Origin of the sequence: Vibrio sp. MMG023 (assembly GCF_021654215.1) — a bacterium.
GTDB classification, from domain to species: Bacteria; Pseudomonadota; Gammaproteobacteria; order Enterobacterales; family Vibrionaceae; genus Vibrio; species Vibrio jasicida.
The window spans coordinates 1-115343 of sequence record NZ_JAKFZP010000006.1 but is presented as its reverse complement, the minus strand read 5'-3'; the positions used below and the strand labels follow the sequence as shown (position 1 = coordinate 115343).

The window sequence follows — 115343 nt, the reverse complement described above, 5'->3', positions numbered from 1 at the left end:
CGGAGACAACACATGTTTGAACCGATGATGGAAATGTCTGACGATGCAGTAATCAAGGTCGTTGGAGTTGGTGGCGGCGGTGGTAACGCTGTTGAACACATGGTGCGTGAATCCATCGAAGGTGTGGAATTCATCAGCGTCAACACTGATGCGCAAGCACTTCGTAAGACAAGCGTTGGCAATGTTATTCAGATCGGTGGTGATATCACTAAAGGTCTGGGGGCAGGTGCGAATCCACAGGTTGGCCGTGAGGCAGCTCTCGAAGACAGAGATAGACTTAAAGATTCCCTAACTGGTGCCGATATGGTGTTTATCGCAGCAGGTATGGGTGGTGGTACAGGTACTGGTGCAGCTCCTGTTATCGCAGAAGTCGCTAAAGAGCTTGGCATTCTGACTGTTGCGGTAGTAACAAAACCGTTCAGCTTTGAAGGCAAAAAGCGTTTGGCATTTGCAGAGCAAGGTATCGATGAGCTTTCTAAGCATGTTGATTCTTTGATTACGATTCCAAACGAAAAGCTACTTAAAGTACTTGGTCGTGGTGTTACGCTACTTGAAGCATTTGCGAGTGCGAACGACGTTCTTAAAAACGCTGTTCAAGGTATCGCAGAGCTAATCACTCGTCCTGGCATGATCAACGTCGACTTTGCAGACGTACGTACTGTGATGTCAGAAATGGGTCATGCAATGATGGGTAGCGGCATCGCGAAAGGCGAAGACCGTGCTGAAGAAGCGGCAGAGATGGCAATTTCTAGCCCACTTCTAGAAGATATCGATCTAGCGGGTGCTCGTGGTGTTCTTGTTAACATTACGGCTGGTCTGGACATGCGTCTTGATGAGTTTGAGACCGTAGGTAACACAGTGAAAGCATTTGCTTCTGACAATGCAACAGTGGTTATCGGTACATCTCTAGATCCTGATATGACGGATGAAATCCGCGTAACTGTTGTTGCAACAGGTATTGGTAATGAGAAGAAACCAGATATCACGCTAGTTGCGGGTGGCAAAGCGAAAGTGGCTCCGACTCAGGCAGCTCCTCAAGCTCAACCACAGCAGCAAACTGCGGCACCGCAAGCTGAAGAGAAACCGGCACAAACTTTGCAGACTTCACCAGTGCAAGAGAAGCCACAGGTAACTCCTCAGCCGACAAATACCGTTTCTTCTCCAGCTTCTTCTGCAAGCCAAAGTTCGGCGGCACCGAAGCAAGAGAAAGAAAGTGGTTACTTAGATATTCCGGCATTTTTGCGTCGTCAGGCTGATTAATCTTTAACCCGTAAATTTGACATAGCTCAAAATTATGGTAGCATTCACGGTCGACGTTACAGACGGCCGTGTTTTGTAGCATATTTTAGAGAGGCAAGCAGATGATCAGACAACGTACTCTGAAAGAAATAGTGAAAACAACTGGTGTGGGTCTCCACTCTGGTCGTAAAGTCACACTTACTCTGCGCCCAGCTGCTGCAAACACAGGTATCATTTACCGTCGTACCGATGTAAATCCACCTGTAGATTTTCCAGCTGATCCGGCATCTGTACGTGACACTATGCTTTGTACGGCATTAGTGAACGACGAAGGTATTCGTATTTCAACTGTTGAACACTTGAATGCGGCACTCGCTGGTATGGGTATTGACAACATCGTAGTTGAAGTTGACGCACCTGAAATCCCTATTATGGATGGCAGTGCAAGCCCATTCGTATACTTGCTACAACAAGCAGGTATCGAGATGCAAAATGTACCTAAGCGCTTTATTCGTATTAAAAAACCAGTTCGTTTTGAAGATGGCGATAAGTGGGCAGAATTTGTGCCATTTAACGGCTTCCGCATGGACTTCGAGATTGACTTCAACCACCCTGCGATTGAATCAGACGAGCAGCGCCTTATGTTTGATTTCTCTTCTCAAGGTTTCGTTCGCGAAATTTCTCGTGCACGTACGTTTGGTTTTATGCGTGACATCGAATACCTGCAATCTCAGAACCTTGTTCTAGGTGGTAGCTTTGATAATGCGATTGTTTTGGATGACTACCGTATTCTTAATGAAGAAGGTCTTCGTTTTGAAAACGAGTTTGTGACTCACAAAGTGTTGGATGCCATTGGTGACCTTTACATGTGTGGTCATGCAATTATTGGTGAATTCCGCGCTTATAAATCAGGTCACGGTCTGAATAACCAACTTCTGCGTGCTGTTCTTGCTGATCAAGAAGCATGGGAATGGACAACATTCGAAGAAGAAGTCGGTTCACCAGTTGCATTTGCAGAACCAAACATGGTGCTTGCGTAATCAACGCTGACGCAAAATAGATTAAAAAAACCAGGCCGCCGCCTGGTTTTTTACTATCTGAGCTTTGAACAGTGAGGTCACTGTTCTTTCTTCGCTCTACCTATCACTTGTCTTTCTTCTTTTCTGCCATTTCCACAAGACGTTTTAAACGCTCTTGAATCTTTGGTGGCGCCATATCTGCGATGATCATTAATGAATTTGCTGCAGCTTCAGTAAGAGGTGGACGCTTTGGTCTGTCATCGTGCTCGAAACGATTCCGGTATAGTGATGGGTTGATTCGAACTTCCACACTCATCAGCTTTGCATAGCCTTGAGTTCGAAGCTTATTTAGGATCATTAAACGATCGTAATCGATCTTCATCTTTAGTGAAGCGCTGGCCACATCAATGAGCAAATGACCGTTACGTACGTTAGCCACTCGGCAATGATCTGCCGTACCCTTAGGTAGGATCTCTTGCAGCGCCTGATTAAGTTGCAGGATGTCTCCCGCATGTTCTTGTATCTTTTTGAACTGGGATTCGGCAATAAGATCGTCTGTTGAGGTAGGGCGATGATCACGCATAGGTAAAATCTAATTTTGTTGAGATATGGGTATTCTAGAGCAGCTTTCTGCTTAGGTATAGTTTACATTATGGCCTTTATCTTCAGCTCGCCCATAAATTTTTGATATAGCATGGCGAGACGGATTGTTTTGATAATGCCGATTGAGCAGCGATATGTATGTGTAATACTGGCGAATCCGTCATCAGTTTGGTTAAAAACTTACGAGTGCTTCAAACAAATACGTCTATTTATGGTTGTATCGATGAAAAATCCTTACACTAAGCCACATTGATTCAAAATTAAGCCTTGAAATATGGACGTTTGAACTCAATATCTTTGATAAATGATTTATCTCAGTATTCTTAGTTCTAAACTGGCAGAGACTGAAGGCATTACGAGTAGATCGGGAACGGTCTGATAAAAGAGAGATTCACGAAAAATGATAGCTAAGCTACTGACAAAAGTTATTGGCAGTCGCAACGACCGAACACTGCGCCGCCTTAGAAAAATTGTAAAAGAGATCAATAACTACGAACCAACGTTCGAAGCACTGTCTGATGAAGAGCTAAAAGCAAAGACTGTTGAGTTCCGTGAGCGCCTAGAGCAAGGCGAAACTCTTGATAAGCTACTTCCAGAAGCATTTGCTACGGTTCGTGAAGCATCTAAGCGTGTTTACGGTATGCGCCACTTCGACGTGCAGCTTATTGGTGGTATGGTCCTTAACGGTGGCCAAATTGCTGAAATGCGTACTGGTGAAGGTAAAACTTTAACGGCGACTCTTCCTGCTTACCTAAACGCACTTCCTGGTAAAGGTGTCCATGTTGTAACGGTGAACGATTACCTAGCAACACGTGACGCGGAAACAAACCGTCCACTATTCGAGTTCCTTGGTATGACTGTTGGCATCAACGTGCCAAACATGCCTCCTCAAGCTAAGAAAGAAGCTTACGAAGCCGATATCCTTTACGGCACAAACAACGAGTTTGGGTTTGACTACCTTCGTGACAACATGGCTTTCCGCAATGAAGACCGTGTTCAACGTGAACGCTTCTTCGCTGTTGTCGATGAGGTGGATTCAATCCTAATCGATGAAGCTCGTACTCCTTTGATCATTTCTGGTCCAGCAGAAGACAGCTCGGATCTATACACTCGCATCAACTTGCTTATCCCACAGCTTCAGAAACAAGATAAAGAAGATTCTGAAGAGTACCGCGGTGACGGCCACTACACTGTGGATGAGAAGTCTAAACAAGTTCACTTAACCGAAACGGGCCAAGAGTTCGTTGAAGAGCTGATGGTTAAGAACGGTTTGATGGAAGAGGGTGACACGCTTTACTCTCCAACCAACATTAGTTTATTGCACCACGTAAATGCGGCACTTCGTGCGCACGTATTGTTTGAACTGAACGTAGACTACATTGTAAACGATGACGGTGAAGTGGTTATCGTTGATGAACACACTGGCCGTACAATGCCAGGTCGTCGTTGGTCTGAAGGTCTTCACCAAGCGGTTGAAGCGAAAGAAGGCGTTAAGATTCAAAACGAAAACCAAACGCTGGCTTCTATTACTTTCCAGAACTACTTCCGTCTATACGAAAAACTGTCGGGTATGACAGGTACAGCAGATACAGAAGCGTTCGAATTCCAATCGATTTACGGTCTTGAAACGGTGGTTATTCCAACCAACAAACCAATGATCCGTAATGATATGCCAGATGTGGTCTACCGTACTGAAGCAGAAAAATTTGCTGCAATCATCGAAGACATCAAAGAGCGTGTAGAAAAAGGTCAACCATCTCTAGTAGGTACGGTTTCTATCGAGAAATCAGAGCTTCTTTCTAATGCACTTAAGAAAGCGAAGATCAAACACAACGTATTGAACGCAAAATTCCACGAACGCGAAGCTGAGATTGTTGCGGAAGCTGGTACGCCAGGTGCGGTAACAATCGCAACCAACATGGCAGGTCGTGGTACCGATATCGTATTGGGTGGTAGCTGGCAGGCAAAAGTTGAAACGCTGCAAGATCCAACCAAAGAACAAATTGATGCGATTAAAGCTGAGTGGAAACAGGTTCACGATCAAGTACTAGATGCGGGTGGTCTGCACATCATTGGTACGGAACGTCACGAATCTCGTCGTATCGATAACCAGCTACGTGGTCGTTCTGGTCGTCAAGGTGATGCGGGTTCTTCTCGTTTCTACCTATCAATGGAAGACTCACTACTTCGTATCTTTACTTCAGACCGTATGGCGAGCCTTATCCAAAGTGGTATGGAAGAAGGCGAAGCGATCGAATCGAAGATGCTGTCTCGTTCAATCGAAAAAGCACAGCGTAAAGTAGAAGGTCGTAACTTCGATATCCGTAAACAGCTTCTTGAATACGATGACGTTGCGAACGATCAACGTAAAGTGGTTTACGAATTGCGTGACGAGCTAATGAGTGTTGACGACATTAGCGATATGATCGAACAAAACCGTGAAGACGTAATCACAGCGATCATCGACGAGTACATTCCGCCACAATCTCTAGAAGACATGTGGGATGTTGAAGGCCTGCAAGAGCGTTTGAAAGCGGACTTCGATCTAGATGCTCCTATCAAAGTGTGGCTTGAGCAAGATGACAAGCTTTACGAAGAAGCATTACGTGAGAAGATCGTTAACCTAGCAGTAGAAGTTTACAAGCAAAAAGAAGAAGTGGTTGGTGCACAAGTACTACGCAACTTCGAAAAGTCGGTCATGCTTCAAACGCTAGATACGCTATGGAAAGAACACCTAGCGGCGATGGATCACTTACGCCAAGGTATTCACCTTCGCGGTTACGCACAGAAGAACCCGAAACAAGAATACAAGCGTGAGTCGTTTGAATTGTTTGAAGGTCTACTAGAAGCGCTGAAAACAGACGTAATTACAGTATTGTCACGCGTGCGTGTTCAACAACAAGAAGAAGTAGAACGCATGGAAGAGCAACGTCGTGCTCAAGCTGAGGAAGCGGCTCGCCGTGCTCAAGCTCAACACGCGGCAGCTCAAAACCCACTGACAGAAGGTGAAGAAGCAGAGGAAGGCTCTAGCCAACCAATGGTTCGTGACGAACGTAAAGTGGGCCGTAATGAGCCTTGTCCATGTGGCAGCGGTAAAAAATACAAACAGTGCCACGGTAAAATTGACTAATACAGTCAGAAGATATTAAGAAAGAGTCGCTTAGGCGGCTCTTTTTGTATTGATATACCCAAGTAACCTCGAGATGCTTGGTTCAGCGAGAATGACTTGGTTTGAAGGCGAGGCAACAATTTGAAGATCTAGTGGTTCTAAATCGAAAATTGTTAACGAAGCATGCGAACCAAGGCAACTCGCCCTTCGGGAGCGTGTCACTGAAGCAACTTCATCGTCAAACAACTTGGAAATAGCGTGCTATTCCGCTTCGTTGTTTTCCTTGAACTTGAATCAGTGACGACGCTCTGAAACTAGCATCTTGAAGTCACTTGGGTATAGATCTAGGAATGAATCTAATGAAAAGAATTCACATTGTTGCGGCGATTATCTTCAATCAAGACAGGTCGCGAATCTTCATCACTAAACGTCCGGACGATAAACACAAAGGTGGATTTTGGGAGTTTCCTGGTGGCAAAGTTGAGCAAAATGAAACAGTCGAGCAAGCGATGATTCGTGAACTTGAAGAAGAGATTGGTATCACAGTCACAGAACAAGCCTTGTTTGAGCATTTGGAATACGACTACCCAGATAAATCTTTAAAGTTTGATTTCATGACCGTTTCTCAATTCAACAATCAGCCTTATGGACGTGAAGGGCAAGAAGGGCGTTGGGTCGATATTATTGCGTTACCTAACTACGCTTTCCCAGAAGCTAATGTGCCTATTCTAGAGCGTGTAGTGAAAGAGTTTTCCTAACCTGCATCTAACTGTCTTGTGGTTAACTCGGGATATTGTTAGTTTAAAAAGATACCGCGAAACGAAAGAGAACGAGTGCAAACCTCGTTATCCAGAGAAGGAGAGAAAGCGCAATGGTTCGTATTGCAATCGCAGGAGCGGCTGGCCGTATGGGTCGCAACTTAGTAAAAGCTTCACACTTCAACTCAGAAGCCGCTGTAACGGCTGGTTCAGAGCGTCCAGAGTCTTCACTTGTTGGCGTTGATGTGGGTGAACTGTGTGGTGAAGGTAAGTTTGATGTCTTTTTGACGGATGATTTAGCAAAAGAAGTCGACAACTTTGATGTTGTTATCGATTTTACTGCTCCAGTGAGCACGCTGGCGAATCTAGAGCTATGTAAGCAACATGGTAAGTGCATTGTTATTGGAACAACGGGCTTTAGCGAAGAAGAACGTGAACTGATTGACGAGGCAGCTAAGCAGGTGCCAGTTGTCATGGCTCCAAACTACTCTGTTGGCGTGAATCTTGTTTTCAAGCTTCTTGAGAAAGCAGCGAAAGTTATGGGTGACTACTGTGATGTTGAAATCGTAGAAGCGCATCACCGCCATAAAGTGGATGCGCCATCTGGCACCGCGATTGGCATGGGGGAAGCGATAGCTGGAGCGATGGGTAACAAACTGAGTGATGTTGCTGTGTACGCACGCGAAGGCATTACCGGTGAACGTACTAAAGATGAAATTGGCTTTGCCACTATCCGTGCCGGTGACATTGTCGGCGAGCATACTGCTATGTTTGCTGATATCGGCGAGCGTGTTGAGATTACTCATAAGGCAACAGATCGTATGACCTTTGCTAATGGCGCGGTAAAAGCCGCCGTTTGGCTGCATTCGAAGCCATCAGGCTTCTATACCATGACCGATGTGCTCGGCTTGAACGAGCTTTAAATACATAATTATTCGCCGGCGTAAGCCGGCTTTTTTGTATTTAGAGGAAAGTATGTAAATAAATTGAGTCGTATCATCTGCGATTTCATCTCGAGTTATGGTGCGTTTTTGGGTGTCTTGTTGTGAAAATCAATTGAATTGCTCAAAAGTATAGGTTGTTTTTGTGTGATGAACGTTTGCGCAAAAAACTCACAAAATTTTGTGATCTGCAATAAGTTCAAATTTGTAAAATTTACAAAAAAGGCCAACTGTCGGGAATGAATAACGATAAAACTTACAATTTTAGGGCTTTTTCTGTTTAAATGCCCTTACTCGCTAGAAAGTGATAATTTATTTTTCAATGTGTGTTGACAGTTTTGAAGTCCGTCATTAGAATACCGCCAATTTGTCAAAAATACCTGTTTATGTAAGTTTTCAAGGTAAAGGAAGGCAAATTTGCAGCTTAATTTATTTTTTATGCATTTTTATTCTGGAGGTTGTCTTGGGTAAATTAGCACTGTTAGTCCTAGAAGATGGGACAGTGTTCCGCGGTGTTTCCATTGGAGCAGATGGTATTTCCGTTGGTGAAGTTGTTTTTAATACCTCGATGACGGGGTACCAAGAAATTCTCACTGATCCTTCCTATTCTCAACAAATCGTTACTCTCACTTATCCTCACATTGGCAATACCGGAACCAATTCCGAAGACGAAGAATCTTCTTCAATCCACGCACAAGGCCTTGTGATTCGCGATCTTCCTCTTATCGCTTCTAACTTCCGTAATGAACAATCCCTTTCTGATTACCTCAAGTCGCAAAATATCGTCGGCATTGCGGACATCGATACTCGTAAGCTAACTCGTATCCTACGTGAGAAAGGTGCGCAAAACGGTTGTATCGTTGCAGGTAACAACCTAGATGAAGCTTTGGCATTAGCAAAAGCAAAAGAATTCCCTGGCTTGAAAGGTATGGATCTTGCGAAAGAGGTTACAACAAAAGAAGCGTATCAATGGAAACAAGGTTCGTGGACGCTTGAAGGTGGACTTCCTGAAGCGAAAGACGACAGCGAATTGCCATATCACGTTGTTGCCTACGACTTCGGCGCAAAACGCAACATCTTGCGCATGTTGGTTGACCGAGGCTGCCGCCTAACGGTTGTTCCTGCTGAAACGTCAGCAGAAGAAGTTCTGGCTCTAAACCCAGATGGTGTCTTCCTATCAAACGGCCCTGGTGACCCAGAACCATGTACTTACGCGATTGAAGCAACAAAAACTTTCCTAGAGAAAGGTCTGCCAATCTTTGGTATCTGTCTAGGCCACCAAATCCTTGCGTTAGCATCGGGTGCACAAACAGTGAAAATGAAGTTTGGTCACCACGGCGCAAACCACCCAGTAAAAGATTTGGAACGTAATGTTGTGATGATCACTTCTCAAAACCACGGTTTTGCAGCAGATGAAGCAACGTTGCCAGAAAATCTACGTGCTACTCACGTATCGCTATTTGATGGTTCTCTACAAGGTATTCACCGTACAGACAAGCCAGCATTTAGCTTCCAAGGTCACCCAGAAGCGAGCCCAGGTCCACACGACGCGGCACCGCTATTTGACCACTTTATCGAACTAATCAAAAAACACAGCGCTTAATTCGGAGTAGTAGATAATGCCAAAACGTACTGACATTCAAAGTATTCTTATTCTTGGTGCTGGTCCGATTGTTATCGGTCAGGCATGTGAGTTTGACTACTCTGGCGCACAAGCGTGTAAAGCACTGCGTGAAGAGGGTTACCGAGTTATCCTTGTGAACTCTAACCCTGCAACCATCATGACTGATCCAGACATGGCGGATGCAACTTATATCGAGCCAATCCAGTGGGAAGTGGTTCGCAACATCATCGCGAAAGAAAAGCCAGATGCAGTTCTACCTACAATGGGCGGTCAAACAGCATTGAACTGTGCTCTAGACCTAGAGAAGCATGGCGTTCTTGAAGAATTCGGCGTTGAGATGATTGGTGCAACGGCTGACGCTATTGATAAAGCAGAAGACCGTTCTCGTTTCGATAAAGCGATGAAGTCTATCGGCCTTGAGTGTCCACGTGCGGATACGGCTAAAACCATGGAAGAAGCTTACGGCGTTCTAGATATGGTTGGCTTCCCATGTATCATCCGTCCATCATTCACTATGGGTGGTACAGGCGGTGGTATCGCTTACAACAAAGAAGAATTTGAAGAAATCTGTCGTCGTGGTTTGGACCTTTCTCCAACCAACGAGCTTCTAATCGATGAATCTCTTATCGGTTGGAAAGAGTACGAGATGGAAGTGGTTCGTGACAAAGCGGACAACTGTATCATCGTATGTGCGATTGAAAACTTCGACCCAATGGGCATCCACACGGGTGACTCAATCACGGTTGCACCAGCGCAAACACTAACAGACAAAGAATACCAACTGATGCGTAACGCTTCTCTAGCAGTACTGCGTGAGATTGGTGTTGAAACTGGTGGTTCTAACGTACAGTTTGGTATCAACCCGAAAGATGGCCGTATGGTTATCATCGAGATGAACCCACGTGTATCTCGCTCTTCTGCTCTAGCTTCTAAAGCAACAGGTTTCCCAATCGCTAAGATTGCAGCGAAACTGGCAGTTGGCTTCACGCTAGACGAGCTAATGAATGACATAACTGGCGGCGCAACGCCAGCATCATTCGAACCAACAATCGACTACGTAGTAACTAAGATTCCTCGTTTTAACTTCGAGAAATTTGCAGGTGCTAACGACCGTCTAACGACGCAAATGAAGTCTGTTGGTGAAGTTATGGCTATCGGCCGTAACCAGCAAGAGTCTCTACAAAAAGCACTTCGCGGCCTAGAAGTTGGCGCGACAGGCTTTGACGAAATGGTTGACCTAGATGCGCCTGACGCACTAACAACAATCCGTCACGAACTAAAAGAAGCTGGCGCAGAGCGTATTTGGTACATCGCGGATGCATTCCGTGCGGGTATGTCTGTAGATGGCGTATTCAACCTAACGCAAATCGACCGTTGGTTCCTAGTTCAAATCGAAGATATCGTTAAGCTTGAGCAAGAGCTTAAAGCGAAAGGCTTTGCTGGTTTGAACAAAGACGAGCTTAACAAGCTGAAGCGTAAAGGTTTTGCGGATGCACGCCTATCTAAGATTCTAGGTGTAGCGGAAAGCGAAATTCGTCGTCTACGTGACCAATACGACATCCACCCAGTGTACAAGCGCGTTGATACGTGTGCAGCTGAGTTCTCTTCAGATACGGCTTACATGTACTCATCTTACGATGACGAGTGTGAGGCGAACCCAACAGACAAAGACAAGATCATGATTCTTGGTGGCGGTCCAAACCGTATCGGCCAAGGTATTGAATTTGACTACTGTTGTGTACACGCATCACTAGCTCTACGTGAAGATGGCTACGAAACTATCATGGTTAACTGTAACCCTGAGACTGTTTCAACGGATTACGACACTTCTGACCGTCTGTACTTCGAACCAGTAACTCTGGAAGATGTACTAGCAATCGCTCGTGTTGAGAAGCCAAAAGGCGTTATCGTTCAGTACGGTGGTCAAACGCCACTTAAACTGGCTCGCGCACTTGAAGCGGCTGGCGTGCCAATCATCGGTACTAGCCCTGACGCAATCGACCGTGCAGAAGACCGTGAGCGTTTCCAAGTTGCTGTTGACCGTCTAGGTCTTCTACAACCAGAGAACGCGACAGTAACGACGATGGAGCAAGCAGTAGAGAAATCTCGTGAAATCGGTTACCCACTGGTTGTACGTCCTTCTTACGTACTTGGTGGTCGTGCGATGGAAATCGTATACGACGAGCAAGATCTACGTCGCTACTTCAACGAAGCAGTAAGCGTATCAAACGAATCTCCAGTACTACTAGATAGCTTCCTAGACGACGCAGTTGAAGTCGATATCGATGCTATCTGTGACGGTGAGCGTGTGGTTATCGGCGGTATCATGGAGCACATCGAGCAAGCGGGTGTTCACTCAGGTGACTCAGCATGTTCTCTTCCTGCATACACGCTAAGCCAAGAAATCCAAGACGTAATGCGTGAGCAAGTTGAAAAGCTAGCGTTTGAATTGGGTGTTCGTGGTCTGATGAACACGCAGTTTGCTGTTAAGAACAACCAAGTGTACCTAATCGAGGTTAACCCTCGTGCAGCACGTACGGTACCGTTCGTATCGAAAGCGACTGGTGCGCCAATCGCTAAGATCGCAGCACGTGTAATGGCGGGTCAATCGCTAGAGTCTCAAGGCTTTACGAAAGAAATCATCCCACCTTACTACTCAGTGAAAGAAGTTGTACTTCCATTTAACAAGTTCCCAGGTGTTGACCCACTATTAGGCCCAGAAATGCGCTCTACTGGTGAAGTTATGGGTGTCGGTGCAACGTTTGCAGAAGCTTACTCTAAAGCTGAATTGGGTTGTGGCAACATCTACCCAGAAGGCGGTCGTGCACTTCTTTCTGTTCGCGAAGGCGACAAAGAGCGCGTTGTAGACCTAGCATCTAAGCTGTCTAAGCTTGGTTACCAGCTAGACGCAACACACGGTACAGCAGTTATCCTTGGTGAAGCGGGCATCAACCCTCGTCTAGTTAACAAGGTACACGAAGGTCGTCCTCACATTCTTGACCGTATTAAGAATAACGAGTACACCTACATCGTGAACACTGCAGCAGGCCGTCAAGCGATTGAAGACTCTAAAGTTCTTCGTCGCGGTGCACTGGCTGAGAAAGTGAACTACACGACTACGCTAAATGCGGCATTCGCAACTTGTATGGCACACACGGCAGATGCGAAGAGCACAGTAACTTCGGTTCAAGAGCTGCACGCAAAAGTGAAAGCTAGCCTAGAAGCGTAATAGATAAAAATCAGTAAGCCTGAAAAATAGGGCTTATATGACAACCTCATTGCCCGCTCATTTGAGCGGGCTTTTTTGTTTTTAAGGTTTCTTAAAATGGAGAGAGTTGAAGTGCGCTAAGAAAGCTTGGTAGAGCGGACTTTTATAAAGCATCAAACTAATAACTGAAAGTAACGTCCCTAAAGATGAAGAAACAGTACTGCCATTTGTAATGATAAAATTGACGCTACAAGTGAGAAGAATAAATGCAATAGTGACTAAGTTTACCTTTGCAGCAATACTCAGGCCTTTGCTGATTGTTAGGATGTTTGGTACGCATATTACTGTCGCAGTTATGGCGCCGAAGAGAGTGAAGTAAGTATCGAGATCAATTCGTTGAGAGAGAGAAAACCATTCATTCCAGATGCTTAGGCTTATTGCTAGACCAATGGTCAAGCATAAATATAAAGCTATAGGGAGAACTATTTTAGTCATGCGACCCTCTTTAATTTTTAAAATGAAATTTGGTATGTGTCCGACATTACGAAGTAATTCATAATTAGAACAGTGCTCCACATGCTGAGCTCTATAACTGTGGTAGTTATAAAATAAACTCTACTTATTTATTTTGTATACTCTCTTTTCCAGTAAAATATTGTAAGTCGACTCGTCTTTGCTAAATGTATAGTTATTAGACTTAGCAAATACATCAGCTAAGATAGTTGCAGGGTATAATGATAAAAAAGTAGTTATGGAGAGTGCTAAAAAAATCTTACTTGATTTTTTGAATTGGCTCTTAGTTACAAAGTTATTTGATATAATTGAGATGACAAGTATTCTTAAGCATTCAAAAAGAATGAAGCTCGCTCCAAGCATATATACATAGACTTGATCAAAAGTTGTTATTTCACTTTTAGTGGTTATATTGTCATAGAAGCCAGTTATGCCTTTTAGTGAGTATATAAATAGAGAGGTTGATGATATGATTAAGAATATCAAGTAGAATAATGCTTGTTTTCTATCGTAGTTACCATGCGTCATCACAGTAGTCCTTTGCTCATGTTCTGAGAAAATACCATTGAATGAGCTCTTCTGATAGTTTCGTTGTGTTCTTCTTCTATGTCGCTCTTTATGCTCTCTATATAGCTGTCAATAGAACGAATTAGCTTTTGAGTTAAGCCTTTATCCTGATCTTCCTTATTTAGATAAAGGCCAACAGCGCTACTTATTACAATGGCTGCAAGAATAGGTCCAGCACTTAAAGTCACAGTTACACCAGCAACAGAAGCTGCAAAATTAACAAATATGGCAGCAGCAGCTGATGAAAGTCCAACCTTAATAATATCGCTCGCTATAGTTCCTAATAGCTTAGAAAGGGTTTGCTTATCACCTAAGAAGTAATCAACAACTCTGTATGAGCTCAAAAGGATTATCGTGATAACACCACCGCTTTTTATCGATTTAAGAGCAGCTTCAGGCCCAACTGCAAATTTTGCAACTGTTGGTGTAGGTAATAATTTAGCAACTCCTTTTATCTTGACTTTGATAGCTGGCGAGCCTGTAACTATAATATGCGGTGCTCCAGAGTAGTTCTTGACAACTATCGTACTATTATTCCCGTACAAGTAATTTGCTAGGGTAGATATGAATACTAGGTCTTGTCCTGTAGCAAAATATCCAGCTGAGTTTTCAAACGTTGATTTAATGTTTTCCCAACGAGTTAGCCTTATTTTGTCTTTGATGTAATGTTTAACTATGACATCGAAACTATCTAAAGAAAAAATAACGACTTCTTTGTCACTTCTTTTTCTCTCACTTAGAGGATAAGCGCTACTGAATAAATCTGTACTTCGACTGTTACTGTGTTTTAGTGGGTAACTACTCATTAGTTGGTTTGCATCCTGCATTCGTTGTTTCTAAAGAATGATGATATAGAACAATGTTAAGCATCTAGTTTTATACCTTTGCTTCGGTTCGTCTTCTCAAGTTTGGGATTGTTTTTGCGACGGTACTCTAAACTTCATTTTTTCATTCGTGTTTTTGAGTTGCTTTTGCTAACTGTGCTCTTATTGATGAAAATCTGGAATAGGTTGGTGTCTTGAGTTTCCTTTTGTGCGTTTGTAAGGCAATGCTATCGTTGCCTCATCTGGTTACAAATATTTACAAGGACGCACGAGTGGAAATCACTTTCGAGATGTTAATTGCATTGTTTTTTGTCGCATCAGCAGCAGGATTTATTGATGCCATGGCTGGTGGTGGTGGTCTATTAACATTGCCAGCTCTACTAGCAGCGGGGCTTAGCCCAACTCAGGCATTGGCGACGAACAAACTCCAAAGCTCATTCGGAAGCTTCTCTGCTAGTTGGTACTTTGTGCGTAATGGTATTGTTAGCCTTAAAGAGATGCGCCTAGCGATTCTATGTACCTTTATTGGCTCTGCTATTGGGGCAGAGGCTGTGCAGTTTATCGATGCAGGTATACTCACTAGCCTTATCCCTGTATTGCTGATTGCGATTTCTCTCTACTTTTTGCTCTCCTCTACCTCTAAAATAGCGGAAGGGGAGCCGAAGCTTTCTGAAGCGATGTTCGCTTTGTGCGTTGGTGGCGGCGTGGGCTTTTACGATGGTTTTTTTGGTCCAGGTACTGGCTCTATCTTTGCGCTTTGCTTTGTCGCACTTGGTCACTTCTCTTTGGTTGATGCGACCGCTCGTACTAAGATTCTCAACTTCACCTCAAATATCGCGGCTCTGCTGTTCTTTATTCTTGCTGGTTTGCCTGTGTGGGAAATCGGTCTGACCATGGCGGTAGGTGGCTTTATTGGTGCTCAACTTGGTGCCAAAGTTGTCGTCACCAAAGGTCAAAAATGGATTCGACCTTTAGTCATTACCATGTCTATGTTGATGGCGACAAAACTTCTTTGGCAACAACATCACCAATGGTTCCTATCACTGTTTTAACTCTTGGTGACTGGTACACGTTTTGTCTAACGCAGATATGAATCGGTCGAATTAAAGATGTCAGTTGTTCGAACATAAAGCAGTTATGGTCAGGAATCTTTAACGCCCTAACGATCGATAACGGTATTAATGCTGGCGCTGCCCCTCCAAGTGCAAGTTGTGCAGCTGCAGTGTAGGCATCCATTTCCATCAATGGTTTGATACCGATTTTCTCTAATGCTGGCAGTTGGTAGCTATTGGACGGATTAGTTAAATCATTTGTGATGACTTTTTTCGGAAGTTCATTCAGTTGTTGATCACTAACGAGGAAAAAAGGTTCATCACATAAGTGGAAAGCCATCAAGCCGTGATGTGGTGGAAGCAAACCAGCGCAAAGTCCAATGGTTGCTTTACCGGATTGAACTCGCTCAACGATTCTAGGGCTGTGGTTGGTGGTTATGGTTAAGTACTGATCTTGCTTGAGGTAATCACCAATGGTTTTTCCAAGATAACCCGCAATAAGTGACTTTGAGCTATCGAGGGTGATTAATGATGTGTCCTCTAGCTCTTGTTGTTCATAGATAAGGCCACGTAACTCGTTAAAAGATGGCCCAATATTCTCGATCAAAGCCATGCCATCAGGTGTGAGTTTAATGGTTCTCCCCGAGGGTTCTACTAGCTTCTTTCCCAGTTTCTTCTCTAGGTTTGCGATACGTTTACTCACCGCAGATTGGCTGATATACAACAAACTCCCAGTGCGACTCATCGTTTTCGCTTTGCTTAAAACTAATAGTGTTTCGATACCTTCCAGTAACATGTCTATCCATGAATGTTGGGAATAATAGGCCTAATATAGCCAAGCTTGAGATGAGAAGCGACAGGTGATTTTACAAACAAAAAGAGCCGACGTATCAGTCGGCTCTTTTGCGTAAATTCATTCGTATCGATCAACGATTGATAGCAAAGGTTGGCAGTGACAAGTGCCAGCGAATCGCACCAAGGCGAATAATCAACGTTGAGATGACACCTGCGAGTAAAGCGACAGAGTGATCATACCCCATGCTTAGAGCCATGGTGTGGAAGATGCCGCCAATAATACAGGCCGTCGCGTAGACTTCACTTCGTAATACCATGGGTACTTCTCGTGCAAGCACATCACGGATAATACCGCCGCCGCAGCCAGTGATGACACCCATGATCACCGCCACCATACCAGATGCATTGTAGGCTAGCGCTTTTTCGACACCGATGCCGACGAATACCGCCAAACCAATTGCGTCACAGACAGGTAAGACCCACCAAGGCAAGCGCTTAGGGCGACGAATGAGAATCATCGTGAGCAAACAAGTGATGAAAATTACCCAAAGATAAGTGGTGTCAGTGATCCAGAAGACCGGGGTTGCGCCAAGCGCCATATCACGAATAGTGCCGCCGCCAATAGCTGTCACACTACCGAGTACGATCACACCGAAAGGATCCATCTTTAATCGGCCTGCGAGTAAAACGCCAGAAACCGCAAAGACAGCAGTACCGAATAAATCGATCATATAAAGCAGCATGGAGTCCATGTTACTTGGTACCTTTTAAACAAATTGTGGGGGAACAGAAATGGGACGGAAATTGTACGGGATTTCCAACGAAAACGTTAGCGTTTTTGCCGAACGGTTTCAAAGCGTTCACACACCTCTGTGATCGCGTTTAAGGTTCTTGGGGTTGGGCGGTTGATCCAGTCGGAATTGAGTGACCAAACATGGTTGTTCTTTAATGCTGGGATGTCGTTTTTCCATTCAGCCCACATGCCATCATTACTCATGGCATGGCGAGAGGTAAACAGGACTTCGGGTTGGCGAGTAATCACTTGCTCTATGCTGACTTGTGGGTAAGGGGCACTGCCTTTAGCAAAGATATTCTCGCCACCACAGAAGGTGAAGACTTCACTTGGCCAGTTCTTACCCGCAACGGTGATGATTGGCTTCTCACTCAATTGATAGAAGTAACTGACTTTATCCTCGGTATTGTATTTTTCTTTTAATGCTTCTAACTGCGCGCGAAATTCTGCAGCGGATTTTTGCCCAACTTCCGTCTTCTCGCTGTACTGGCTAAGTTGCTCAATGTTCGTAGCGATGTCTTCTAACGTTCCAGTAGTTGAGTAGTAGATAGGGATGTCAAACTGCTTGAGCTTTTCAAGTTCTTTAGCTGGATTACCTGCTGGCCAAGCGATAACTAAGTCGGGTTGAAGGGCAATGATGCGCTCTAACTTGATGCCTTGATAGTTTGATACTTTCTCTAAATCTTTAGCTTGCTCTGGGTAGTCACTCATCTCGCTGACGGCAATCAGCTTGTCACCAAGACCTGCAGCATAGGCGATTTCTGTTGAGTGTGGTGCCAGGCTGATGACGCTTTGAACTGGTTCATTGGCAAAAGAAGCGGCAGAGAAGATAAGAGGAAGAGCAAAGCAAAGTTTGTTCATCATAGTCCTTGATAAATAAGTCCGAGAATCAGGCTTTGGATAACGATCCAAGCAAAAATACGCCATACAATGAGGGTTTGGATTTGTGCTAAATGAATAGCAGATGGTGCTATACGACCACCAATTTTCGCTCGTTCAGCTCGTTGACCTTGGTACAGCGCTGGGCCGCCAAGTGACAATTGAAGTTTGTTACCAATTGAGCACAACAACCAAGCTGGCCCCGGAAGTGGCCAAGACTTCGCTTGTTGAAGCATGGCAGTCGAAACACTTGATAGGTTTTTACCCATGCTAATGAACACGGCAAACAAGCGTAAAGGAATAATCTCTAATGCAGCCGTTAGCTGAATAGCAGGCTTACCAAAAGGTGAATACTGACGGCGACTTGGGGACCAAGCACGAGCGAGCTCTGCCGTTAGGCGATACATTAACGCGCCAATTCCACCAGTCAATCCATACCAAAACAACACACACACAACGTTACGTCCGTAACCCATGATAATGGTCTCTGCACCTGCTTTACCAATACCAAGCAGTGATAAGCTCTCGGTATCTCGATTAAGGTAAGGCTTGAGTAACGCTCGGCACTGCACTTTGTTCTCATTCGACATTGCGGTGACAAGTTGTTTAGCAAGTGACTCGTTGTTTCGCCAGTCGAGAGCAATAAGCAGTAATGCCAGCTCAAATAAGGGCGCTTGCCAAACTAAGGGCTTCATCGCGAGCAGTAATATCAAGCAGGGTACGAGCATAAGAAGCAGTGCGAGCCCGCCAGAGATAATGCTTTGTGAGTAGTTGTGGTTGTTATTAACTTTGTTCGCCAGTTGTTCTGCGAATTTATGCCACAAAGTCACAGGATGAGCAGCGTGAGGAATGGGGATTAATAAATGAAATAGTAATGCGCCCCACATGACGAGGAGCGCACCATTGGCATAGAGCTGTTGAAATATTTCTTCCATGAAATTCTGGGGACTTACTTAGTCAGTTCCAACATTTTGCATACCATTTCTGAAGAGCTTTTCGCTGCTAGCGGTAGGAACTCTTCGAAGCTCATTGGTGATTCTTTGTCTGCTACGTCAGAGATAGCACGAACAACAACAAACGGTGTGTTGAACTGATGGCAAGTTTGAGCGATAGCAGATGCTTCCATTTCTACAGCTATAACTGAAGGGAAGTGTTTACGGATAAACTCTTGGCGTGCTGCCGTGCAAACAAACGCATCACCAGTACAGATCAGGCCGCGAACTGCGTGAGTGTTTTCCATCTGAGCCAGTGCTTTTTCAGCAAGGTCCATTAGCTTCTCATCCGCTTTGAATGCTGCTGGTTGGCCTGCCATTTGACCCATTTCGTAGCCAAACGCGGTTACGTCTGCATCGTGGTGACGAACTTCTGTTGAGATAACAACGTCGCCTAGGTTTAGGCTTGAATCGAAGCCACCTGCAGAGCCAGTGTTGATAACCACATCTGGTTGGTACTCGTCTAGCAGAATAGTTGTACCTACTGCTGCCGCTACTTTACCGATGCCAGATTGAAGCAGTACCACATCAACGTTGTTAATCTGACCAGAGAAAAACGTACAACCTGCTTTGCTCACTGTTTGGCAGTTTGTCATTGCTTCTTTCAGGATGGTGACTTCTTGTTCCATCGCACCGATGATACCAACTTTCATAACACTCTCTTTCGATAAAAATTTAAGTTGGCGAGAGTATATCACTCTGCACCAATATGTGGTCGTTATTTGATTAACTCAGCATTCGCCAACAGTGAACGTAATTGTTCGGCACGCTTACGGTTCACGCCAAAGTCTGAATAGCCAACACGAGATTCTGAGCGAACAATTAGCTGATCGCCTTCTACCTTAAGCTCTAAATCGTCCACAAAGCGCATGATTTTAGATGTGCACTCTACGCGTATGTAGTTGCCTTCTTTCACCGCTGTTTTCGCACCTGGCAGTTCAAGCGCCACTTGCTCAATTGCATCGATGTTCGTGGATTCGGTTAGGGTGAATGGTGTTAGGTTGTATTCTTCACGCGTGTCTTGGGTGGAGACGCAGTTGGGTTTGTCACCACAAGGTGATTGAGAACGATCCGTCATGGTTGTAACTCCTTGGCTACAAGCGGTTAAGCCGAGCAAAGTAATGGAAAGGAGAGCGGCTTTTTTCATTGGTTCTATCCCTTATCTTAGGAATTTAATTATATGTAATAAAAGAAAAAAGGATCCAATAGTAGGATCCTTTTTGAGACGTTAACAGTAATTAAACTTCAAGGTAATCGAGAATACCTTCTGCGGCTTTTCGACCTTCATCAATCGCGGTTACTACCAGATCTGAGCCTCGTACCGCATCGCCACCAGCGAAGATCTTTTTGTTGCTGGTCTGGAATTGGAACTCTTGTTTCGCAGGAGCTTTGATACGGCCCCATTGGTCCAACTCGACATCAAACGGAGCTAGCCAGTCCATTTTGTGTGGCTGGAAACCAAACGCCATGATAACGACGTCTGCTGGTAGAACGTGCTCGCTGCCTTCTACTGGTTCTGGGCGTCGGCGGCCTGCTTCATCAGGCTCACCAAGGGCAGTTTTCACCACTTTGACCCCTGAGACCTTACCTGCCGCATCGACTTCAATTCCTAAAGGCTGAAGGTTGAACATGAACTTCACGCCTTCTTCCTTGGCGTTTTTCACCTCGCGGCGAGAACCAGGCATATTGGCTTCATCACGACGGTAAGCACATACAACGTTTGATGCGCCTTGGCGGATAGAGGTACGAACACAGTCCATCGCGGTATCACCACCACCGAGTACCACTACGCGTTGCTTTGCCATGTCGATAAATGGTTTGTCGTGCTCCAAGCCCATGACCTTGTACGTATTTGAAATCAAGAATGGCAGAGCATCGTAAACGCCCGGCGCACCCTCATTTTCTAGTCCTGCTCGCATGTACTTGTAAGTACCAACACCCAAAAAGACAGCATCGTACTCATTAAGCAGCTCTTGCATTTGTACATCTTTGCCTACTTCCACATTCATCTGGAACTCAACGCCCATCTCGGTGAAGACGCGACGACGATTTTCCATCACGCCTTTTTCAAGCTTGAATGAAGGGATACCGAAGGTCAGTAGACCTCCAATTTCAGGATAGCGGTCAAATACGACAGGTTTCACGCCATTGCGGACTAGGATATCAGCGGCAGCCAAGCCTGCTGGTCCTGCACCAATGATGGCAACCCTTTTATCGGTCCATTCCACCTTGGACATATCAGGCTTCCAGCCCATTTCGAAGGCTTTGTCGGTAATGTATTTTTCAACGTTACCTATGGTGACAGCACCAAAGTCCTCATTGAGAGTACAAGAGCCCTCACACAGACGATCTTGCGGACACACTCGACCACAAACTTCAGGTAGGCTGTTGGTTTGGTGCGACAGTTCAACGGCTTCAAGGATACGGCCTTCATTGGCTAACTTTAGCCATTGCGGGATGTAGTTGTGGACAGGGCACTTCCATTCACAATATGGGTTACCACAATCCAAGCAGCGATCCGCCTGTGCAGTCGCTTGTTGTTTGGTAAATGGTTCATAGATTTCAACGAACTCGATCTTACGAACTTTGATAGGCTTCTTCGCAGGATCTACGCGTTGAACATCGATAAATTGATAAACGTTCTGACTCATGATTCAAACATCCTCCATGATTACTGGGCTTGAACGCGCAGTTCTGCGGCACTGCGACTCTGGTGACCAAGTAGCGTGCGTAAGTCCGCCGCTTGTGGTTTCACCAAGTAGAACTTTGGAATCCATTCATCAAAGTTCGCCAAGATATCTTCTGCGTGGCTAGAGCCGGTTTCTTCAAGATGTTCGGCAATCAGACCACGTAAGTGCTCTTGATGGATGTAGAGATCCGACAGAGAAATCGCTTCAACCGATTCGTTGTTCACGCGACCTTGGAAGTCTTGGTTCTCATCTAATACGTAAGCAAAACCGCCAGTCATGCCTGCGCCAAAGTTCACGCCTGTCGCGCCAAGAATGGCAACAATACCGCCGGTCATGTACTCACAAGCGTTGTCGCCAGCACCTTCAATGACGGCAATCGTACCTGAGTTACGTACGCCGAAACGCTCACCTGCTTTACCTGCCGCAAACAGTTTACCGCCGGTTGCGCCGTACAGACAGGTGTTACCAATGATGGTCGCCTCATTACACTTAAATGCAGTGCCAAGGTGAGGTTTGATAACCACCTTACCGCCAGCCATGCCTTTACCTACGTAGTCGTTTGCATCGCCAGTGAGGTAAAGCTCTACGCCACCCGCGTTCCAAACGCCAAATGACTGGCCTGCAGTGCCATTCAAATGCAGTTTGATTGGCGTCGCCGCCATGCCTTGGTTGCCGTAACGTTGAGCGATTTCACCGGATAGGCGAGCACCAACAGAGCGGTCGGTGTTGATCACGTTGTAGAAGAAGCTAGCAGATTGACGTTTCTCAACCGCTTGTAGTGCGTCTTCAATGATCTTGTTGTTTAGCTCTGCTTTATCAAATGGTGTATTTGGCTGTGTCCAGTAAAGAGGGTGTCCTTCTGGAGAGACTGGCGCCTCAAGGATATTCGACAGATCTAGCTTGGTTTGTTTCGCTGTCAGACCTTCAACGGTTTCCAACAAATCCGTGCGACCAATCAAGTCAGTCAGTTTTTCAACACCAAGTTCAGCGAGCAATCCGCGCACTTCGTCCGCCAGACCGATGAAGTAGTTCATCACCATTTCCGGTAGACCTTTGAAGTACTCTTTACGCAGCGTTTCGTCTTGAGTCGCGACTCCAGTAGCACAGTTGTTGAGGTGACAAATACGTAGGAACTTACAACCCATTGCCACCATTGGCGCAGTACCAAAACCGAAGCTTTCTGCACCGAGAATCGCCGCTTTCACCACGTCTAGACCAGTTTTTAGACCACCATCTACTTGTAGTCGGATCTTGTGGCGCAGACCATTAGCAACCAGTGCTTGTTGTGTCTCTGCTAATCCTAACTCCCAAGGGCTACCTGCGTATTTCACTGAAGTTAAAGGGCTTGCTGCGGTACCGCCGTCGTAACCCGAAATGGTAATGAGATCTGCGTAAGCTTTCGCTACACCTGTTGCGATGGTGCCGACGCCTGGTTCAGATACTAATTTCACTGAAACTAGCGCATTTGGATTGACCTGCTTTAGGTCGAAGATCAGCTGGGCCAAATCTTCAATCGAATAAATATCGTGGTGCGGAGGAGGGGAGATCAGAGTCACCCCTTGTACCGAATAACGCAGTTTTGCGATTTCTGCGGTGACTTTGTGTCCCGGTAACTGGCCACCTTCACCCGGCTTCGCACCTTGTGCCACCTTGATTTGCAGTACGTCTGCATTGGTGAGGTAGTGAGGCGTGACACCAAATCGTCCCGATGCGATTTGCTTGATGCGCGAGTTACGCTCTGTGCCGAAGCGGCGTGGATCTTCACCACCTTCACCCGAGTTTGAGTGGCCGCCGAGACGGTTCATCGCCATCGCTAGTGCTTCGTGTGCTTCGGGGCTGAGTGCGCCAATGGACATCGCTGCAGAATCAAAGCGTTTGAAGAGTTCTGTATTAGGCTCAATTTGCTCTAAAGGTAGCGGTGAATCTGATTTCTTCAGTGACATAAGGTCACGAAGCATAGCAACAGGGCGTTGGTTCACCTGCTTAGCAAAGCTCTGGTAATCGTTGCTTTCTCCCGATTTCACAGCGGTTTGCAGTGTGCTTACTACGTCAGGGTTGTAGGCATGATATTCACCATCATGGACATATTTTAATAGTCCACCATGGTCGATGGCTTTGCGCTTCGCCCATGCTTTGCGAGACAGGTTATACAAGTCTTGTTGGAAGTCTTCGAAGCTTGCCCCTTCAATACGAGTCGTCACGCCTTTAAAACATAAATCGACTAATTCTTGGCTTAAACCAACCGCTTCAAATAGTTGTGAACAACGGTACGATGCAATGGTGGAAATCCCCATCTTCGACATGATCTTGTACAGACCTTTATTGATGCCGTATTGGTAGTTTTGCATCACATCGCGATAGTCTTTATCAAGCGCACCATCGTCAATCAGTTTACCCAACGCCTCATAGGCTAGATATGGATAAACGGCCGTTGCACCAAAGCCAAGCAAGACAGCAAATTGATGCGGGTCGCGCGCTGTGGCAGTTTCAACCACAATATTGGCGTCACAACGCAAATTTGCATCAATCAAGCGAGTTTGTATCGCACCGACGGCCATAGCCGCAGGGATAGGCAGTTTGCCTTTGACTAAAGCTCGATCGGAAAGCACAACCAAAACGGTGCCTTCACGGACAACGTGTTCGGCTTGATCACACAATTCATTGATGGCTTGCTTTAGATCTTTCTGCTGTGGATCGTAGTTGATATCGAGAATGGTATTACGGTAATGATCGTCACCAAGCTCGAGTAATTGTTGCATGTCTGAGTAAAGTAATACTGGAGAATCGAAGGTGACTCGGTACGCGTGGCCATCGGTTTCACAGAAGACGTTCATCTCCTGACCAATACTGGTTGCCAGTGACATCACGTGCTTTTCACGCAGTGGATCGATTGGCGGGTTAGTTACCTGAGCAAACTTCTGACGGAAATAATCCGTTACCAAACGCTCTTTGGAAGAAAGGACGGCCATCGGGGTGTCATCACCCATAGAGCCAACCGCTTCTTGGCCCACATCGCCGAGCACTCGAAGTACTTGATCGACTTCTTCATTGCTCATGGCGAATTGCTTTTGATAAGTCCTAAGTACGTCTTCATCAAAGCTGCGTTCACCGACTTGATCTTCAGGTAGCTGAGAAAATGGCGTCAGTTTGCGAACGTTATTTTCCATCCATTCACGATAAGGATGGCGAGATTTCAGGTCATTATCGATTTCACTTGATTGCCACAACTTGCCTTTGCGTGTGTCGACAACTAATAGCTCACCCGGACCAACTCGGCCTTTTTCGGCGACTTCATCTGGTGCGTAATTCCAAATCCCCACTTCAGAAGCCAAGGTAATGAATTTGTCTTTAGTAATCACGTAGCGCGCAGGACGTAGACCGTTGCGGTCTAGGTTACATGCTGCGTAACGACCATCTGATAGTACGATCCCTGCTGGGCCATCCCATGGTTCCATATGCTTTGAGTTGAAATCATAAAAAGCACGCAGGTCTGGGTCCATGTCTGGGTGGTTTTGCCATGCTGGTGGCACAAGCATGCGCATTGCACGGAAGATATCCATCCCGCCAGAAAGGAACAGATCCAACATATTATCTAGGCTGGAAGAGTCTGAGCCTGTCTCGTTGACAAAAGGTGCGGCCGTTTGTAAATCGGGCAGCAGTGGGGAAGAGAACTTATAAGCTCGTGCTCTAGCCCATTGGCGATTCCCTTCGATGGTGTTGATCTCACCGTTATGTGCAAGATAGCGGAATGGCTGAGCCAGTGGCCAACGCGGTTGAGTGTTGGTAGAAAAACGCTGGTGGAACAGGCAGATAGCGGATTCCATGCGTAGATCAGCAAGATCAAGATAGAAGCGCGGTAAGTCCGCAGGCATGCACAAGCCTTTGTACACCAGAACTTGTGTCGACAAGCTACAGATGTAGAAATCTGGATCTTCAGTGATTCGTTTCTCGATACGACGGCGTGCAATGTAAAGGCGGCGTTCAATATCACGCTCGCGCCAGCCTGCCGGTGCAGAAATAAAGACTTGCTGAATATTCGGAAGTGAGTCGGCAGCAATTGGGCCGAGAACCTCTGAATTGGTTGGGACGTCGCGCCAACCTGCAATCGTTAAAGTTTCTTGGGCGAGTTCTTTGTTTACGATGTCTTTTGCTTGTTGAGCTTTAACAGGGTCTTGATTGAAAAAAATCATGCCCACGGCATATTGTTTGCCTAGATTAAAGCCATTTTCTTCAGCGATCAGGCGTAAGTAGGAATCGGGTTTTTGTAGTAGAAGACCACAACCATCACCAGTTTTGCCGTCAGCGGCGATACCACCACGGTGGGTCATGCGGTCAAGTGCAGAAATTGCTGTTCGAACCAGCTTGTGACTTTGCTCCCCTTCCATGTGAGCGATTAAGCCAAATCCACAGTTGTCTTTCTCAAGACTTGGATCATAAAGAGCCATTGCAATTCTCCCTTTGCTTATCTGTCGTCCGACAGATATATCAACACTGCTCAAGTTGATAATGATGACTAACTATGCGTCACTTTTATGGTTTTACGTATATTTATTCAATAAAAATCGTCAATTATCTTAACAAAAAATGGTTGTTTTATTTTCATCGACTTCACAACCTATAGCTTATTGTAAAAAAGGTCAAGTTATTAGTGAATCATCACGTGAATATGCGATTTACCATTTAATTGGCTAAAATATTTCAATAAATTCAGCTAGATAGGAATTTAATTGTTACAAAAAAGTAACATTTGATTCTGTGAGGCATAAAAAAGACCAGCACAAAATGCTGGTCAAAATAAAAAGATTGGAAGGAACTGTTTTCTTTTCTTATCACCAGCCATCGATACTACTGATGGCTGGATTTATGACTTAAAAAGAGGAAGCGAGAGCACTCCCTTTAAGCTGAAAGCATTAATGAATCTGCTTTCGCTTCTAGGTTTGTGCCACCCATCAAATAATCATCGATGGCACGAGCTGATTCACGGCCTTCATTGATACAACGAACAACCAGAGATTGGCCTGTACGCATATCACCAGCAGCAAATACGCCTTCTTGGTTAGTAGCAAAACCTTGGGTTGCTACGTTACCGCGATCATCTAGTGCGATGTCCAGTTGAGCAAGAACACCAGTTGGTTCCGGATGCAGGAAGCCCATAGCAAGGAATGCCATATCACATGGGATCACACGCTCACTGCCTTCGGCCTCTTTAAAGTTTGGACGCTCGCCTGGCTTCGCTTCTTCCCAAACAATATCGGCAATACGCAGACCAGTCACTTCACCTTGCTCATTGCCGATGAACTCTTTGGTTAGGATATTCCAGTGACGATCAACGCCTTCTTCATGGGAAGTCGATGTACGCATGATCATTGGATACTGTGGCCACGGCATGTTTGCTGGGCGTTTTTCTGGCGGAATCGGCATGATCTCAACCTGAGTAATGCTTGCTGCACCGTGACGGTTTGATGTACCTACACAGTCAGAGCCAGTATCACCGCCACCGATGACAACCACATGTTTACCTTTTGCGTGAATTTCTTCCGTTTTTAGGTCCATGTTATTTGCACGACGGTTGTTTTGACCAAGGAACTGCATGGCAAAGTAAACACCATTTAGCTCGCGCCCAGGAACTGGAAGATCACGTGGAACGGTTGAGCCACCAGTAAGAAGCACAACATCGTATTCTTGACGAAGTTGTTGAGCGTTTACGTCGACACCGATATGTTGGTTTACTTTGAATTCAATGCCAGCTTCTGCCATCAGGTTGATCTTGCGATCAATGACATCCATGCCCAGCTTGAAATCAGGGATACCAAAACGTAGTAGGCCACCCACTTTCTCGTCTCGTTCGAATACCTTCACCGTATGACCAGCGCTGTTTAGCTGCTCAGCAGCCGCAAGGCCAGCAGGACCCGAACCGATGATCGCAACGGTTTTGCCTGTGCGAGAACGTGGTGTTTTTGGTTTGGCGTAACCTTCACGATACGCCGTTTCTACGATGGTTTTCTCGATGTTACAGATAGTAATTGGGTCTTGGTTGATGCCAAGAACACAAGCACTTTCACATGGAGCAGGACAAACACGACCAGTAAATTCTGGGAAGTTATTGGTTGAGCTTAGAATGTTCCATGCTTCTTCCCAGCTATCACGATAAACCGCATCGTTAAACTCTGGAATGATGTTACCGATAGGGCAGCCGTTATGACAAAACGGCACACCACAGTCCATACAACGAGAAGCTTGAGTATTGATCTTGTCACCAAACTCCTCGTTCAGAACGAACTCTTTGTTGTTCTTGATACGTTCAGCTGGATCGATCTTTTGTGGTAGTTCACGACCATGCTCTAAAAATCCAGTAGGCTTACCCATTATACGGCCTCCACTTGAGTTTCGTTTCCTTGAGACTGTGCTTCAGCTTTACGCTTTTGAAGAACCGCTTTGTAGTCACGCGGCATTACCTTAACCATAGAGGCTAGGCTTGCTTCAAAGTTGTCTAGGAAAGACTGAGCGACTTCACTTCCTGTGAATTGAACATGCTTAGTTAGCATGTCGAGTAATAGATCTCTGTCTTCTTGCTCGATTGGATCTAGGTCTACGAGTTCTGGGTTCAGTTTTGACTCAAAGTCGCCTGATTTATCCCACACATAAGCTACGCCACCACTCATACCTGCGGCAAAGTTACGACCTGTTGAGCCGAGGATGATGGCTTCACCGCCAGTCATGTACTCACAACCGTGGTCACCGACGCCTTCTACTACGACTTTCGCACCTGAGTTACGAACACCGAAACGTTCACCAGCCATACCGCGGATGAAAGACTCACCCGAAGTTGCACCGTAGAAACACACGTTACCAACTACGATGTTGTCTTCTGCGACAATGCTTGATTTCGCGTCTGGGTAAAGTACTAACGTACCGCCAGATAAGCCTTTACCCCAGTAGTCGTTCGCGTCGCCTTCCACTTCGAACTTCACGCCCTTAGCGAGGAATGCACCGAATGACTGACCTGCAGAACCTTTGAACTTCACGTTCATTGGTTGAGGTAGACCCGCATCTTTGTACACTTTCGAGATTTCGTTCGACAGCATGGTACCTGCAGAACGGTCCGTGTTAACGATAGGGAACTCGGCATTCACCGCTTCGCCTTTCTCGAGTGCAGGAATCGCTGCTTGAATTAGCTTGCGGTCTAGTACTTCTTCTAGGTTGTGGTTCTGCTGAGCTTGGTTGAATACACCATCAGCTTCGCGTGGTTGCTCAACGTGGAGAACAGGAGACAGATCTAGGTTCTTGTATTTCCAGTGAGAAACGTCTTGGCGAATCTTCAGCTTCTGACCTTGACCGACCATCTCATCGATAGTGCGGAAGCCAAGTTCAGCCATGATTTCACGCAGACCTTGTGCCATGTATTGGAAGAAGGTTACGACGTCTTCAACGCGACCATCAAAGCGCTCGCGAAGTGTCTTGTTTTGAGTCGCGATACCAACAGGACAGGTATTCTTATGACACTTACGCATCATGATACAACCTTCAACCACCAAGGCTGCGGTTGCCACGCCCCATTCTTCTGCACCAAGTAGTGTTGCCACTGCAAGGTCACGAGGTGTCTTCATCTGACCATCTGCTTGAACCACGATACGGTTACGTAGGCCGTTCTTCAGTAGCGTTTGGTGCGTTTCTGCCAAACCAAGTTCCCAAGGAAGACCGGTATGACGGATTGAAGACATTGGTGAGGCACCAGTACCGCCGTCGAAACCTGCGATTAGTACAACGTCCGCTTTCGCTTTTGCTACACCAGAAGCGATCGTACCTACACCTGCTTCTGATACCAGCTTCACGTTTACACGGCCCGCACGGTTCGCGTTCTTCAAGTCGTAGATCAGCTGAGCCAAATCTTCGATTGAGTAGATATCGTGGTGTGGTGGTGGCGAGATAAGGCCAACGCCTGGAGTCGAGTGACGTGTTGCACCGATCCAGTCGTCTACTTTATCGCCTGGTAGCTGACCACCTTCACCTGGTTTCGCACCTTGAGCCATTTTGATTTGCAGCTCTTCAGCGTTAGTTAGGTAGTAAGAGGTTACGCCGAAACGACCAGAAGCCACCTGCTTGATTGCAGAGCGTTCCCAATCGCCGTTTTCTTTACGCTCGAAACGCATTGGGTCTTCACCACCTTCACCAGAGTTCGATTTCGCGCCAAGACGGTTCATCGCAACAGCCAGTGTGGAGTGTGCTTCGTAAGAAATAGAACCGAATGACATAGCACCCGTCGCGAAGCGTTTCACGATGCTTTCAATTGGCTCGACTTCGTCGATAGAGATAGAACCGGCTGGATTCTTAATGAATTCTAGCTGGCTACGCAGAGTTACCGCGTTGTCACCTTGTTTATCTACTGCTGTCGCGTACTGCTTGAACTGATCGTAGTTCTTGTTGCGTGTAGACTCTTGCAGTAGAGAAATGGTTTCTGGGTTGAATAGGTGCTTCTCACCACGCTGTTTCCATTGGTAAACACCACCAACATCCAGCATTTGAATTGGAATTTCGCGTTGTGGGTAACCGATGCGATGACGGATCAGCACTTCTTTGGCGATATCATCAAGGGTTAGACCTTGGATACGAGAAACTGTACCTGTGAAGTATTTGTCGACCACTGATTTGTGGATGCCCAAGGCTTCGAAGATTTGCGCGCCGTGGTATGACTGTAGCGTAGAGATACCCATCTTCGAGAAGATCTTCAGAAGACCGCCATTGATCGCTTTACGGTAGTTGTTGAACAGATCGCGAGGGTTCGCTTCTGGATCCAACTTCTTAGTACGTTGAAGCTCAATGATGGTTTCAATCACTAGGTATGGGTTAACTGCATTCGCACCGTAACCAAGTAGCGTTGCAAAGTGGTGCGTTTCACGTGCGTCACCGGTTTCAACCACGATGTCACACTTCGCACGCAGACCTTTACGGATCAAATGGTGGTGTACTGCACCAACCGCCAGCATTGCTGGGATCGCCGCGTGGTTTGAGTTCACTGCACGGTCAGTTAGTAGGATGATTGAGTAACCATCGATAACTGCGTCTTCTGCGTATTGGCAGATACGTTTTAGTGCTCGCTCAAGCTTGCCTTGATCTTCATTGGCTTGGAACACGATATCCAGCGTCTTCGCTTGTAGGTGCTCGTTATCGATCGCACGCAGTTTTTCAAGCTCTGAGTTCGCCAGAACAGGTGATTCTAATTCTACTTTCTGACAGTGAAGTGGTGTTTCAGTCAGAAGGTTTTGGTCTTTACCCAAGTAAGTGTTCAGCGACATAACCATACGCTCACGGATCGGATCGATCGGTGGGTTAGTTACCTGTGCAAACAGCTGTTTGAAGTAGTTTGAAAGGTGCTGAGACTGATGAGATAGAACCGCAAGAGGCCAGTCGGCACCCATTGCTGACAGTGGCTCTTTCGCGTCATTCGCCATTGGAACGATGATTTCGTTCACTTCTTCAGTGCTCACACCGAAAGCTTGCTGACGATGCAACAAACGCTCTGGAGAAGGTTGGCTGAACTGGTTGCTCGCATCTGGCAGCTTCTTCAAGCTCAGCAGGTTTTCTTCTACCCACTTCTCGTAAGGCTGTGCCGTTGCGATGGTGTCTTTCACTTCTTCATCAGAGATGATGCGACCTTGCTCTAGATCTGCAACGAAGATACGACCTGGTTGTAGACGACCGCGGAACTCTACGTTCTCTGGTTCAATATCCACAACACCAGATTCAGATGCCATCACTAGGAAGTTATCTTTGGTCACTGTGTAGCGAGAAGGGCGCAAACCGTTACGGTCTAGTGTCGCACCAACTTGAACACCATCAGTAAAACATACTGAAGCAGGACCATCCCATGGTTCCATGATGTTCGCGTGGTACTGATAGAACGCGCGACGTTTAGGATCCATGTTTTTGTTTTCTTGCCATGCTTCCGGGATCATCATCATCAATGCGTGTGGCAGGCTGCGACCAGAAAGAACTAGGAGCTCAAGTGCCATGTCAAAGTTAGATGAATCCGAGCTGCCTTCCTGACAGATTGGAAGAAGCATGTCGATTTCAGCCTGAGTAAACAGGTCTGATTCTAGGATTGCTTCACGGGCTTTCATCCAGTTCAAGTTACCGCGAACTGTATTGATTTCACCGTTGTGGGCAATGTAACGGAAAGGCTGTGCAAGACGCCATTTCGGGAAGGTATTGGTAGAGAAACGAGAGTGTACCAGTGCCAGTGCGGTCACCATGGTCGGGTTTTGCAGATCAAGGAAGTACTGAGGTACTTGCTCGGTCGTTAATTGACCTTTGTACACCAATGTCTTGTAAGACATTGAGTTAATGTAGAAGTCGTCACCAATGTTAGAAACGCTTTCTAGGCAAACACGTACAGTGTAGTTACGAAGTACGTACAGTTTGCGCTCTAGCTCTTCAGGTGTGATGCCAGGACCGCCAGAGATAAACACATGCTCAAACTGAGGCTCTGTGCTTAGAGGGTCTGCACCGATCATTGAGTTGTCGGTTGGCAGTACTCGGTAGCCGATAACTTCAAGATCTAGACGTTGTGCGTTACGTTCTAGAATGTCACGGCATTGTTCGCGTTTGTATTCGTCTTTCGGGAAAAGAACGACACCAACACCATACTTTTCAAACGAAGGCAGTTTAATGCCTAGCTTAACGGCTTCTTCTAATAGGAATTCATGAGGTTTCTGTAGCAAGATACCCGCACCGTCACCGCTACATGGGTCACAGCCTTGACCACCACGGTGTTCCATGCGAGCCAGCATATCTAGTGCTTGAGTCACTACTTCATGAGATTTACGGTTTTTAAGGTGAGCAACAAAACCGATACCACAAGCGTCATGCTCCAGCTCCGGAGTGTACAGACCCTGTGAATTTTGCTCTCTATCTACCATAGATACATCCTTCCAGTTCAATGTCGACGCAAGAATCCCAGACAGATCTTGGCTGTCTTAGGTACGCTCTGTGCGTCTTGTCCTTTATATTTATGATTCGAAACCGACCTAGGTTGGTCAGTTTTGATTCCTTTCCGTATCTCGCAGGAAAAATTTTGCGAGAAAAACAATCCTTGGTGATATCCCTTTATTTATTATCACTATCTAGTGATTTATATCGGTGGGAGCGGGGTATCGCCGACAATTCCCGCAGTTGTCATTGTAATAAAAGTCACAAAAACAGCGGGGTTGTGTAAGTATCCTACAATTTTGTGACTTCGTAATGCAATGAAAAGTCGCTTTTGTGACCCAATTTTTTCGTTTAAATATGCACTTTTTGTTTAACAATTGCGCAACATAGCTGCTTTTAGGTTGGTTTTATGCAGTTTTATTGATTTCAAACCATTATGCTCTTGTTTGAATTGACTAGAATTATTTGTTTTTTCTTGCAGGGATGTAATTTATTTACATAGATCGTAGTGAGATTTATTACGGTTTACGATTGGTGAGAATCTATGCAGTTACATGAGTTGGTCAACACACTAGGTCAAGACCTTCAGCGTCGTTACGGCGAAAAAGTCCATAAGCTGACTTTACATGGTGGCTTTAGCTGCCCAAACCGCGACGGCACCATTGGTCGAGGTGGTTGCACGTTTTGTAATGTCGCGTCCTTTGCGGATGAAGAAGTCCAGATCAAAAGCATTCATGATCAATTGAAAGATCGTGCGGGAGAGATCCATCGTGCGAAAAAGTACCTTGCTTACTTCCAAGCCTATACCAGCACATACGCGGAAGTGCAGGTATTGAAAAATATGTATGAAGAAGCTCTCAAGGCCGCTGACATCGTGGGGTTGTGTGTAGGCACTCGTCCAGATTGTGTTCCTGATGCCGTATTGGATCTGTTGTCGGATTATGTCAATCAAGGTTATGAGATCTGGTTGGAATTGGGCCTTCAAACTGCCAAAAACGACACACTTAAGCGAATCAACCGAGGTCACGATTTTGAATGCTATGCTGATATCACCAAGCGCGCTCGTGCGCTAGGCATCAAAGTATGTACTCATCTTATTGTTGGCTTACCAAAAGAAACACGCAGCGATAACATTGAAACACTGCGTAAAGTCCTTGAAGTAGGCACTGATGGCATCAAGTTGCATGGTTTGCATATTGTTGATGGTAGCACGATGGCAAAGGCATGGCGTGCTGGAAAACTAGAAGCTCCAGAATTGGAAGAGTATGTAGCGATTGCCAGTGAAATGATCCGTATGACCCCTAAAGAGGTGATTTATCATCGTGTCTCTTCGGCTGCACGTCGCCCAACATTGCTCTCCCCGTTGTGGTGTGAAAACCGTTGGCTTGCGATGACAGAGATAGGAAGAGCTTTGGATCGCGAGGGGGCTCAGGGCAGTTTGAATGGTGACCTTTTCATCTATAGTAAGCCAGAATTAAAGGCAGATTGATCGATTAATAACTGGTATATTTTTCCCGATTTGCATTAAAGGTCGGAAAAATGGATCAGTTACTCGATTGGTTATGGGATGGGTGGGGCAACTACGAATTTGTAGTCCTGCTCTTTTTCGTGTTTGCCGTTGCCGTTACATTAATTTATTTACGTTTTCAAACCGCTTTAAAGTACGTTGTTACTGATTCTCCTTATCCTGTGCTTGTGGTTGATGCTAACCATGGGCAGCCTCTGTTATCCAACCATCCCGCGATGCAACTATTGGGTATTCGTCCTTTAGGTTCTGGTTTCCTTTATCCGGCTTCATTTAATTTAGATGAACTTGTCGTATTGCTTGATAGCTTTTCAAGCCGACAATTTCGCCAGCAAATTTTTGACTGGCGTTTATCCGATGGTGAAAGCATCAAAGTTGAGTTATCTGGTCGAAAGAGCTTACTGCGTAGGCAAAGAGTATGGATTCTGTATGCTCAAAGTCATCAAATGACCCAGAAAGATCAGCAACAAGAACTGGCCCAACTAAACATTGCTCGTTCTGCCTTGGACTCGTTGTCTGAATTGATTTGTTTGCAAGATCAACAAGGCAAAGTACTGACCACTAACCGCGCGTTTGATCAATTTTGGCAAGGTCGAGAAAACGAAGCATGCACTTCAAAATCCAGTTCGATGTCTGCTAGAAAAAGTGACCGTCGTTGGACAACGGATCCTCAAGGACGCAGTTGTTTGCTAGAAGTGAATCAGAATTCACTAGTGTCTCAAACTGGGGAAATGATAGGGACGCTGTCAATTAGCCATGATGTAACTGAATGGCATAAGATGCAGCAAAACTTACGTGATGAAATGGAGCGTCGTAAAGATACGGAAGTGGCTCTGGCTCAACGTGACACCATTCTTCAGACCATTTTGGACGCCAGTCCAGATTCGATCGGTATCTTCAATGAAAACATGGTGTATCAAGCGTGTAATAAGCCGTTTGTGAATGCTTTAGGGATTCCAGATGTTTCAGACCTAATTGGAAAGCGTCTACAAGATGTGATCCCTGAAGATATTTACATCCGCCTAGAAGCCAGTGATCTTCAGGCTTTACAGCAAACTCACCCCGTGCGTTATATCGACAAAGTGACCAGTACCGACGGTTATTACACATGGTTTGATGTGGTGAAGTCACCCTTTAAAGATAAAGCTTCTGGTACCAATGGTGTGCTGATCATGGCTCGCGATATTTCTGAACGTTATCTTGCGGAGCAGAAACTGGAAGAAGCCAACTTGGAGTTGGAGAAACTCAGTTTCTTAGACAGCCTAACTCAAGTCGCAAACCGACGCCGATTTGACGAGCAGCTGGATACGCTTTGGTACCATCATGTTCGAGAGAAGCTACCTCTGTGTATCATGCTATGTGATATCGACTTCTTTAAGCGCTATAACGACTGCTACGGCCATCAACAAGGTGATGAGGCGCTAATTAAAGTGGCATCGGTATTCCAGCAGGTGGTCAGTCGCTCTTCTGATTGTGTCGCTCGTTATGGTGGTGAGGAGTTCGCTTTCATCTTGCCAAATACCACGACGGAAGGGGCTCAAAAAGTCGCTCTGCGGATACATGAACGCATTCATGACCTCGGCATCGAACATTGCTGTTCAGAAGCTTTTGCTCAATTGACAGTCAGTATCGGCTTTGTCTCTTACATTCCTCAGCACGGCGATGAACCTGAAATGGGGGTCGCGATGGCAGATAGTGCACTCTACCAAGCGAAGGCCGATGGTCGTGATCGAACCAGTGTTCATCCAAGTTCTTGCTAACGCTTTGTGACCGCTTGCTCTAAGTTGAGAGTAGGCGGTTTTAATCACCGTATTAAACACGTTAAACTGCTCATACATGGTGTGAGGTGTCTGCTAGCCCTGAAGCTTCGCTGGTTCGCCAATGTGTATTGCCAAACTTAAAACAGCTCGAAATATCTTCACTGTTTTAACTTCTCTAACCGTCAGGGCTCGATATCTAGCTTGTTCCATGGAGTAGTGAATGAAGCCCATGAAAAACCTCGCCCAGTACTATGTTGACCTATTGGTTAAGCTGGGGATTGTCCGTTTCTCTATATTGCTGGCCTTAGCGCTGGTGGCACTGGCTGTTGTGGTGCAAGTTGGTATTACGCTCGCCTTGAAAGGGAACGTCGACGATATTGATATTGTTCGTTCTGTTTTCTTTGGTCTGCTTATTACCCCTTGGGCGGTGTATTTTCTTTCCGTTGTTGTTGATCAGCTAGAAGAATCTCGTCAACGATTGACCAAACTAGTCTCTAAGCTGAAAGACATGCGCTCGCGTGACCAAGAACTGAACTTCCAATTGCAGCAGAACATTGAAAAGCTCAATCAAGAAATTGAAGAGCGCATTAAAGCGGAAGAAGCGCGCGAAGAAGCCATGCAAGATTTGGAGAACGAAGTATTCCAACGTGAACGCACTCAGTTAGAGCTTGCCGAGCGTACCGCACTTTTACGCTCTTTCATTGATGCATCTCCAGACTTGATTTACTACCGTAACGCCGATGGTGTCTTCTCTGGTTGTAACCGAGCAATGGAAGAACTCACTGGTAAGAAAGAGCATCAATTGGTGGGCCTAAGCCCATGGGATGTTTACAGCAAAGAAGTGGCCGAGCACATCGTTGATACCGACCAAAAGGTCTTTGCAGACAATCAAGCCATCACTTACGAGCAATGGCTTGAATATCCAGATGGTCGCAAGCACTACTTCGAATTGCGCAAAGTACCTTTCTACAGTAAAGATGGCCGTCACCTTGGTCTGGTTGGCTTTGGACGAGATATTACCGAACGTAAACGCCATGAAGAATCGCTAGAAAAAGCCAGCCGTGACAAGACCACCTTTATTTCCACCATCAGTCATGAACTGCGCACGCCATTGAATGGCATCGTTGGTTTGAGCCGAATGTTGCTCGATAGTCAGTTAACGCAAGAGCAGCGTAAGCACATGCAAACCATTAACGTCAGTGCCATTACATTGGGCAACATCTTCAACGACATTATCGATATGGATAAATTCGACCGTCGTAAATTGGAACTGCTGCCTGCAACATTGAACTTTGAGGATTTTGTAGCAGAGATTGAAAGCATCTCTGCTCTGATGGCGGAGCAGAAAGGGTTGCGTTTCGACCTTGAACGCTTGAGCGCATTACCAAAAGCGATTGAAGTGGATGCGACCCGCCTGCGTCAGGTTATCTGGAACTTGGTTAGCAACGCAATGAAGTTCACCAAAGAAGGTGGCGTCGTCATGACAGTCAGCGCAGATGTCGAAGACGACTACGCGACCATCATCATGGAAGTAGAAGACACGGGCATTGGTATTCCTGAAGAAGAGCTGGATAAGATTTTTGCGATGTACTACCAAGTGAAGTCAGGTAAAGACAACCTTCATGCGGTTGGTACCGGCATTGGTTTGGCGGTTTCTAAGCAGCTTATCAACATGATGGATGGCGATATTACTGTTGCGAGTGAAGAGGGCTTCGGTAGTACCTTTACCGTTTCAATTCACGTTCCGATTGTTGAATTGGAAGAGCCTGTTATCGATGCTCATCGAGATAAAGTGCATCTAAATATCTTTATGGTAGAAGATATCGAACTGAACATTACTGTTGCTAAGTCACTGCTTGAAAGCCTGGGACATACCGTCACTGTAGCCATGACAGGTGAAGAAGCGCTGGTGAACTTTGTACCAGACAAATATGACTTAGCGTTGCTGGATATACAACTACCAGACATGACAGGTTTTGATGTGGCTAAGTACTACCGTGAGCATTACGACAACTTGCCGCCATTAGTAGCACTAACGGCGAATGTGATGAAAGATCGTCGTGAATACTTAGACAATGGTATGGACGATGCAATCAGCAAACCACTTGCGGTACAAGCGATGCAATCAGTGATTGATAAGTTCTTCATTAATCGTATTGATAACCAAGAAGAAGAGGTTGTTGAGCCTGAGCTCGTTGAGGATGTTACACCGACCCCATCGCCCGTCATCAATACCCATTTACTTGATTTGGATATGCTAGAGTCATACGTGGATATCGTGGGTGTGAAACCTGTTTATGACAGTATCAAGATGTTCGAAGACATGATGCCAGACTACATTCAGATTTTAGACTCGAACATGATGGCGAAAGACCAAGATGGTATTGTTTCAGAGGCGCATAAGATCAAAGGCGCCGCGGGCTCTATTGGTCTTAAACACATCCAAAGTGTTGCACAGAAGGCACAATCTCCGGATATGCCTGCTTGGTGGGAAAATATCTCGGACTGGGTCGAAGAAATAAAAAATGAATATCAAAATGACATTCAAGTCTTAAAAAGTTGGTTGGAACAGAGGAAATAACATGAAGAAGTTTGCATCGGCAGCACTGGCAATCGCATTACTTGCTGGTTGTAGTTCTGCTCCTCAAGTGGGTTGGCAAGAAGACAGCCAAATCACCATGAATAAAGTGAATGTTGAGCTGAAAAGCAACTTGTGGGTAAACCTAATGCCAACCATTGGTGAGGTTCAAGAGCAAAATGTACATGGTGCGTTGTACTTGAAATCAGACAAGGAACTACCAGCCAACTTGACCGTGGATTCATTGATCATCAAACAAGGCGATTCTGAATGGCAAATTGATGGTGACTTGCTTGAGTTACGTACTCATAGTGAGAACCAGTGGGAAGTCGCCTTTGTTTGGCAAATTGAAGCGGATATGGAAAAGTCAGTCGACTTAGCTTTGTTATTAGATGATGCTGGTAAGAAAGGCTGGTTGGTTGAGAAACATATTAAGATCGATAAAGTATACTGATATTGCGTTTTCTCAGATAAAAAAAGGGCTTGCTCATGGAGCAAGCCCTTATTGTTTGTGTTGAAGCGATTAGTCTTCTAGATCGCCACAGAAGCGGTAACCTTCACCGTGAATCGTCGCGATGATTTCAGGAGTACCTGATACAGATTCAAAGTGCTTACGAATGCGACGGATAGTCACGTCAACAGTACGGTCGTGTGGCTTAAGCTCACGGCCCGTCATCTTCTTAAGAAGATCAGCACGAGTTTGAATCTTGCCTGGGTTCTCACAGAAATGCAGAAGTGCACGGAACTCAGAACGAGGCAGTTTGTAGCCATCGCCAGCTGGGCTCACAAGAGAGCGGCTGTTGATGTCTAGCACCCAACCGTTGAACTCATATTTTTCTACCGAGCGCTTCTCTTCTTGTACTGCGTTAGTGCTCATTGAGCGGCTTAGCAGGTTACGTGCGCGGATAGTCAGTTCACGTGGGTTGAATGGTTTAGTGATGTAGTCATCAGCACCGATTTCAAGACCTAGGATCTTGTCTACTTCATTGTCACGACCAGTTAGGAACATCAGTGCGATGTTCGCTTGCTCGCGAAGTTCACGTGCTAAAAGGAGACCATTCTTGCCTGGAAGATTAATGTCCATGATAACCAAGTTGATTGAATTTTCAGACAACACTTGGTGCATCTCTTCACCGTCACTGGCTTCAAAAACAGCGTATCCCTCTGCTTCAAAAATACTCTTAAGAGTGTTACGAGTTACTTGCTCATCTTCTACGATAAGAATCTGCGGGGTTTGCATTGGCGGTACCTAAATTTGTGACAAAATTGTGCTAATAGAATAAATTCTAGGCAAAAATATAACATACAGGTAATGTGATTTTGATAATAAATCAAGTTGATCAAAAAAACACTTCTTTCAGTTATCCGCCTTCCTTGGAATTTTGCCAACTCACCAGTATCCGATGGCGACGTTTATTCTATAGGGCTTGTTTACCTTTCATTTCCTAGCCTTCGCGGGGCCTGAAACGTAAACACCCTAAGATATGGAGCGGATTTTATATTGTTAACAGCATGCTAACAATGCTCAAATGTTAATTCCATTCAGTTTGTTGATTTACATCAATTGATGAAATGTAACCGTTATTAATCGTTTAAGAGTTATGATAGAAAAAAGTAATACGAACATAGACGCATCGTTATGGAATGCTTATTCAGAATCTTTCTTTCGTTTTCATACTGATTGGTGCTCTTCAAGCTACGCAGTGATAACCGCTTGGAACCCTTACAGTAATTTGCGGTCAAAAGAGATGAATTGCATAAGTAATCATGAACTCGAAAAGCAATTAAACCACGTTAAACACGTGCCTGTCACGGTTGGTGATCAGGCATTCGAATGGTTTGAAGAAAGTTACGCAGCAGAACTCACGCCAGAAGCGGCGATAGTGCTGGCAAAAGATTTCCAACAAAACGCGATTTACTACGTCATTGATGACGAGCTTTACCTGATAGCGTGTTCAGAACCAGAGATTTTGCACAAGCTTGGTTCGATGAAATCTAGACTGGTATAGAAGGATACTACTCACTGGAGTTTTGCTCGGGTGAGACATTTCACGGAGGAACTATGAGAGACATAACACCAGATATTTGTGACCAATTTGAAGAACAAGTTACGTTGCTAAGTCTGCCATTGCAGAATTTTGGTCAACGTACCGCGTTTCATGGAGAGATAGTCACAGTGCGTTGCTACCATGATAATTCAAAAGTTCGCGAGGTACTGAGCGATAATGGTACTGGCAAAGTACTAATTGTTGACGGACACGGATCTTGTCAAAAAGCCTTGCTAGGCGATCAATTAGCGATTCTTGGGATCGAAAATGGTTGGGAAGGCATCATAGTGTACGGAGCGATTCGCGATGTAGCTCAGATTTCTCAAATGGACATTGGTGTTCAAGCCCTAGGCACATGTCCATTTAAAACAGAAAAGCGTGATGTCGGAGAAGTGAATGTTACGCTGACAATGCAGAACCAAATTGTTCAACCTAAGCATTACGTGTATGCGGATTGGAATGGCGTGTTGATCTCTAAAGAGGCGTTGGATTTTTAAAAGCGGAAGCCAAGTCCGACTTCAAAGCCTTGTTGCCAATCTTGATAATCTAAAGTGGCGTGAAGATCTAAGTTTTCGGTGATTTTTACGCGGCTTGAAACTTCGGCAGCGAGGCTACTGTCTTCTTCACGAATACCTTCGGTCGTTTCCGCTTTATAAGAGCGAACCGTACTTTTAACGGTGACGCGATCATTTAAGTGATAACTGATCCCACTCAAAAAGCCACTTTGGTTTTGCGTTGGTGAATTATTTACACGCGCACCCACGTAAAGATCAACCGAGTCAAACAGCTCATACGCGTAACCGCCATCAATATTCCAGACGTCAAAGCTCTCGGTATGGTAGTTTTCACTAGAAATGAAAAGCTTGTGTGGGGAAGCTGTGGTTTTTCCTGGGAGAGGTGGCAGCTCATTTGCAGCACAAATGCTAGGCACAACAAACAGTAACAGAAAAATCCATTTTTTCATGTTGACCACTCCTTGTGTCGAACTTTGTTATTAGTATGTGCTTAAAGCTTCTCAATATTAAAGCATAGAATATGAAAGTCAGCTCATTTATTTTCTACTTAATTCAATCCTATGAACCTTGATCACAGTTAACTTGTTGTTAATTAGTATTCATGAGGATCGATGTTTTGATCATATGTAGATAGAAGAGGATCAGGTGTCATCACCGCTATTTGCTTCTATATCAAACAGACCGTTGTAGAGAGAGAAAAAGTTCAATTGACTATGATAATTCGCAACCCCTTGTAATTACATTGAAATATCAAAGACATTGCGTAGCAGAAATCACTACAAGACCGGAAAATAGACAATTTTTTGTTGACTCTGTACCGGAAACTCGGTAAACGTAGAGTTAAGCAAACACACAATTATCGTTGAATATTTATTTATGCCATCAAACAGCCTAGTAGTAATGACCACAACCATTATTATTACCAACACGACCAATGTTGGGGCAGGCTGCTGAGCGAAAGAAATTCACAAAAAAGGCCTGTATCCAACAAGATACAGGCCTTTTTTTATGCTTTTTTAAATGAAATTTAGACAGAATTAAGAAGATACATCGGAGGAAGGGATGCGAGTATTGAAGTTTGGCGGCTCATCATTAGCAGATGCAGATCGCTTTTTAAGAGCAGCGGATATCATTGCCAATAACGCTCAACAGGAAGACGTTGCCGTTGTGCTTTCTGCACCGGGTAAAACGACCAATAAGCTTGTTGCGGTGATCGAAGGCGCACTTCGAAACGGTGAAGCAGAGCTTCAAATCAATGAGCTAGAAGCGTCGTTTAAAACGCTATTTTCCGAAATCCAAGCGGTTGTTCCAAATGTGGATGGCACGGCTTTCGATAACCAAGTTAAAACCTCACTTTCTCAATTACGTCAATTTGTTCACGGCATTAATCTTCTTGGTATGTGTCCAAACAACGTCAACGCACGCATTATCAGCAAAGGCGAGCGTGTGTCGATTCAACTGATGAAAGCGGTACTAGAAGCAAAAGGCCAACCTGCGCATCTTATCGATCCGGTTGAGTACCTATACGCGGAAGGCGATCATCTAGAAGCGATGGTTGATGTTGAAGTCTCTACGCAGAACTTCCGCCAAAACCCGCTTCCAGAAGGCCATGTCAGCATCATGCCGGGCTTTACAGCCGGTAATGAAAAAGGTGAATTGGTAACTCTGGGTCGTAATGGTTCTGATTACTCCGCAGCGGTACTGGCCGCATGTTTGCGTGCAGACTGCTGTGAAATCTGGACTGATGTAGATGGCGTTTACAACTGTGACCCTCGCCTAGTTGAAGATGCACGCCTACTCAAGTCGCTCAGCTACCAAGAAGCGATGGAGCTTTCTTACTTCGGTGCTTCCGTTCTGCATCCAAAAACCATCGCACCAATTGCACAATTTCATATCCCATGCCTGATCAAAAACAGCTTTAATCCACAAGGTGCGGGTACATTGATTGGCCAAGATACTGGCGAAGATAATCTAGATATCAAAGGCATCACGACGCTAAATGATCTAACGATGGTTAACGTGTCTGGCCCAGGTATGAAGGGCATGGTAGGCATGGCAAGCCGTGTCTTTGGTGCGATGTCATCAGCGGGCGTGTCTATCGTCCTTATCACACAATCTTCTTCTGAGTACAGCATCAGCTTCTGTATTGAAGCGCAAGATAAAGCCAAAGCACAGCAAGTGTTGGCTGACGCATTTGAGTTGGAACTAAAAGACGGTTTACTTGAACCAGTCGAGTTCATCGACGATGTGTCTATTGTGACGTTGGTTGGTGATGGTATGCGTACTTCTCGCGGTGTCGCTTCTCGCTTCTTCTCATCTCTTGCTGAAGTGAACGTAAACATCGTGGCAATCGCACAGGGTTCATCTGAGCGTGCTATCTCCGCCGTGATTCCTGAAGACAAAATCTCTGAAGCGATCAAAGCGTGTCACGAGAACCTATTCAACTCTAAGCACTTCCTAGACGTTTTCGTTGTTGGTATTGGCGGTGTTGGTGGTGAGCTGGTGGATCAGATCGAACGTCAACAAGCGAAGCTTGCAGAGAAAGGCATTGTGATCCGCGTGTGTGGCTTGGCAAACAGCAAAGGTCTTCTGCTTGATAGTGAAGGTCTGCCTCTAGAGCATTGGCGTGACCGTATGTCTGCTTCAACTGAAGAATTCAGCCTAGCGCGTCTGATTTCACTGGTGCAACGTAATCACATCATTAACCCTGTGTTAGTTGACTGTACGTCCAGCGAAGCCATTGCGAATCAGTATGCAGACTTCTTAGCCGCAGGTTTCCACGTTGTAACACCAAACAAAAAAGCTAACACGGCAAGCATGGCTTACTACCATCAACTTCGCGATGTAGCGCGCAGCTCTCGTCGTAAGTTGATGTACGAAACAACCGTAGGCGCAGGTCTACCGGTAATCGAAAACCTACAAAACCTCATCTCAGCGGGTGATGAACTAGAGCGCTTCAGCGGCATCCTTTCTGGCTCTCTGTCATACATCTTCGGTAAGTTAGATGAAGGCATGAGTCTAAGTGAAGCGACAAATATCGCGAAACAAAACGGCTTTACGGAACCGGATCCGCGTGACGATCTATCGGGTATGGATGTGGCGCGTAAGCTTCTGATCCTTGCTCGTGAAGCTGGCATGTCTTTAGAACTAGAAGACGTTGTGGTTGATCAAGCTCTGCCACCAGGTTTTGATGATTCAGGCAGCGTTGAAGAGTTTATGGAGCGTTTACCAGAAGCGGACGCGTACTTTAAAGAGCTGTCAGCTAAAGCGGCAGAAGAAGGCAAAGTACTGCGCTACGTGGGGGAAATCGTTGACGGTAAATGCACGGTAAGTATTGCTGCCGTCGATGAAAACGACCCGATGTTTAAGATTAAAGATGGTGAAAACGCACTGGCATTCTACAGCCGCTACTACCAACCAATTCCACTGGTATTACGTGGTTACGGTGCGGGTACCGAGGTAACGGCAGCGGGCGTATTCTCGGATGTGATGCGTACTTTAGGTTGGAAGCTAGGGGTATAACGGCAATGAGTTCAAGTGATATGGATGTTGTGGTTTATGCCCCAGCATCAATTGGTAATGTAAGCGTTGGTTTCGACGTTCTGGGGGCGGCGGTGTCGCCAGTTGATGGCACTCTTTTGGGCGACCGAGTATTGGTAAAGTCAGGAGCTGAGCCATTCAGCCTAAAAACCTCCGGTGACTTCGTTGAAAAGTTGCCTACCGAGCCAAAAGAGAACATTGTTTACGATTGTTGGGTGGTGTTTGCTCGTGAGCTAGACAAAAAAGGCGTCGAGCTAAAACCACTTGAGATGACGCTAGAAAAGAACATGCCAATTGGCTCTGGTTTAGGCTCAAGTGCATGCTCTATCGTTGCGGCATTAGATGCATTGAACCGATTCCATGGACAGCCACTTAACGAGACAGAGTTACTGGCACTGATGGGAGAAATGGAAGGCAAGATCTCTGGTGGTATTCACTACGATAACGTCGCACCATGTTACCTTGGTGGTGTGCAGTTGATGCTTGAAGAGTTGGGTATCATCAGCCAAGAAGTGCCTTGCTTTGATGATTGGTACTGGGTGATGGCGTATCCGGGCATCAAAGTATCAACAGCAGAAGCGCGTGAGATTCTACCATCTCAATACCGTCGACAAGATATCATTGCCCATGGTCGCCACCTTGCAGGCTTTATTCATGCATGTCATTCTGGTCAGCCAGAACTTGCTGCAAAAATGATCAAAGACGTGATCGCAGAACCGTATCGTGAGAAACTGCTTCCGGGTTTTGCGAATGCACGTCAATACGCAGCGTCTGCGGGGGCATTGGCTACCGGTATTTCTGGCAGTGGGCCGACACTGTTCAGTATTTGCAAAGAGAAAGATGTCGCTGAGCGAGTTGCTCGCTGGTTAGAACAGAATTACGTACAAAACGAAGAAGGATTCGTCCATGTTTGTCGTCTAGATAAGCAGGGTTCGAAAGTAACAGGAAGTGAGCTATGAAGCTTTACAATATAAAAGAAAATGATGAACAAGTTTCCTTTGGCCAAGCCGTTCGCCAAGGGTTAGGTCGCAATCAAGGCCTATTTTTCCCATCGGAATTACCAAAATTTGAAGATATCGATGCGCTGCTTGCAGAAGACTTTGTCTCTCGTAGCACTAAGATTCTATCGGCGTTAATTGGCGATGAGCTTGCAGAAGAGCAAGTGAATGCTCTTGTTGATGCTGCGTTCCAATTCCCTGCGCCTATCAACCAAGTAAAAGACGGTGTCTACGCACTGGAGCTGTTCCATGGTCCAACGCTTGCGTTTAAAGACTTTGGTGGTCGCTTTATGGCGCAATCTCTTGCTGCGGTTTCGGATGGCGGCAAGATTACCATTCTGACTGCAACTTCTGGTGATACTGGCGCAGCCGTTGCGCATGCTTTCTACGGTATGGAAGACATCAACGTTGTGATTCTTTACCCGAAAGGCAAGATCAGCCCACTGCAAGAGAAGCTATTCTGTACGCTTGGTAAGAACATCCATACTGTCGCGATCGATGGAGACTTCGATGCGTGTCAGGCACTGGTTAAGCAAGCTTTTGATGATTCTGCACTGCGTGAAGAGATCGGTCTGAACTCTGCAAACTCAATCAACATCAGCCGTTTGATGGCGCAAATCTGTTACTACTTTGAAGCAGCTGCGCAAATGAGCAAACAAGAGCGTGAAAACCTAGTCGTGTCTGTACCAAGCGGTAACTTTGGTAACCTAACTGCTGGTCTACTGGCAAAAGCGCTGGGTTTGCCTATCAAACGCTTTATCGCTGCAACGAATGCTAATGACACGGTTCCGCGCTACCTACAAACAGGTAAGTGGGAGCCAAAACCAACAGTAGCAACAACATCGAACGCGATGGACGTGAGCCAACCAAACAACTGGCCTCGTATCGAAGAACTATGCCGCGTGAAAGAGTGGGGCTTGGAGACGCTAGGTAAAGGTGCAGTATCTGATGAGCAAAGCGCACAGTCAGTAAAAGATCTATACGCACTTGGCTACCTGTGTGAACCGCACGGTGCGATTGCTTACCGCGTGCTTGAAGAGCAATTGCAAGACGGTGAAACAGGTCTGTTCCTATGTACTGCTCACCCTGCGAAGTTCAAAGAAGTGGTGGATGATATTCTAGAATCAGACATCGACCTTCCTGCGCCACTAGCGAAGCACGCAGCGATGGAGCTGCTATCGGAAGATCTCGATGCTGACTTTGACGCATTGAAACAAGTACTGCGCCGCGTGCAGTAAGCTTCAAAAGCACAGTAAGTATCAAAAGCACAAATAACGAGAGGTGAATGAGCAATCATTCACCTTTTTTATTGCCGGTAAGTTTTAACTCTCTTTATGATTGAGAAACGAACTTAACTAAATGAGATGGAAAGAGAAGCATGCATTTTTTGATTTTTATTGGTTCAGTGAGAGACAGCACGCCACCACGACCAGCCCGTTTAGGAATGCGAGTCAGTAGAGCGTGTGAAAAACTCATCGTGAGTCAGCATTCGCAACATACTGTCGAAATCATTGACCCATTGGACTATGACTTTGGCGATGTGTTTAAGCCCGAGTTTGCTTATCACCGCTCTAAAGTGCCAGAGCACCTAAGCGAGCTGGCAAACAAAATCAAACAGGCCGATGGGTATGTGATGGTTAGCCCGGAATACAACCATTCGATGAGTCCAGCCTTGGCAAACATGCTTAACCATTTTGGCAGTTCGCTGTTTTCCTATAAGCCAAGTGCTATCGTGACCTACTCTGCTGGGCAATGGGGTGGTGCTCGTGCTGCAGTGTCGATGCGTACTTTCTTATCTGAGCTGGGGTGCTTGCCTGTGTCTGCAATGATCCACATTCCGAAAGCACAAGAGGTGTTTGATGAGCACGGTGTTGTTGCGGACGAGTCGGAGCTGGCGCAGTGGGACAGCTATATGAATCGCACTATGCATCAATTGATTTGGTGGGCAGAAGGGGCGTCATTGCAAAGAGAGAGGCTTGAACCAACCTCGTTGGCACAAGCGTTTCAGAAAGATCCTTCGCAAAGAAACGCACCTTAGAGGCGAGTTGCTTTCTGCTGTCGGAAGGGTTTAGAAGGATCCAGAAACAAAAAAAGCTTGGTCATTGCTGACCAAGCTTTTTAAATTCTAACAAGCTAGTTTACTGAGAGATTATAGAGACTCAGTAAAAGTACGAGCGATTACGTCACGTTGCTGTTCTGGAGTTAGCGAGTTGAAACGTACTGCGTAACCAGAAACACGGATAGTTAGCTGTGGGTAGTTCTCTGGGTGTGCTACTGCATCTTCTAGAGTTTCACGCTTAAGAACGTTTACGTTTAGGTGCTGACCGCCTTCGATGCGAGGAGCTGTTTCGATTGCTACTTCACGGCTTTCGTATTCACCTAGGTCGCTAATTGCGATAACTTGGTCTGCTTCGTAAGTTGATGCTGCAGCAACACAACGCGCTTCGTTCTTCTCGCTATCTAGTAGCCAGATTGAGTTTAGTAGTTCGTCGTTAGCTGCTTTAGTAATTTGGATACCTTGGATCATCACTATCTCCTAGACCACTTACGTGGTGATTATTGGTGTTAATTTTCGAATTTTTGTCGAGCTAAGTATTATATAGCCAATATCCATTATTTTAATATTGATTTAAGTCAAAAAACAACCAAAAACCTTAATTTTCTGAAGGTGATTTTCTTGAGTTAAATCAATAAAACGTTTGAAAACATACTATTTACAATTTATTTGATAATATAAAAAATATTTAAAAGTTAATTTTGTTGTAAATTTACTACAAAACAAGTTCAAAACTTAACCTTGTTTACGCAACTGCCTGTATTTAGGTAGCCATACTGAAAGTCTAAAGTGATTAAATGACAAACATGAAAAACAAGTTTGGAAACAAATTTATTGGTGCTCACGTATCTGCGGCTGGAGGGGTTGATCAAGCGCCTCTTCGTGCTCGTGAAATTGGTGCGAATGCGTTTGCTCTGTTTACTAAGAACCAACGCCAATGGGTTGCAAAACCACTCGAAGAAAAAACCATTAGTGCGTTCAAAGCAAACTGCAAAATGCTTGGTTTCGGCGCTGAACACATTCTTCCCCATGACTCTTATCTGATTAACTTGGGTGCTCCAGAAGAAGAAAAGCTGAATAAATCCCGCGTGGCATTTATTGATGAGATGGAGCGTTGCAATCAATTAGGTTTAACGTTGCTAAACTTCCACCCTGGTAGCCACTTAAAGAAAGTGTCGGAACAGGCGTGTTTGGCGACGATCGCCGAGTCGATTAACCTGGCGCACAAAGCAGTGCCGAATGTGATCGCTGTGATTGAGAACACGGCAGGTCAGGGCACTAACTTAGGTTGGAAGTTTGAGCATTTGGCTGACATCATCGATCAAGTGGAAGACAAAGAACGTGTTGGCGTATGTCTCGATACTTGTCACACGTTTACCGCAGGTTACGATCTGCGTACTAAAGAGGATTGTAAGCATACCTTTGCTGAGTTCGACCGTATCGTTGGTATGCATTATTTAAGAGCAATGCATCTAAATGATTCAAAAGTCGAATTCGCTAGCAAGGTTGACCGTCACCACTCATTAGGCAAAGGAGAGATCGGCTGGAGCTGTTTTGAGTACATCGCTAAAGATCCACGTTTTGATGGTATCCCTCTGATTTTAGAAACAATTGACCCAGATATTTGGCAGCAAGAAATCAATACCTTACGCCAATTCCACATTGAAGAAATGGTTAATTCCTAACGGGATGGCAAAGTTGGCATCCTTCTTTCTTAGCTAAAACCATTGAGCGGTTATGCGCTTGTTTTAAACGCCTGAACTCAACGTTGTAGTTAGGCGAAGCTAGTTAGGAGGATGACAATATGTCTCGATCAGTTTCTTTTATCCCGGCGACACACTCTCGACGAGTGTTGCGTTTACCCACCCCAAATCGCCATATCACCGGACAGGGGCATTTTCGAACGCCGCAACGACATTAGCGAGGGCTCTCGTTAATGTCATGATTTTTTGAAAAGCCATCTCAAGCTGATAGTAAGTTTTTGTTTGTTTGGACTTCGCTCGGTAGAATAAAGGAAAACCCTAGGACAGGAACTTTCCATGAATCAGTTACCGACTTGGCACGATGTGATCGGCGAAGAGAAACAACAGAGCTACTTTGTAGATACCCTGAATTTTGTTGAAGCAGAGCGCGCCTCAGGCAAAGCGATTTATCCGCCAACCAAAGATGTGTTTAATGCGTTTCGCTTTACTGAATTCAATGATGTGAAAGTCGTGATTTTAGGGCAGGATCCCTATCATGGACCGAACCAAGCACATGGTTTGTGTTTCTCTGTGCTGCCAGGCATTAAAACTCCGCCATCTTTGGTGAACATGTACAAAGAGTTAGCGCAAGATATCGAAGGCTTCCAAATTCCGCAGCATGGTTTTTTACAAAGCTGGGCCGAACAAGGTGTGTTGTTACTCAATACAGTATTGACAGTAGAGCAGGGTAAAGCACATTCACACTCTAAAACCGGTTGGGAGACCTTTACTGACCGTGTGATTGAATCGATCAACCAGCATCAGCAAGGTGTGGTGTTCTTACTGTGGGGAGCACATGCGCAGAAGAAAGGTCGTTTCATTGACCGTAGCAAGCATCATGTGTTGGCCGCTCCACATCCATCGCCATTATCTGCTCACCGCGGTTTCTTTGGCAGTAAACCATTTTCACAAGCGAACCAGATCCTGCTTCAGCAAGGTAAAGAAGCCATCAATTGGCATTTGCCTTTAACGGTGTAAATCTCACTTTTCCTCTTATATAAAGAGGTAATTCTCAGTACAGCGATCGTGACACAACGATCGCTGTTTTTTTGAACATCGTCGAATCAGATATTAGGTTTCTCATATACACTTATAGAAAGTAGGTGTTAAGGAGAGACGCTATGATGATCGAAAGAATTCGACGAGAACACGGCTATATGGTCCGTTTACTGGCGATATTGCGCCATAAATTAAATGAGATTAAACAAGAGAATGCCATCAATTATGCGTTGGTGAGCGAAATCGTAGATTACCTCTCTAACCATTCTGAAAAAATCCACCACCCTAAAGAAGACATTCTCTACCATTACTTCCTAAAACAGTACGGTCAGCAGAAGACAATTGAGAACTTAGAGCTTGAGCATCAAGTGTTGGCGAGCAAAACCAAAGATTTCTCAATGCTATTAGAAATGATCCTGCAAGATGCTGTCGTTCCACAAGAGTTATTCATAACACAGTTAGAGGACTTTATTGTGACGCAAAAACGCCACCTTGAGTTGGAAGAGCGCCAGGTACTGCCTCTTATTGAAGAACTGTTTACCTCGGACGATTGGCAATATGTAGAAAGCCTATGGCATCAGAGTGAAGATGATCCAGTATTTGGTAGTACTATTGCAGATCGCTATAAACAATTGGCTGAACGAGTGCGTCAGAACGATGTTGAGTTCGTTTAAAGCGAATTATGACAAGGTAAACGATTGCTTTAGCGCGGTTTATTTTGCGTTTTCTTATTTGATGAGAATTAAGGGTAAATTGGATTCTTACAAATAGGGCAGAATTTTGAGGTAAATTCTCAATCAATAAGAATGGGTGTTATAGGACGAAATTCAACGCAAAAACACCCATCAAATTCATAGGTCTATAAATGACAAAAGGCACCCACGAGGTGCCTTTTGTCTAAATTATAGTTTGATATCTTCTAGAGAGATGTCGTGACAGACATCCAGTTCACGCAGTTCCTTTAGCAAATTACGTCGGTCGTTCATTTCTTCTATTTCTCGCCACTTACGCTTCAATGGTTTCGCACGAGATTTTGATGTTGAGGTAGTATCCAGACCAAATAGGTCATCGAGTTGAAAGCCTTCCATAAGCCACCTTTACCTTTCTATATCTAAACTGTTGTAACCAGTCCTTGTGGAGCTTTTTAAGTACCACAATAGACGTGAGGATAACCATGATATATTTCGCATTTGTGTCGGTAACATGACATTTTCGCGCAAAAATACTCACAGAATCACATTTTGCATGGGGACGGAGTGCGCAAAAAATAAGCGAACGAACTCACGAAAACGATTAAATAAAGAGATTTGGTATGTTAATTCGAGTGACAGATTTTACTTAAATTTTGAATACTAAGGTTGCATAGCATCGCTTTGATGAAAATGTATCCAATCGTAACAGAGTGAGGTCATTAAAATTTGTCAGATACCTTGTGGTTGCTAGCCTCGCTAAAAATAAATGGGATGGTGTTTTGTTAACGATTGCGGGGCTATTTATGTTGAGTTTTGATAAACGCAATGTTGCTGTTTGTGAGCGATAAGTTTTCATTTTATGTTAATCAATAGTGACTTTATAGTGAAAAATAACAAGCTTATTTTACTGGTTGCATATTGATTTTTGCTTGTCGAGGCTGCATTATCCGCCCGTCAAAAAATACGCTGGTACGTAAAATGGATGCATGAAGCGACGTTTACGATTCTAGATTGCGAAATAAACATTATTCAAAAAGCTAAGCAGACTTTGACACTTAGCATGCAATCTGGTGGATGGCTCGGAAGCAAAGACTGGCGCAACTCACTTTGAGGTACACATGACAGACTTAATCAATTTGATGAACGACCTCCTTTGGGGCTCGATTCTTGTTTATCTTCTTGTTGGTGTAGGAATCTACTTCACCGTTCGATTGGGATTCATTCAATTCCGCCATTTCGGCCACATGTTCTCTGTTCTAAAGAACAGTCGTAAAGCAGACAAAGCTGGTATCTCTTCTTTCCAAGCGCTTTGTACTAGTCTTGCTGCACGTGTTGGTACGGGTAACATGGCGGGTGTTGCAGTTGCACTGACTGCGGGTGGCCCTGGTGCAATCTTCTGGATGTGGTTGATTGCGATGCTTGGTATGGCGACGTCGTTTGCAGAAAGCACACTGGCGCAGCTATACAAAACCAAAGATGATGATGGCAACTACCGCGGTGGTCCTGCTTACTACATGGAAAAAGGCTTGGGCATGCGCTGGATGGGCGTGTTGTTCTCAATTTTCCTAATCATCGCTTTTGGTTTGGTATTTAACGCCGTTCAAGCAAACTCTATCGCGAATGCAATGAGCAATGCATTTGGTTGGGATGACCTTTACGTAGGTATCGCAGTTGTTGCTTTGTCCGCTATCGTTATTTTTGGTGGTATTAAGCGTATCGCGAAAGTTGCTGAGTTAGTTGTTCCTGTAATGGCTCTGGCTTACCTCGTTCTTGCGATGTTCGTGATGCTTTCTAACTTAGAGAAACTACCAGACGTTCTAATGCTTATCTTCAAGAGCGCATTCGGCCTGCAAGAAGCAGCTGCTGGTGGTCTTGGTTATGCCATCGCACAAGCGATGATCAACGGTATCAAACGTGGTCTATTCTCGAACGAAGCGGGTATGGGTTCTGCGCCAAACGCGGCAGCGTCAGCAACGCCTTACCCACCACACCCAGCATCTCAAGGTTACGTACAGATGCTAGGCGTGTTCATGGATACGATCGTTATCTGTTCGGCGACAGTTGCTATTATCCTGATGTCAGGTGAGTACGTAGGCCAAGCAACAGAAGTGACGGGTATTGAGCTAACTCAGCGTGCATTGAGCTCGCAAGTGGGTGATTGGGGCGGCATCTTTGTTGCGGTTGCGATCTTCTTCTTCGCATTCACCTCAATCATTGCTAACTACTCGTACGCTGAAACAAACCTTATCTTCCTAGAGCATAACCACAAAGCGGGTCTAGGCATCTTCCGTATCGTTGTACTAGGTATGGTTATGTTTGGTGCGTTAGCTTCTCTGCCTGTGGTTTGGTCGCTTGCTGACGTCTCTATGGGTCTGATGGCGATTGTGAACTTGGTTGCGATCATCTTGCTATCTGGCATCGTGATTAAACTGGCGAAAGACTACAACCGCCAGTTGAGTGAAGGTAAAGTGCCAACGTTTGATCCGAATGACTTCCCTGAGCTGAAATCTCAGCTAGAGGAAGGTATTTGGGACAACAACAAGAAGGCAGACTAAGTCGCTTAATCATTGTTGAAAGCTATCAACACGATTCAAAAAGCCATGCAGACAATGCATGGCTTTTTTTGTACCCTAATGGAAAACAAAATTAGGGAAGTTAAAGTCATGCTTATCGTCGTTTCTCCAGCTAAAACGCTTGATTACGAGTCTCCACTTGCAACCGAGAAGTTTACTCAACCAGACTTGGTTAGCTATTCAAAAGAGCTGATCGAGGTATGCCGTAAATTAACACCTGCCGATGTTTCGTCACTGATGAAAGTGAGCGACAAAATCGCTGACTTGAACGTCGGCCGTTTCCAAGAGTGGAGTGAAACCTTCACGACAGATAACGCTCGCCAAGCGATTTTGGCGTTTAAGGGCGATGTGTATACAGGTCTTGAAGCGGAAACTCTTTCAGATACCGATTTCGATTACGCTCAAGGTCATCTACGTATGCTGTCTGGCCTTTACGGTCTGCTTAAGCCGCTTGATTTGATGCAGCCATACCGTCTTGAGATGGGCACTAAGCTAGCAAACGAAAAGGGCACTAACCTCTACCAGTTCTGGGGTAATGTCATTACCGATAAGCTGAATGAAGCGATTGCAGCGCAAGGCGACAATGTGCTGATCAATCTTGCATCGAACGAATACTTCAAAGCGGTGAAGCCAAAGAACTTGGATGCTCAAGTGATCACACCAATCTTCAAAGATTGTAAGAATGGTCAATACAAGGTGATCAGTTTCTACGCGAAGAAAGCGCGCGGTATGATGGCTCGCTACATCATCGAAAACCGTATCGAAAGCGTTGCTGACCTCACTAAGTTTGATGTTGCGGGTTACTACTTCGTTGAAGAAGAGTCGACGCCAACTGACTTGGTGTTTAAGCGCGAAGAGCAAAACTGATTGAAGTAAGTGAATCGCGAGTTGATGACTCAGCGAAATAAAGTACGCCAAAAAGCCGGATAGTTATCCGGCTTTTTTTATGTCTGTTAAACCTGATCTAAATCGGACTTTATTACATAAAAATTTTATTCATTAAAAAATAGTTGAGTGCGAAGGTTTAAAGTTGTATTTTAAATGCAACTTTAAAATAAAGGAGTTCTCCTATGTCAGACTTCAAGCTCACACACAAAAAAGCCTCTAAGTTATCGGAGTACATTGCACTACGTATTACCAAGTTGCTGAAATTCACTCTGAACATCTTTTATGGCAAGAAATACGCGAAGCGCGCTGTGATTCTCGAAACAATCGCCGCTGTGCCAGGTATGGTGGCTGGGATGTTCAATCACTTGAAAGCGCTGCGTCGAATGAAAGACGATGAAGGCTGGATCCGAGAACTCCTTGATGAGGCCGAAAACGAGCGCATGCACCTAATGATTTTCCTCGACATTGCCAAACCAAGTTTGGTTGAGCGTTTATTGGTGTTGCTGGGACAAGGTGTTTTCATTGTTGTGTACAGTTTCATCTATCTGCTTTCTTCTAAAATTGCTCACCGTGTTGTGGGTTACTTCGAAGAAGAAGCGTGTAATAGCTACACTGAGTACCTAGAGAAAATTGATAGCGGGGAAGTGGAGAATGTACCAGCTCCGACTCTGGCGATTGACTACTACAAGCTGCCTGCTGATGCGATGCTAAGAGACGTGATTTTGCGTATTCGAGAAGATGAAGCGGGGCACCGTGATCGCAACCATGGCTTCGCTGATGCCTATGAAGATAAAACTCTTCCAGCTCATCAATTATAGATGAAAAACAAAAAGAGCCGCGATTGCGGCTCTTTTAGATTTGGAATCAATCAGACGTGATTACTTCTTCTTAGCGGTTTTCTTTTTCGCTACTTTCTTCTTGTCGTCTTTTTTCTTTTTCTTCTTAAACACTGGTTTTTTGTGTTTAGGGCGCATCTCTTTGATGAAACGCTCTTTGATGTCTTCTTTTACGTAACGTGCAACACGATCCATCATTGGCTGGTCGTGCGCTTCTACGATAGAGATAGCGTTACCTTTTTTACCTGCACGCGCGGTACGGCCAATACGGTGAAGGTATACGTCAGCTGTGCGAGGCATATCGTAGTTGACAACGTGTGATACGTCTGGAAGGTCGATACCACGAGCAGCAACGTCAGTGGCAAGTAGTACGTTCACAGCACCTTCACGAAAGCGTGCAATGGCATTGTTACGACGATCTTGCGGCATTTCACCTTGGATCCATGAACAAGGAATTTGCGCACTTTCTAATTGGCCACGCAACTCAGCTAGACGCTCACGAGTCTTCAAGAACACAATTGTGCGTTCTGCTTGCTCTGTGATGATGTGTTTTAACAGTTCTAGCTTATGTTCTGCTGTGTCGGCACGGTGATACCACTGAGCAATTTTTTTGCGCTCACGCAATGGTGATTTTGCATCGATCTCTGCTGGCTCGTTAAGTAGGTCTGCTGTGAAGCCTTCTACGCCTTTACCTTCTAGTGTTGCGGAGAACAGAAGGGTTTGCTTACGCCAGCGACATTCGTTTGATAGACGGTCTACCGTTGGTGCGAAGCCCATGTCTAGCATGCGGTCTGCTTCATCAAGCACTAACCATTCAATGGCACGACAGTCAAAGCGCTCTGCATCAATGTACTCACGTAGACGACCCGGTGTAGCTACGACGATGTCTTGCGTTGTTGCAAGAATATCGGCGTGCTCTTGGTACTGAACACCACCAGTGATGGTGAAGATATTCAATTTTGTGTTCTTTGCAAGCGCACGCGCTTGATCTGCAATTTGCATAGCAAGTTCACGTGTTGGCGTCAGGATCAGGATACGAGCAGGTCCAGGCTTGCGACGAGGGAAGTCTTGCAGGTATTGCAACGCAGGCAGTACGAATGCTGCCGTTTTACCTGTGCCAGTTGGTGCTGACGCTAGAATGTCACGACCATCCAACGCTTGTGGAATCGCCTCAGCCTGAATTTTAGTTGGGCGTTCGTAGCCCATCTCTTCGATGGCTTCAAGTAGGTTTGGGTCTAGATCAAGTTCAGCAAAGGTTCTGATCACAATGAGTTCTCCACAAGCAAAGCTTGGTTAATGGTTCGCCGCAGCAGCATAGAATATAAAAAGGTCGCACATTATAAAGTGATTGGTGACAAGGATCACATGTTATTTCACATCTTAAGATAAAACTCGTGAGTTAGACGGATAAATTCTTCGTCATAACCCTGATTTGAGTGGATGGTCAATTGTGATTCTTCGGTGTCGCAGACCTTTTTCGATAACTCAAATAGTACACGATGCACCGCTTTTTTCTGTGATGGTTGCACGTAGCATAGACGTGATACATACCAGCCTTGTGTTTTCGCCATGACAATAAACTGCTCCCCTTCGGTGATTGGCAGAACAAAACTGGCCTTGCCGTCTTCTTCAAGTAAGTCATAGCAACACACTAATAACGCGCGATGTTGCAGTGTGTCGGTATGTCGGGCGGTGGCGCGCTGAGCCTGCTTTGATTGCTCACCATTATTGAAGTAGGGCGGATTACAAATGATGTGCTGAAAACGTTGCGTTGGTTCAAACGTTAATACATCGGTGTGCAAAACGGTTAATCGGTCAGCCCAAGGTGAATGCGTAAAGTTGGTCTGGGCGGCTTCTACTGCGGTTGATTCGATGTCCACCGCGGTGATCATCGTGCCTGAAAAGCGTTGTGCGCACATTAGAGCCAACAGACCCGTACCAGTACCAATGTCCAGAATATTGCACTGCGATGGACACTTTGTCCAAGCGCCCAGCATCACGCCATCGGTACTGACAGGCATGCCACTTTCACCACCATCGATGGAAAATTGCTTAAACTTGAAGCCTTTAGTCTTGAATGTATCGCTCTTCATGATTGTTTTATATTTACTCAATAATAGAGTTAGATGCTCTATTGTTTCTAAATTGTATGGTTTGTTATCTTGTTGGTTATTAATTTGTATTGCTTTTTGATCGAGATAAAGAACTGGTCATAAATGTCAGTGTAGTGATATCCACTGCTTTTGAGTTTGCAAACTAAATTAATATGGTGTTTTTTTCTTAAAGGTTGCCAAATGATGGGTCTTTCGTCATTATGCGGCGGAAAATTTATAGATTGAACCACAGATACTCATTTTATTTGGGTATACAAAAAGTGGTCGATGCATACACAACATTCATCAATTCAGAAAAAGGGTTATCTGTGAAGCAGACGTTAAAACTAACAGATATTATCGCAGTAGGCTTTATGCTATTTGCGTTCTTTTTGGGTGCTGGCAACATCATCTTTCCACCTCTAGCGGGTCAGCTAGCCGGTGATCATTTGATGCCAGCAATGTTTGGTTTCTTGCTAACAGCGGTAGGTCTACCTCTTATTACTATCGTTGCTATTGCTGTTGCAGGTGGTTCTTGGGATCATCTAACGCAAGACCTTCCTAAGAAAGCAGCAGTACTTATGGCTGCGCTTATCTTCATCATTATCGGTCCAGCATTTGCAGCGCCGCGTACTGGTCTCGTGGCTTACGAAATGGCAATCAAGCCTTTCTTCGTTGACGCGACACAAGCACACCTTACGTCATTCTCTATCCTGTTCTTTGCAGTAGCGATGCTATTTGCTTGGTTCCAAGGTCGTCTGATTGACTTGATCGGTAAAGTGTTAACGCCAGTTTTGTTCCTTGGCCTTATCGTACTTGCTATTGCGGTATTCGTTGATCCGCAAGGTGAGATGATGGGTGCACATGGTGAGTACTTAACGCAACCACTAACCAAAGGTTTCCTTGAAGGTTACAACACCATGGATACGTTCGCATCGCTGATGTTCGGTATGCTAATGGTGGATGCACTGCGCAGTAAAGGCATCACTGAGCGTGCAGCAACGACAAAATACCTAATCTGCGCAGGTTGTATTGCAGCAGCAGGTCTTGCGTTCGTTTATATCTCATTGTTCTACCTAGGTGCGACGAGTGCAACTATCGCAGCAGGTGCAGACAACGGTGGTGCAGTACTAAGCCAGTATGTTCAAGCGCTATTTGGCCCTTACGGTCAGATCGTACTTTCAATCATCGTATTGCTTGCATGTTTGACGACGGCTATCGGCCTTATCTCTGCATGTTCAGATTTCTTCAGCTCTAAGACGAAATTGACTTACAAGCAGTGGGTTATCATCAACGGTGCCGCTTGTGCATTGATTGCAAACGTAGGTCTGTCTCAGCTAATTTCGCTATCCGTTCCTGTACTGTTTGCGCTATACCCAGTTGCAGTAGCCTTGGTTGCGCTAACATTCGTACGCAGCAAGCTACCAAACCCGCGTGTAGCGTACCGCTCTGTATTGCTAGTATCACTGCTGTTTGCATTGATTGATGCAGCGAAAGTAGCAGGTCTAGACGTTTCAGCATTCAACATGCTGCCACTGTTTGAAGTGGGCATGGGTTGGGTTCTACCAACGTTTGCAGCGATTGTTTGCATGTTCTTTGTTGCTAAATCTTCTCAACCTGAGTTGACAGAAGAAGCGGCATAATTGCTGACTCGCAAGATTTAAAAAGCCCGGTGAAGCGATTCACCGGGCTTTTTGTTTGTCTGTGGTTTTGACAGTTGATGCTGACTTATAGCGTGTCGTGAAACTCAACCAACACTTGCTCACACCATTTCTCGATGCGTTCGTCACTCAGTTCGTATTGGGAATCTTCATCCAGCGCTAAGCCGACAAATTGGCTGCCATCTTCTGTTAGTGCTTTCGATGCCTCGAACTCATAACCTTCATTTGGCCAGTAACCGATAAATTGCGCGCCCGTTGCTTTTAGCTCGTCATGCAGTAGGCCCATCGCATCAAGGTACCATTCGCCGTAGCCTTCTTGGTCACCTAAGCCAAACAGGGCTACCACTTTGCCTTTTAGTGGCGTGGTTGCAATGTTTTCCCAAATGGCACTCCAGTCTTCTTGGATTTCACCGAAGTCCCAAGTCGAGATACCAATCAGCAGTAAATCGTAGTCTGCCATCAGTGACAGCGGTGTCTCTTTCACGTTGTGAATGTCGACAAGGTCTTCACCAATGATATTGCGAATTTTCTCTGCTGCCATTTCTGTGTAGCAGGTTGTTGAGCCGTAAAAGAGTCCGATTTTCATTATATTCGTCGTTTTTTGTATTGCTGTTGTGGCAGATTCTAACCATAAAACGGGGAAGATTGCAGCGAATATCCCGAGGGAGATGATTTTTTTATGGTATTGCTTGGGCAGTTGCCTTACTCTCAATACTGTAAATATAAACAGATAAGGAAGCGTTCATGACGGCACAACAGCCTGTCAATCAACAAGATTTTGGTCTTGTTGAGCAATTCTTAGATGCGATGTGGATGGAGCGTGGTCTATCGGAGAACACGTTAGCTTCCTACCGAAATGATTTAATGAAACTGCTCGCGTGGATGGAGCAACACAGCTACCGACTTGATTTCATCAGCCTGTCTGGCTTGCAAGAGTACCAAAGCTACCTAGTCGATTTAGATTACAAGCAGACATCCCGAGCGCGTATGCTGTCGGCGATTCGCCGTTTGTTCCAATACATTCACCGTGAAAAAGTACGCGCAGATGATCCGAGTGCATTGCTGGTAAGCCCAAAGTTGCCACAGCGTCTACCTAAAGACATTAGTGAAGAACAAGTGGACGCACTGCTCGATGCACCAGACCCAAACGATCCAGTCGAACTGCGTGATAAAGCCATGTTAGAGCTGCTTTATGCTACGGGTTTGCGTGTGACAGAGTTGGTCAGTCTGACAATGGAAAACGTCAGTTTACGCCAAGGGGTAGTGCGCGTGACTGGTAAAGGTGGTAAAGAACGCTTGGTTCCTATGGGAGAAAACGCGGTCGATTGGATTGAAACTTTTATCCAGCAAGGTCGGTCTGCTCTATTGGGAGAGACTACGTCGGACGTGGTATTCCCAAGCAAACGTGCAAGACAAATGACCCGCCAAACCTTTTGGCACCGTATTAAGTACTACGCTGTGATTGCGGGTATTGATACTGACCAGTTGTCGCCACACGTATTGCGCCATGCTTTTGCAACGCACTTATTGAACTATGGCGCAGATCTCAGGGTCGTACAGATGCTGTTGGGGCATAGTGACTTATCGACCACGCAAATTTATACTCACGTGGCGACTGAGCGATTGAAACAGATCCACAGTCAACACCACCCAAGAGCATAATGATGGTTTGGTTCATCCATTATCTCATTGGATGAAAGGATTTTATTTTAAGGTGAATTTAATGAGCGTATTACGCCGACTAACTCTGCTGACTTTACCGTTTTTCGTTGCCGCTTGTGGTGCTGAAGAAAGTCAGGCAAAAACGGAAACTCCTGCACAACAAGTCGCGCCAGCGGCAAAACAGAACTTTGATGAAGCAGCGCTAAAAGCGAAGTTTTCTAAGTTGGGTGTGTCTATTCTTGATATCCAACCATCAGACGTTGCTGGTCTATTAGAAATTCAAACCAATGGTGGTGTGCTGTTCGCATCAAACGATGGTAATCACTTTATTGCCGGTACACTTTACGCCATCGATGATAACGGCGGTTACAAAGACGTAATTGCTGAACGTCAAGCGCCTTTGAACGCAGCAAAAATCGCGAAGTTCTCCGACAGCGTGATCGAATACAAAGCGGACAACGAGAAATATGTTGTGACAGTATTCACTGACATCACTTGTGGTTACTGTGTGCGCCTACACAGCCAAATGCAAGGTTACAATGACCTAGGCATTACGGTTCGCTACATGGCTTACCCTCGTCAAGGTGCAACAGGTCCAGTTGCTGAACAGATGGCGACAATTTGGTGTGCAGAAGATCCGAAATCAGCAATGCACAACGCAAAAGTAGATCGCACGTTTGATAACCCAGCGAAAGATCTTAAGCAGTGTAAAGAGACCATCCAAGCGCATTACAACCTAGGTCGTGAGCTTGGTATTTCTGGTACACCAGCGATCTTCCTACCAAACGGTGAGCTAGTAGGTGGTTACCTTCCACCGGCAGATCTGCTAAAACGTTTAGAGCAACAATAATCCTTTAAGGAGCAGAGCCAGTGATATTCGCTGGCTCTTTTCAAACATGATAGAAATTCAACGACGTCCCGAACCGGATCTTTCTCTTCTTCCCGATTCTATTCCTGCCATTCTTAAGCGTATTTACATCAACCGTGGTATTACGGATGTAGCACAGCTAGAGACCTCTGCGCGTGGCTTGCACTCTTACCAACAACTTGGCGGTATTGATAAAGCGGTCGAGCTCTTATTCCAAGCGATTGATGAGAAAAAACGTATTATTGTCGTAGGTGACTTTGACGCTGATGGCGCAACCAGCTCGGCTCTGTCTGTTCTCGCATTGCGTATGCTTGGCAGTAATAATGTCGATTACCTAGTGCCTAACCGCTTTGAAGATGGCTACGGCCTCAGTCCGGAAGTAGTAGATCAAGCGTTAGAGCTGGGCGCTGAGATGATCATGACGGTAGACAACGGTGTCTCGTCGATTGAAGGTGTCCGTTACGCCAAAGAAAACGGCATTACTGTACTGGTGACTGACCACCACTTACCGGGGCAAGTGCTACCGGATGTGGATGCCATGGTGAACCCGAACCTCGACAGTTGTGCTTTCCCATCGAAAGCATTGGCGGGGGTTGGCGTTGCTTTCTATCTGATGATGGCGCTGTGTGTGTACATGCGCAAACAGAATTGGTTCGCGCAGCAAGGCATGCAAGAGCCTAAATTGATGGAACTGATTGACCTTGTTGCACTTGGTACGGTCGCCGACGTTGTTCCACTTGATGAGAACAACCGCATTCTTGTACACCAAGGCTTGCAGCGCATCCGTGCAGGTAAAGCTCGTCCTGGTATTCAGGCGTTGATCGAAGTGGCGAAGCGCGATGCTCGTCGTTTGGTTGCGTCTGATTTTGGTTTCGCTTTGGGGCCACGTATTAACGCCGCCGGCCGTCTTGATGACATGTCATTCGGTGTTGAACTGCTGATGTGTAACAACATCCATGCAGCTCGTCGTATGGCGAGTGAACTAGACGGTTTGAACCAAACTCGCAAAGAGATTGAGGAAGGCATGAAGCAAGAAGCGATGGCTTTTTGTGAGCGTCTTCAGTTTGGTGAAAACAGTGAACTGCCTTACGGCTTAGCTTTATTCCAACGCGATTGGCACCAAGGTGTGATAGGCATTCTCGCTTCACGCATCAAAGAGAAGTTCCACCGTCCTGTTATTGCTTTTGCTGATGGTGGAGAAGGGACGATCAAAGGTTCTTGTCGTTCGATTCCTGGCTTACACATGCGTGATGCGTTGGACTTTATCGATACGCAAAACCCAGGTTTGATCATCAAATTTGGTGGTCATGCAATGGCGGCAGGTTTAACCATCAAAGAGCAAGACTTTGAGCGTTTCAGTCGTTTGTTTGATGACGTCGTGAAGAAAGAGTTGGATGAAGCAGCGCTCAAAGGCGTGATCATGTCCGATGGTGAGCTTAAGCCTGAAGAGTTTTCAATGCACGTTGCGGAGCAATTGCGTTCTGGTGGTCCTTTTGGCCAAGCGTTCCCAGAACCCATCTTTGATGGCGAATTTAAAGTGCTGCATCAAAAGCTCGTGGGTGAGAAGCACCTTAAGCTGATGTTAGAACCGCTTTACAAAGGTCATCCAACCAATGTGATGATTGATGGGATTGCGTTTAACGTTGATTTGCGTCGTTGGCCGGATGCATCGGTCAAAACAGTACGTCTCGCGTATAAGTTAGATGTGAATGAATTTCGTGGTAATCAATCATTGCAATTGATGATTGACTACATCGAAGCCAAGTAAAGTCAGGTTTTACACTTTATATAGAGTACGGTTGCCTTTAAGTGGGGCAAAAATTTTATGACCGTGCTCTCTCTAATTGCAATCTGATTTCCCAGCCGAAATTTTCCTGTATCTCCGTCACATTTTTGAGTAGAATTTCTCGGTTAAATTCTATTCTAAAATGTTGAGCAAACATGTTTGAAATCAATCCAATTAAAAACCGTCTTCAGGACGTGTCTGAGCGCACGAATGTCCTGAGGGGGTATCTTTGACTATGACGCTAAGAAAGAGCGTCTAGAAGAAGTCAACGCAGAACTTGAACAGCCGGATGTATGGAACGAGCCAGAACGTGCACAAGCACTGGGCAAAGAGCGTGCATCACTAGAAGCGGTTGTTGAAACTATCGTTCAACTAGAACAAGGTGTAGAAGACGTTGATGGTCTTCTAGAGCTTGCGGTTGAAGAAGAAGATCAAGAAACGTTTGACGAAATCGAACCAGAACTTGCTGAGTTGGAACAGAAGCTAGAACAGCTTGAATTCCGTCGTATGTTCTCTGGTGACCACGACAGCTCTGATTGCTACATTGACTTGCAAGCAGGCTCAGGTGGTACCGAGGCACAAGACTGGACCAACATGATGCTACGTATGTACCTGCGCTGGGCTGAAGCAAAAGGCTTCAAGGCAGAGGTTATCGAAGTATCTGAAGGTGAAGTCGCTGGCCTTAAAGGCGCGACAGTTAAGATTTCTGGTGAGTACGCTTACGGTTGGCTACGTACAGAAACAGGCGTTCACCGCCTTGTACGTAAATCGCCATTCGATTCAGGCGGCCGTCGTCACACGTCATTTGCTTCTGCGTTTATCTACCCAGAGATTGATGAAAACATCGCTATCGACATTAACCCTTCTGACCTACGTATCGACGTTTACCGTGCGTCAGGTGCTGGTGGTCAGCACGTTAACACCACTGAATCTGCGGTACGTATTACGCACGTTCCAACGAACACAGTAGTGCAATGTCAGAACGACCGTTCTCAACATAAGAACAAAGATCAGGCAATGAAACAGCTTCGAGCGAAGCTATTTGAGCTTGAATTGCAAAAGCAAAACGCGGAAAAACAAGCTAATGAAGACGCTAAGTCTGACATTGGCTGGGGTAGCCAGATCCGTTCTTACGTATTGGATGACTCACGCATTAAAGACCTCCGTACGGGCGTTGAAAACCGCAATACTCAAGCGGTTCTTGATGGCGATCTGGACAAATTTATTGAAGCTAGCCTGAAATCAGGTCTATAAAGCTTTTCACCGACAAAAAACAGGATACATCGAAAATGACTGATGCTGTTCAAAACGAAACTGTACAAGAAGCCTCTGCACAAGAAGAGAACAAGCTAATTGCTGAACGCCGCGCTAAACTGGATGCAATCCGAAAGAGCTGCAAAGCGAACGGCCATCCAAACGACTTCCGTCGTGACGCACTAGCGGGCGACCTTCAGAAAGAGTTCGGTGAAAAGACGAAGGAAGAGCTAGAAGAGCTTAACCACGTAGTAGCAATCGCTGGCCGTATCATGGCTAAACGTGGTCCATTCTTGGTAATCCAAGAAACTTCTGGCCGTATCCAAGCTTACGCTGACAAAGCGGTACAAAAAGTACTGAAAGACCAATACCAAGGCCTAGATATCGGTGACATCATCGGTGTGAAAGGTGCACTTCACAAGTCTGGTAAAGGCGACCTATACGTGAACATGGAAGAGTACGAGTTGCTAACTAAAGCACTACGTCCACTTCCAGAAAAGTTCCACGGTCTAACTGACCAAGAGATGCGTTACCGTCAACGTTACGTTGACCTAATCGTTAACGAAGATTCTCGTCAAGCGTTCGTAGTACGTTCTAAAGTAATGTCTGCAATCCGTAACTTCATGATCTCTAAACAGTTCATGGAAGTTGAAACGCCAATGATGCACGTTATCCCTGGCGGTGCGAGTGCGCGTCCATTCATCACGCACCACAACGCACTAGATATGCCAATGTACCTACGTATTGCGCCAGAGCTATACCTGAAGCGTCTAGTCGTTGGTGGTTTCGATCGCGTATTTGAAATCAACCGTAACTTCCGTAACGAAGGTCTTTCTCCACGTCACAACCCAGAATTCACAATGATGGAATTCTACATGGCGTACGCAGACTACAAAGATCTGATGGACCTAACTGAAGAACTACTAAGCTCTATCGCACTAGAAGTTCTAGGTTCAACATCAATGCCTTATGGTGAAGATACAGTAGAGTTCGGTGGCACTTACACTCGCATGAGCATGTTCGAAGCAATCAAGCACTACAACCCAGACCACGCGCAAATCCAAGCACTAACAGAAGAAGACATTCAAAACCGTGACCTAATGGTTTCTATCGCGAAATCTGTTCACGTTGAAGTGGAATCTTTCTGGACATGTGGTCAGCTTCTAGAAGAGATCTTCGGCGAAACTGCAGAACCTAAGCTAATGCAGCCAACGTTCATCACTGGTTACCCAGCAGATATCTCTCCACTGGCTCGTCGTAGCGATGACAACCCATTCTTCACAGACCGCTTTGAATTCTTCATCGGTGGCCGTGAAGTTGCGAACGGCTTCTCAGAGCTTAACGATGCAGAAGACCAAGATGCGCGCTTTAAAGCACAGGTTGAAGCGAAAGAATCTGGTGATGATGAAGCAATGTTCTACGATGCAGACTACATTACTGCTCTAGAGCACGGCCTACCGCCAACAGCAGGTCAAGGTATCGGTATCGACCGTCTAGTTATGCTATTGACTAACACGCACACAATCCGTGACGTGATCCTATTCCCAGCGATGCGCCCACAAGCGTAATCTCCTCGCTGAGCCATAAAAAACCACCTTCGGGTGGTTTTTTTGTATCTTTAATTTGAACAAATTCAACTATTTGCATTTGAGGTCGGATAGGAGTAGTAAATAACTATTCGCGAAATCTCAATCTGTTGCATAGTCTTAATATTGAGACAGACTTCGTCAGGCGTAGTCTCGATAATGTTACCCGTTCGCAAAGTTGGGTTTGTGGCGCGAAATTTCAATCAACAATCAATAAGGGTTAGAGAATGGCTGGGCAGTTTAAGATGGATTCCATTCCGGGATCGCTAGTCGTAGTTGGCGGTACTTATGAACCTTGGCTATCAGTACTAGAACAAGTGGGATGGAAGTGTCACCAAGTGGGTGACTTACGTAAAGCCAACACATTGTTAGAAGATATTGGACCATGCATCGGTATAGTTGACCTCAGCCATGATGAGTTCAGTCTTAATGGTTTAGCGAACTTAGTGAGTTCTCATAAACACGTGCGTTGGTTGGCGTTCATCCGCGAATCTCAACTTGGTACTGACACCATCTGCCAGTTCATCGTGAACTTCTGTATCGACTTCTTTACTGCACCAATCCCAGATGCGCAGCTATTGAGCACGATTGGTCACCAATTGGGTATGCTTAAGCTTGAAAAGAAAGTTTGGCCAAGTTTTGGTAACAGTTTAGATATGGGGTTGATTGGTGAGTCAATTCCAATGAAGCGCCTGCGTGACCAAGTTAAGCGTATCGGTCCAACAGACGTGAGTATTCTTATTTACGGTGAAAGCGGCACGGGTAAAGAGGCTGTCGCTCGTGCAATTCACAAAGTGTCGTCACGTTCACATAAGCCGTTCCTATCGATTAACTGTCGTGCACTTAACGAGCAACGTTTCCAAGCTGAAGTATTTGGGATTGAGGCGGAAGAAGAGATGGGACCAAGCCTGCTAGAGCAAGCTGATGGCGGCACCGTTTTATTCAACGACATTCTAACCATCTCAAAAGAGCAACAGATGAACCTGCTACGCTTCCTGCAAGAAGGGACGATTGAAACACGTGATGGCGCGAAGAACGTCAATGTACGGGTTCTTGCCGCTAACTCGTCTGATGTAGAGAAGGCACTCATTGACGGAGACTTCAATGAAGAGCTTTACCACTACATTAATGTGCTGCGTATCAACGTGCCAAGCTTGAAAGAGCGCGCAAGCGACATCGCTTTGTTGGCGCGTTTCTACCTACAGGAGTTTTCTAAAGAGTACAACTCACAGGCGAAGAGCTTTTCTGAAGATGCTTTGAAGGCTCTGACACGTTATTTCTGGCCAGGTAATGTCCGTGAGTTGATGAACCAAGTGAAACGCGCTGTACTGATGTCTGACAGCGTCATGATTGAAGAGCATCACCTAGACCTACCCCAACGCAATGACTCAAAGCGCAGCTTGAAATCGATTCGTGAGAAGAGTGAACGAGATGCGTTGCTGGTGGTATTAGAGTCGCATTCTGGTCAAGTATCGAATGCCGCAAAAGAGCTTGGTGTGTCACGTGCGACCATGTATCGATTACTGAACAAACACAACTTGATTACAGAGCAGACGGTATAAACCCTCTATCTGACAGCAAGATAAAAGGAGCGCAATGACGCTCCTTTTTTGTGCGCAAATTCTGAATATTTATAAAACTCGAGTTTTTATATATTCCTTAGTTGAATATGTTATTCAAAAAACTATATGCAACCTTATTTTAGGCTAATGGTTTGTTTTTAAGCAAAAATACAAAAATGGTTTGATAAATATCCTCTGTTGCTTACAATTCAACCGTAACTCAATGAGTTATACCACATCAATCACGGATTAATTTTTAGCTAGGAGGCGCAAGATGAAACATTACGTTGTTAACACCACTGCTTGCGCTGATCGTATGTCTGATGTTCGCTCAACCTTTGAAGCGATCAAACAAGATACTACTGGCTCATTAGATTAAATTAATCCGTAACCTACCTCTTATTACTAGGCTGCGGAAAAGTAGCGGCTTAGTCTCAACAGAGTCTTTCTGTTTAATTAGTCCACTATTTTTCCCTGTCGATTATTTATCGCTATTTGGAGAAAAATTATGCGTCACTCTATCTATTTGAAACTGGCCACTGTGCTTTTAAAAGCCGATCTCAAACGTGAAGAAAAGCAATGGCAACGTATGGTCCGCCGTAATGCTCATCAAATCCCTTGGACAAATGAGCACTTGTTAAAAGATATTGGCTTAGATAAAGAAGGTCGTTCAAACCATGTCAGTGTGCCTGATGCTGTCAAAGTTGAACGCCGAGTTCGTCATCTACGTCGTGTTTTAACTGCGCGAATACCAACGTAATCAATAACCCAAGTGGAGCTCTCAATCATATCTATTCGGTTCAACTTGGGTTTAATTCGCCAATGCAAAGAGGCTGACCATTGTGGTCAGCCTCTTTGTTTTTAGTCTATTGGGAAGTGAAATACTATGGGCATGGGTTCGAGTAAGTCGAACCAATCGCTTGGATATCATTTAGCAACGCTTCACTTAGGTGAACATCGATACTGTCGATATTGGATTTGAGCTGTTCTAGGTTAGTAGCGCCAATGATATTTGAACCCACAAACGGGCGCTGATTGACGAAGGCAAGCGCCATTTGCGCAGGATCTAATCCATGGTCTCTCGCTAGGTTGACGTATGCTTCTGTCGCTTTAACACCTTGTGGTGTGAAGTAGCGAGCGAAGCGTTCCCAAACCGTGCAACGCGCACCTTCTGGTTTTGCTCCGTTGAGGTATTTACCGCTCAAACAACCAAATGCTAGTGGTGAATAAGCCAGTAGCTGAACGCCTTCGTAGTGGCTGATTTCAGACAAACCAACTTCGAAACTGCGATTAAGTAAGTTATATGGATTTTGGATTGAAACGATTCTTGGTAAGTCATGCTTTTCTGCCAAACGCAGCAGTGACATCACCCCCCACGGCGTTTCATTCGATACGCCGATATAACGTACTTTCCCAGCCTTAACTAGTTCAGTGAGCGCTTCCAACGTTTCAATCAGCGTGACTTCTTCTTGTTTGTCTGGGTAAGGATAGTTGAGTTGACCAAAGCAATTGGTTTGACGTTGCGGCCAGTGCAGCTGGTACAGATCAACATAATCGGTTTGTAGGCGTTTAAGGCTGTCATCAATCGCAGTATGAATATGGCGACGGTTAAGGCTCATGTTTTCACGAATGTATGGGACGTTGCGCGGACCAGCTACTTTAGTTGCTAAAACCACTTTCTCACGTTTACCACTTTTCGCTAACCAATTGCCAATGTACTGCTCGGTGAGTCCTTGTGTCTCTGCTTTCGGTGGTACGGGATACATCTCGGCAGTATCGATGAAGTTCACCCCATGATCGAGGGCAAAGTCGAGCTGTTGAAAAGCTTCTTGTTCGGTATTTTGCTCACCAAACGTCATAGTGCCAAGGCAGATCTTACTGATCTCGAGTGATGAGTGCGGTAGTTTTGTATATTGCATTTCACATCCTTGAAGAGTTACCGACTGAATAAGTTATTCCAATATAGGGGATTTTTAGTTGCTGTCGCAAATGATTTAAGTTTCGTTATGTAGTTAACTCGAAAGTTATCAATACGGTAACTAGACTTAAAGGATCTTGTAAAGGAGGTGCAATATGCAGAAGCATCAACTCGACATGTGGTTGCATGGCTATCACAAAGACTCCTATAAAACGCCTAAGGTCTTTGTGATTGGTTGTTCTGATGTCTCTGATTACCTATTAGCAGTGGAGTACAAACACCAACTTGAACCGATCAAAGACGGTGAAGATCCGATTCATTTCGGCTCATTGGATCTGGTGAAAGAAGAACTGCTGAGGTTGGGGATAGATAAAGCTTATTTGAGGCTGCACAATGCTTACGATGAGTTTGGCAGTGAAGGTACAGCCTCGTACTGTGATATTGAGTTGTCACTCGTGACGCACTGATCATTCTGATTGGGCGTTGATGTAGTGCTTCAATAATATCTGTTCGGTGAATTGTGTCCTAAGGTAGAAACCACGGGGCAGGGTTTTTATCGGTTTACCATTTGAGCTGTAAGCTTCAGTTAGTGCTTTTGCGTTTGCTGCTTTAGGTCGCAAGTGAAGCGCTTCTCCATGTCTGGCGGAAATTTGATCAAACTTACCCAACACGATCAATTCCATCAGTTCTTCCCAATCATTTTTTAGAATTAACTCTTCTTCTTGATCGGGTGACCATATCAATGGGCTACCAACTCTTCGCTCTGCCAAAGGAATCTCGCGCTCGCCCTCTACAGGTACCCACAGTACTCGTGACAGTTTGTTGCGAACGTGACTGGTTTCCCACGTGAGTCCCTGAACCCCAGTCAATGGAGCGACAGAGACAAACGTTGTCTCTAATGGTCGACCTGAATAACTGATCGGAATGCTTTTTAGTTCGATCCCAAGCTTGGCAAAGTCTTGTTGCGGTTTGCTTCCTGCTGGCGCACCTAAATGCCATTCCAGTAATTGCCCAACCCAGCCTTTATCGCGTTTTAAGTTTTCAGGAACAGCCATTCCTGCCTCTTCGGCAAGCTCTGTAAAGCTTAAGCCCGCAATATCATGTGCGCGCTCCATCAGTTCAGCTTCGGATTGTGGTTCTGGTTTCATAACGGCAATGTGATGAGGGAAAACGTTAGTCTACCAAATTTCATCAAAATCGACTGTCCAAGATTTCACCGAGCTGGATTAAGAATGATCAATTCATAACTTATCCACAGATTAGAAAGCCACCAATAGGATCTTCATGTAGGCTGGATGAATAAACAGGGGTTTAAAGGTGGATTGAGACTTGATTTTATTGAGATGTCATGAAGTCCTACCTGTTCAATGTGGATAAATAACCGATTGAGCGATCTTTGACCGATCTGTATTTGGTGAAAAGATCATCAGGAAAATAGAGATCGTTAAATCGCCATTTTGGGTTTTTATGTTTTTATAATCAATATCTTATGTTTATTTTGTTTGTGGTTGGAAAATATTGCTTGTAATGGTTTTGAACAAAAATCTTTATTGATAATGATTTCTTCACAAAGTTATTCACAGAAAAGGTGAATAAATGTGGGCTATGTCTCAATCTTGTGTTGATAAAATAATGTCTGTCTAAAAGATATCCAAAAAAGGCCAAAAGGTAATAAATCTTGCTCATATCACATCAGTAAGTTTGCTAGTAATGGGGATATGTGGAAAAATCACGGTAATAAAAAATTATTCATAGAGGTTAGCCGGTGATAGATGGCGATGGTTACCGACTTAATGTTGGTATTGTGATCTGTAATAACCATGGTCAGGTCTTCTGGGCTAAACGATACGGGCAACACTCATGGCAATTTCCACAAGGTGGGATTGACGAAGGTGAAACACCTGAACAAGCCATGTTCAGGGAGTTATATGAAGAAGTCGGTCTGACGAAAAAAGACGTTAAGATCATCGCAACAAGTCGTCATTGGTTAAGATATAAGCTACCAAAGCGATTGGTGCGTTGGGACTCCAAGCCTGTTTGTATCGGCCAAAAACAGAAATGGTTTCTGCTGCGATTAGAATGCGATGAATCCCGCATCAATATGCAGCGTGGGAAATCCCCTGAATTTGATGGTTGGCGCTGGGTAAGCTACTGGTATCCAGTTAGGCAAGTTGTTTCTTTCAAGCGAGACGTTTATCGTCGTGCGATGAAAGAGTTTGCATCTTTAGCCATGCCTTTTCGAGAGCGTAAGACGAAAGGGAAAAGAAAAAAGCAACGTAGATAGAGGATCAACATGCTCAGTCAGCTAAGGGAAATAGTTGAGAAAGTCTCCAGAGTCGATGATGTGCATCTGGCACTGGATATATTGGTTAAAGAGACTTGCGCAGCCCTATGCACTGAGTGTTGTACTATTTATCTAGCTAATGATGAAATGCAGCGCCTTGAGTTAATGGCAACTCAAGGCCTTATTTTTGAAGGCGATAGTATTCATATCAACTTCAACGAAGGCTTGGTCGGTTTAGTCAAACGCAGTGCGGAACCACTAAACTTAGCTGAGGCTTCAACCCATCCTGATTTTAAATTCTTCCCTCAACTCGGTGAGCAGGTTTACCACTCCTTTCTAGGTACGCCGATCATTCATCGTAAACAAGTGCTCGGTGTTCTGGTTATCCAGCAGAAAACCCCACGCTTGTTTAGTGAGATGGAAGAGTCTTTCCTTGTGACCTTATCTGCGCAGCTTGCTGTGTTGATTGCGCATGCGCAAAACTTAGGTCACTGGCAACTCGCCTCCAAGCCTACTGTTATCAAGGGGCTTCCTGCTTCGACTGGTGTCGCTATCGGCGAGTTCTGGTTTGATAATACTCAACCTAATTTAAGTGATGTTTTCCCTGCCTCTGCCTTAGATAAAGAAAGGGAACATGAACTATTGGCGGTTGCTGTGGAAAGAGCGTTGAATGATTTTCGCCGTATGCGTAAGAAGTTTGACAGCGAAATCAATAAAGACGCGTTAGCTATTTTTGACCTCTTTACCCACTTACTCAACGATCCAATGTTGCGTGGTGATCTTAAGAAGCAGATCGAGAAAGGTGACCGTGCGGATTGGGCATTGCGACAAGTCGTCGAAACCTACTCAAACCGCTTCGCGCGTATGTCAGACGTTTATCTACGTGAACGTGCTCAAGACATTCGCGAGCTTGGGCAACGCTTGCTTTACTTTTTACATAATAGTGAGCAAGAGCATGCCTCGATTGATCGCCCAGTGATTTTAGTTGCCAATGAACTCACGGCGACGCTACTTGCTTCAATACCAAAACAGCACTTACTTGCCGTTGTTTCGCTGGAAGGTGCGGCGAACTCTCATGCTGCGATTCTATCTCGCGCGCTGGGTGTTCCTGCCATTATGGGCGCAAACATTAATACTCGCGCGGTAAACGGCAAGAAGGGCATTGTCGATGGCTACACTGGCGAGATCTATTTAGAACCGAACCGTCAATTGCTGCGTGAATATCGCAGCTTAGTGAGTGAAGAATCTGAATTGTTCGCAATGGTGAACAAAGATCTTGCACTACCTGCGATCACACAAGATGACCATCCGATTGAAGTCATGCTCAACGCGGGCTTGAGTGCAGATAGTAATATCGCCATCAACTCTGGTGTGGATGGCGTGGGTTTGTACCGTACTGAAATCGCTTTTTTACTTAAGCATCACTTTCCATCGGAAGATGAGCAGTATCATCAGTATCAAGCAATCCTCAATAGCTATCCAAATCAACGAGTCGTAATGCGTACGCTGGATATCGGTGGTGATAAACCGTTACCGTATCTTCCGATTGAAGAAGATAATCCATTTTTGGGTTGGCGAGGTATTCGTTTTACGTTGGATCACCCTGATATCTTTTTGATCCAGTTGCGTGCGATGCTTAGGGCGAGTGCGGAAAGTGGTAATCTAAGCATCTTACTACCGATGGTTTCTGGTATTAAAGAGCTGGATGATGCTATTACGCTGATTAACCAAGCTTACAGCGAAGTCGTGTTATTGGATGACCGCATTCAAGCGCCGAAGGTTGGGGTAATGATTGAAGTGCCATCAATGGTGTACTTATTGCCTGCGATAGCCCATCGTGTTGACTTCGTTTCTGTTGGTACTAACGATTTAACTCAATATTTGTTGGCGGTTGATCGGAACAATTCTCGTGTTGCTGATGTCTATGAATCCATGCATCCGGCAGTACTGCTGGCGTTAAAGCAGATTCATGATGTTTGCCATCAATATCAGGTTCCGGTCTGTATCTGTGGTGAGCTCGCAGGCGACCCATTTGGTGCCCTTTTACTGTTGGGCTTAGGTTACGACAGTTTGAGTATGAACACCTCTAACGTGGCTAAGGTGAAGTATTTGATTCGCCATAGCCAGCAAAAAGAATTAGAAAAACTCGTCGAAAAAGCCATGTCATGCTCTTATGGGCAAGAAATCCATCAAATGATGCATGATTTCTTTATTCAACAAGGTTTTGCCGGCTTTATTCGTGCAGGTAAGAAGTAGGTAATTGTGACCATCTCTTTATTTATATTATTGCTCGCGCTAGGCGCTTTCGTTGGCGTGATGGCAGGACTCTTAGGCATCGGAGGCGGGCTAATAGTTGTACCGGCATTACTGTATCTTCTTCCTTTAGCTGGCATTTCTCCTGAAATGAGTATGCACATGGCACTTGCTACTTCCTTGGCGAGTATCATCGTGACCTCCGGTTCGTCGGCGATGAATCACCTTAAGCTGGGTAACGTCGATATGTTCGTCGTGAAATGGCTGATGCCTGGTGTGGTTATCGGTGGTTTTGTTGGTGCCAATATCGCCGAATGGATCCCTACACACTATTTACCGAAAGTCTTTGGTGTGATTGTGTTGTGTCTAGCGGTGCAGATGTTTCGTTCAATTAAAACGAAAAGCGAGAAGCCCATGCCGAGTAGTCCGGTCACTATGATGTACGGAACGGGAATTGGTGTGGTATCAAGTCTTGCAGGTATTGGCGGTGGTTCACTGTCGGTCCCTTTCTTGAACAAACATGGTATTGAAATGCGTAAAGCGGTTGGCTCCTCTTCGGTGTGCGGCTGCGTGATCGCCATCTCAGGCATGATTGGATTCATCTTACATGGCTACAAAGTAGAAGGATTACCTGACTACAGTGTAGGTTATGTGTACCTTCCAGCTTTGTTAGCAATCGCCATGACGTCGATGCTCACGACTAAAGTTGGCGCAAAACTGGCTTCTACCCTTCCAACTGCGGTATTGAAGAAAATATTTGCCGTATTCTTGATGTTTGTTGCAGCGACCATGCTGCTGTAAAGTCCACCTGTTTTATTAGTAATAAGAAGAGAATGAGTTATGTCTCAGGGATACTTTGAATTTCCCAATATTGATCCGGTTTTAGTCTCTATTGGTCCTGTTTCTGTTCGTTGGTACGGTTTGATGTACCTTGTCGGCTTCATGTTCGCACTTTGGCTGGCAAACCGCCGCGCAGATAAGCCGGGTAGTGGTTGGACACGTGAGCAAGTTTCTGACTTGTTGTTTGCGGGTTTCCTTGGGGTAGTGATTGGTGGTCGTGTTGGCTACGTGATTTTCTACAACTTCGATTTATTCTTAGCGGACCCTCTGTACCTATTTAAAGTTTGGACCGGCGGCATGTCGTTCCACGGTGGTTTAATGGGCGTGATTACTGCCATGTTCTGGTACGCGCACAAGAATGGTCGAACTTTCTTTGGCGTGGCAGACTTTGTGGCTCCGCTTGTACCATTTGGTCTTGGTATGGGCCGTATGGGTAACTTTATGAACAGTGAGCTTTGGGGCCGCGTGACAGACGTACCATGGGCGATTATCTTCCCGAATGGTGGACCGCTCCCACGTCATCCATCTCAGCTTTATGAGATGTTCCTAGAGGGTATCGTACTGTTCTTAATCTTGAACTGGTTTATTAAAAAGCCTCGTCCTTTGGGGGCGGTATCAGGGCTATTTTTAGCTGGATATGGTACATTCCGTTTCCTAGTTGAGTTTGTCCGTGAACCGGATGCACAGCTTGGTTTATTTGGTGGCTATATTTCGATGGGGCAAATCCTATCTTCACCAATGATCATTCTAGGTGTGCTTATGATGGTTTGGGCGTACAAACGTGGTCTTTACCAAGACAAAGTCCAAGCAGAAACGAAGTAAGGAATTGGTGTGAAACAGTATTTAGATTTGTGTCAGCGTATCGTTGACCAAGGCACTTGGGTTGAAAACGAACGCACAGGCAAACGCTGCCTAACGGTGATCAACGCAGACTTGACCTACGATGTTGCCAACAACCAATTCCCATTAGTAACGACACGTAAGAGCTTTTGGAAAGCGGCAGTTGCTGAGCTACTTGGTTATATCCGTGGCTACGACAACGCTGAAGACTTCCGTAAGTTAGGTACGAAAACATGGGATGCGAACGCAAACCTAAATGAAGCATGGCTGAACAACCCATTCCGCAAGGGTGAAGATGACATGGGACGTGTATACGGCGTTCAAGGTCGTTCATGGGCGAAGCCAGATGGCGGTCATATCGACCAGCTGCGTAAGATTGTGGATGATTTAACGCGCGGTGTTGATGACCGTGGTGAAATCCTAAACTTCTACAACCCTGGTGAGTTCCATATGGGGTGTTTGCGCCCATGTATGTACAGCCACCACTTCTCGCTGTTAGGTGACACGCTGTACCTAAACAGCACGCAGCGCTCTTGTGACGTTCCGCTGGGTCTGAACTTCAATATGGTTCAAGTGTATGTGTTCTTGGCAATCATGGCGCAAATTACAGGTAAGAAACCTGGTCAGGCTTATCATAAGATTGTTAATGCACACATCTACGAAGATCAGCTTGCGCCAATGCGTGACATCCAGTTGAAGCGTGAACCTCTGAAAGCTGCAACCTTCCACATCAATCCAGAAATCAAATCTCTAGAAGATTTGGAAACATGGGTAACTCTAGATGACTTCTGGGTAGAAGGTTACGAGCACCACGATCCAATTCAGTACCCGTTCTCAGTTTAACGAGTATATTGAGTTTCTAAGCCGCCTTTATGGGCGGCTTTTTTATATCCGAAGGGTGGGGACAGGCTTCGCCCTACAGAACGCTGCGCTTCGAAATGTGAGAGGGAATAAAAGATCCTCCAACTCACTCGAGCCTCGCTCTTGAAGATGATGTTCACTCACTCTGAAATCAAACGGTCGTCGGGAATCTCTTTTACCATAGTTTACTGCGTGATCAAGAAATGAGAGCGCTCCGCTGTAGGTATCGAGAGTGGGGGACCAGAAGCTTAGTGAAAGAAAGTTGAACTTAAAGAATTTTGGCAGGACTTGATGTTTTAGGTGGATATCATCGGGCCTTATCCCTCTCGAAGCTTAGCGTTCCTAGGGCGAGCCCGTTTTTACTTCTCTAAAACGAAAAAAGGCCCCACCGAAGTGGAGCCTAACATAAGCGATGGTAATCTTATTATTATGCTGTCAGAGCAAGGATAGAGCCTGGTAGCACGATGAATACTGCTAGTAGGTAACCTGCTACAACCGCTTTGTTCTTAATAGCCATTTCTGAAATCACTTCTGCACATTTCACTGGAATCTCACGTAGGAACGGGATACCGAAGATGAACAGTGTCGCCAGAATGTTGAACGTTAGGTGTACTAGTGCAATCTGTAGTGCGAATACCGCGAACTCACCAGATACTGCTGTTGCTGCTAGTAGAGCCGTGATACATGTACCGATATTAGCACCTAGAGTGAACGGGTAGATATCACGTACTTTTAGAACACCTGAGCCTACTAGTGGAACCATTAGACTTGTTGTCGTAGAAGAAGATTGAACAAGAACCGTTACTACAGAGCCCGATACGATACCGTGGATAGGACCACGACCGATTGCGTTCTTAAGGATGTCACGAGCACGACCAACCATCAGGCTCTTCATTAGCTTACCCATAACAGTGATAGCGACGAAGATAGTACCGATACCTAGAGCGATTAGTGCTACACCACCCATGGTGTCACCAAATGTAGATAGAGGCTCTTTAATCGCGCTCACTACAGGTTTAGTGATTGGTTTGATGAAGTCAAAACCACCCATGCTCATATCGCCAGTTTTTAGTAGAGGCGATACTAACCAGTGTGAAATCTTTTCTAGAATGCCGAACATCATTTCCAATGGTAGGAAGATCAGTACTGCAAGTAAGTTAAAGAAATCGTGGATTGTTGCACTTGCGAATGCACGTTTAAATTCTTCTTTACAACGTACGTGGCCAAGTGAAACAAGAGTATTCGTTACGGTAGTACCGATGTTAGCACCCATTACCATAGGAATAGCGGTTTCTACAGGTAAACCACCTGCAACCAAACCTACAATAATAGAAGTTACGGTACTTGAAGATTGGATTAGGGCCGTAGCCACCAAACCGATCATTAGACCTGCGACTGGGTGAGACGCAAATTCAAAGAGTACTTTAGCTTGATCGCCAGTCGCCCATTTGAAGCCGCTACCAACCATAGATACTGCTAGAAGAAGCAGATATAACATGAATGCCAAGTTAGCCCAGCGTAACCAGCGAGTCGTGCTCGAGATTGGTGCTGCTGTTGAAGTAGCTTGGTTCATCATAATTTTCTCCGTGGACCTTTCAGTTCGTTTATTTGGTCTGTTGTTGAAACTGAGGGCGATGTTAGAGATTAAATATTTCAGTAATATTACAGTTCGGTTTCTATGGAGAATTTTTATTATTCTTTTTAATAGTTGCCTGTGAAGAAAAATCCAAAGCATTATAATTGATTGAAATTTATGTGATTTTCTGTGTTGTTGATTCGCTGCCACTTATCTTGATGAGATTAAAAAAGTGCGTTTTACTTCAAGTTTTATGACAGTGTGAATTCGTTATTTTCGGTAAAACTTATCTTTTTCTTATTTATTGTAGGTTTTGCCGAACTTCTTGTCTGTCCTTGTCACATTTGATATAAAAAGTGTCATCTTCTTTATAGGGATTGATGATGTCACATCTAAATTACAACCACCTTTATTACTTCTGGATGGTGTGCAAACAAGGTTCTGTAACTAAAGCTGCTGATGCTTTATTTCTAACACCACAAACTGTAACTGGGCAGATCAAAGCACTTGAAGACCGCATGAAGGGGAAGTTGACCAAGCGTAATGGGCGTACGGTAGAACCAACAGAACTAGGACAGTTGGTATTTAAGTACGCCGACCGTATGTTTGGTTTGAGCTACGAAATGCTCGATATCGTTAACTACAGCCAGCACTCTAATATTCTTTTCGAAGTTGGCGTTGCCGATGCACTATCTAAGCGACTCGTAAGCAAAGTATTAATGACGACGGTTCCTGAAGATAACAGCATTCATTTACGCTGCTACGAATCGACTCACGAACTGCTTTTGGAGCGTTTATCTCAGCATAAACTTGATATGATCCTTTCTGATTGTCCGGTGGACTCAACACAAAGTCCGGGCCTTTACAGCAAGAAGTTAGGTGAGAGTAGCATGAGCTTTTTTGCTTCGTCTGAAATACCAGATGTGAAATTTCCTGAAGTTTTAGAGAATAAAAAATTACTTATCCCGGCCAGTAGAACGGCAATGGGACGTAAAGTATTGCAGTGGTTTGATAGACAAGGATTACAGCCAGATGTGCTGGGCGAGTTTGATGATGTTGCCTTAATGAAGGCATTTGCTCGTTATCGTGATGATGTGATTTTTTTAGCTCCGACCGTTTATATGTCGGAGATTGAAGATGACCGCAATTTACAACTGATCGGTCACGTAGATGACCTTAAAGAAGAGTATTACGTTATTTTTGCTGAACGAATGATACAACATCCAGCAGTTAAGAACGTTTGTGATGCAGATTTTAGCCAAATGTTTGAATGAACACGTTTCGTTGCGCAAATAAATAGATTACTATCGACAAAACTATAACTCTAAATTATAAAATCTTCGTAACACAACAAACTGGCCAGGGTTGGGGAAAGTAAGTTGTAGCTAGAGGTCCAGCACATGAATCTACAAGAAATGGAGAAAAACTCCGCCAAAGCTGTCGTGTTGCTTAAAGCAATGGCAAACGAGAGACGCCTACAAATCCTTTGCATGCTGCATAATCAAGAACTATCGGTCGGGGAACTTTGCGCAAAACTAGAGTTGAGCCAATCGGCACTGTCTCAACATTTAGCTTGGCTTCGTCGCGACGAACTGGTGGCTACGAGAAAAGAAGCACAAACGGTATACTACACGTTAAAGAGTGATGAAGTGAAGGAATTAATCCAAACGCTTCATGGCCTTTACTGTGCAGAGGCCATGTGATGACAGGTCACATATAAGAAAAGCTGGCATCGCCAGCTTTTTTATTGTCTAAAATTCGATGAGTTACACGGAATTTAGATATAAAAAAACCGGCAGCAGCCGGTTTTTTCTTCACTGTAAAATCAAGTTTCTATTAAAGAGCTTTGATTTGTGCAGCGAAACGAGACTTATGACGTGCTGCTTTGTTCTTATGAACAAGGCCTTTAGTCGCCATACGGTCTAGGATAGGTGTAACTGCAGCGAATGCAGCAGTTGCAGCTTCTTTGTCGCCTGCTTCGATAGCAGCAACAGTTTTCTTCATGTAAGTACGCATCATTGAGCGACGGCTAGCATTGTGCTGACGACGTTTCTCAGCTTGGATAGCGCGCTTCTTAGCAGATTTACTATTTGCCAAGGGTCTAACTCCCAAAAACTTATTTCTGTGACAATTTAAGGGCGAGGACTATCCCTCATTTGCGCCTAAATGTCAAATGATTTGTGCAAAAACCAATCGAAGCCAAAACAAATTTTGGTAAGAAAGGTTATCGCGGTTAAGATGGCGGGGATTCTAACAGCATTTTTAGACCATTGCTAATAATTATCCGCCTAGATCTGACAATAAACGGATATATTTTTAACGCCCATTTGTAGCTTTCAAAGGCTTAGAGGAATAGGGTTGGCTATCTTTTGGTGATATTCCGAGGTTACAGTGAGTAAACGACTGCTCAAGTCTGGCATGATCGTCAGTGCCATGACATTAATTTCGCGCGTCCTAGGTTTAGTTCGTGATGTGGTAGTAGCAAACTTGATGGGGGCAGGCGCGAGTGCCGACGTCTTCTTCTTTGCCAATAAAATTCCTAATTTCTTACGCCGTTTGTTCGCAGAAGGCGCATTTTCTCAGGCCTTTGTGCCAGTACTAACCGAAAGTCACGCTCAAGGGGATATGGATAAAACTCGTGAGTTGATTGCTCGTGCGGCTGGTACGCTGGGCGTGATTGTCTCTATTGTTACCATTCTAGGGGTTTTAGGCTCTGGTGTAGTGACGGCGCTGTTTGGTTTTGGTTGGTTCCTAGACTGGATGCATGGCGGCCCGGCCGCTGAGAAGTTCGAACTTGCCAGTGTCATGCTCAAGATTACCTTTCCTTATTTATGGTTCATTACTTTTGTTGCGCTTTCTGGTGCGATCCTTAATACCTTAGGTAAGTTTGCCGTCTCTTCTTTTACGCCTGTCTTCCTCAATGTGATGATCATTTTGGCGGCGTGGTTTATTTCGCCTCAGATGTCGCAACCAGAAATCGGTCTTGCGATTGGCGTATTACTAGGTGGCCTTGTTCAGTTTCTATTCCAGATTCCCTTCCTTATTAAAGCGGGAGTAATGGTTAAGCCTAAATGGGGTTGGCGCGATCCGGGTGTGGTGAAGATCCGTACCTTGATGATTCCTGCCTTATTTGGTGTGTCGGTAAGCCAAATCAACTTATTGTTTGATACTTTTATTGCCAGTTTTCTGCAAACCGGTTCGATCAGTTGGTTGTACTATTCAGATCGCTTACTTGAATTCCCGTTAGGTTTGTTTGGTATCGCGATTGCGACGGTGATTCTCCCTGCATTGTCACGTAAACACGTAGATGCTCACAGTGAAGGTTTTGCTCATACCATGGATTGGGGCGTGCGCATGGTGACCTTACTGGGTATTCCTGCCATGCTTGGGTTGATGGCATTAGCGAAGCCTATGTTGATGGTGTTGTTTATGCGAGGAGAGTTTTCCCCGCAAGATGTACATCAGGCTTCTCTCTCTTTATTAGCATACGCCTCGGGCTTGCTTAACTTCATGTTGATTAAAGTGCTCGCTCCGGGCTACTACTCGCGTCAAGACACCAAAACGCCTGTGAAATACGGCATTATTGCGATGGTGACCAATATGGTCTTCAATGCAATTTTTGCTTATTTCTACGGTTATGTTGGCCTTGCGATTGCCACTGCACTCTCTGCGTTTGTAAACATGGCGCTGCTATACCGCGGCTTGCACATTGCTGGGGTGTACCAAGTCACCAAGCGAACGGTCTTTTTTATTGTTCGCTTGATGGTGGCGGGGGGCGCAATGGTTGCGGCAATTCTATGGCAGCTCGAAGACATGTCGGTGTGGTTGGATTGGAGCTTTGCTCACCGTAGTGGTGTGCTAGCGATGTTGATTGGTTTAGGTGCCGTAGTTTACCTTGCTGTGGTGTTTTTACTCGGTGTTCGTTTAAAAGACCTAAAAGCTGGGACAGAATAAGGTTGATTGGTATATAATCCGTCAGTTTCACACAGTGCAAAGTAAAAACAGAGGCATAAAGCAGTATCCAATGGAACTGATTAGAGGCATTCACAATATCAAGTCGCGCCATCAAGGCTGCGTGCTGACTATTGGCAATTTCGATGGCGTACATAGAGGCCATCAACAAGTATTGCAACAAGTGTCTGAACAAGCGAAGAAACTTTTGTTACCTTCGGTTGTGATGACCTTTGAACCTCAGCCTATGGAGCTGTTCGCTCGAGATAAGGCACCAGCAAGGTTAACGCGACTGCGTGATAAGTTTGTTCAGCTGAGTAAGCTGGATATTGATCGCTTACTTTGCGTTAACTTCAATCGTCATTTTTCCGACCTAACGGCGGAAGAGTTTATCCGTGACTTGTTGGTTACTCGATTGGGTGTTAAGTTTCTTGTCATTGGTGATGATTTCTGTTTTGGCAAAGGTCGAACAGGTAACTTTGCAATGCTACAAGAAGCGGGGGAAAAGTACGGCTTTAAAGTCGTAAGTACTCAAAGCTTTTGTTTACAGCAGTTACGAGTCAGCAGTACAGCAATTCGAGATGCATTGGCTCGTGATGATTTGCAGTCCGCACATGAGATGCTGGGAAGAGATTACAGCATCAGCGGTCGTGTTTCACATGGAAGAAAACTAGGTAGAACCATCGGGTTCCCTACGGCAAATATTCCTTTGAAGCGCTGTGTTTCTCCGGTTTCCGGAGTCTATGTTGTTCAAGCGCTTGGCTTAGGAGATAAGCCGATTGGTGGTGTCGCTAACATTGGTCAACGACCGACGGTTAATGGTGTTCGCCAACAGTTAGAAGTACACTTATTCGACTTTCATGCTGATTTATATGGTAAACAGCTAGAAGTGAAACTTTTGCATAAACTTAGAGATGAGCAAAAGTTTGAGTCGTTTGAAGCACTTAAACAACAAATCGTATTGGATGCTGAAGCAGCAAGGGTGTGGCTGCGTCAGCTTAAGCGTTGAGCGGTTTATTCCACCGTTCAACATAATGTCTAATTTTCGCCCAATATAACGGAATTAAGAATCGATGAGTGAGTATAAAGATACCCTGAACTTACCTGAAACAGGGTTTCCAATGCGCGGCAACCTGGCCAATCGTGAGCCAGAAATGCTTAAGCGTTGGTACAAAGAAGATCTTTACGGTGAAATCCGTAAAGCGAAGAAAGGCAAAAAGTCATTCGTATTGCACGATGGCCCTCCTTACGCGAACGGTGACATTCACATTGGTCACGCACTAAACAAGATTCTTAAAGACATTATTATTAAATCCAAAACACTTTCAGGTTTTGACGCACCTTACATCCCAGGCTGGGACTGCCACGGTCTACCAATTGAATTGATGGTAGAGAAGAAAGTCGGCAAACCAGGTCAAAAAGTGACAGCAGCTGAGTTCCGCGAGAAATGTCGTGAGTACGCTGCAGGTCAGGTTGAAGGTCAAAAAGAGAGCTTCAAGCGTCTTGGCATCATGGGTGAGTGGGACAAGCCATACCGCACTATGGATTTCGCAACTGAAGCGAACATCATCCGTGCTCTTGGTAAGATCGCAAGCAAAGGTCACCTACTGAAAGGTTTTAAACCAGTTCACTGGTGTACAGACTGTGGCTCAGCACTGGCTGAAGCTGAAGTTGAGTACAAAGATAAAGTATCGCCATCTATCGACGTTCGTTTTAAAGCGGCTGACGAAGCGGCACTATTGTCTAAGTTTGAACTGACAGAAGGTCATGAAGGTCACGGTGACGTATCTATCGTTATCTGGACAACAACACCTTGGACACTGCCAGCAAACCGCGCAGTATGTCTACGTGATGATCTAGAGTACGTGCTTATCCAAACAGAAGGCGACAACGCTGAGCGTATCATCGTTGCTGCTGAGCTGGCGAAAGACGTAATGGATCGTGCGGGTATCGAGCACTTCCACAACCTTGGCTTTGCTAAAGGTGCGGATCTTGAGCTTTCTCAATTCCAACACCCATTCTACGATTTCACTGTACCGGCGATCCTTGGTGATCACGTTACGACTGATTCAGGTACTGGTGTTGTTCACACTGCACCTGGTCACGGTCAAGAAGACTTCGCGGTTGGTAACAAGTACAACCTAGAAGTAGCAAACCCAGTTGGCTCAAACGGCGTTTACCTACCAGATACAGAGCTATTTGCTGGTCAGCACGTATTTAAAGCGAACGATGCAGTAGTAGAAGTACTGAAAGAAAAAGGTGCACTACTACACCACCACGCTTACGAGCACAGCTACCCACACTGTTGGCGTCATAAGACTCCAATCATCTTCCGTGCTACGCCTCAATGGTTCGTTTCTATGGATCAAGCTGGCCTACGTGCTAAAGCACTAGAGTCAATCAAGAACGTAGAGTGGATGCCTGAGTGGGGTCAAAGCCGTATCGAAGGTATGATCGAAGGTCGCCCTGAGTGGTGTATCTCTCGTCAACGTACTTGGGGTGTGCCAATTGCTCTGTTTGTTCATAAAGAAACAGCAGAACTTCATCCAAACACGCTAGAGCTGATCGAGAAAGTCGCTAAGCTGGTTGAAGAGAAAGGCATCCAAGCATGGTGGGATGTAGATGCAGCTGAACTACTAGGTGCTGACGCTGACCAATACGAAAAAGTACTAGATACGCTAGACGTATGGTTCGATTCAGGTGTGACTCACTTCTCTGTGGTTGATGCTCGTGAAGAGTACAACGGCAACACTGCAGACCTATACCTAGAAGGTTCTGACCAACACCGTGGTTGGTTCCAGTCTTCTCTAATTTCATCTATCGCGATGAAAGACGAAGCGCCTTACAAACAAGTACTGACACACGGTTTCGTGGTTGACGGTCACGGTCGTAAGATGTCGAAATCTATCGGTAACGTAGTTGCACCAAAAGACGTAACTAACAAGCTAGGTGCTGACATTCTTCGTCTATGGGTTGCTTCAACAGACTATACGGGTGAAGTTGCGGTTTCTGATGAAATCCTAAAACGCAGCGCAGATGCTTACCGTCGTATCCGTAACACAGCGCGTTTCTTCCTTGCTAACCTAAGCGGCTTCAATCCTGAAACAGACATCGTTCCTGTTGAAGAAATGGTTGCGCTAGATCGCTGGGCGGTTGGTCGTGCACTAGCTGCACAAGAAGAGATTGTTAAAGCATACGAAGAGTACAACACACACGGTGTGACTCAGCGTCTAATGCAATTCTGTTCAATCGAAATGGGCTCTTTCTACCTAGACGTTATTAAAGACCGTCAGTACACAGCAAAACGTGGCGGCAACGCTCAACGTAGCTGTCAGACAGCACTTTACTACATCGTAGAAGCGCTAGTTCGTTGGATGGCGCCAATCATGTCGTTCACTGCAGATGAAATCTGGAACGAAATGCCAGGTCAACGCGACAAGTTCGTATTCACTGGTGAGTGGTTCGATGGTCTATTCGGTCTTGCTGAAGGTGAAGAGCTGAACAACGAATTCTGGACTGAGCTCCAAGCGGTTCGTGGTGCAGTAAACAAACTTCTAGAAGATGCGCGTAAAGAGAAAACCATTGGTGGTGCACTACAAGCTGAAGTGACTCTATTTGCTGATGACGCACTCGCGGCGAAGATCAACAAACTTGAAGATGAACTGCGTTTTGTTCTACTAACATCTGCTGCGAAAGTTAAGCCACTAAGTGAGAAGACTGATGCAGCACAAACGACGGATATCGAAGGCTTGTTTGTTGAAGTAGCAGCAGCTGAAGGCGAGAAGTGTGACCGTTGTTGGCACCACACGCCAGACGTAGGCACAATCGAAGGTCACGAGAAGATCTGTGGTCGTTGTGTGTCGAACGTAGACGGCGAAGGTGAAGTACGTAAATTCGCGTAATTGCCTAGAACGACTGAACTTTTTTTAAAATTAACAGCCCCAGTATTTACTGGGGCTGTTTGTAGGTAAAGTAATGAGTGAAAAAGCACTGACGTTAAAGCAATCTGGAGTTCGCTGGCTGTGGTTAGCAATTCTGGTATTTATTGCAGATATTGGCATCAAATTGGTGGTGATGGACAACATGGGCTACGGATGGGCAAACCGAATTGAGGTGCTGCCATTCTTCAACCTACTTTATGTTCATAACTACGGTGCAGCATTCAGCTTCTTGAGCGATCAAGCGGGTTGGCAGCGCTGGTTGTTCACAGGTATTGCGTTTGTTGTGACAGGTCTTTTGACCTACTGGATGAGCAAGCTTCCAGCAAAGGAAAAATGGAACAACATCGCTTACGCACTGATTATTGGTGGTGCAGTGGGCAACGTGTTTGACCGTGTTGTTCATGGCTTTGTTGTTGATTACCTAGACTTCTTCTGGGGTAACTACCACTGGCCAGCATTCAACCTTGCAGATACCACCATCTGTATTGGTGCGGCAATGATCATTCTTGATGGCTTTCGCAAAAAGGACGCTGACAAGTAATCTTTTGCGATATATCGAATAACCCTAAGCGTCGTCCGTTGATTCGGACGACGCTTTTTATTATGTTGGAGCCCAATCCGCGCATCTTCGTACAATAAAAAGCAATCACAGTACGTGATCAGATAGAGCGCAGGAAACCCAAGAACAAGGAAGCAGTAACGTGACAACAATAAATCAAGATTCAGCAGTAACGCTGCACTTCACCATCAAAATGCAAGATGGCTCTGTAGCGGACAGCACACATAATATGGGCAAGCCTGCTAAGTTCGTTATGGGCGACGGTAGCTTGAGTGAGAACTTCGAGCAATGCCTACTAGGCTTACAAGTTGGCGAGCAAAAAGCCATTGAACTAAAAGCGGCTGACGCTTTTGGCATGCCGAATCCAGACCATATCCACTATATGGACCGCACTAAATTTGTTGGCGAAGCGGAAGTTGAAGTCGGCACAATCATGGCATTTAGCGGTCCTGATGGAATGGAAATCCCGGGCATCATCACTGAGATTGCTGGCGACTCAGTAACTGTGGACTTCAACCATCCACTCGCGGGACAAGACGTGACTTTCGAAGTCGAAATTTTGTCAGTAGAATAGCGAACCAAATAAAAGATAACTTCCATGAGCAATGAAATGAAAATCCTGTTAGCTAACCCACGTGGTTTCTGTGCTGGTGTTGACCGCGCGATTAGCATCGTAGAGCGTGCGCTAGAGATGTATCAGCCACCTATCTATGTTCGACATGAAGTGGTGCATAACCGTTTTGTGGTTGAAGGTCTAAAACAGCGTGGTGCTATCTTCGTTGAAGAACTGCATGAAGTGCCAGACAACAACATTGTGATTTTCTCCGCTCATGGTGTATCTCAAGCTGTTCGTCAAGAAGCGAAGTCTCGTGACCTAACGGTATTCGATGCGACCTGTCCGTTGGTAACCAAAGTACATATGGAAGTGGCACGTGCAAGCCGTCGCAATATGGAAGTGGTACTGATCGGTCACGCTGGTCACCCAGAAGTGGAAGGCACGATGGGTCAGTATTCAAGTGATACAGGCGGTATGTACCTTGTGGAAACGCCAGCCGATGTTGAGAAGCTAAAAGCGATCGTGAAAGATCCATCGGATCTGCACTACGTGAGCCAAACGACACTGTCTGTTGATGAAACTGCTGACGTAATTGAAGAGCTACGCCGCGTATTCCCAGACATCCAAGGTCCTCGTAAAGATGACATCTGCTACGCGACGCAAAACCGTCAAGATGCCGTGCGTGAGCTTTCTGCTGATGTAGATGTGATGGTTGTTGTAGGTTCCAAGAATTCATCAAACTCAACGCGCTTAAAAGAACTGGCTGAAAAGCTAGGTACGCCAGGATACCTAACAGACTGCCCAGAAGACATCATGCCTGAATGGTTTGAAGGCAAAGTGAAAGTTGGTGTGACTGCTGGCGCATCTGCACCAGAAGAGCTGGTAAACCAAATCCTAGATCGCATCAAAGAGCTGGTTGGTGCAGAAGCGGTAGACGAAGTGCTTGGTCGTGAAGAGAACATGTTCTTCGAAGTGCCAAAAGAGCTACAAATTAAGCAAGTCGATTAAGACGAGTCAAACATCAAAAAGGCGACCACAAGGTCGCCTTTTTCATTGGGAATTTCTACACGAGTTATGCCAGAGTCTGAGCTTAGTGACTGATGCCCAGAAGTTCTTTGAGCACCTTTAAGTAACGGCGGCTCACTGGGATCTCAAAGCCTGTTTTGGTGATGATTTCAGCTAGGCCATTTTCCAATAATCTAATCTCGTTGATGGCTTTGATACTCACCAGATACTGGCGATGACAACGCACCAGTGGGGTTTTCTCTTCCAAGGTTTTTAGCGTGAGTTGTGTGCTGGCTGTTTGGCTGGTGGAACGTACATGCACTCCACTGATGTCACTGTAAGCGCACTCAATCGTTTCGGTTGCCATGATCACAATGCGGTTGTGGCCAATGCATGGGATTTGATCAAGGCTATCAGGAGCAATGCGGGAGATTTGTTGCGTCAAAGCTGATTGGCTAACGACTTTATTTAAGCGTTTCACCGTCTTTGTTAAGCGGCATGGATCAACCGGTTTTAATAGATAGTCGAACGCATTGTCCTCAAAAGCTTGAATCGCATACTGGTCATACGCAGTCACGAACACAACATAAGGCATGGTTTCTGGGTCGAGCATGCCAAGCAGTTCTATTCCTGTCACTTGGGGCATTTGGATATCAAGGAACACCACATCGGGCTTGAGCTCATTGATCTTCTTAAGGCCCATAATGGCGTTTGATGCATCACCTATTACTTCAATTTGGCCTGTTTCGTCCAATAGCTCTGCCAGCTCTTCACGAGCAAACTGTTCATCATCAATGACGAGGGCGGTTAACATCCAGCATTACCTTTTTATGCGTTTTTATTGCGCTTATCGCGATGAGGGAATGATAAAACTCATTTTAGTAAATTGGTGTTGTTGATAGTTAATTTTTAGCGCTGAATCACGTCCAAATTGATTAGAGAGGCGCTTATCGACAATTTCCATCCCCAAACCAGAATGATTCTCTTTTGGTGATTCATAGCTGCCTGCATTGTCTTCCACGGTAATAAGGTACCCTTGTGCATGAGGTTGGCTATAGATTTTTACTTTGCCGCCTTCCAACATAGTCGAGATACCGTGTTTGATTGCATTTTCGACCAAAGGTTGCAGCGTAAAGCTTGGTAACTTGATATCCAGCAGTTCAGGTTCAATATCAATCTCAACTTCTAGGCGATCAGTAAAGCGTGCTTTTTCGATCGATAAGTAGGAATTCACATGTGCTAATTCTTCTTTCAGCGTCACGGTATTGATGTTCTGTTTTAAGTTACTACGGAAGAAGTGCGACAAGTTTTGGATCAGTTCTCGTGCTTTATCTGGATCACGACGCGTAATCGCACTGATGGTGTTTAGCGCGTTGAATAAGAAATGTGGGTTCACTTGCGCGTGCAGTAGTTTGATTTCTGCCTGAGCCAGTAGGGTTTGCTGCTGCTGATAATCGCCATACAAGATTTGGCTCGATAGAAGCTGAGCGATGCCTTCTGCCATTGACATGTTCGCAGTCGAGAACAGTTTGCGTTTTGGCTCATAGAGTTTGATGGTTCCCACTACCTCTTTACCTGCGCGCAAAGGAATGATCAGCGCAGAGCCCAACTTACAATCTTTCGCTAATGAGCATTGGTAAGGGCGCTCACTGCCATCAAGGTAGATAATGTCATTCTTCTCCATTGAATCGAGTGTGCTTTGCGATGAGATCGGAGTATTTGGCCTATGGTGATCATCACCGATGCCAACGAAAGCCAGAATCTTCTCTTGGTCAGTAATGGCGACCGCGCCTACTTTGGTTTCCTCATAAATGATTCGAGCGATCTTATCGGCATTTTCGCTGTTAAAGCCGGTGCTGAGAATACCAACTGAGCGGTCGGCAATGCTTAATGCTCGGCGGGAAAAGGCGGCCGAGTACTTTTCAAAAATGGTTTTACGATCTTGCAGAATACTCATAAACAGAGCGGCACCAACGGAGTTAGCGATGATCATTGGGGCAGCAATCGCTGAAACGAGTTCATAGGCTTGGTTGAATGGTTTAGCGACAGCAAGCAGCAGCACCATCTGAACGATTTCTGCAACAAAAGTAATGCTGAATACTACGCTCGGGTTAAACAGCATTGCCCCTTTGTTACGCTTAATGAGGTAAACGTGGAGTAGCCCCCCAATGAGCCCTTCTGCTGTTGTGGAAATCGCACAAGCTAAGTCGGTAAAACCGCCTAAAGTATAACGATGAATCCCCCCAGTTAAGCCCACCGCAAAACCGACAACAGGACCGCCAAACAGTCCTCCCATCACCGCACCAATTGCACGCGTGTTTGCTATCGCGTCGTTGATCTGTAAACCGAAGTAGGTGCCTAGGATACAAAAACCAGAGAAAAGCACATAACAAATGAGTCGGTGACTTAAGCGAGAAGAAATGCTCAGTAAGGGAAGAATGATTGGCGTTTTACTCAGCATATAAGCCAGCACTAAGTAAACACACATTTGTTGCAAAAGGGAGATGATCAGTTCCATAGCGAACCTAACCTAGACATGATGTTGTTATTGTAAGTGAATTCATTCTTTAAAGAGAAAGAAAAAGAGCCTGCGATAGGCAGGCTCTTAGCGTTATCCAGATATTGATAATGAATCGGTTAGCAAGCGAAGGATTTCATTACGCCGTTTCTGAGACAGTGTCTGGTTTATCTTCATCTGCAAGATCTGTTTCGCCTTTGCCTTTCGAGATTTTGATAACGTAAGCCGCTGCAGCAAGAGCGAACAAAATGCCAGAGATTGTCGAGATTTGCATTGGTAGACCGAAGCCTAGCGTGCTGTTGTTCAAAATGAAAGTGACACACACGGTTGTCATGAAGACTGCTGGGATAGTCGTAATCCAATGCAGTTTGTTGTGACGTAGTAGGTAAGCCGACGCAGTCCAAAGCATCATTACTGCTGTTGTTTGGTTTGCGAAACCGAAGTAGCGCCAGATAATACCGAAGTCTACTTGAGTCAGAATGCCACCGATAACGAACAGTGGTAGAGCCATTAGAAGACGGTTACGTAGTGTTTTCTGTTCCATACCGAAGTATTCAGCAAGAATCAGACGGCTTGAGCGGAATGCGGTGTCACCCGATGTGATTGGCAGAATAACAACACCAAGGAAGGCAATCACACCACCGAATACACCCAGTAGACCGAATGAAGCGCTGTATACCACGTTACCAGGGCCACCGTTTTTCACTGCTTCTGCAAGACCATCAAGCGTGCCGAAGAAAGACAGAGCGATAGCACACCAGATTAGCGCGATAACGCCTTCACCAATCATTGCACCATAGAATACGAAGCGACCGTTCTTCTCATTTTCCATACAACGCGCCATCAGTGGAGACTGAGTTGCGTGGAAGCCAGAGATAGCACCACATGCGATAGTGATAAATAGTGCAGGCCATAGAGGCATATCGTTCGGGTTCAAGTTAGTCAGCATGTCGCTTACTTGGAAGTCACCCATTACAGTGTGTTCGCTAGAGAAAGCAATAGCAGTCATTAGACCTACAGACATGAAGATCAGTAGCGCGCCAAACAATGGGTAGAAGCGACCGATGATTTTGTCTACAGGAACAATTGTCGCGATGATGTAGTAAGCGAAAATCAACACAACCATAGTTGTCATGCTTACGCTAAAGCTAGTTTGGTCGTTGATTAGGTTCGTGATCATGCCTGCTGGCGCTGATACGAATACCACACCAACAAGAAGCAATAGGACAATGGCAAAGATGTTCATAAAGTGTTTTGCGCCATTACCTAGGTAGCGACCCGTAATCGTTGGTACTGATGCACCGCCGTTACGAACAGAAAGCATGCCTGAGAAGTAATCGTGTACCGCACCTGCAAAGATACAGCCAACAACAATCCAAAGCATTGCAGCAGGGCCGTATAGGGCACCCATGATTGGGCCAAAGATAGGACCAACACCTGCGATGTTCAGAAGCTGAACAAGGTAAACACGCTTGGTTGACATTGGAACGTAGTCAACGCCGTCCGTCTTAGTATGAGCTGGCGTTTGACGATTCTCATTGATGCCGAAAATCTTCTCAACGAAAGCACCGTAGATGAAGTATCCGCCGATGAGGGCTGCGACACAGGTTAGAAACCACATCATAGCAATTGTCCTTGGTTTGTTAGGTAGGGTAATTTTTTAAGCTCAGGATGTATGGTATTCATCTCTTTTGTTAAGCGCATTCGCTCTATGGATGAGTGGTCGAATAGAGAAGCGAGTGGTCGATATAACGGTTAAGTGGTTTTATCGTTTGCCTAGTGGTCGTGCGTAGGGCTGAGTGGTTCTATTAACCATTAAGCGGTGGTTATCAAGGGTGAGCGGCGAGTTCGAGAGTTAAGTGGTGAAATCAACAGATAAGCGGCAAAGCACAGGCTTTAGTGGTAAGCTTGTTTTGAAAACAATTAGTTAAGGAAGAATGATGAAAAAGGCAACGTTAGGCTTGGCGCTGGCTTTACTAGCAGGGTGTGCGGCAACAACGGAAGAACTGGCGCAGTCCGGAGATTGGTACCAGATCGGTTATCAAGATGGTGTCGCTGGGCATACCTCTCGTACCATGAAAGAACTTCGCTCGTTAGGAAATGTAAAGCAAGGCGATTATGACCAAGGTTACCTTGAAGGGGTGACGGAATATTGTAATCCTGATTTTGCTTACCAAATGGGCTTATCTGGTCAGTATTATGAAGGTGTATGTGAGGGAACGCCTGGGGCACAAAAATTCCGTATGGAATGGCAACGTGGCTGGAACGAATACAGCAACTAAATCTGTTTCATAATCAAGACTGTGGTTTTGCTTGTTGATCTTCTGACATTTGAATTTTATTGCTTTGCTGTACTTATGGCTTGAGATTCAATCAGAAGTGAAATGAAAACATGAAGAAGTATTTTTTGGTCGCATTAGCATTGTTGCCCTTAACGGTCGGTGCGACCAACGTGTTGAAAGAGTCGATTAAGATGAAGCGTAAATACGATCACGATAAGCATCGTATTACCAATACCATCAACAATACCAAGCGTAATATTAAAGAAGTCACTGACGGTACTTATGTCGAGAACCAAGTGAAGCGAGAAGTAAACCAAACCACTCGCAAGTACACCAATAAAGTAGAGAACGTTAAGAACATAACGAACCCTGATCACATCAAGCGTAAAGCAAATGACAAGCTTAACCAAGAGTTTGATGAATGGTTGTATGAAGACTAAATCTTGATATCTAAAACAAAAAGGAGACCGCGAGGTCTCCTTTTTGTTTGTCTTCTATCGACAGATTTGAACTACGGGACTCGAGATTTATTTAGGCTGGTGGTTTTCCACTGCTTTGCGTAAGAAGCCGTCTTGGTGGTGCAGGTGAGCACGAGCAGATTCAATATCAAGATCGGTCAGGATCATTAAGATCGCCAGTTTCACCTCATAACCAGTTTGTTTAAGTACGTCGGTAGCTTTTTCTTTGCTGCAATCGGTCGCTTGCATCACAATACGTGCGGCGCGTGCAACGAGCTTATTGTTGGTTGCTTTCACATCGACCATTAAGTTTTGATAACTCTTACCCAAACGGATCATGCTGGCAGTCGTCAGCATGTTCAGAACCAGTTTCTGCGCCGTACCTGATTTCAAACGTGTTGAGCCAGTCAATGCTTCAGGGCCTACAACAGGGCTAATTGCGACGTCGGCAATGTCGGCGATTGGAGAATCTGGATTACAAGATAGTGCAATCGTGGTTGCACCGATCTCGTTGGCGTACTCCAAACCACCAATGACATAAGGCGTTCGGCCACTTGCAGCGATACCTACGACCACATCGAGATTTGTGAATTTGATATCTTTTAGGTCTTGCTCACCTAAAGCCGGCGAATCTTCCGCACCTTCTTTTGCTTTTAGAATCGCCTCTGGGCCACCTGCAATCAGACCGACCACCATCTTGTCAGATACGCCAAATGTTGGCGGACATTCCGATGCATCAAGCACACCTAAACGGCCACTGGTGCCAGCGCCCATATAAACCAGACGACCGCCGACTTTAAACGCGTCGGTGATCTTATCCACCGCGAGTGCGATTTCGGGTAAAACCTTCTCAACCGCAAGTGGTACGAGCTTATCTTGCTGATTAAGTCGCTGAACAATGTCCAGAGAGGGCAGTAAATCGATGTCCATCGTATCTGGGTTACGACCTTCTGATACTAGGTGGGCAAGAGCAGCAATAAGCGCGTCATTTGTCATAGTGGTTTAAGCCTTTTGAATACTGATTTCGATTTATTTTGTCGCTGTGTCTGGCACAACGCATTTAGTTTTTAGGATAGAGCACACCCAGCGAAGCAAGACGGCTCGCACCAGTCACTTCAGGTAAGTTGCTCGGCAGCCCGTCAATATGTCGCTGAGCAAGCCAAGCAAACGCCATGGCTTCCATGTAATCGCCATCGACACCTTTATCATCCGTTGTTGCGACTTGCCACTGCGGCAGAAGTTCCGCTAAACGTTGCATCAGTAGAGGGTTTCTCGCCCCTCCGCCACACACCAACAGCTGTGGCTGCTGACCATACGTGAATTTCTCTACTTCGTTTGCAATGGTCTTCGCCGAGTATTCACACAGCGTGCGTTGTACATCTTGTGCTGAGATATTGTGGTTGGCTAACTGATGATGCAGCCAATCGATATTGAACAGCTCTCGACCAGTGCTCTTAGGCGCCGACATGGCGAGGTAAGGCTCTGCTAAGAGTTGAGTTAGTAGTGTTGCATCGGTGTTGCCTTGCAGAGCAAATCGCGCGTCTTTGTCGAAGCCTTGTCCTGTGTGCTGTTCACACCATGCATCCATCAACATGTTGCCTGGGCCAGTATCGTAGCCGATCACTGCTTGGTCAGGATGCAGTACCGAGATATTGGCAATTCCACCGATGTTAAGCACCACGGTGGTGGAATCTTGCATGGCAAAAATACTTTTATGGAAGGCAGGGACGAGCGGTGCACCTTGGCCACCTAACGCCATGTCTTTACGACGAAAATCTGCCACGGTATCAATGCCAGTTTTGACTGCAATGATGTTGGCATCACCCAGTTGGGTGGTGAAGGGCTGTTCGCCAGTCGGCTGATGGAACACGGTTTGACCATGATTACCAATGGCTCGGATTTGCTCTGCGGAATAGCCGGATTTATCCAGTAGCTGTAAAACCGCATCGGCAAACAGATGGCCAAGTTGGTGGTCGAGCTTACCAATGGCTTTTAGATTCGTGTCTTGCCCAGTGCAAACCGACAAAAGCGTCTGCTTAATATGAGCAGGCATTGGGTAATCATCGTGTGCGAGCAAGCGAACACGGTTATCTTCAATTTCAACCAGTGCGGTATCTACACCGTCCATACTGGTTCCAGACATCACACCGATATACAGTTTGTTAAGATTCACAGCCAATTCCGTCAATTCTTCGATTCACTTATTGTAAAGCAATTCTGAAGCGAATAACCTCATCGAATACGAGATATTCAGCCGATTTTGAGGAGAAAAAATGGGACCGTTATGGGTTGATGTTGCAGGCTATGAACTGACTGCAGAAGACAGAGAAATTTTGGAGCATCCAACGGTTGGTGGTTTGATTTTATTTACGCGTAACTACCACGACAGCAAGCAGCTTCAAGCTCTTACCCAATCTATCCGAGAAGCGGCGAAACGTCCGATTTTGATTGGTGTTGACCAAGAGGGCGGACGCGTTCAGCGTTTCCGTGAAGGCTTTTCATTGATTCCTGCGGCAGACGAATACGCCAAACACCAAAACAGTGAAGCTCTGGCCCGCATGGGCGGTTGGTTGATGGCTGCTGAGCTGATTGCTCATGATATCGACCTAAGCTTCGCGCCAGTGTTGGATAAAGGTCATCAATGTAAAGCGATTGGCAGCCGTGCTTTTGGTGAGGATTTAGACACTATTTTGCGTCACAGCACTGCTTATATGCAGGGTATGAAGAGTGTCGGTATGGCGACGACGGGCAAACATTTCCCGGGTCATGGTGGTGTGATTGCTGATTCACACCTAGAGACACCGTATGACGAGCGTAGCGATATCTTTGAGCAAGACATGGCTATCTTCAAAGCGCAAATCGATGCCGGCATCTTAGATGCGATGATGCCTGCTCACGTCATTTTCCCAAATTATGATGACCAACCTGCTAGCGGCTCTGAGTATTGGCTTAAACAAATCCTGCGCCAGCAACTTGGTTTTAAAGGTTTGATCTTCTCTGATGATTTGACCATGGAAGGTGCCGCAATTATGGGTGGTCCTGCCGAACGTGGCGCACAAGCATTAAACGCTGGCTGTAATATGCTGCTGGTTTGCAACAAGCGCGATGCGCAAGTTGAGGTGCTTGATAATCTACCCATCACTTCTGTTCCTCTCGCTGATGCCTTGTTGAAGAAACAGAGCTTTTCTCTAAGCGAGCTAAAACGTTCGCAAGAGTGGAAAGATGCCTCTGAAGCTATGAAGCGATTGGTTGGCTAGCCATCTCACCCCTGAATAATGGTTTGTTCAGGGTGAGACGTAAACTTTCTAAAACATCCATTTAAAGCCGAAGTGCTCTGCATTTCGGCTTTTTCTTTTAATGTAAATTTAAATTTACACTGGATGTTTTTTATTGTGTACGGTTGTAATTCTTTTTTAGCCTGTTATCTTGTCCGTAAAGCTTAGTTGTCTCACCAAGGAATTGGTTGGGTGTAAAAAATAATATACAGGTCAAGGTTATGCAAAGAAGTGAATTGAGCAACATTAACATCTGCGAAGAACAAGTTCTTATCACGCCTGAGGAGCTAAAAGTTAAGCTTCCTCTAAGTGAAAAGGCCCGTCGTTTTATCCAAGATTCTCGTCAAACCATCGCTGATATCATTCACAAAAAAGATCATCGTCTACTCGTTGTATGTGGACCATGTTCTATCCATGACGTAGACGCTGCGAAGGATTACGCCAAGCGTTTAAAAGCACTTTCAGAACAACTAAGCGACCAACTGTATATTGTTATGCGTGTTTACTTTGAGAAGCCTCGAACCACGGTTGGTTGGAAAGGCTTGATCAATGACCCACACCTAGACGGCAGCTTCGACATTGAACATGGCCTGCATGTTGGTCGTGAACTGTTGGTTGAACTCGCTGAGATGGATATTCCGCTGGCAACAGAAGCTCTTGACCCAATTAGCCCACAATACTTGGCAGATACGTTTAGTTGGGCAGCGATCGGCGCTCGTACGACTGAGTCACAAACACACCGTGAGATGGCAAGTGGTCTCTCAATGCCTATCGGCTTTAAGAATGGTACGGACGGTAGCTTGGCAACGGCGATCAACGCAATGCAAGCGGCTTCTTCTAGCCACCGTTTCATGGGTATTAACCGTGAAGGTCAAGTAGCGCTTCTGACTACGCAAGGCAACCCGAATGGTCATGTGATTCTTCGTGGTGGTAAGCAGACCAATTACGACTCAGTATCCGTTACTGAGTGTGAGCAAGAGATGGCGAAGTCCAACCTTGATGCGTCCTTGATGGTGGATTGTAGCCATGCGAACTCACGTAAAGATTACCGCCGTCAGCCGTTAGTTGCAGAAGACGTGATTCACCAGATTCGAGAAGGCAACACGTCGATCATTGGCCTGATGATTGAAAGTCATATTAATGAAGGTAATCAATCTTCAGACCTTACTCTCGAAGAGATGAAATACGGTGTTTCAATTACCGACGCGTGTATCAATTGGGATTCAACTGAGGCACTATTACGTCATGCACACGAAGAGCTGGTGCCTTTCTTAGAGAATCGCCTTAAAGGCTAAAACGGAACTTATTTAAGGAACATCAATGGCAGTTGAACTTAACGCATTGCGCGATCAGATTGATGCAGTCGACAAGCAAATGCTAGAGCTACTCTCTCAGCGTTTAGCGCTAGTAGAGAAAGTGGGTGAAGTAAAAAGCGAACACGGTTTGCCAATTTACGCCCCAGATCGTGAGGCGGCAATGCTGGCATCACGACGAGCTGAAGCTGAAAAAATGGGGATCCCTCCACAGCTGATAGAAGACATTCTTCGTCGAACAATGCGTGAGTCTTATGCCAGCGAGAAAGATTCCGGTTTTAAGTGTTTGAACCCAGAATTGCGCTCAGTCGTTATTATTGGTGGTAATGGCCAGTTAGGTGGTTTGTTCGGACGTATGTTCAAACTGTCTGGATACCAAGTGAAAGTCTTGGGCAGTAAAGACTGGGAGCACGCTGACGAAATCTTAAAAGACGCTGGCCTGGTGGTCGTGACTGTACCAATCCATTTAACTGAAGGTGTGATTGAAAAGCTCGGTAACCTGCCACAAGATTGCATTCTTTGTGATCTGACTTCTATCAAGTCCAAGCCACTGCAAGCAATGTTAAATGTACACTCTGGCCCGGTTGTTGGTCTCCATCCAATGTTTGGTCCTGATGTGCCAAGCTTAGCGAAACAGGTGATTGTGTACTGCGATGGTCGTGAGAATGAGCAATACCAATGGCTACTGCAACAGTTTGGTATTTGGGGCGCAAGCTTGTGCCAGATCGATGCGCAAGAGCACGATCATGGTATGACTTTGATTCAGGCGCTACGTCACTTTACTTCCTTCGCTTACGGTATGCACCTAAGCAAAGAAAACCCTAATATTGAACAATTGTTAAAGCTGAGCTCGCCAATTTACCGCTTGGAGCTAGCGATGGTAGGGCGTCTGTTTGGTCAAGACCCAAATCTATACGGTGACATCATTCTTTCATCACAAGAAAACATCGATATGATTAAGCGTTTCCACCAACGCTTTGGTGAAGCTTTGTCTGTTTTAGACAGTAAAGACAAGGCTGAGTTTGTCGAAAGCTTCGAGCAAGTGAGCGATTGGTTTGGTGAGTACTCTCAGCAATTCATGAACGAGAGTCAGAACCTACTTAAGCAAGCGAACGATAATATCCATCGTGGCTAATTCCCTATTTTAGATGCAAAAAGAGCAGCACATTGGCTGCTCTTTTTTGTTTGAAAATAATCAGTTGGTCGATGTACCACTGTTGTCTTCACTTGATACCGTGCTAATACTCGTATCTCGGTATGGCGAATTGGTTAGATTGATTTGCAGACGAACCACGTTATCGATCAACTGAACCAGAGGACCCCATTTTACCATCTTTTCTTTCTCGAACACGGAGTTAAAGTTCTCTGGTGTCCAATCCATTAAGTAGCGCGGGTTTAGCGTACGCCCAAGAAAGCGTACTTCGTAATGAAGGTGTGGCCCAGTCGAGTTACCTGAATTACCACATTTCGCTATTACATCGCCTTTACTGACAAACTGGCCATTTTTCACGCTGAATTTGTTCAGATGAGCGAATGAGCTTGAGAAACCAAATGAATGACGGAGTGTAAGGTAGTTACCGTATCCACGATTACTTGGTCGCACCGTTTCTACCACACCATCCGCTGGGGCTAAGATTTCTTCGCCGCGTTTACATGTAAGGTCGATGCCTGTATGCACATGACGTTTGCCAGAAATAGGGTTAATCCGACTGCCATAAGGGGAGGAGATACGTTGGTAAGTCATCGGACTGTCGTTTGGAATTAAACGGAACATCGTTGCGCGCACTGCTGAATCAATGGCTGCGGCATCAATACGCTCTTCTAGGGCAACGTTGTACTCTTCGCTTTCAAGCTCTTCGTCAGCGAGACCGAGAACCGACTCCACATCATATACACGCTTACCTAGCAATTGAATCTGATTGTTTTTGTCAGTTAAAGATTGAGAAAGAGAGTGGTTCGTATCAAGTTGTTCTTCATACAGTGCCGTGATCTCCGCTTTTTCACCTTCCAGCTTTGCGATGGTTTGGTTTAGCGTCTCTTGATTGTATGTTTGTTGTTGATTCAAATACCAAGCGCTACCAACGACGGCAGGCAAAGCGATGACTGACACACATACTGCAAGGATCGAAAGGCGACCCACATAAAATTGCTGATTCCCATCTTTTGTTGGGATCTGCATGATGATTTTTTTAGACATAGTTATTGTTACTAAAGCAGGCGTTCAATTTATTCTTCCCCCAAATCAGAAAGGTATTCTAACTCTCGATTCAGCAGCTCGTTATTGCCTACGTTTAACTCTATAAATCGTTTTAATTGGCTAATACTGTCGATGTCTATGTTGATGATCTTCAGCCGGATCTCGTTACTTGCAACAGCGATGATATCAGCGGTTAACTGCATCACCTGTTCTGATTGAGCGAACGAGAATGCGACTTCTACCGGTAGTGACGACTCAAGTGAGTTTGCATTTTCAGCTCTTAACAATAAACCATGTAATGAGAGATCTTGAATCGTGGCTTGTAGTGCCAAGTCACTTTGTTCCACTAAAGCAGAAACTTGGTAGATGATGCGTGAAAAGCGTCGTCTCTCCGTCATAGAGCTTTCTCATATAGTCGTCGAATCTGTCGATGACTATATCAAATAGAACAAAAATTGTTCAATTGTTGTTCTTAAAATGTCGAGGTAGCACGGAGTTACGATTGCTAAAGGTCAAGCTCTTAATTGAAAAAATGCCAATCTGAGCCATTTATGCAACACATACAACAAAGGCCGCTATGATAGCGACCTTTGTACGAATTACAAGCAAAGGTGAGTGTAAGGTGATATACCGCACACTCATCTTATAAACGAAATTACTTCGATACGCGCTTGTATTTGATACGATGTGGTTCAGCGGCTTCAGGACCAAGCGTCTTCTTCAGCCATTCCATATACTCGTTGTAGTTACCTTCGTAGAAGTTAACTTGGCCTTCATCGCGGTAGTCGATGATGTGCGTTGCGATACGGTCTAGGAACCAACGGTCGTGCGAGATAACCATGGCACAACCAGGGAACTCAAGCAGCGCTTCTTCAAGTGCACGTAGTGTTTCAACGTCAAGGTCGTTGGTTGGCTCATCGAGTAGTAGTACGTTACCGCCGGCTTTAAGCAGCTTAGCAAGGTGCACACGGTTACGCTCACCACCAGAAAGCTCGCCGATAACTTTCTGTTGATCTGAGCCTTTGAAATTAAAGCGAGAACAGTAAGCACGTGCAGGGATTTCGAAGTTGTTGATCTTGATGATGTCAGCGCCTTCTGAGATCTCTTGGAATACCGTGTTTTTATCGTTCATTGAATCACGGAACTGCTCAACAGAAGCCAGTTTCACAGTGTCACCCAGTTCAATCGTACCCGAATCAGGTTGTTCAGTACCGCTTAGCATCTTGAATAGGGTTGATTTACCCGCACCGTTGGCACCGATGATGCCCACGATGGCACCCTTAGGCATGCTGAATGATAGATCATCGATAAGAACGCGACCGTCGAATGACTTAGTCAGGTTGTTCACTTCGATAACTTTATCACCTAGACGCTCACCTGGCGGGATGAACAGCTCGTTAGTTTCGTTACGTTTTTGGTGGTCAGTGTTTTGTAGCTCTTCAAAGCGCGCCATACGTGCTTTAGATTTCGCTTGGCGACCTTTAGGGTTTTGACGAACCCATTCAAGTTCTTTCTCGATGGTCTTTTGACGAGCTTTTTCTTGCGACGCTTCTTGTTGTAGGCGCGCATCTTTTTGCTCTAGCCAAGAGGTGTAGTTACCTTCCCATGGAATACCTTCACCACGGTCAAGTTCTAGGATCCAACCCGCTGCGTTATCTAGGAAGTAACGGTCGTGGGTAATCGCAACTACAGTACCAGTGTAATCAACTAGGAAGCGTTCTAGCCATGCAACAGACTCAGCATCCAAGTGGTTGGTTGGTTCGTCGAGCAGTAGCATGTCTGGTTTTTCTAAAAGAAGACGACAGATAGCCACACGGCGACGCTCACCACCAGATAGGTGTTGGATTTTTTGATCCCATTCAGGAAGACGAAGTGCATCAGCAGCACGTTCTAGCGCGTTGTCTAGATTGTGACCATCTTTCGCTTGAATTAGCGCTTCTAGTTCACCCTGTTCTTTTGCTAGAGCATCAAAATCGGCATCTGGTTCTGCATACGCTGCATATACCGCATCCAAGCGCTTAAGTGCGCCAGCAACATCTGCAACAGCTTCTTCAACGATTTCACGAACGGTTTTTGACTCGTCCAGAACAGGCTCCTGCGGTAGGTAACCTACGTTTAGGCCCGGTTGTGGGCGTGCTTCACCATCGATATCGGTATCGATACCCGCCATGATACGTAGCAGCGTAGATTTACCCGCACCGTTCAGACCTAGAACACCGATTTTTGCACCAGGGAAGAAGCTTAGAGAGATGTCTTTAAGAATTTGACGCTTAGGTGGCACAATTTTGCTCACCCGCGACATGGTATATACGTATTCAGCCATTGCCGATCGTTCCTAAATTAACTGTCATTCAAAGGCTCTATTTTATACCAACTCCTTCAGTTTTGTTACCGCATTGCAAGAAATTAGCATCTTGTGTGATTTCTTCTTCATCGCTGACCGGAAACTCTCAACTTTAGGGTATACACTTTTCTTGTTCGTCTTTAAATCAAAGCCAACAGTTCATTTAGTTGGATGAATTGATGGGAATCTATTTGTCTTAAAGGGTTCTAAAGTTTTACGAGTACAACATTTATTACATCAAGTCGCTTTACAATAAGCACTTATTACGGTGTAAATAGATGCATATGCTTTATTGCTTACTACGTTTGTATTCACCAGTGGTAAAGCATGAAGAGAGAAACGTCTGGGGAAAATGACGCACATGAAATTCAACGTAACTGAATTGGCTAAAAGAGTATGCTACGCAGCCGCTTTATGTGCGGTAAGCGTGTCGGCAAACGCGACGCTGAGCCTAGAAAAGCAGCGTCAAGTCTATGAGCAGGCACAAAATTTATTAGACAAGAATGACATTGATGGCTACTTGTCTATTCGTTCCAAAATCGCTGATTATCCACTCACTCCTTATGTGGACTATCGGGTATTTCTGAGGCAATTATCGAGCAAGTCACCACAACAGGTAGATGCGTTTATTAGTGAACATGAAGCTTTTCCATTCTCACGTCGTATTCGCGCCCCGTATCTAGATAACCTTTATCGCCAGAAAGATTGGAAAACCATTACCGAGTTCCAGAAAGTTGAGCCAAGTGGTGAGCGTTATCAGTGTATTTTTTATGTCGCTCAGCTAGAACAAGGGAAACAAGTCGCGGCCTTTAAAGGTGCTGAGCACATGTGGTTACGCGGCAAGAGTATTGCTGATGAATGTGACCCACTGTTCTCTGCATGGGACAAAGCGGGTGAACGTACAGATGACATGATTTTACAACGCATGTTATTAGCATTTGATGCGCGTAATGGCGGGCTAATGGCCTATCTGCAAAAGTTGCCTACATCGGCCAAAGCTCAGCAGCAAGCCAAAGCGATGAAGGCATTGTTCGATAAGCCTGAAAATGTGGCGGAGTTTGCCAAGAAGCAACAAGCGAATGACTTTAATCGAACTCAAGCAGAATTCGCATTAGAGAAACTGGCTCGAAAAAACACCAAGCAAGCGCAAGATGCTTATGCGACCGTAGTGAAAGGGCAAAAGTTCTCTCCAGAAAAGGCTCAAGCACTGGCGGATTACATTGCGATTCGTTTGATTCGTACTGAATCAGATTCATTGGCGAAGTGGCGCGATGACAAAACAAAAACCAGTAAAAACCTACCTCTGATTGAAAGTCGTATTCGTTTATCGATTCAAAATGGCGACTGGCAAGGGGTAAAAAAATGGATTGCAGTGCTTAATGATGAAGAGCAAGCATCACTTCGGTGGCAATACTGGTTAGGGCGCAGTGAAATCGCATTGGGTGATGAAGTCGCAGGCAAGCAACGTTTAGCAAAACAGACTGGCCAGCGTAACTTTTACAGTGTGGCCGCAGCGAATGCGATTGGTCAATCGATCAAGTATCCATCAAGCTCTGTTAAGCTCGATAAGAAAGCTATTCAGCCATATCAAAAATCGCTGCTTCGTATTGAAGAGCTGATAGCAACCGACAAGATCGCTGCGGCGAAGAGTGAATGGACACATTTGCTCCGTCGTGTTGGTAAAGAGGAAAAAACGCAACTTGCCGCTTTTGCCGCGTCTAAGCATTGGCATAACTTGACGGTTATTGCGAGTATTCAAGCTCAGATGTGGGATAACATTCCGTTGCGATTCCCTGTCGCGCATCGCTGGTGGTTTAACTTTTACGCTGAGAAACACAATATCGACCCAATCACAATGATGTCTTTGGCGAGACAAGAGAGTGCACTTGATTCTGAAGCGCGCTCTCCGGTTGGAGCTCGTGGTCTGATGCAGATTATGCCTGCGACGGCTAAGTACACGGCAAACAAGTACAAGCTGAAATATCAAGGTACGCAAGATCTCTACAATGTAGGTAAGAACATTGAAATTGGTAGCCATTACTTACAAGGCTTAATGGAAGATTACGATAATAATCGTATTTTTTCGCTCGCTGCTTATAATGCAGGGCCTAACCGAGTAAAAATGTGGCGAGAGCGAACTCAAGGAAAAGTGGATGCTTATTCCTTTATAGAGGCGATTTCATTTAAAGAGACGCGTGGGTATGTACAGAACATTTTGATGTTCGAAACGTACTACCGCGACCTTTTAGGTGTCGACGGTTCGTTCTTGACCCAAGAAGAGATCAATACCAAGTATTGAGTGAGGTAACTTGATGTCACATGAACCTGAGTACAAAGACTGGCAACAGATTGTCGAGTTAATCCGTTCAAGTGTGGACAATCAGCAACACGAAATGTTGTTGACCATGCTAATGACACCGGATGAGCGAGAGTCACTGACCGCACGCGTTAATATTCTCAACGAGTTGCTAAAAGGTGAGCTCTCACAGCGTCAAATCAGTCAAATGCTTGGGGTTGGTATTGCGACAATTACCCGTGGCTCTAACGAGTTAAAGTCAAAGTCCGATGTCGACAAAGACAAACTTAAGACATTATTAGAGCAGGGCGCTCAATAATCTTTGAGTTACGGACAGCAAAAAGGGCGGAATATCCGCCCTTTTTAATACGTACTTTACTCGACTATCAGCTTCAGACTCTTAATAAGAGCCACATAGCTATAGGTTTGCAGGGAAATGTTCAGGGTTGGTAAAAGGAATCAACGCCAGAATCAAAGCTTGGTGGTAGACCGAACTGCGCGTCAGTTGGTTTTGAGTTAACAGGCCAATTGCGCCACCTTTTTGTTTGATGTTGTCAGTACCAAATACTTCATCCATTACATCACCCAGTTCATTGGCATGTTCAAGTTTTTCTAGCACTTTTGGTGGTAGCATCAAACTTGCTGAACGCGACTCTCCACGATGAGTCTCGGATTCAATCACCATCCAAGCAAATGTAACTTTTCCTTCAATACCCGCTTCTAAACCAATATAGAAATCAGCATTCGGCATCTCAGTTTTAGCATTGCGAACACGATTTAAAGCACCTCGGCGTGTTTCATCATTGGTCATTGGCTGGTCTGAAACTTCACTCGGGACACTGACTCCGAAAAAGTTAAAACGTTGTTCAGGGAAAGCACTTTGAAAAGCACTCTCTACGGCTTTAATTTTTGCAGGGTTGAGTGAAGCGATAACGACTTTTTGGTCTACCATGATCTTTTTACCTATCGATGTCTATTAACCCAATTTTACTTGAGTGGGTTTTACGTTCTCACTTGGGTAACATCCTAATACTTTCAGGTGTTTAGTTATCTTGGTGAGCTCATCGAGCACATGCTGCATGGCGGTGGAACCAAGGTGTGATTCTAAATCAACATAGAACATTTCTTCCCATGGGTTACCCATGATCGGACGGGACTCTAACTTAGTCATGTTGATACCGAAACGTTGCAGTACTAACAGGGTCTCGACTAAAGAACCTGCCTCTTGAGAGGTAGACATAATCAATGTGGTTTTTGCCGGTATCTGTGTGGAGACCTCGACAGGTTTACGAGCAACCACAATAAAGCGGGTATGGTTTTCAGTTTGGTTCGCGATGTTGCCTTGGATCGCTTGTAAGCCATAGAGCTTACCACTGGAAGCATTACCGATAGCGGCGACATCATCACGGCCCAATTCTTGTACCTTTTGCATCGCATCGGCTGTGCTCGCACAAGATTCGAGTTGAACGCCTTTCATTCTACTAAGGAACTCACTGCATTGCTGATGGGGCTGCGGGTGAGAGTAAAGCGTTTTGATGTTCTCTAGACGAATGTCTTTGGTTGCAACAAGGCAATGCTCAATCGGTTGAGTCAGCTCTCCTACGATATAAAGTGTTGTGTGTTGTAGAAGGTCGTAGACTTCGTTAATTGAACCAGAACTGGTGTTTTCAATTGGTAGAACACCATAATCAGCATGGCCAGATTCAACGGTCTGAGTTACTTCTTTGAAGTGCTCGCAGTTGAGTTCAATTAGCTCTGTATTTTTACGACTGAAGTACTCACGACTAGCTAAGTGAGAGTAAGATCCTTTAGCTCCTAAGAAAGCCACTCGTGCTAATGGTTTACGACTTTGCTGAGGGTTGACTAGGTTCTGTAGATAGCTTTGTTGCAAAAGCACCGAATCTTCGATGATCGTATGGAAAAGTTTGGTGATGTACTGAGCGTCGAGTTCGTATTTATCACGGCCGTTGGTAATCAGTTTTACTAGTAGTTGTTGTTCACGGACAGCATCACGAACAGGTTTTGATGTTTGGACTTTGCTTTTTGCTACTTCAATGCTGAGCTTACGACGTTCAGACAGCAAGCTTAAAAGCTCGTCATCAAGCTCATTCAAACGTAAACGAATTTCATCCAGGGAAATAGGTTGGTCAGTCATCAATTCTTTCCTTATAAAAAAAGCCTCCCGATTCGGGAGGCTTTCTGTTTGTTTTTGACTTTTCTTTCACAAACGAGTTAGCCCCTCCAACTATGGAAGGAAAAAGAAGTCAAAAAGAAACAGGTGAGTCAAATGCATAAATAGTGCTTAATTTGTGAGTGTTTAAACACAATAAGCAAGCAGGCGGGGAGCGTCAAGCAAAAAAATAGCGCCTTACGGCGCTACTTCCTCGATCTGGTCGGTTTACTCTTCTTCTTCCACTAACTCTGGCTTGCTAGCACGTCGAGCTTCAGGTTTGTGGGTCAGCTTATTCAATTGTCGTTCTAGTTTTTGCTCCACTTCGTTGATAGCTGCGTAAAGATCTTCGTGAGTAGCTGAGGCGATTAGTTGCCCTTTAGGAACCGTAATAACGGCTTCGAATTTCTTCTGTTTGTTTGGTTCCTCACTGAAAGTTGCTTGGCATCCGATGATGTCTACTTGCCATTTCTCCAGCTTTTTAAATTTGCTCTCAATATGAGCTCGGATTGCAGAGGTGATTTCGATATTTTTACCAGTGATGTTCATTGTCATAAATGTTTTTCCTCTGTTTCATCCCTCATGGGTTGAATTCAGATTACCGCTCTGAGGATAAAATAATGTGATATAGATCACTATTTTGAGTGGTTTTTTATAGGTGGGAAGTGAATGTGATCTTTCTCAAGAACTGTTTAGATTTCTGTGAAAATTGCTTGTTATCGGATTCGAAATCATTAGATTGGATAGAGTACTGAGCTGAAAACTATCCCGTTTTTAGGGGAGTTATACGGCCTGTAATTCTAGTTAGTTAAAAATTAACCAGAACAAAGATGTGAATCAGATCACTCTTAAAGTGCATAGTAAGTTAGATTCAAAAACGCCGCTCATGAACTGAGCGGCGTTTTTGGTTTTTTGTTCTCGGTTTTATGGCGTTTGGCTTATTTTCTTCAATGGCGTCATGAACACAGGGTCTTCTGGCGCTAATAAGACGTTGTCCAATGTCTTGGCTAGGTCGAGGCTTTCGAGTTGCTTGTAAATAACGTAGTAGCGGTTCACGTTAGTGACGTATCTGACGGTCTCGCCTAAGCTACGTCGCGTCACCACTTCTACATTGTGAAACCAAACGTTTGGGTCATAACCTTGTTGCGCGGCGCGTTTGCGCATTCTCTCTATATTTCCAGGCCCTGCATTGTATGCGGCAAGCGTTAGGTACAGTTTGTTCTCTTTACTGATTGCTTCATCGCTGAAGTAGTATCGACGTAGAAAGGCCATGTACTTCACACCAGCATGGACATTGTTCTCCAAGTTTCGAACGTTTTTAATGTTTACGTTTGGGTCGCTGGCAGTACTTGGCAGAATTTGCATGATGCCAACTGCACCTCGACTCGATACTAGATTATTGTTAAATCCAGATTCTTGATAGGCCACTGCGGCGATAAGCAGATAATCAAAATCGTATTTCTCTCCATATTTAGAGAATAAGGAAGAGAGCTTTTCTAATTGCGCGATTTTTTTCGGGTTGAGGGCTTTGTTGAGCCAATTAGTATTATCGATATATTTGCCGTAAATCACATTGCCCAATAAGGTGCCGGACCTTGATGTCTTGATGAATTTATTCACCACTTTCTTCAACTCTGGACTATCGTGCCTCATTGCCCATGCTATCTCACCGCCGGTGCGGAGGGGGATTTTGGTATGAGAGCGAATATCATCCATAAAGCTCATCCACAACTTGGCTTTGTGGCTATCAAGAACGATGGCTTTGACATAGCCATTGTTGAGCATTCCCACCAATTCGTAGTCTTGTAGTGTTTCTTCTATGAAATGCACAACAACAGGTGGTAAGCCTTTCTTATTAAGTTGTTTGTTTAATGCCTGAATGCTCTCGAAGTAACTTGAACTGGCACGTACCCATATTTCCTTGCCGCTTAACTGGTCAAGCTTGGTCATTACAGGTGTTTTCTTGTCGGTGATCACCCACTCTTCAATTCCCGTAATGGCAGGATCACTAAAATCAACCAATTTCTTACGTGCGTCGGTAATGGTGAGATTCGCAACAACCAGATCTCCCAACCCTTGTTCTAGGGAAGGAAGCAGCTCATCACGAGATACAGGAATGATTTGAATATTGATCTTAGGTTTGAGTTTGCGTAAATCTCTCTCAAAATGCGCAAGCAACTCAGCGCCAATCCCTTTTGGTTCACCTCCCTCTATGTAGTAGAAACCCAAATCGGCTGATACCAACACGCGCAAGACGTTCTTCTCTTTAATGACATCGAGATCACCTGTGTAAGGGGGCTGTCTCAGAGGGGACAACTCTAAAGCAAATGCTGATGCTGAGAGTAACAGTAGAAGTCCTGTCCATAGCTTTGATAATGCCATGTTCACATCCATGTTGATGGTGAAGGAGAACCTTAAGCATATGTGTCGCTTAAAAAATCATCAAGGTAATGAATGTGGTAACGAGAAAGGATAAAGCAAAAATAAAGAAGGGGGGAACAAAACCGCCACAAGCAAAGCTGTGGCGGTTGGTGTTATTTTACTGGGTTAAGCTTTATCAGCTCTTCCGTTCTGGCAACTGCATCTTTTAGTTCCAGTTGCTTGTAAGCTTCTAACTGAATATCCAGTGACTTGCGTGCTGCTTCAGTATCTGGGAATGCTTTTTGAAGTTCTTGGGCACGGTTAATCGCAGCAATCCAAGCTTCACGGCGTAGATAGAAGTCCGCAGTAGCAAGGTCGTAGTTTGCTAAGCGGTTTTTCAGTGCCACCATGCGTTTTTGTGAATCTTCAGCATATGGGCTGTTTGGGTAACGCTCTAGCAGTTTTTTGAAATCATCAAATGCTTTCTTAACTGGCTCTGGATCTCGGTCACTACGGTCAACGTTGAACAAGTCATGCATAAAGTTACGGTCTTGCGCCATGTGGCTCAAACCACGCATGTACAATACCCAGTCCATTTTTTCATGAGTTGGGTTCAAACGCATAAAGCGAGAAATCGTTGCAAGACCTAATGCTAGGTCGTCGTTTTTGTAGTACGCGTAAATAAGGTCAAGTTGTACCTGCTCAGAGTAGGCACCAAACGGGTAACGCGAATCTAAAGCTTCCAATTTCTCAATAGCAGAAAGCCAGTTACCACTTTGAAGCGACGTTTGCGCGTCAGCATACAGTTCAGAAGGTGGCACATCAGGAACGATTTCTTCTTTGCTTGCACAGCCAAACAGAAGGGATACCGCTAAAAGGCCTGTTAAAGTCTGATGTTTCATATCAGGAGTCTGTTCCTTGAATCTAAATATTTCTTAAGCTGCCGTTACTTTCTTTCCAGTAACAGATACAATGACGTAATAGTCTATTTTTCCACAGTCGTGAGCATTAGTCTCACAGTTTTTAAAAAAGTTCGATATGGCTCAGCAGATTGTTTTAACCAACACCGTAAAAGATAGCCAATTAGGTCAACGTTTGGACCAAGCTATCGCCGAATTATTCGCAGACTTTTCTCGCTCTCGCCTGAAAGAATGGCTTCTTGACGGGAAAGTACAAGTGAATGGTGAAGTTGTCACTAAACCTCGCACCAAAGTTATGGGTGGCGAGGAAATTACCTTGCAAGCCGAGCTGGAAGATGAAGAACGCTGGGAAGCGCAAGATATCCCTCTAGATATCGTCTACGAAGATGATGACATCATCGTAATCAATAAGCCTCGTGATTTTGTTGTTCACCCTGGTGCGGGTACTCCAGATGGTACCGTGCTCAACGCACTATTGCATCATTATCCTGATATTGCAGAAGTACCTCGTGCAGGTATTGTGCACCGTTTGGATAAAGATACGACTGGCCTAATGGTGGTCGCAAAAACCGTTCCGGCGCAAACTCGTCTAGTTCGTGCTCTGCAAAAACGTAACATTACACGTGAATACGAAGCGATTGCTATCGGCCGTATGACAGCAGGCGGTAAAGTGGATAAGCCAATTGGTCGTCACTCTACTAAGCGTACGCTGATGGCTGTAGCACCTCTGGGTAAGCCAGCAGTAACACACTACCGTGTTGCTGAGCACTTCCGCGAGCATACACGCATTCGTCTTCGTCTAGAAACCGGTCGTACACACCAAATCCGTGTGCACATGTCTTACCTGCAGCATCCGCTATTAGGTGATACCGCTTACGGTGGTCGTGCTCGTATCCCAACAGGTGCTTCAGAAGAAGTGACTGCGATGATTCGTGGCTTTGACCGTCAAGCACTGCACGCGGTAATGCTTCGCTTTGAACATCCTATCACTGGTGAAGAGCTTGAGTTCCATGCTCCAGTGCCTGCGGATATGGTCGTCATGACAGAAGCGTTGCGCAAAGATACAGAAGAATACGGTCTACCAGACGAGTTCTAATATGAAGACAGTTATTCCCAACTGGCCTGCGCCTAAGAATGTAAAAGCTTTTTCCTCTACGAGAGTAGGGGGCTTTTCTTCTGCTCCGTATCAAGGGCTTAACTTAGGTGCACACGTTGGGGATGAACTGTCATTAGTTGAAAAAAACCGCGAATGGTTAGCGCAACAGGCAAATATGCCGACCGCACCTATCTGGTTAAACCAAACTCATTCGACGGTTGTCACTCAAGTGAGTGCTCCGACTTTGCAAGTGCTCGATGCGGATGGCATATATACGTGTTCAAGCAATGTTATCTGTTCTGCTATGACGGCAGATTGTTTACCCGTTTTACTGACCAATATGCAAGGTACCCAAGTTGCTGCGGTGCATGCCGGTTGGCGTGGTTTAGCGAATGGTATCATTGAAAACGCATTAGAGTTGTTTTCTGGTGAGGTAATGGCGTGGCTTGGTCCTGCTATTGGACCAAAAGCATTTGAAGTGGGGGAGGATGTCCTCCAAGCCTTTATGGATTTCGACTCACAAGCTCATCAAGCCTTTACCCCTCGTGATGTTGAAGGAAAGTGGTTAGCGGATATGTCCAAGCTTGCAACTCAGCGTCTTAATAAACTTGGTGTCACTCAAGTATTTGATTCAGGTCTATGTACTTTTCAAGACAAAGATGACTTTTATTCCTATCGCCGTGATGGTGTGACTGGTCGACAAGCCACTTTTATTTGGATTGAAGATTAACTCTGACCAAGCGCAAATTCGCTATGATGCATAGCTCTATTTTTGCAAAGCTATCTTTATTGATTCACTCCCTTGAAATTCTCCCTTTGCGTATCCATCTTTCTAACTGTCAAAAGAATTCTCTTAAGTTGAGGTTAGGAAGGAAGATATGCGTCTTGATAGATTCACAAGTAAGTTTCAAATCGCTATCTCTGATGCTCAGTCACTGGCGTTAGGGCGCGATCATCAATACATCGAACCAGTCCATCTTATGGTGGCTTTGCTGGATCAAAACGGTAGCCCAATTCGTCCATTGCTAACAATGTTAGATGTCGACGTTACTCAGTTACGTTCAAAGTTGAGCGAGATGTTAGACCGATTGCCAAAAGTAAGCGGTATTGGTGGTGATGTTCAATTGTCTAGTTCAATGGGGACTTTGTTTAACCTGTGTGACAAGGTGGCTCAAAAGCGTCAGGACTCTTACATCTCATCAGAAGTCTTCTTACTGGCTGCAATGGAAGACCGCGGTCCTCTTGGTCAATTGCTTAAAGAGCTCGGCTTAACTGAGCAAAAAGTTAGCCAAGCAATCGAAAAGATCAGAGGTGGTCAAAAGGTCAATGACCCCAATGCAGAAGAGCTTCGCCAAGCCTTGGAAAAGTTCACGATTGACCTTACCGAACGTGCAGAGCAGGGTAAGCTGGATCCTGTGATCGGTCGCGATGATGAAATCCGTCGAACCATTCAAGTACTGCAACGTCGAACTAAAAACAATCCTGTCATTATCGGTGAGCCGGGCGTGGGTAAAACCGCTATTGTGGAAGGTTTGGCGCAGCGCATCATTAATAATGAAGTTCCGGAAGGTCTACGCGGGCGTCGTGTGCTTTCACTAGATATGGGATCGCTCGTAGCAGGAGCGAAATATCGTGGTGAATTCGAAGAACGTTTGAAATCGGTATTGAATGAATTAGCCAAAGAAGAAGGCAACGTTATTCTCTTTATCGATGAATTACATACTATGGTCGGCGCTGGCAAAGGCGAAGGCTCTATGGATGCAGGCAATATGCTTAAACCAGCGTTGGCACGTGGCGAGCTTCACTGTGTCGGTGCAACAACATTGGATGAATATCGTCAGTATATAGAGAAAGATGCCGCACTTGAGCGTCGTTTCCAAAAAGTGCTGGTGGACGAACCTAGTGTTGAAGATACCGTTGCGATTTTGCGTGGTCTAAAAGAGCGCTATGAACTTCATCATCATGTAGAGATTACCGACCCTGCGATTGTCGCAGCGGCCAGTTTGTCACACCGTTATGTGTCAGACCGTCAATTACCGGACAAAGCGATCGACTTAATTGATGAAGCGGCTTCTAGCATTCGTTTGCAGATTGACTCCAAGCCTGAGTCACTAGACAAGCTAGAGCGTAAGATCATTCAGCTTAAAATCGAACAACAAGCATTAAGTAATGAACATGATGAAGCGAGTGAAAAACGTTTAAATGCACTTAATGAAGAGTTGGATGAAAAAGAACGCGAATACGCGGAGCTTGAAGAAGTGTGGAATGCTGAAAAAGCGGCCCTTTCTGGTACACAACATATTAAAGGTGAACTAGAGCAAGCGCGTATGGACATGGATTTTGCTCGCCGCGCAGGTGATTTAAACCGTATGTCTGAATTGCAATACGGTCGTATTCCTGAACTTGAAAAACAACTCGACCTTGCAACTCAAGCTGAGATGCAAGAGATGACGCTACTACGTAATAAGGTGACGGATAACGAGATTGCAGAAGTACTCTCTAAGCAAACGGGTATACCAGTCTCTAAAATGCTCGAAGCAGAAAAAGAGAAACTGCTCCGCATGGAAGAGGTATTGCACAAACGTGTGATTGGTCAGGCAGAAGCGGTAGAAGTGGTATCGAATGCAATCCGCCGTAGTCGAGCAGGGTTATCAGATCCAAACAAACCAATTGGTTCCTTCTTATTCTTAGGCCCTACGGGGGTGGGTAAAACGGAATTGTGTAAGACACTCGCGAGCTTTATGTTCGATAGCGAAGACGCAATGGTACGTATCGACATGTCTGAATTCATGGAGAAACATTCTGTGGCAAGGTTAGTTGGTGCGCCTCCGGGTTACGTTGGTTATGAGGAGGGTGGTTATCTAACAGAAGCGGTTCGTCGCAAACCTTATTCTGTCATCCTATTAGATGAAGTAGAAAAGGCGCATCCCGATGTGTTCAATATTTTGCTGCAAGTATTGGATGATGGTCGATTAACTGATGGTCAGGGTAGAACGGTTGATTTCCGTAATACTGTAGTGATCATGACATCGAACTTAGGTTCAGCTCGCATCCAAGAGAACTTTGCTACTCTGGATTACCAAGGCATTAAGAATGAAGTTATGGATGTGGTTAGTAAGCACTTCCGTCCTGAGTTTTTAAACCGTGTTGATGAAAGTGTTGTATTCCATCCGCTTGGTCAAGAGCACATAAAGTCGATTGCTTCTATTCAACTGGAACGTCTAGCTAAACGCTTAGAAGAAAAAGGTTACCAATTAGAGGTATCCACAAAAGCCCTCGATTTGATTGCTCAAGTTGGTTTTGATCCTGTGTATGGTGCGCGACCTCTAAAACGTGCCATTCAACAAAATGTCGAAAACCCACTAGCGAAATCAATCTTAGCCGGACAAATATTGCCAGATAAGAAAGTACAGCTGATTGTGAACAATGACCAAGTTATCGCTCACCAGTAATTTCACTAATGCAGTGAAAAGTGAGATGAAGTTCAAGGTTTAGGGGGCAGTAGCCCCCTTTTTGATGCACTTTTATCGGGTTTTGATTGTTTTCTATACGAACGAACCAAAAAGATAAGTTTTTTTGAAAAATAGGGTTGTGTTCCTAAACGAACTCCCTATAATGCGCCTCCGTTGTCACGGGAAAGCAAACAAAGCGAAGCCGAGATGACAAGGTCAGTGAGTTCGAAAGTAACTCACAGAGAAATAACTTAAAAAAGTGTTTGACACGATAAGTTATCTCGCTAAAATGGCCGTCCACTTTGAAGAGAACTTCAGAGTGT

The 115343-nt window shown here is 45.2% G+C and carries 93 protein-coding genes and 2 other annotated features; of the genes, 56 read left to right on the top strand and 37 right to left on the bottom strand.

What is annotated here, in order from left to right; all coding sequences use genetic code 11:
• Positions 1-12: 12 nt before the first annotated feature.
• Both ftsZ and lpxC read left to right on the top strand, forming a co-directional pair.
• On the top strand, positions 13-1260 hold the full coding sequence (gene ftsZ / locus L1076_RS19155; RefSeq protein ID WP_038866270.1) for a cell division protein FtsZ: 1248 nt from the start codon (positions 13-15) through the stop codon (positions 1258-1260).
• Between the two features lie 101 nt (positions 1261-1361).
• Positions 1362-2279, top strand: coding sequence for a UDP-3-O-acyl-N-acetylglucosamine deacetylase (lpxC, locus tag L1076_RS19150; protein WP_038878223.1), 918 nt, complete (start codon positions 1362-1364; stop codon positions 2277-2279).
• A gap of 103 nt (positions 2280-2382) precedes the next feature.
• On the opposite strand, the gene L1076_RS19145 is transcribed toward lpxC, so the two are convergent.
• The gene (locus tag L1076_RS19145; protein WP_054756193.1) at positions 2383-2841 is read right to left on the bottom strand and encodes a DciA family protein; all 459 of its coding nucleotides are present in this window, start codon (positions 2839-2841) and stop codon (positions 2383-2385) included.
• A gap of 420 nt (positions 2842-3261) precedes the next feature.
• Here L1076_RS19145 and secA point away from each other — a divergent pair, with 420 nt between their 5' ends.
• The 5 genes from secA to carB all read left to right on the top strand — a co-directional run bounded on the left by secA (position 3262) and on the right by carB (position 12522).
• The gene (secA, locus tag L1076_RS19140; protein WP_237304292.1) at positions 3262-5991 is read left to right on the top strand and encodes a preprotein translocase subunit SecA; all 2730 of its coding nucleotides are present in this window, start codon (positions 3262-3264) and stop codon (positions 5989-5991) included.
• Between the two features lie 338 nt (positions 5992-6329).
• The gene (mutT, locus tag L1076_RS19135; protein ID WP_054756191.1) at positions 6330-6728 is read left to right on the top strand and encodes an 8-oxo-dGTP diphosphatase MutT; all 399 of its coding nucleotides are present in this window, start codon (positions 6330-6332) and stop codon (positions 6726-6728) included.
• A 113-nt stretch (positions 6729-6841) separates the two neighbouring features.
• Positions 6842-7651, top strand: a complete 810-nt coding sequence (dapB, locus tag L1076_RS19130) for a 4-hydroxy-tetrahydrodipicolinate reductase (protein ID WP_038866282.1) — start codon at positions 6842-6844, stop codon at positions 7649-7651.
• A gap of 481 nt (positions 7652-8132) precedes the next feature.
• Entirely contained in the window at positions 8133-9272 is a 1140-nt protein-coding gene (gene carA, locus L1076_RS19125) for a glutamine-hydrolyzing carbamoyl-phosphate synthase small subunit (protein ID WP_038866284.1), read from the top strand.
• Positions 9273-9288: 16 nt separating this feature from the next.
• The gene (gene carB, locus L1076_RS19120) at positions 9289-12522 is read left to right on the top strand and encodes a carbamoyl-phosphate synthase large subunit (protein ID WP_237304291.1); all 3234 of its coding nucleotides are present in this window, start codon (positions 9289-9291) and stop codon (positions 12520-12522) included.
• 81 nt (positions 12523-12603) lie between these two features.
• Here the strand turns inward: carB and L1076_RS19115 are convergent, their stop codons facing one another.
• Both L1076_RS19115 and L1076_RS19110 read right to left on the bottom strand, forming a co-directional pair.
• Entirely contained in the window at positions 12604-12996 is a 393-nt protein-coding gene (locus L1076_RS19115) for a hypothetical protein (RefSeq protein ID WP_237304290.1), read from the bottom strand.
• Between the two features lie 545 nt (positions 12997-13541).
• Entirely contained in the window at positions 13542-14408 is an 867-nt protein-coding gene (locus L1076_RS19110; RefSeq protein WP_237304289.1) for a hypothetical protein, read from the bottom strand.
• A gap of 269 nt (positions 14409-14677) precedes the next feature.
• Here L1076_RS19110 and L1076_RS19105 point away from each other — a divergent pair, with 269 nt between their 5' ends.
• On the top strand, positions 14678-15457 hold the full coding sequence (locus L1076_RS19105) for a TSUP family transporter (RefSeq protein ID WP_054756187.1): 780 nt from the start codon (positions 14678-14680) through the stop codon (positions 15455-15457).
• Here L1076_RS19105 and L1076_RS19100 read toward each other — a convergent pair.
• From L1076_RS19100 to gltB (L1076_RS19055), 10 genes are all read right to left on the bottom strand, one after another.
• A complete protein-coding gene (locus L1076_RS19100) occupies positions 15393-16253 on the bottom strand; it encodes a LysR family transcriptional regulator (protein WP_237304288.1) in 861 nt (286 codons plus the stop codon). The genes L1076_RS19105 and L1076_RS19100 overlap by 65 nt on opposite strands.
• Positions 16254-16383: 130 nt before the next feature.
• Complete coding sequence (locus tag L1076_RS19095) at positions 16384-17004, bottom strand: TRIC cation channel family protein (protein ID WP_038866298.1); 621 nt, start codon at positions 17002-17004, stop codon at positions 16384-16386.
• 77 nt (positions 17005-17081) lie between these two features.
• Positions 17082-17906: a vitamin B12 ABC transporter substrate-binding protein BtuF gene (btuF, locus tag L1076_RS19090; protein WP_237304396.1), complete on the bottom strand. Its 825-nt coding sequence runs from the start codon at positions 17904-17906 to the stop codon at positions 17082-17084.
• The gene (locus L1076_RS19085; protein ID WP_104028062.1) at positions 17906-18859 is read right to left on the bottom strand and encodes a cobalamin biosynthesis family protein; all 954 of its coding nucleotides are present in this window, start codon (positions 18857-18859) and stop codon (positions 17906-17908) included. Before L1076_RS19085 ends, btuF begins: the two co-directional genes overlap by 1 nt.
• A 14-nt stretch (positions 18860-18873) precedes the next feature.
• Entirely contained in the window at positions 18874-19569 is a 696-nt protein-coding gene (gene mtnN, locus L1076_RS19080) for a 5'-methylthioadenosine/S-adenosylhomocysteine nucleosidase (protein ID WP_039988072.1), read from the bottom strand.
• Between the two features lie 65 nt (positions 19570-19634).
• Positions 19635-20063 carry a DUF1499 domain-containing protein gene (locus L1076_RS19075; RefSeq protein ID WP_039988073.1) on the bottom strand — a complete coding sequence of 143 codons (429 nt, stop codon included), beginning with the start codon at positions 20061-20063 and terminating at the stop codon, positions 19635-19637.
• Positions 20064-20154: 91 nt separating this feature from the next.
• Positions 20155-21567 (bottom strand): FAD-dependent oxidoreductase, encoded by a 1413-nt coding sequence (locus L1076_RS19070; protein WP_237304287.1) that lies wholly within the window; start codon positions 21565-21567, stop codon positions 20155-20157.
• Between the two features lie 20 nt (positions 21568-21587).
• Positions 21588-26051 (bottom strand): glutamate synthase large subunit, encoded by a 4464-nt coding sequence (gltB, locus tag L1076_RS19065; protein WP_237304286.1) that lies wholly within the window; start codon positions 26049-26051, stop codon positions 21588-21590.
• Positions 26052-26502: 451 nt separating this feature from the next.
• The gene (locus L1076_RS19060) at positions 26503-27972 is read right to left on the bottom strand and encodes a glutamate synthase subunit beta (RefSeq protein ID WP_237304285.1); all 1470 of its coding nucleotides are present in this window, start codon (positions 27970-27972) and stop codon (positions 26503-26505) included.
• Positions 27972-32522: a glutamate synthase large subunit gene (gltB, locus tag L1076_RS19055; protein WP_237304284.1), complete on the bottom strand. Its 4551-nt coding sequence runs from the start codon at positions 32520-32522 to the stop codon at positions 27972-27974. The genes L1076_RS19060 and gltB (L1076_RS19055) overlap by 1 nt, the downstream gene beginning before the upstream one ends.
• A gap of 554 nt (positions 32523-33076) precedes the next feature.
• On the opposite strand from gltB (L1076_RS19055), the gene L1076_RS19050 reads away from it, so the two are divergent.
• The 4 genes from L1076_RS19050 to L1076_RS19035 all read left to right on the top strand — a co-directional run bounded on the left by L1076_RS19050 (position 33077) and on the right by L1076_RS19035 (position 38849).
• Positions 33077-34021: a TIGR01212 family radical SAM protein gene (locus tag L1076_RS19050; RefSeq protein WP_237304283.1), complete on the top strand. Its 945-nt coding sequence runs from the start codon at positions 33077-33079 to the stop codon at positions 34019-34021.
• 50 nt (positions 34022-34071) lie between these two features.
• Complete coding sequence (locus L1076_RS19045) at positions 34072-35817, top strand: diguanylate cyclase (RefSeq protein WP_039974756.1); 1746 nt, start codon at positions 34072-34074, stop codon at positions 35815-35817.
• A gap of 220 nt (positions 35818-36037) precedes the next feature.
• Positions 36038-38398, top strand: coding sequence for an aerobic respiration two-component sensor histidine kinase ArcB (gene arcB / locus L1076_RS19040; RefSeq protein ID WP_186176454.1), 2361 nt, complete (start codon positions 36038-36040; stop codon positions 38396-38398).
• A 1-nt stretch (position 38399) separates the two neighbouring features.
• Positions 38400-38849, top strand: coding sequence for a hypothetical protein (locus L1076_RS19035; RefSeq protein WP_038866326.1), 450 nt, complete (start codon positions 38400-38402; stop codon positions 38847-38849).
• A gap of 69 nt (positions 38850-38918) precedes the next feature.
• Here the strand turns inward: L1076_RS19035 and arcA are convergent, their stop codons facing one another.
• Positions 38919-39635 (bottom strand): two-component system response regulator ArcA, encoded by a 717-nt coding sequence (arcA, locus tag L1076_RS19030; protein ID WP_038866329.1) that lies wholly within the window; start codon positions 39633-39635, stop codon positions 38919-38921.
• A gap of 361 nt (positions 39636-39996) precedes the next feature.
• On the opposite strand from arcA, the gene L1076_RS19025 reads away from it, so the two are divergent.
• Together L1076_RS19025 and L1076_RS19020 are read left to right on the top strand one after the other, a co-directional pair.
• On the top strand, positions 39997-40404 hold the full coding sequence (locus tag L1076_RS19025; protein ID WP_038866331.1) for a DUF3293 domain-containing protein: 408 nt from the start codon (positions 39997-39999) through the stop codon (positions 40402-40404).
• Between the two features lie 53 nt (positions 40405-40457).
• Positions 40458-40940, top strand: coding sequence for a putative 4-hydroxy-4-methyl-2-oxoglutarate aldolase (locus L1076_RS19020; protein WP_038866333.1), 483 nt, complete (start codon positions 40458-40460; stop codon positions 40938-40940).
• Here the strand turns inward: L1076_RS19020 and L1076_RS19015 are convergent.
• Positions 40937-41407, bottom strand: a complete 471-nt coding sequence (locus L1076_RS19015) for a hypothetical protein (RefSeq protein ID WP_038866336.1) — start codon at positions 41405-41407, stop codon at positions 40937-40939. The genes L1076_RS19020 and L1076_RS19015 overlap by 4 nt on opposite strands.
• A gap of 440 nt (positions 41408-41847) precedes the next feature.
• Positions 41848-41967, top strand: a sequence feature (Thr leader region).
• A 53-nt stretch (positions 41968-42020) separates the two neighbouring features.
• On the opposite strand from L1076_RS19015, the gene thrA reads away from it, so the two are divergent.
• The 4 genes from thrA to L1076_RS18995 all read left to right on the top strand — a co-directional run bounded on the left by thrA (position 42021) and on the right by L1076_RS18995 (position 47534).
• Entirely contained in the window at positions 42021-44480 is a 2460-nt protein-coding gene (gene thrA, locus L1076_RS19010) for a bifunctional aspartate kinase/homoserine dehydrogenase I (RefSeq protein WP_237304282.1), read from the top strand.
• 20 nt (positions 44481-44500) lie between these two features.
• Complete coding sequence (gene thrB / locus L1076_RS19005; protein ID WP_038866340.1) at positions 44501-45457, top strand: homoserine kinase; 957 nt, start codon at positions 44501-44503, stop codon at positions 45455-45457.
• Positions 45454-46734, top strand: a complete 1281-nt coding sequence (gene thrC, locus L1076_RS19000) for a threonine synthase (RefSeq protein WP_132698637.1) — start codon at positions 45454-45456, stop codon at positions 46732-46734. The genes thrB and thrC overlap by 4 nt, the downstream gene beginning before the upstream one ends.
• A 140-nt stretch (positions 46735-46874) precedes the next feature.
• Positions 46875-47534, top strand: coding sequence for an NAD(P)H-dependent oxidoreductase (locus L1076_RS18995; RefSeq protein WP_237304281.1), 660 nt, complete (start codon positions 46875-46877; stop codon positions 47532-47534).
• 111 nt (positions 47535-47645) lie between these two features.
• Here the strand turns inward: L1076_RS18995 and grcA are convergent, their stop codons facing one another.
• A complete protein-coding gene (grcA, locus tag L1076_RS18990) occupies positions 47646-48023 on the bottom strand; it encodes an autonomous glycyl radical cofactor GrcA (protein ID WP_005434930.1) in 378 nt (125 codons plus the stop codon).
• 326 nt (positions 48024-48349) lie between these two features.
• Here grcA and nfo point away from each other — a divergent pair, with 326 nt between their 5' ends.
• The 3 genes from nfo to L1076_RS18975 all read left to right on the top strand — a co-directional run bounded on the left by nfo (position 48350) and on the right by L1076_RS18975 (position 50967).
• Positions 48350-49237, top strand: a complete 888-nt coding sequence (nfo, locus tag L1076_RS18985; RefSeq protein WP_237304280.1) for a deoxyribonuclease IV — start codon at positions 48350-48352, stop codon at positions 49235-49237.
• Between the two features lie 354 nt (positions 49238-49591).
• Complete coding sequence (ung, locus tag L1076_RS18980) at positions 49592-50272, top strand: uracil-DNA glycosylase (protein ID WP_038876221.1); 681 nt, start codon at positions 49592-49594, stop codon at positions 50270-50272.
• A gap of 143 nt (positions 50273-50415) precedes the next feature.
• Positions 50416-50967, top strand: coding sequence for a hemerythrin domain-containing protein (locus L1076_RS18975; RefSeq protein WP_045422041.1), 552 nt, complete (start codon positions 50416-50418; stop codon positions 50965-50967).
• Between the two features lie 228 nt (positions 50968-51195).
• Here L1076_RS18975 and L1076_RS18970 read toward each other — a convergent pair whose 3' ends face one another.
• Complete coding sequence (locus L1076_RS18970; protein WP_039977404.1) at positions 51196-51381, bottom strand: DUF3545 family protein; 186 nt, start codon at positions 51379-51381, stop codon at positions 51196-51198.
• A 722-nt stretch (positions 51382-52103) separates the two neighbouring features.
• Here L1076_RS18970 and L1076_RS18965 point away from each other — a divergent pair.
• The 3 genes from L1076_RS18965 to L1076_RS18955 all read left to right on the top strand — a co-directional run bounded on the left by L1076_RS18965 (position 52104) and on the right by L1076_RS18955 (position 55264).
• Entirely contained in the window at positions 52104-53540 is a 1437-nt protein-coding gene (locus tag L1076_RS18965) for a sodium:alanine symporter family protein (RefSeq protein ID WP_038876224.1), read from the top strand.
• 108 nt (positions 53541-53648) lie between these two features.
• Positions 53649-54425 carry a peroxide stress protein YaaA gene (yaaA, locus tag L1076_RS18960; RefSeq protein ID WP_038876225.1) on the top strand — a complete coding sequence of 259 codons (777 nt, stop codon included), beginning with the start codon at positions 53649-53651 and terminating at the stop codon, positions 54423-54425.
• 203 nt (positions 54426-54628) lie between these two features.
• Positions 54629-55264, top strand: a complete 636-nt coding sequence (locus L1076_RS18955) for an alternative oxidase (protein WP_005434918.1) — start codon at positions 54629-54631, stop codon at positions 55262-55264.
• Between the two features lie 60 nt (positions 55265-55324).
• On the opposite strand, the gene srmB is transcribed toward L1076_RS18955, so the two are convergent.
• Both srmB and L1076_RS18945 read right to left on the bottom strand, forming a co-directional pair.
• Positions 55325-56548 carry an ATP-dependent RNA helicase SrmB gene (srmB, locus tag L1076_RS18950; RefSeq protein ID WP_039977403.1) on the bottom strand — a complete coding sequence of 408 codons (1224 nt, stop codon included), beginning with the start codon at positions 56546-56548 and terminating at the stop codon, positions 55325-55327.
• Positions 56549-56655: 107 nt separating this feature from the next.
• Positions 56656-57375, bottom strand: a complete 720-nt coding sequence (locus L1076_RS18945) for a tRNA1(Val) (adenine(37)-N6)-methyltransferase (protein ID WP_237304279.1) — start codon at positions 57373-57375, stop codon at positions 56656-56658.
• Positions 57376-57704: 329 nt separating this feature from the next.
• On the opposite strand from L1076_RS18945, the gene brnQ reads away from it, so the two are divergent.
• Entirely contained in the window at positions 57705-59018 is a 1314-nt protein-coding gene (gene brnQ, locus L1076_RS18940) for a branched-chain amino acid transport system II carrier protein (RefSeq protein ID WP_038866441.1), read from the top strand.
• 85 nt (positions 59019-59103) lie between these two features.
• Here brnQ and fldB read toward each other — a convergent pair whose 3' ends face one another.
• The gene (gene fldB, locus L1076_RS18935) at positions 59104-59622 is read right to left on the bottom strand and encodes a flavodoxin FldB (protein ID WP_033004989.1); all 519 of its coding nucleotides are present in this window, start codon (positions 59620-59622) and stop codon (positions 59104-59106) included.
• A 158-nt stretch (positions 59623-59780) separates the two neighbouring features.
• Between fldB and xerD the strand changes: the two genes are divergently transcribed.
• From xerD to L1076_RS18900, 7 genes are all read left to right on the top strand, one after another.
• A complete protein-coding gene (xerD, locus tag L1076_RS18930) occupies positions 59781-60698 on the top strand; it encodes a site-specific tyrosine recombinase XerD (RefSeq protein ID WP_005434910.1) in 918 nt (305 codons plus the stop codon).
• 61 nt (positions 60699-60759) lie between these two features.
• The gene (gene dsbC / locus L1076_RS18925; RefSeq protein WP_009707701.1) at positions 60760-61548 is read left to right on the top strand and encodes a bifunctional protein-disulfide isomerase/oxidoreductase DsbC; all 789 of its coding nucleotides are present in this window, start codon (positions 60760-60762) and stop codon (positions 61546-61548) included.
• A gap of 46 nt (positions 61549-61594) precedes the next feature.
• Entirely contained in the window at positions 61595-63334 is a 1740-nt protein-coding gene (gene recJ / locus L1076_RS18920; RefSeq protein ID WP_237304278.1) for a single-stranded-DNA-specific exonuclease RecJ, read from the top strand.
• A gap of 173 nt (positions 63335-63507) precedes the next feature.
• Positions 63508-64606, top strand: a protein-coding gene (gene prfB, locus L1076_RS18915; RefSeq protein ID WP_096030938.1) for a peptide chain release factor 2 whose coding sequence is annotated in 2 segments (ribosomal slippage) — positions 63508-63582 and positions 63584-64606 — 1098 coding nt in all. Because the reading frame shifts where the segments join, the coding sequence is not laid out codon by codon here.
• Positions 64607-64641: 35 nt separating this feature from the next.
• Positions 64642-66174 (top strand): lysine--tRNA ligase, encoded by a 1533-nt coding sequence (gene lysS, locus L1076_RS18910; RefSeq protein WP_038866372.1) that lies wholly within the window; start codon positions 64642-64644, stop codon positions 66172-66174.
• A 245-nt stretch (positions 66175-66419) separates the two neighbouring features.
• Positions 66420-67754, top strand: a complete 1335-nt coding sequence (vpsR, locus tag L1076_RS18905; protein WP_038866373.1) for a cyclic-di-GMP-binding transcriptional regulator VpsR — start codon at positions 66420-66422, stop codon at positions 67752-67754.
• Positions 67755-68262: 508 nt separating this feature from the next.
• On the top strand, positions 68263-68514 hold the full coding sequence (locus L1076_RS18900; protein WP_038866374.1) for a hypothetical protein: 252 nt from the start codon (positions 68263-68265) through the stop codon (positions 68512-68514).
• Between the two features lie 124 nt (positions 68515-68638).
• Here L1076_RS18900 and L1076_RS18895 read toward each other — a convergent pair whose 3' ends face one another.
• Positions 68639-69673 (bottom strand): NADP(H)-dependent aldo-keto reductase, encoded by a 1035-nt coding sequence (locus L1076_RS18895; RefSeq protein WP_054756173.1) that lies wholly within the window; start codon positions 69671-69673, stop codon positions 68639-68641.
• A gap of 154 nt (positions 69674-69827) precedes the next feature.
• Here L1076_RS18895 and L1076_RS18890 point away from each other — a divergent pair, with 154 nt between their 5' ends.
• Positions 69828-70139: a DUF6482 family protein gene (locus L1076_RS18890; RefSeq protein ID WP_038866376.1), complete on the top strand. Its 312-nt coding sequence runs from the start codon at positions 69828-69830 to the stop codon at positions 70137-70139.
• On the opposite strand, the gene mutH is transcribed toward L1076_RS18890, so the two are convergent.
• On the bottom strand, positions 70140-70820 hold the full coding sequence (gene mutH / locus L1076_RS18885; RefSeq protein ID WP_038876241.1) for a DNA mismatch repair endonuclease MutH: 681 nt from the start codon (positions 70818-70820) through the stop codon (positions 70140-70142).
• Positions 70821-71437: 617 nt separating this feature from the next.
• Here mutH and rppH point away from each other — a divergent pair.
• The 5 genes from rppH to L1076_RS18860 are packed head-to-tail and all read left to right on the top strand — an operon-like array spanning position 71438 to position 76732.
• A complete protein-coding gene (gene rppH / locus L1076_RS18880) occupies positions 71438-71956 on the top strand; it encodes an RNA pyrophosphohydrolase (protein ID WP_005434895.1) in 519 nt (172 codons plus the stop codon).
• A 9-nt stretch (positions 71957-71965) separates the two neighbouring features.
• Positions 71966-74212 (top strand): phosphoenolpyruvate--protein phosphotransferase, encoded by a 2247-nt coding sequence (gene ptsP, locus L1076_RS18875; protein ID WP_038866380.1) that lies wholly within the window; start codon positions 71966-71968, stop codon positions 74210-74212.
• 6 nt (positions 74213-74218) lie between these two features.
• The gene (locus L1076_RS18870) at positions 74219-75010 is read left to right on the top strand and encodes a sulfite exporter TauE/SafE family protein (RefSeq protein ID WP_038866383.1); all 792 of its coding nucleotides are present in this window, start codon (positions 74219-74221) and stop codon (positions 75008-75010) included.
• A 39-nt stretch (positions 75011-75049) separates the two neighbouring features.
• Positions 75050-75871, top strand: coding sequence for a prolipoprotein diacylglyceryl transferase (lgt, locus tag L1076_RS18865; RefSeq protein ID WP_038866385.1), 822 nt, complete (start codon positions 75050-75052; stop codon positions 75869-75871).
• A 9-nt stretch (positions 75872-75880) separates the two neighbouring features.
• Complete coding sequence (locus L1076_RS18860; protein WP_005434888.1) at positions 75881-76732, top strand: thymidylate synthase; 852 nt, start codon at positions 75881-75883, stop codon at positions 76730-76732.
• Positions 76733-77177: 445 nt separating this feature from the next.
• On the opposite strand, the gene L1076_RS18855 is transcribed toward L1076_RS18860, so the two are convergent.
• Complete coding sequence (locus tag L1076_RS18855) at positions 77178-78326, bottom strand: Na/Pi symporter (RefSeq protein ID WP_005440565.1); 1149 nt, start codon at positions 78324-78326, stop codon at positions 77178-77180.
• Positions 78327-78709: 383 nt separating this feature from the next.
• Here L1076_RS18855 and nhaR point away from each other — a divergent pair, with 383 nt between their 5' ends.
• Positions 78710-79600 (top strand): transcriptional activator NhaR, encoded by an 891-nt coding sequence (gene nhaR / locus L1076_RS18850; RefSeq protein WP_038866387.1) that lies wholly within the window; start codon positions 78710-78712, stop codon positions 79598-79600.
• A gap of 126 nt (positions 79601-79726) precedes the next feature.
• Positions 79727-80029: a metalloregulator ArsR/SmtB family transcription factor gene (locus tag L1076_RS18845; RefSeq protein WP_038866389.1), complete on the top strand. Its 303-nt coding sequence runs from the start codon at positions 79727-79729 to the stop codon at positions 80027-80029.
• 133 nt (positions 80030-80162) lie between these two features.
• Here the strand turns inward: L1076_RS18845 and rpsT are convergent, their stop codons facing one another.
• Positions 80163-80423: a 30S ribosomal protein S20 gene (rpsT, locus tag L1076_RS18840; protein ID WP_005440571.1), complete on the bottom strand. Its 261-nt coding sequence runs from the start codon at positions 80421-80423 to the stop codon at positions 80163-80165.
• A 294-nt stretch (positions 80424-80717) separates the two neighbouring features.
• Between rpsT and murJ the strand changes: the two genes are divergently transcribed.
• The 6 genes from murJ to ispH all read left to right on the top strand — a co-directional run bounded on the left by murJ (position 80718) and on the right by ispH (position 88341).
• Positions 80718-82280, top strand: a complete 1563-nt coding sequence (gene murJ / locus L1076_RS18835) for a murein biosynthesis integral membrane protein MurJ (RefSeq protein WP_039973782.1) — start codon at positions 80718-80720, stop codon at positions 82278-82280.
• Positions 82281-82350: 70 nt separating this feature from the next.
• A complete protein-coding gene (ribF, locus tag L1076_RS18830; RefSeq protein WP_038866392.1) occupies positions 82351-83286 on the top strand; it encodes a bifunctional riboflavin kinase/FAD synthetase in 936 nt (311 codons plus the stop codon).
• A 64-nt stretch (positions 83287-83350) separates the two neighbouring features.
• Positions 83351-86179, top strand: a complete 2829-nt coding sequence (gene ileS / locus L1076_RS18825) for an isoleucine--tRNA ligase (RefSeq protein WP_045406044.1) — start codon at positions 83351-83353, stop codon at positions 86177-86179.
• 73 nt (positions 86180-86252) lie between these two features.
• Positions 86253-86759: a signal peptidase II gene (lspA, locus tag L1076_RS18820; RefSeq protein WP_005440576.1), complete on the top strand. Its 507-nt coding sequence runs from the start codon at positions 86253-86255 to the stop codon at positions 86757-86759.
• A 160-nt stretch (positions 86760-86919) separates the two neighbouring features.
• On the top strand, positions 86920-87351 hold the full coding sequence (gene fkpB, locus L1076_RS18815) for an FKBP-type peptidyl-prolyl cis-trans isomerase (RefSeq protein WP_038876251.1): 432 nt from the start codon (positions 86920-86922) through the stop codon (positions 87349-87351).
• A 24-nt stretch (positions 87352-87375) separates the two neighbouring features.
• Positions 87376-88341, top strand: coding sequence for a 4-hydroxy-3-methylbut-2-enyl diphosphate reductase (ispH, locus tag L1076_RS18810; protein WP_005440578.1), 966 nt, complete (start codon positions 87376-87378; stop codon positions 88339-88341).
• Between the two features lie 82 nt (positions 88342-88423).
• On the opposite strand, the gene btsR is transcribed toward ispH, so the two are convergent.
• From btsR to L1076_RS18795, 3 genes are all read right to left on the bottom strand, one after another.
• A complete protein-coding gene (gene btsR, locus L1076_RS18805; protein WP_039973779.1) occupies positions 88424-89152 on the bottom strand; it encodes a two-component system response regulator BtsR in 729 nt (242 codons plus the stop codon).
• 33 nt (positions 89153-89185) lie between these two features.
• Positions 89186-90856, bottom strand: a complete 1671-nt coding sequence (locus L1076_RS18800) for a sensor histidine kinase (protein WP_039973778.1) — start codon at positions 90854-90856, stop codon at positions 89186-89188.
• Between the two features lie 139 nt (positions 90857-90995).
• A complete protein-coding gene (locus L1076_RS18795; protein WP_038876257.1) occupies positions 90996-92480 on the bottom strand; it encodes a carbon starvation protein A in 1485 nt (494 codons plus the stop codon).
• A 316-nt stretch (positions 92481-92796) separates the two neighbouring features.
• Here L1076_RS18795 and L1076_RS18790 point away from each other — a divergent pair, with 316 nt between their 5' ends.
• Together L1076_RS18790 and L1076_RS18785 are read left to right on the top strand one after the other, a co-directional pair.
• Positions 92797-93138: a DUF2799 domain-containing protein gene (locus L1076_RS18790; RefSeq protein ID WP_009707688.1), complete on the top strand. Its 342-nt coding sequence runs from the start codon at positions 92797-92799 to the stop codon at positions 93136-93138.
• Positions 93139-93248: 110 nt separating this feature from the next.
• Positions 93249-93578, top strand: a complete 330-nt coding sequence (locus tag L1076_RS18785) for a hypothetical protein (RefSeq protein WP_005440588.1) — start codon at positions 93249-93251, stop codon at positions 93576-93578.
• Between the two features lie 87 nt (positions 93579-93665).
• Here the strand turns inward: L1076_RS18785 and murQ are convergent, their stop codons facing one another.
• Positions 93666-94592 carry an N-acetylmuramic acid 6-phosphate etherase gene (gene murQ, locus L1076_RS18780; protein ID WP_038876259.1) on the bottom strand — a complete coding sequence of 309 codons (927 nt, stop codon included), beginning with the start codon at positions 94590-94592 and terminating at the stop codon, positions 93666-93668.
• A gap of 64 nt (positions 94593-94656) precedes the next feature.
• Complete coding sequence (locus L1076_RS18775; protein WP_038866407.1) at positions 94657-95769, bottom strand: anhydro-N-acetylmuramic acid kinase; 1113 nt, start codon at positions 95767-95769, stop codon at positions 94657-94659.
• Positions 95770-95869: 100 nt separating this feature from the next.
• On the opposite strand from L1076_RS18775, the gene nagZ reads away from it, so the two are divergent.
• The 3 genes from nagZ to tyrA all read left to right on the top strand — a co-directional run bounded on the left by nagZ (position 95870) and on the right by tyrA (position 99319).
• Positions 95870-96853 carry a beta-N-acetylhexosaminidase gene (gene nagZ, locus L1076_RS18770; RefSeq protein WP_237304277.1) on the top strand — a complete coding sequence of 328 codons (984 nt, stop codon included), beginning with the start codon at positions 95870-95872 and terminating at the stop codon, positions 96851-96853.
• 239 nt (positions 96854-97092) lie between these two features.
• A complete protein-coding gene (locus L1076_RS18765; RefSeq protein ID WP_038866412.1) occupies positions 97093-98166 on the top strand; it encodes a 3-deoxy-7-phosphoheptulonate synthase in 1074 nt (357 codons plus the stop codon).
• 25 nt (positions 98167-98191) lie between these two features.
• Positions 98192-99319: a bifunctional chorismate mutase/prephenate dehydrogenase gene (gene tyrA, locus L1076_RS18760; protein WP_038866413.1), complete on the top strand. Its 1128-nt coding sequence runs from the start codon at positions 98192-98194 to the stop codon at positions 99317-99319.
• 60 nt (positions 99320-99379) lie between these two features.
• Here tyrA and L1076_RS18755 read toward each other — a convergent pair whose 3' ends face one another.
• The 3 genes from L1076_RS18755 to ettA all read right to left on the bottom strand — a co-directional run bounded on the left by L1076_RS18755 (position 99380) and on the right by ettA (position 102704).
• Positions 99380-100381, bottom strand: a complete 1002-nt coding sequence (locus L1076_RS18755) for a M23 family metallopeptidase (protein ID WP_038876270.1) — start codon at positions 100379-100381, stop codon at positions 99380-99382.
• Positions 100382-100410: 29 nt separating this feature from the next.
• Complete coding sequence (locus L1076_RS18750; protein WP_038876273.1) at positions 100411-100779, bottom strand: PilZ domain-containing protein; 369 nt, start codon at positions 100777-100779, stop codon at positions 100411-100413.
• A 257-nt stretch (positions 100780-101036) separates the two neighbouring features.
• Positions 101037-102704 (bottom strand): energy-dependent translational throttle protein EttA, encoded by a 1668-nt coding sequence (gene ettA, locus L1076_RS18745; protein WP_038866420.1) that lies wholly within the window; start codon positions 102702-102704, stop codon positions 101037-101039.
• A 373-nt stretch (positions 102705-103077) separates the two neighbouring features.
• On the opposite strand from ettA, the gene L1076_RS18740 reads away from it, so the two are divergent.
• Positions 103078-105024, top strand: a complete 1947-nt coding sequence (locus L1076_RS18740) for a transglycosylase SLT domain-containing protein (protein WP_039973771.1) — start codon at positions 103078-103080, stop codon at positions 105022-105024.
• 13 nt (positions 105025-105037) lie between these two features.
• Complete coding sequence (trpR, locus tag L1076_RS18735; protein WP_038866424.1) at positions 105038-105340, top strand: trp operon repressor; 303 nt, start codon at positions 105038-105040, stop codon at positions 105338-105340.
• A gap of 99 nt (positions 105341-105439) precedes the next feature.
• Here trpR and yjjX read toward each other — a convergent pair whose 3' ends face one another.
• The 5 genes from yjjX to L1076_RS18710 form a co-directional block, all read right to left on the bottom strand.
• On the bottom strand, positions 105440-105973 hold the full coding sequence (yjjX, locus tag L1076_RS18730; RefSeq protein ID WP_042605393.1) for an inosine/xanthosine triphosphatase: 534 nt from the start codon (positions 105971-105973) through the stop codon (positions 105440-105442).
• A 24-nt stretch (positions 105974-105997) separates the two neighbouring features.
• Positions 105998-107176 carry a prephenate dehydratase gene (gene pheA, locus L1076_RS18725; protein ID WP_038866429.1) on the bottom strand — a complete coding sequence of 393 codons (1179 nt, stop codon included), beginning with the start codon at positions 107174-107176 and terminating at the stop codon, positions 105998-106000.
• A 13-nt stretch (positions 107177-107189) separates the two neighbouring features.
• Positions 107190-107311: a sequence feature (Phe leader region), on the bottom strand.
• Between the two features lie 108 nt (positions 107312-107419).
• Positions 107420-107746, bottom strand: a complete 327-nt coding sequence (gene raiA, locus L1076_RS18720; protein ID WP_038868798.1) for a ribosome-associated translation inhibitor RaiA — start codon at positions 107744-107746, stop codon at positions 107420-107422.
• A 369-nt stretch (positions 107747-108115) separates the two neighbouring features.
• Complete coding sequence (locus tag L1076_RS18715) at positions 108116-109573, bottom strand: lytic transglycosylase F (RefSeq protein WP_038868800.1); 1458 nt, start codon at positions 109571-109573, stop codon at positions 108116-108118.
• A gap of 152 nt (positions 109574-109725) precedes the next feature.
• Positions 109726-110454: an outer membrane protein assembly factor BamD gene (locus L1076_RS18710; protein WP_038874006.1), complete on the bottom strand. Its 729-nt coding sequence runs from the start codon at positions 110452-110454 to the stop codon at positions 109726-109728.
• A gap of 136 nt (positions 110455-110590) precedes the next feature.
• On the opposite strand from L1076_RS18710, the gene rluD reads away from it, so the two are divergent.
• The 3 genes from rluD to clpB all read left to right on the top strand — a co-directional run bounded on the left by rluD (position 110591) and on the right by clpB (position 115020).
• Entirely contained in the window at positions 110591-111568 is a 978-nt protein-coding gene (gene rluD / locus L1076_RS18705) for a 23S rRNA pseudouridine(1911/1915/1917) synthase RluD (RefSeq protein WP_038874005.1), read from the top strand.
• A gap of 1 nt (position 111569) precedes the next feature.
• Positions 111570-112298 (top strand): peptidoglycan editing factor PgeF, encoded by a 729-nt coding sequence (gene pgeF / locus L1076_RS18700; protein ID WP_038882442.1) that lies wholly within the window; start codon positions 111570-111572, stop codon positions 112296-112298.
• 148 nt (positions 112299-112446) lie between these two features.
• Entirely contained in the window at positions 112447-115020 is a 2574-nt protein-coding gene (gene clpB / locus L1076_RS18695; RefSeq protein WP_237304276.1) for an ATP-dependent chaperone ClpB, read from the top strand.
• The last annotated feature ends 323 nt before the right edge of the window (positions 115021-115343 follow it).

What these genes read in the sequence shown, in the direction of transcription:
- ftsZ (WP_038866270.1), top strand. Translation starts at nt 13, where the DNA reads ATGTTTGAACCGATGATGGAAATGTCTGACGATGCAGTAATCAAGGTC.
- lpxC (WP_038878223.1), top strand. Translation starts at nt 1,362, where the DNA reads ATGATCAGACAACGTACTCTGAAAGAAATAGTGAAAACAACTGGTGTG.
- L1076_RS19145 (WP_054756193.1), bottom strand. Translation starts at nt 2,841, where the DNA reads ATGCGTGATCATCGCCCTACCTCAACAGACGATCTTATTGCCGAATCC.
- secA (WP_237304292.1), top strand. Translation starts at nt 3,262, where the DNA reads ATGATAGCTAAGCTACTGACAAAAGTTATTGGCAGTCGCAACGACCGA.
- mutT (WP_054756191.1), top strand. Translation starts at nt 6,330, where the DNA reads ATGAAAAGAATTCACATTGTTGCGGCGATTATCTTCAATCAAGACAGG.
- dapB (WP_038866282.1), top strand. Translation starts at nt 6,842, where the DNA reads ATGGTTCGTATTGCAATCGCAGGAGCGGCTGGCCGTATGGGTCGCAAC.
- carB (WP_237304291.1), top strand. Translation starts at nt 9,289, where the DNA reads ATGCCAAAACGTACTGACATTCAAAGTATTCTTATTCTTGGTGCTGGT.
- L1076_RS19115 (WP_237304290.1), bottom strand. Translation starts at nt 12,996, where the DNA reads ATGACTAAAATAGTTCTCCCTATAGCTTTATATTTATGCTTGACCATT.
- L1076_RS19110 (WP_237304289.1), bottom strand. Translation starts at nt 14,408, where the DNA reads ATGCAGGATGCAAACCAACTAATGAGTAGTTACCCACTAAAACACAGT.
- L1076_RS19100 (WP_237304288.1), bottom strand. Translation starts at nt 16,253, where the DNA reads ATGTTACTGGAAGGTATCGAAACACTATTAGTTTTAAGCAAAGCGAAA.
- L1076_RS19095 (WP_038866298.1), bottom strand. Translation starts at nt 17,004, where the DNA reads ATGGACTCCATGCTGCTTTATATGATCGATTTATTCGGTACTGCTGTC.
- btuF (WP_237304396.1), bottom strand. Translation starts at nt 17,906, where the DNA reads ATGAACAAACTTTGCTTTGCTCTTCCTCTTATCTTCTCTGCCGCTTCT.
- L1076_RS19085 (WP_104028062.1), bottom strand. Translation starts at nt 18,859, where the DNA reads ATGGAAGAAATATTTCAACAGCTCTATGCCAATGGTGCGCTCCTCGTC.
- mtnN (WP_039988072.1), bottom strand. Translation starts at nt 19,569, where the DNA reads ATGAAAGTTGGTATCATCGGTGCGATGGAACAAGAAGTCACCATCCTG.
- L1076_RS19075 (WP_039988073.1), bottom strand. Translation starts at nt 20,063, where the DNA reads ATGAAAAAAGCCGCTCTCCTTTCCATTACTTTGCTCGGCTTAACCGCT.
- L1076_RS19070 (WP_237304287.1), bottom strand. Translation starts at nt 21,567, where the DNA reads ATGAGTCAGAACGTTTATCAATTTATCGATGTTCAACGCGTAGATCCT.
- gltB (WP_237304286.1), bottom strand. Translation starts at nt 26,051, where the DNA reads ATGGCTCTTTATGATCCAAGTCTTGAGAAAGACAACTGTGGATTTGGC.
- L1076_RS19060 (WP_237304285.1), bottom strand. Translation starts at nt 27,972, where the DNA reads ATGGGTAAGCCTACTGGATTTTTAGAGCATGGTCGTGAACTACCACAA.
- gltB (WP_237304284.1), bottom strand. Translation starts at nt 32,522, where the DNA reads ATGGTAGATAGAGAGCAAAATTCACAGGGTCTGTACACTCCGGAGCTG.
- L1076_RS19050 (WP_237304283.1), top strand. Translation starts at nt 33,077, where the DNA reads ATGCAGTTACATGAGTTGGTCAACACACTAGGTCAAGACCTTCAGCGT.
- L1076_RS19045 (WP_039974756.1), top strand. Translation starts at nt 34,072, where the DNA reads ATGGATCAGTTACTCGATTGGTTATGGGATGGGTGGGGCAACTACGAA.
- arcB (WP_186176454.1), top strand. Translation starts at nt 36,038, where the DNA reads ATGAAGCCCATGAAAAACCTCGCCCAGTACTATGTTGACCTATTGGTT.
- L1076_RS19035 (WP_038866326.1), top strand. Translation starts at nt 38,400, where the DNA reads ATGAAGAAGTTTGCATCGGCAGCACTGGCAATCGCATTACTTGCTGGT.
- arcA (WP_038866329.1), bottom strand. Translation starts at nt 39,635, where the DNA reads ATGCAAACCCCGCAGATTCTTATCGTAGAAGATGAGCAAGTAACTCGT.
- L1076_RS19025 (WP_038866331.1), top strand. Translation starts at nt 39,997, where the DNA reads ATGATAGAAAAAAGTAATACGAACATAGACGCATCGTTATGGAATGCT.
- L1076_RS19020 (WP_038866333.1), top strand. Translation starts at nt 40,458, where the DNA reads ATGAGAGACATAACACCAGATATTTGTGACCAATTTGAAGAACAAGTT.
- L1076_RS19015 (WP_038866336.1), bottom strand. Translation starts at nt 41,407, where the DNA reads ATGAAAAAATGGATTTTTCTGTTACTGTTTGTTGTGCCTAGCATTTGT.
- thrA (WP_237304282.1), top strand. Translation starts at nt 42,021, where the DNA reads ATGCGAGTATTGAAGTTTGGCGGCTCATCATTAGCAGATGCAGATCGC.
- thrB (WP_038866340.1), top strand. Translation starts at nt 44,501, where the DNA reads ATGGATGTTGTGGTTTATGCCCCAGCATCAATTGGTAATGTAAGCGTT.
- thrC (WP_132698637.1), top strand. Translation starts at nt 45,454, where the DNA reads ATGAAGCTTTACAATATAAAAGAAAATGATGAACAAGTTTCCTTTGGC.
- L1076_RS18995 (WP_237304281.1), top strand. Translation starts at nt 46,875, where the DNA reads ATGCATTTTTTGATTTTTATTGGTTCAGTGAGAGACAGCACGCCACCA.
- grcA (WP_005434930.1), bottom strand. Translation starts at nt 48,023, where the DNA reads ATGATCCAAGGTATCCAAATTACTAAAGCAGCTAACGACGAACTACTA.
- nfo (WP_237304280.1), top strand. Translation starts at nt 48,350, where the DNA reads ATGACAAACATGAAAAACAAGTTTGGAAACAAATTTATTGGTGCTCAC.
- ung (WP_038876221.1), top strand. Translation starts at nt 49,592, where the DNA reads ATGAATCAGTTACCGACTTGGCACGATGTGATCGGCGAAGAGAAACAA.
- L1076_RS18975 (WP_045422041.1), top strand. Translation starts at nt 50,416, where the DNA reads ATGATGATCGAAAGAATTCGACGAGAACACGGCTATATGGTCCGTTTA.
- L1076_RS18970 (WP_039977404.1), bottom strand. Translation starts at nt 51,381, where the DNA reads ATGGAAGGCTTTCAACTCGATGACCTATTTGGTCTGGATACTACCTCA.
- L1076_RS18965 (WP_038876224.1), top strand. Translation starts at nt 52,104, where the DNA reads ATGACAGACTTAATCAATTTGATGAACGACCTCCTTTGGGGCTCGATT.
- yaaA (WP_038876225.1), top strand. Translation starts at nt 53,649, where the DNA reads ATGCTTATCGTCGTTTCTCCAGCTAAAACGCTTGATTACGAGTCTCCA.
- L1076_RS18955 (WP_005434918.1), top strand. Translation starts at nt 54,629, where the DNA reads ATGTCAGACTTCAAGCTCACACACAAAAAAGCCTCTAAGTTATCGGAG.
- L1076_RS18945 (WP_237304279.1), bottom strand. Translation starts at nt 57,375, where the DNA reads ATGAAGAGCGATACATTCAAGACTAAAGGCTTCAAGTTTAAGCAATTT.
- fldB (WP_033004989.1), bottom strand. Translation starts at nt 59,622, where the DNA reads ATGAAAATCGGACTCTTTTACGGCTCAACAACCTGCTACACAGAAATG.
- xerD (WP_005434910.1), top strand. Translation starts at nt 59,781, where the DNA reads ATGACGGCACAACAGCCTGTCAATCAACAAGATTTTGGTCTTGTTGAG.
- dsbC (WP_009707701.1), top strand. Translation starts at nt 60,760, where the DNA reads ATGAGCGTATTACGCCGACTAACTCTGCTGACTTTACCGTTTTTCGTT.
- recJ (WP_237304278.1), top strand. Translation starts at nt 61,595, where the DNA reads ATGATAGAAATTCAACGACGTCCCGAACCGGATCTTTCTCTTCTTCCC.
- lysS (WP_038866372.1), top strand. Translation starts at nt 64,642, where the DNA reads ATGACTGATGCTGTTCAAAACGAAACTGTACAAGAAGCCTCTGCACAA.
- vpsR (WP_038866373.1), top strand. Translation starts at nt 66,420, where the DNA reads ATGGCTGGGCAGTTTAAGATGGATTCCATTCCGGGATCGCTAGTCGTA.
- L1076_RS18900 (WP_038866374.1), top strand. Translation starts at nt 68,263, where the DNA reads ATGCGTCACTCTATCTATTTGAAACTGGCCACTGTGCTTTTAAAAGCC.
- L1076_RS18895 (WP_054756173.1), bottom strand. Translation starts at nt 69,673, where the DNA reads ATGCAATATACAAAACTACCGCACTCATCACTCGAGATCAGTAAGATC.
- L1076_RS18890 (WP_038866376.1), top strand. Translation starts at nt 69,828, where the DNA reads ATGCAGAAGCATCAACTCGACATGTGGTTGCATGGCTATCACAAAGAC.
- mutH (WP_038876241.1), bottom strand. Translation starts at nt 70,820, where the DNA reads ATGAAACCAGAACCACAATCCGAAGCTGAACTGATGGAGCGCGCACAT.
- ptsP (WP_038866380.1), top strand. Translation starts at nt 71,966, where the DNA reads ATGCTCAGTCAGCTAAGGGAAATAGTTGAGAAAGTCTCCAGAGTCGAT.
- lgt (WP_038866385.1), top strand. Translation starts at nt 75,050, where the DNA reads ATGTCTCAGGGATACTTTGAATTTCCCAATATTGATCCGGTTTTAGTC.
- L1076_RS18855 (WP_005440565.1), bottom strand. Translation starts at nt 78,326, where the DNA reads ATGATGAACCAAGCTACTTCAACAGCAGCACCAATCTCGAGCACGACT.
- nhaR (WP_038866387.1), top strand. Translation starts at nt 78,710, where the DNA reads ATGTCACATCTAAATTACAACCACCTTTATTACTTCTGGATGGTGTGC.
- L1076_RS18845 (WP_038866389.1), top strand. Translation starts at nt 79,727, where the DNA reads ATGAATCTACAAGAAATGGAGAAAAACTCCGCCAAAGCTGTCGTGTTG.
- ribF (WP_038866392.1), top strand. Translation starts at nt 82,351, where the DNA reads ATGGAACTGATTAGAGGCATTCACAATATCAAGTCGCGCCATCAAGGC.
- ileS (WP_045406044.1), top strand. Translation starts at nt 83,351, where the DNA reads ATGAGTGAGTATAAAGATACCCTGAACTTACCTGAAACAGGGTTTCCA.
- lspA (WP_005440576.1), top strand. Translation starts at nt 86,253, where the DNA reads ATGAGTGAAAAAGCACTGACGTTAAAGCAATCTGGAGTTCGCTGGCTG.
- ispH (WP_005440578.1), top strand. Translation starts at nt 87,376, where the DNA reads ATGAGCAATGAAATGAAAATCCTGTTAGCTAACCCACGTGGTTTCTGT.
- btsR (WP_039973779.1), bottom strand. Translation starts at nt 89,152, where the DNA reads ATGTTAACCGCCCTCGTCATTGATGATGAACAGTTTGCTCGTGAAGAG.
- L1076_RS18800 (WP_039973778.1), bottom strand. Translation starts at nt 90,856, where the DNA reads ATGGAACTGATCATCTCCCTTTTGCAACAAATGTGTGTTTACTTAGTG.
- L1076_RS18795 (WP_038876257.1), bottom strand. Translation starts at nt 92,480, where the DNA reads ATGATGTGGTTTCTAACCTGTGTCGCAGCCCTCATCGGCGGATACTTC.
- L1076_RS18790 (WP_009707688.1), top strand. Translation starts at nt 92,797, where the DNA reads ATGAAAAAGGCAACGTTAGGCTTGGCGCTGGCTTTACTAGCAGGGTGT.
- L1076_RS18785 (WP_005440588.1), top strand. Translation starts at nt 93,249, where the DNA reads ATGAAGAAGTATTTTTTGGTCGCATTAGCATTGTTGCCCTTAACGGTC.
- murQ (WP_038876259.1), bottom strand. Translation starts at nt 94,592, where the DNA reads ATGACAAATGACGCGCTTATTGCTGCTCTTGCCCACCTAGTATCAGAA.
- nagZ (WP_237304277.1), top strand. Translation starts at nt 95,870, where the DNA reads ATGGGACCGTTATGGGTTGATGTTGCAGGCTATGAACTGACTGCAGAA.
- L1076_RS18765 (WP_038866412.1), top strand. Translation starts at nt 97,093, where the DNA reads ATGCAAAGAAGTGAATTGAGCAACATTAACATCTGCGAAGAACAAGTT.
- tyrA (WP_038866413.1), top strand. Translation starts at nt 98,192, where the DNA reads ATGGCAGTTGAACTTAACGCATTGCGCGATCAGATTGATGCAGTCGAC.
- L1076_RS18755 (WP_038876270.1), bottom strand. Translation starts at nt 100,381, where the DNA reads ATGTCTAAAAAAATCATCATGCAGATCCCAACAAAAGATGGGAATCAG.
- L1076_RS18750 (WP_038876273.1), bottom strand. Translation starts at nt 100,779, where the DNA reads ATGACGGAGAGACGACGCTTTTCACGCATCATCTACCAAGTTTCTGCT.
- ettA (WP_038866420.1), bottom strand. Translation starts at nt 102,704, where the DNA reads ATGGCTGAATACGTATATACCATGTCGCGGGTGAGCAAAATTGTGCCA.
- L1076_RS18740 (WP_039973771.1), top strand. Translation starts at nt 103,078, where the DNA reads ATGACGCACATGAAATTCAACGTAACTGAATTGGCTAAAAGAGTATGC.
- trpR (WP_038866424.1), top strand. Translation starts at nt 105,038, where the DNA reads ATGTCACATGAACCTGAGTACAAAGACTGGCAACAGATTGTCGAGTTA.
- yjjX (WP_042605393.1), bottom strand. Translation starts at nt 105,973, where the DNA reads ATGGTAGACCAAAAAGTCGTTATCGCTTCACTCAACCCTGCAAAAATT.
- pheA (WP_038866429.1), bottom strand. Translation starts at nt 107,176, where the DNA reads ATGACTGACCAACCTATTTCCCTGGATGAAATTCGTTTACGTTTGAAT.
- raiA (WP_038868798.1), bottom strand. Translation starts at nt 107,746, where the DNA reads ATGACAATGAACATCACTGGTAAAAATATCGAAATCACCTCTGCAATC.
- L1076_RS18715 (WP_038868800.1), bottom strand. Translation starts at nt 109,573, where the DNA reads ATGGCATTATCAAAGCTATGGACAGGACTTCTACTGTTACTCTCAGCA.
- L1076_RS18710 (WP_038874006.1), bottom strand. Translation starts at nt 110,454, where the DNA reads ATGAAACATCAGACTTTAACAGGCCTTTTAGCGGTATCCCTTCTGTTT.
- rluD (WP_038874005.1), top strand. Translation starts at nt 110,591, where the DNA reads ATGGCTCAGCAGATTGTTTTAACCAACACCGTAAAAGATAGCCAATTA.
- pgeF (WP_038882442.1), top strand. Translation starts at nt 111,570, where the DNA reads ATGAAGACAGTTATTCCCAACTGGCCTGCGCCTAAGAATGTAAAAGCT.
- clpB (WP_237304276.1), top strand. Translation starts at nt 112,447, where the DNA reads ATGCGTCTTGATAGATTCACAAGTAAGTTTCAAATCGCTATCTCTGAT.